Below are 112,177 nucleotides of genomic sequence, written 5' to 3'. Positions count from 1 at the left end.
CGGGGGCGCCGGTGTCTCGTTCGGCTACCTCGGCCGGCCGGAGCTGACCGCCGAGCGGTTCATCCCGGACCACCTCACGGGTGAACCGGGATCCAGGCTCTACCGGACCGGTGACCTGGGCCGTTACCGGCCGGACGGACAGTTGGAACACCTCGGCCGCCTCGACGACCAGGTGAAGATCCGCGGCCACCGCATCGAACTCGGCGAGATCCGCGGCGTCCTGCTGGAGGAGCCCGCGGTCATCGGTGCGGCCGTGGTGGTGCACGGGGCGGGGGATGCCGCCCTGGCACGGGTGGACGCCTACATCGTCGCCGAGCCCGGCACCGACACCCGGGAGATCATGCGACGGCTGGCCGATCGCCTGCCCGACTACCTGCTGCCCGCCACTCTCACGGTGGTGGCCGAACTGCCGCTCACCCCGAACGGCAAGCTGGACGCGGACCGGCTGCCGAGCCCGGTCGTCGGGACGGAACGGGCCCGCGGGACCGTCTTCCCGAGCCAGGACGCAGGAGCGACGCCGGACCGAGCGGTGGGGAATGAGGCAACGCCGGACCGAGCGGCGCGGGACGAGCCTCACGTCACCAGGATGGCCGAGGTCTGGCAGTCGGTCATGGGCGTGGCGGTCGGCCCTGACGACAACTTCTTCGACCTCGGGGGCAACTCCCTGCTGGCCGTGCGGCTCAACGCGGCCCTGCGGAAGGACGGCTTCCCCGCCGTACAGCTCCGGGACATCTTCCGTAATTCGACACCACGCCGGTTGGCCGCAGCCATCGCCTCCCGCACGGCTGCCGACGCAGTCGAGCCACACCGGGTTGAGTCACGGCAGCCGTGAGCGGCCGGCCACAGAACGCAAAGAGGAGACGGCATGAGCGAGTTGGACACCGCGGTAGCGGTGGTGGGGTTGGCCGTCCGGGTGCCGGGCGCCGCCGATGCGCAGACGTTCTGGGCGATGCTGGCCGATGGCCGGGTCAGCCTCCCCGCCGCCCTGGGCGGAACCGACAGCCGCCTGCTGGGCGGTCAGATCGACCGGCTGGCGGAGTTCGACGCGGAGCTGTTCGGTGTGCAGCCCGCGCATGCCGCGGCGACCGACCCGCAGCACCGCGTCCTGACGGAGTTGGTGTGGCAGGCCCTGGAGGACGCTGGGCTGGACACCCAGCGGTCGACCGACCGAGTGGGGGTCTTCGTCGGTAGCGGACCGGACACCTACCTGCACACGAACGTGCTGAGCGACGAACAGGTGACGCGTTCCCTGGGACACGAGCAGATCCAGCTCGGCAACTCCCGGGACTTCCTGGCGACCGCGCTCTCCTACCGGCTGGGCTTCACGGGCCCGAGCATCACCGTGCAGACGGCGTGCTCCACCTCGCTGGTCGCGGTGCACCAGGCGGTTCGCAGCCTGTTGACCTACGAATGCGACGTCGCCATCGCGGGCGGCGCGACCATCCATCCCCTCGCACAGCCCGAGTACCAGTACACCGAGGGCGGCATCGTCTCCCCGGACGGGCGCTGCCGGACCTTCACCGAGGGAAGCCAGGGCACCGTCCCGTCCAGCGGCGCCGGCGTCGTGGTCCTGCGCCGGGCGACAGACGCCGACCGGACCGGAGCCCCCGCCCGGGCCCTGATCGTCGGCTCCGCCGTCAACAACGACGGAGCGGACCGGATGAGCATGGTCGCGCCGAGCCCGCACGGGCAGGCCGAGGTGATCCGCGAGGCGCTGGAGACCGCCGGTCTGACTGCTGCCGACATCGGCCTCGTCGAGGCCCACGGCACCGGAACCACCCTCGGCGACCAGGTCGAGCTGTCCGCCCTCTCCGAGGTGTACGGCGCGGCCGACGGGTCGTGCGCGCTGGGCGCTGTGAAGCCGAACATCGGCCATTGCGACACCGCGGCCGGGGTCATCGGCCTGATCAAGACCGTCCTGGCGCTGGAGGCGGGCGTGATCCCGCCGACGCCCTCGCAACCCGGCGACGGGCCCGACGTCCAGCTCGGTTCCGCCCGGTTCTTCGTCCCCCGGCAGGCCCTCCCCTGGGCGGAGGACTTGCCGCGCCGAGGGGCGGTGAGCTCCTTCGGCCTGGGCGGCACCAACGCACACGTCCTGCTCGCGGCCACGGCGGCCGCACCCACCGACGAGGCACCAGAACTCCCCGGCGTGGCCGTCCTTTCCGCCGCCACCCCTGACGCGCTCCGCGACCAGGCGCGGAGGCTTGCCGACTGGCTCGACGGCGCGGGCGCGAGGACGTCCACTGCCGAGGTCCTCGGCACGCTGTGGCACGGGCGACGACAGCTTCGCCGGCGCTGGGCCGTCGCCCTGCCGGCGGACGAGACGCTCGCGCGTGACCGGCTCCGGACGGCCCTCGCCGACGAGGTGGCGGTCGGCGGCGGCCGATACGCGGCCGATGAGCCGTCCACCGCGGTTCTGCTGCCTGGCCAGGGCGTACGGCTGGCGGGGGTCGGCACCGGCGTCGGCGCTGCCGATCCCGAGTTCGCGGCTGACCTCGCCGAGTTACGCCAGGTCGTGTTCAAGGCCGGCGGACCTGACCTGAGATCCGCCGACGGCTGGCCGACCGACGACCCGCGGCTTCTCGACACCGCGGTCGTCCAGCCGATGCTGTTCACCCTGGGCCTGGCCGCGCTGCGGCTGCTGGAGCGCCGTGGTGTTCGGCCACAGGTCCTGCTGGGGCACAGTGTCGGGGAGCTGACCGCCGCCACCCACGCCGGTGTCTTCTCCCTCGCCGACGGCGCCGCCGCCGTCGTCCGCCGGGGCCGCCTGATGGCCGAGGCCCCGTCCGGGACGATGATGGCGATCCGGGCCGACGAGACCACCGCCCGTGAACTCTGCGACGGCCTCGCGATCGACGTCTCAGGCCTGAACGGCCCGGACAACACCGTCCTGGGCGGCGACGCCGACGCGATCGCCGAGCTGGAGCGCCGCTGCCGGGAACGCAGCGTCAGCGCCACCCGGCTGGCCACCTCGCACGCGTTCCACTCTCGCGCCATGGGCCGGGCGGCCGAATCCTTCACCGATTTCCTGCGCACCGTGCCGCTGGCGAAGCCGGACCTCCGTGTCGTCTCCAACCTCACGGGTGAGGAGTTGACCCCTGACCAGGCCACCGATCCGGGGTATTGGGGACGCCAACTGCGAGGCACCGTCCGGCTGGACGACGCGCTGGGCACCTTGCTGCGCCACGGACCGACAGCCGTCCTCGGCCTCCACCGGGGCCGGACGATGACCGACCTTGCGCGCCAGAGCGCTCGCCGGCTCGCTGTCTCCCCCTTGATCACCGACCTGCTCGGGGTCCAGGGCCAGGACGAGGCGGCCGCGTGCGAGGAGACCCTCGCCCAGTTGTGGACCGTCGGCTGCCCGGTCCGGCTCACCGTGGCCCGGCCACGCCGCCGGACCGGCCTGCCGGGCTATCCGTTCGCGGCGACACGGCACTGGGTGGACGCCCTGGCACGCGAGAGCGTGTCCGTGCGGCCCGCGACCAGCCCGGACACCCCGGAGAACCCGCAACTCCCACCGGCCGAGGGCGGACCGGACGACGCGATCCCCGCAGTCGTCACCGGTGTGTGGCAGCGCACCTTCGGCGGTGCCCCGCTCCAGCCCGACGACAACTTCTTCGCGCTCGGCGGAACCTCGCTGCAGGCCGCTCACCTGATCACCGTGGTCAACGACGAGCTGCTGCTCGACGCGCGACTTCAGGACCTCTACGAGCACTCCTCGCTGCGCGGGTTCATCACCCGGATCGCGCAGATCGCCGCCGAACGGGACGACGAGGAGCTGCTGCGTCTGCTCGACGAACTGGAAGCCGAGAACGGGAGCGCGGACCATGAGTGACCTCTCCGCGCGTCTGTCGGCTCTCTCCCCCGAGCAGCGCCTGCGGCTGACCCAGAGCATGCGCCGGCACACCGCCCAGGCCGCTGCCGCGTCACCGGTGGTGTCCGCCGCCCGGATTCCGCGGCGGCAGAGTCTGTACTTCTTCGCGAGTGCCGACGCGCTTTCGGCCCAGGACTACTACCCGCTCGTGCTGGAGGCGGCCGCCCGGGCCGACGAGGCCGGACTGCACGCGATCTGGCTGCCAGAGCGCCACTTCGTCGACTTCGGCGGATACTCACCCAACCCCGCGGTTCTCGCCGCCGCCGTCGCCGCCCGTACCAGCCGGCTGCGGATCAGAGCGGGGAGCGTCGCGGCGCCCTTGCAGCACCCCGTCCGCATCACCGAGGACTGGGCGCTGGTGGACAACCTGTCGGCCGGGCGGGCGGGCATCTCCTTCGCCAGCGGCTGGCACCCGGACGACTTCGTGCTCGCCCGTACGGACTACCAGGATCGCCGAGCGGTGACCGGCCGCACCATCGAGCAGGTGAGGGCGCACTGGCGGGGTGACCCCGTGCGTCACCCCAGCACGGCCGGTGGCGAGGTGGAAGTGCGGACCCGGCCCCGGCCGGTGCAGCCCGAACTCCCGGTCTGGCTCACCGCCGCCGGCAACCCCGCGACCTTCACCGAGGCCGGCCGGGCCGGCTACGGAATCATGACCGCGTTGCTCGGCCAGTCCATGCAGGCGCTGCGGGAGAACGTCGACCGCTACCGCCACGCGTGGCAGGAGGCGGGCCATCCCGGCGACGGCGATGTCGTGGTGATGGTCCATGCCTACGTCAGCGACCGCCCGGACCTGGAGGACTTCCTCCGGCCGGCGATGCACGCCTACCTGCGGGCCTTCCGCAGCCAGACCGCCGCCGCGAACCAGGACGACGAGCTCGACGCGTCGGTGCTCCTGGAGAGCGCCTACGTCGACTTCCTGCGGGGACCGTCACTCCTGGGCGACCCCGCCAAAGCCCGATCGGTGCTCGCGGAGCTGGGAGACGCCGGCGCCGACGAGGTCGGCTTCCTGGTCGACTTCGGGCTGCCCGCCGCCGAGATCCTCGCAGGCCTGCCCGCCCTGCTCGCGCTGGCGCCCACCACCGACCACGACCCGGAAGAGATCCCGGCATGACCCTGGACAAGGAAGCCGTCGCGGCACGGCTCGCGCGACTCGATCCGGCACAACGCGCCGCCCTGGCGGCCAGGATGGCAGCCGCCCGCACGGGCCCGCCCCTGCGGCCGAGGCCCGGCCCGCGCGACAGGTTCCCTCTCGGGATGGATCAGGAGCGGCTGTGGATCCTGGACCAGCTGGATCCCGGTTCCACCACCTACACCCTGGGATTCGGCCTGCGCTTCCACGGCCGGTTCGACCTTGCCGCTTTCACGAAGGCGGCCGACGCGGTGGTCCGGCGGCACGAACTGCTGCGCTGCGGCATCGAGGCCGAAGACGGCGTCCCGTACCTGCGCACGCACGAGGACCGCACCGCGGACATCACCTTCGCCGACCTGTCCGAGGGCCCGGTCGAGGAGACCGAGGAGCGCCGAGCCGCCTTCATCGAGCGTCAGGTGCGGCGCCCCTTCGACCTGGCGAACGACCCGGTGCTCAGGCTCGGGATCGCCGACCTGGGGAACGGTGACCACCAGGTCGTCCAGACCATGCCGCACTCGTTCACCGACCAGTGGTCCTACGTCCGCCTCAACAGCGAACTGCTGGAGCACTACCGCGCCCTGCTGGAGAGCACCGAGCCCCAGGTACCGGCCCTGCCGGTCCAGTTCGGCGACTTCGCACACTGGCAGCGGAGCTGCTTCGCCGGCGAACGCGGCGCCGGACACCGTGCCTTCTGGCGCGAGTACCTGGCCGACGTGCCCGGTCGGCTGCCGCTGCCGTACGACGGGGATCCGAACAGCTCCGACCACACGGGCAGGCAGTACAACTTCATCCTCGACAAGGACGTCGCCGCGGCCTTCCTCGCCAAGGCCAGGCAGGCCAGGACCACCTCGGCCACCGCAATGGTCGCGGCCTACGCGGCCCTGCTGCACGAGGAGACCGGCGAGCGCGACATCGTGGTCGGTGTTCCGAGCGTGACTCGCGGCCAGGCGGACACCCAGGACCTCGTCGGCTTCCTGCTGACGAACGTACCCATACGGATCCGGCTGCCCGAGAACCCCACGCCCGACCAGGTTCTGGCCGCCGCCATCGCGGCCTCGGCAGAGGTCGCGGAGCACCGGGAGGTGCCGTTCGGCGAGATCGTCGAGGCGGCCGCCCCCGACCGCACCACCACCCGCTATCCCCTGCTCCAGACCATGCTGGTCCAGCTGAAGCTCGACGACGCGGTGTTCTTCACCGCGCCCGGCGCGGACGTCTACGCCAACGCGGTCCCTGAGGGCATCTCCTCGATGGACCTGACCGTGGCCTGGTGGCAGGTCGACGACGTGGTGTACGGGCGAATCGAGTACCGCACCGCGCTCTTCCGGCCGACCACCATCGAGCGGATGGCGCGCCGTCTGCTCCAGTTGCTCGCGCTCTTCGCCGATGCTCCCGGCACCCCTCTGCGGGCCCGTCGTACACCTCATCTCCCCGAGGTACCCTCTGTGCTCGCGCCCGCGCCCGACAGTCCGGCCGGGGTGTCCGGGCCGCACGGCCTCGCCGATGTGGCCGAGGTCTGGTGTGACGTCCTGGGCACGTCCGGCGCGCGGCCCGAGGACGTGTTCTTCGAGGTCGGCGGCACGTCACTGCTCGCGGTGCGGCTCGCGCACCGGCTGCGGGAGGCGGGCTTCACCGCCACGGTCAAGGACGTGTTCACGCACGCCACTCTCGGGCAGCTGGCCAAGGCGCTGCTTCCGCGGGCCGCCAGATCGCCGGTGAACCGGGCGCAGTCGCCGGTCGGCCCGCTCGGGCCCGAGCAGGAGCTGCTCTTCGAGGCCGGGCTGGAGAAGGTGGAGCTGTGGGCGCACAGCTACGTCCTGGACGCGTCCGAGCCACTGGACGCCGGGCGTCTGCGGGCGGCCGTGGACGCCGTGGTTGCCGCACACCCGGCGCTCTCCACCGTCTTCACCGGCACCGCCGGGCATCGCCGGGCCTCGGCAGGATCGGTCTGGGAGTGGCAGGTCGCGCCGTCCGGCGCGGATGTCCTGGAGGTGGCCCGGGCACAGCGCGTCGCGCTGGACGCGTCGTCCGGAATCCTGTTCGCGGTCGCTCTGGTGCCCGGCGACCAGGTGGTGATCACCGCCGGCCACCTGGCGATCGATGGCTTCTCCTGGGGCGTCGTCGTCTCCGACCTGGCCCGGGCCTACCGCGGCGAACCCATCGAGGCGGAGCAGGCCGGGTACCTGGAGCACGCCGCCGCCCTGCGCCGGATCGACCCGGCAGCCCAGGCGGGGTACTGGCGGGCCCAGCTCGCCGCCGTACGTCCGATGACCTGGACCACCGGCGCCCCCAACCTGCGCGGTGGCGAGCGTGGGTTCGAGGTCACCGTGCCTCTCAGCACGGGCCACGGCTCGCTGGAGGCGGAGGCGGTCACCGCCGTGGCGCGGTCTCTGCGTCCCTACACCGACGAAGTGGTCGTCTCGATCATGGGGCTCGGCCGTGAGCCGCTGCCCGGTCTGCCGCGGTGGGATCCGACGCGGGCGGTGGGCTTCTACTCGTCCGGTTATCCCCTGCACGCTCCGCTGACCGGTGGGAGCCCGTGGAACGACCTGGCGGCCGTCGACGCGGCGCTGCGCCAAGTACCGGACGGGGGCAAGCCGTTCGCTCTGCTGCACTGTGCCGCCGACGCCGCCCTGCGGGCGGAGTTCGCCGCGCTGCCCCGGCCGCGGGTCGTCGTCAACTACGTCGGCGCTCTACGCGATCCGGGCGCGGGCGGCGAGGGGCTCTTCAAGGTGTCCGCCGAGCTCGCTGCCGAGGGCAACGAGCTGACGGAGCGCGACGTCGATGTGGATGTGGCCATCGGCCTGCGGACCGACGAGGTCGTCCTTCGCTGGCTCTACAACCCTGACGCCGTGTCCGAGGCCGCCGTTCAGGCGGCGGCCGCCCAGGCAGCCCTCGACCTCGCCGCCATGCTGGGCGACGACCGGGCCGATGCCCGGGTGCCCGGCCGGGTCGGGGTGTCCGAGGCGGGCATGGACCAGCTCTTCGAAGAACTCAGCCGTATCCGACGGGAGCACCAGTGACCAGTAACTCCGAGGCAACCGTGCGGGACGACGTGCCCGGGCGACGCCGTACCCCCCTGACCGCGCTGCTGGTGGCGCAGTACCTGTCCTCCTTCGGCAACGCGGTCACCATCGTTACCATCCCGCTGTACGTACTCGGGAAGACCGGCAGCACCATCGAGACCGGTCTCGCCGGGTTCGCGAACGCGCTGCCCCTCATCTTCGCGGGCGCCGTGGGCGGGGTCTTCGTCGACCGCATCGGCGGGCGGCGGATGAGCATGCTCTCCGACCTGCTCGCCGGCCTGATCATCGGTCTCGTCCCGCTCCTCGACCAGACCACGGGAATGCCGACGCCGCTCCTGCTCTGCCTGTTGTTCGGCCGCACCGTGGTCGCGACCCCGGCCGGCGCGGCACGGATGAGTCTGATCAAGCCCCTGGCCGAGGCAGCCGAGGTCCGGCTGGAGAGCGCCAACTCCTGGTACCAGGCGGCGCCGCGGCTCGGCCTGGTGGCGGGTGCGCCGCTGGCGGGTCTGCTGATCGCGCTCTCCGGTTCGGTGGTCGGCATGTATGTCGACGCGGGAAGCTTCCTGATCGCCTCGCTGCTGGTCTGGCTCGCGGTTCCGGGCAGCCCGGCCAAGGACGGCGGCGAGCGGCTCAACTTCGGTCGGCAGCTGGCCGAGGGCCTGACCATGGTCAAGACGATTCCGGTGATCGGCGCCATGACCTCGTTCGTCTTCGTCACCAACTTCCTCGACGATGCGTTCACCCCCCTGATGCTGCCGGTCTACACCCGGGAGGTGCTCGGCAGCGGTCCGGCCCTGGGCTGGCTGCTCGCCGCCTCGGGCTGCGGAGCCATCGCGGGCACCTTCCTGTACGGCCCTGCCAGCCGGCGCTTCCTCACCAGCCGTCGGTTCACCCTGCTGGGGTGCTTCGCGGTGATCGCGGCGATGCGTCTGCTGATGGTCGCGCAACCGGGTTTGCCGGGCATGATCGCCATCGCCCTGGTGTCCGGCCTGGCGGCGGGTCCACTCAATCCGGTGCTGAGCACGGTGATGCTGGAGCGGGTGCCCGAGCACATGCGCGGACGAGTCTTCGGCCTGACCGGTGCCGTCGCGATGACCGCCGCGCCGCTGGGCATTCTGAGCGCCGGCTGGGCAGTCGACCTCGCCGGTCTGCGGATCGCGATGGCCTGTTTCGGGTGTGCGTACGTCGTACTGATCCTGGTCTCGCTGCGCAGCCTCGCGCTGAAGGACATGGACGCTCCTGTCGGGTCCGGTCAGGAGGAGGTGCCGGCACATGCGTGAGACGACGCCGCTGGACGGCAGGGTCACGGTGATCACCGGGGCGGCCCGCGGCGTCGGCCGTGCCTGCGCGCTGGCCTTCGCCACCGGGGGCTCCGACCTCGTGCTGGTGGACGTGGCCGGCGAGGTGGGGGGTGTCCCGTACCCCCTGGGCACCGAGAGCCAGCTGGAGCACACCGCCGAGCAGTGCCGCCTGCAGGGCGTCGAGGTGCTCACCGCCCTCGCGGACGTCCGCGACCTGGCCTCCCTGCGGAAGGTCAGGGACGCAGCGGTGACCCGCTTCGGGCAGGTCGACGTCCTGGTCAACAACGCGGGCATCGTCGCTCCGTCGGGCAAGCCCGTCCACGAGACCACCGAGGAGGAGTGGGAGCTGCTGCTCGACGTCGACCTCAGCGGGGCCTGGCGCATGACCAAGGTCTTCGCACCGCTGATGACGGAGCGCCGCTCGGGCAGCATCGTGAACATCGCCTCGACGGCCGGGCTGGTCGGCTACCGGCACTTCGCCGGCTACGTCGCGGCCAAGCACGGGCTGATCGGCCTCACGAGGGCGAGCGCGCTGGACTACGCACCGATGCGGCTGCGGGTCAACGCCGTCTGCCCCGGGAACATCCGTGACGACCCGGAGATGGAGGGCCGCATGCTGTCCGAGGTCGCCCGGGCCCTGGAGATCCCGGCTGCCGGGCACCAGGAGCTGTTCACCGAGCAGCAGCCGATGAACACGCTGGTCGATCCGGCGGACGTGGCGGCCGCCGCACTGTGGCTGGCCCGGGACGACTCACGATTCGTCACCGGCACCGTTCTCACGGTCGACGCAGGGTACACGGTGCGCTGATGACGAACGAACGGCTCGCCTCGGCCCCGGAGCGGCAGTTCTGGTTCGCCGAACAGATGGCGCCGGGCGCGACCGCCAACCGCGCGCTCGGCCAGGTCCGGATAACCGGGCCGGTGGACCTCGAGGTCCTGACCAGGGCGCTTCGTGCCACCGCCGACCGTCATGAGGCCCTGCGGACAGCCTTCGTGCTGGACGGCCGCGTGCTCGTGCGCAAACCCTCTCCCGAGTCGGTCGTGCGGCCGCCCGTCGTGCTGCCGGCCGGTACCGGCTTCGACGAGGCGGCTGCGGCACTCGGCGCCGACCGTTTCGACATCGGCGCCGGTGACGTCCACCGCACCGCGGTCGCGCCCGACGCGCAGGGCGCGACCTGCTTTCTCGCGGTGCACCACATCGCCTTCGACGGCCTCTCGCACGAGGTATGGACGCGCGACCTGGCGGCCGCGTACGCCCGTGAGCTGAGCGGTGAAGGCCACGGACCGGCAGTGGCGCGGCCTCCGGCGCCTGTGCTCGACCCGGCACGCCGCGAGGAGCTGACGGCGCGCTGGCGGCAGGCTCTGGCAGGCGTACCGGACCTGCCCGCCGGTGACCGCGCGCCGAGTCAGCACGAGCTGGCCCGGGCCGCAGTGGCCGAAGGCCGCACGGTGGTCGCCCCGGCCACCACGCGGGCCCTGCAGGAGCGAGCCCGGCAGCACGCGGTCTCGCCCTTCGCGCTGGTGCTCACCGCGTACGGGCGGGCGCTGTCGGAGCTGACCGGTGCCGCCGACTTCTGCGTCGGCACACCGGTCTCCACCCGCTCGGCGACCGACGGGGACGAGGTGGGGTGCGTCCTCAACACTCTGCCGATCCGACTGACCGACCTGGACGGACCCGATGTGCTCGCCCGGGTGTGGGCGACCGTCGTCGACGCGCTGGTCGATCTCGACCTGCCGTGCGACGAGATCGTCCGCGAGTGCCGGCCGCGGCGCTCCCGCCGGATGCCGCTCTTCCAGGCGCTCTTCGCCTTCCAGAGTTGGCCCCGGACGGTCCACGAGGCAGGCCCGGTCCGGTTCCGTACCGTGCCCGTGCGCCCGCTGGGCGCCCAGGCCGAGGTGCAGATGCAGGTCTGCGATCTCGGTGAGGACGGCTACGAAGGCATCCTCCAGATCCCGCAGGACGGCGGTTGGGCCGGCCGGCTCGACGACCTCATCCGGTCGTTCCACCACCATCTCGATCAGTTGCTCGCCCCGGGTGCGCTCGAAGGAACCAGATGACCACCAAGATGATGTGCCTGCCCTATGCCGGGGCGGGCGCCGGGGTCTACCGACCCTGGCAGCAGTTGAGCTCGCCGCGGCTGGAGGCAACACCGATCCAGCTACCGGGCCGCGAGGAGGAGTTCACCTCCCCCTTCTACACCGGCATCGCCGAGGCCGCGGCGCGGACCGCCGACCGTGTACGCGAGGCGGCCGGTACGGGACCGTTCGTGATCTTCGGCCACAGCTTCGGCGCTGTACTGGCCTACGAGACGGCGCAGCACCTGCTCGCGGACGGCGGCCCGGTTCCCGGCCACGTCATCGTCAGCGGCTCGGTCAGCCCCCGCCACCGGCGGCATCTGACCATTTCGGACACCGACGACGACCAGGCCGTCATCGACCTCCAGAACATGACGGGCCAGAAGATCGAGGCCCTCCACCACCCCGAGCTCAGGGCGCTGCTGTTGCCTGCCATGCGAGCCGACGTGGGCCTGCTGAGCACGTACGTGCCATCGACGGCCGAGCCGCTGCCTCTGCCGCTCACAGCGATACGGGGGGACAGCGACCCCATGGTCCCGGCGCGGGAGTGGCTGGACTGGTCCTCCTTCACGTCCGGCCCCTTCCGCTCGGTCGAGATGACCGGAGGACATATGTACCTCACCGAGGACTGGCCGCTGGTCTGGAAGACACTCGAGGGGCTGCTGTGAACACGTCGGCCGAAACCCGCGCCTCGGAGCGGACGGAGCTGCTGCTCCGCGGCTGCGCCCTGCTGGGCCGCACCGATCCGGTGCTCGCCGACCTGCTCGACGAGGAGGTCGGCCGGCAGACGGCGACCCTCGCGATGATCGCGTCCGCCAGCGTCGCCGATCCCTCGGTGCTCGCGGCGGCCGGATCCGCGTTCTCCAACGTGACTGCGGAGGGATACCCCGGCGCCCGCTACCACCCCGGCGCCGCCGGATTCGACGCGATCGAGCGGCTCGCCGTCGAACGGGCCATGGCCGCGTTCGGGGCCCGGTACGCCAATGTGCAGCCGCACTCCTGCTCCTCCGCGAACATCAGCGTGCTGACTGCCCTTCTGCCGCCCGGCGGGGTGTTACTCGGCCTGGATCTCGACTCCGGTGGCCACCTGACCCACGGCTCGCCCGCGTCCCTGACCGGTCGGCATTTCACCGCGGTGCACTACGGGCTGGACGCCGACGGCCTGATCGACTACGAGGGTGCGGCGGAACTCGCCCGTACACATCGGCCCGGAGTGATCATCGCCGGAGCCAGTGCCTACCCGCGGACCATCGACTTCGCGCGCTTCCGGGCGATCGCGGATTCGGTCGGCGCCTACCTGGTCGCCGACATCTCGCACATCGCCGGCCTGGTCGTCACCGGTGAGCACCTCAGCCCGATCGACCTGGCGCACGTCACCACCACGAGCACCTACAAGCAGCTCGGCGGCCCTCGCGGCGGTCTGATCCTGATCGGCCGCGAGCACGACACCCTCGGGTCGGACGGCCGCAGCACGCTCGCCCAGCTCATGCAGCGCGGCGTTTTCCCGCGCTCGCAGGGCACGCCGGATCCGGCCGCGATCGCGGCCAAGGCCCGCGCTCTGGACATGGTCGTCCAGCCCGCGTTCAAGGAGACCACCCGCCGCATCGTGGCCGATGCGCAGGCGCTCGCGGCGGCCCTGACAGCCCGGGGCCACCGGGTGCTGACCGGCGGCACCGACAACCACATGGTGCTTCTCGAGATCCTCGGCCGGGGTGTGACCGGGGTGGTCGCCGAGCGGGCTCTCGAGGAGTGCGGCATCCTCGCCAACCGCAACCGGATACCGGGCGACGTCAAGCCGCCCCTGGTCGCCAGCGGGCTGCGACTCGGAACCAACGTGCTCGCCCAGCGCGGCATGGGAACGGCCGAGATGGCGCACTGCGCCCGCCTGCTGCACGAAGTGCTGGCCGCCACGACGGCGGTGAGCGATACCGAGTACCGGCTCGATCCGGCGGTCCGCCGCCGCACCCGCACCGAGGTGGCCGAGCTGTGCGGCCGGTTCCCGCTCCCGTACTACGCCCCCACCAGTGCCGATGCCGAGACGAGGACAGGGTTTTGAGTCAGGATCTGATCACGGGCGACGTATCGGCGACGCCCCTCGCGCTGCCGGTCGACCGACCGCGGCGCCGCACCGCCCCGGTCTGCTCCGCCACCGAGCGGATGGGCATTCCCGCCCACACCGCCGAGTTGCTCGACGAACTCGCCGCGGCCGAGGGCAGCACCCGGGAGGCCGTCCTCCACGCCGCCTTCGTGGCGCTCCTGCACCGCTACACGGGGCAGGAGGAATTCGCGGTGACGGTCACGGACGGGACCGTCCGGACGTCCGTCCCGGGCGACGCCACCCTGCGCGATCTGGTGGGCCGTGCCGGGTCCGGGCAGCCGGTCTCCGGGCCCTCCGCCGTGGCGTTCCGAACGGACGCCGGGGAGCACGGTCCGTACGAGCTGCTGCTGGACGTCAGCGGGCCGGACCGCCTCGAACTGCACTACGACGCCGCGCTGTTCGACGCCGGCACGGCACGGAGGATGCTGAACCACTACCTGACCCTGCTCGGTGCCGGACTCGCCGATCCCGCTCATCCCGTGGCGCTGCTCCCGCTGCTCCCCCCGCAGGAGCAGCACGAGATGCTCGTACGCTGGAACGCCACCGCCACCGATCTGCCCCACGACGTCTGTCTGCACCGGGCGTTCGAGGCCAGGGCGGCCGAGGCGCCGGACTCGGCGGCCCTGTTCCACGCCACCGGCAGCGTCTCGTTCGGGCAGCTGAACTCCGCCGCGAACCGGCTGGCCCACCACCTGCGTTCGCTGGGCATCGGCCCGGAGTCCAGAGTCGGGCTGTGCCTGGACCGCTCGCCGGAGCTGGTGGTCGCCGTGCTGGCCGTCCTCAAGTCGGGCGGAGCCTATGTGCCGTTGGACCCGGACTACCCGGCGGAGCGTCTGGCCGGCATGGTGGCGGGCGCGGAGTGCACGGTGATGATCAGTCGGAGTGACCTCACGGCGAACCTCGCGACGACCGTCGAGCTCATCCTGCTGGACCGTGACGCGGACCTGATAGCCCAGCGGCCCGACGGCGATCCCGAGGGCGGTGCCGGACCCGACGACCTCTGCTACGTGATCTACACCTCGGGCTCCACCGGCGTGCCCAAGCCGATCGCCCTGCGACACCGCGGCGTCGCCAACAATCTGGCGGACCTCAACAGCCGCTACGGGGTCGGCCCCGCCGACCGGGCGCTGGGACTGTCGTCGCCCAGCTTCGACATGTCCGTCTACGAGATCCTGGGCATGACCACCGCAGGTGGTGCCGTCGTCCTGCCGTCTCCGGACCGGGCCAAGGATCCCGCTCACTGGGCCGAGCTCATCGTCCGGCACGGCATCACGGTGTGGAACTCCGCCCCCGCCCTGCTCAACCTGCTGACCACGCACGTCGAGGAGAGCGGCTGCCGTCCGCTGCCGAGTCTGCGGCTGGCCATGCTCGGCGGCGACTGGATCCCGGTCACCCTCGCGGACCGGGTCCGCGCGTACGCGCCCGAGCTGCGTTTCATCGCCCTCGGCGGAGCCACCGAGTCGTCGATCCACTCGACCCTGTTCGAGGTCGTCGCGACGGACCCGGCGTGGACGAGCGTCCCGTACGGCGCGCCGATGGCGAACCAGCGGACCTACATCCTGGACGAGGCGCGCCGGCCGGTTCCCATCGGCGTGCCGGGTGACCTGCACCTGGCGGGGATCGGGCTGGCACGCGAGTACCTCGGCCAACCCGAGCGCACCGCGGAGCGGTTCACCGACTGGTCCTACGGCCCGGTCACCGGCGAGCGCCTCTACCGGACGGGCGACCTCGCCCGCTACAGGCCCGACGGCGTCATCGAGCTGCTCGGCCGCCTGGACTTCCAGGTCAAGATCCGCGGGCTGCGGATCGAACTCGGCGAGGTCGAGGCGGTCCTGCGCAGGCACCCGGCGGTCCGCGAGGCCGTGGTGGCCGCCCGCACGGATGCCGCCGGGGACCGCGTACTGGTGGGCTACGCCGTCGCCCGCGACGGCGTGGCGCTCGACCCCCGGAAGCTCAAGGAGTACCTGGCGGACGTCCTCCCCTCCTACATGGTGCCCAGCGTGGTGCTCGTCCTGGACGCGCTGCCGCTGAGCGCCAACGGCAAGCTCGACCGCCGGGCCCTGCCCGCCCCCGGCCCGATGACCGACGGGACCGACAGCGACGCCCCGTTCGACGAGTACGAGCAGCGGGTCGCGCAGGTCTGGCAGGAGGTCCTGGGCATCGAGCGGATCGGCCGGGACTCCCACTTCTTCGCCCTCGGCGGCGACTCGATGAAGGCGATCCGGAGCATGCCGAGGATCTCACCCGCCCTCAAGTGGGCTGATCTGTACCGCAATCCCACGCTCAAGGACCTCGCCGCCCACTTGCGCACAATATCGACCGCATGAGCAGTGTGCGGAACATCTGAGGAGTGATCACATCATGCCGTCGTCAACGCTGTTCGGCCGGTTCAGCGCCACCGTGGCCCGCCACCCCGATCTGACCGCGCTGGACGTCCAGGAACGCGCACTCACGTACACCGAGCTCGACCGGGTCGTCGGGCTGCTGGCCGATCTCATGGCCGAGACGCACGGGGCCGCCCCGACCCGGGTGGGCCTGATGGCCTCACGCAGTCTCGCCGCCTACGCCGGCTACCTGGCCGCACTGCGGCTCGGGGCCGCGGTCGTCCCGATGAGCCCGAAGGTCCCGCAGGCCCGCAATCTGGAGGTCGTCCGGGCGACCGGGCTGGACTTCGTGCTGGCCGACGAGGGCGGCTCGACCGCGGCCGCCGAGCTGGCCCGGGAACACGAACTGTCCACCCTGACGCTCACCGATGTCCTGGCCGCCGAGCTCCGCGAGTCCGTGACGGTCCCGGCCCGCCCCGCCGCCGAGACGGGCGAGGACAGCATCGCGTACATCATGTTCACCTCCGGCTCGACCGGACGCCCGCGCGGCGTGCCCGTCAAGCACCGCAACATCCTGAGCATGGTGGACTGGAAGATCGAGCGGTACTCTTTCGGGCCCGGCAGCCGGTTCTCCCAGACCAGCGAGCTGACGTTCGACTGTTCGGTCGACGAGATCTTCGTCGCCTGGGTGTCGGGGGGCGCCCTGATCGTGCCGCAGCGCGGCGACATCGTGCGGCCCGTCGACTACGTGAACCGCAAACAGCTCACCCACTGGTTCTCCGTGCCGTCGGTCACGGGCATCGCCGGACGGACGGGCTCCCTGCCGCCAGGCTCCACCCCGTCCTTGACCTGTGTCCTTTTCGGCGGCGAGCGCTTGATGCCCGAGCACGCCGAACTGTGGGCTCTCGCCGCACCGCACAGCGAGGTGCACAACACCTACGGCCCCACCGAGTTGTCGGTGATGTGCGCGTCCACGCCGGTGGCGAAGAACGGCGAGGTGCGTCAACCCGCCTCGGACGGTGCCATGCCCATCGGCCGGGTGCTGCCCCACCTCGAACACGTCGTGCTGGAGGACGGCCTGCCCGCCGGAACGGGCGAGCTGTGTGTCCGGGGACGGCAGCGCTTCGACGGCTATGTCGACCCCGCCGACAACATCGGCCGCTTCCTGGAGTGGGAACCGGGGGAGGCCGCCGTGGTGTACGACGGCAGCGCTCCGCTGACGGACCGCCACTGGTACCGCACGGGTGACCGGGTCAGAGAGGAGAACGGCGAGCTGGTCTTCGTCGGCCGGCTCGACGACCAGATCAAGATCCGCGGACACCGGGTCGAGCTCGGCGACATCGAGTCCGCGCTCCGCTCCCACCCCGAGATCCGCGAGGCCGCGGTCGTGACGTTCCAGACGGAGCTGGGCCTGAGCCTCGCGGCCTACTACACGGGCCAGGAGATCCCGGCGAAGGATCTCACGGAGTTCATCCGGCGCAGGCTCCCGCTGTACATGCTGCCCAACCGCTTCGCGCACCAGGACGCACTGCCGCTCAACGCGAACGGGAAGATCGACCGCAAGAACCTTGCGGGCCGGCCCCGGTAATTCCACGGAGGATTTCACCATGATTGTCTGCGGCCTCAAGCTCACCCACGACGGCGCGGTCGCGCTGCTGGACGGCGACCGACTGGTCTTCAGCGTCGAGATCGAGAAACTGGAGAACAACCCCCGCTACAGCGAGGTGTCCGACCTCGACGTCGTACCGAAGCTGCTCTCGGACTTCGGCTACCAGCTCTCGGATGTGGACGAGTGGGTGATCGACGGCTGGGACGGGTCGGTCCAGGGCCGGACCGCCCTCGCCGACCACGGGAAGCCGGTCGAGCTCGTCCTGGCCCCCTACCGCGAGGCCGAGCTGACCAGCAACCTTCTGCAGCCCGGCCACCGCGGCGAATTCTCCGTCGGCGCAGTGGAGTTGAGCTACACCAGCTACGTCCATGCCACCGGCCACCTGGCCGGCGCGTACGCCTCCAGTCCCTTCGCGGCGGAGCGTCAGCCTTCCTTCGTCCTGGTCTGGGACGGCGGCATGTTCCCCCGGCTGTACTTCGTGGACCCCGAACGGGGGGTCGAGAACGGCGGCGAGGCGTTTCCCCTCATCGGGCACGCCTACGCGACGGCGGCACACCACTTCGGCCCGTTCCGGCGCACCGATGACTCGAAGACCGTCGACGATCTCTCGGTCGCCGGAAAGCTCATGGCGTACATCGCCCTGGGGAAGGTCGTTCCGGACATCGTCGACGCCCTCACGGCCGCGTTCCACGAGTGCTTCGAGGCGGACACCCCGGCCGTCGAGGAGTACCGGGCAACGATCGGCGGCTGGGGCAGCAACTCCGAGCCCTCGCTGGACTACGTCCACGCCTTCTACCGCAACGTGGCTGCCCGGCTCGACGGAAGGGGCCACGCGGACGAGGACGTGCTCGCCTCCCTGCACCAGTTCTTGGAGGACCTGCTGCTGGAGCGGGTCGTCGCCAAGGTCCTCGCATGGAAGGGCGAAGGGCCATGGAACCTCTGCTTCGTCGGCGGTTGCGCTCTCAACATCAAGTGGAACAGCGCCCTGCGGGCCGACCCGGTGTTCGGCGCCGTCTGGGTGCCGCCCTTCCCGAACGACTCGGGTTCTGCCATCGGTGCGGCCGCGGCCCGGCTGATGGCCGTCGAGGGGATCAAGGGGATCGACTGGCACCCCCGCAGCGGGCCCGCCGTGGTCGAGTCGCAGCCCCTGCCCGGCTGGACGGCCACGCCCTGCGGCCCCGAGGAGCTGGCCCGGGTCCTGCACGAGACCGGCGAGCCGGTCGTCGTCCTGAACGGGCGCGCGGAGCTCGGCCCCCGGGCACTCGGCGGCCGGAGCATTCTCGCGGCGGCCTCCTCCCCCGCCATGAAGGACCTGCTCAACGAGGTGAAGGGCCGGGAGAGTTACCGCCCGGTGGCGCCGATCTGCCTGACCGAGCACGCCCCGGCGATCTTCGATCCTGGTACACCGGACCCGCACATGCTCTTCGACCATCTGGTCCGTGAGGAGTGGACGGACCGGATTCCCGCCGTTCTGCACTTGGACGGCACGGCACGTCTGCAGACAGTCAGCCGCGAGGACGACCCGGTGCTCGAGGCGGTTCTGCGTGAGTACCACCGGCTGAGCGGGATCCCGGTCCTGTGCAACACCAGCGCCAACCACAACGGGCGGGGCTTCTTCCCCGACGTCGCCTCGGTGATGGCGTGGGGTCGTGTCGGCCGGGTGTGGAGCGAGAACACCTTGTACGTGGCCGGCGGCAGCGACAGCTGACCCGCCCAGCGGTGCGGCGGGGCGGGGGGCGGAGTTCTCTCCGCCCCCGCCCCTCCCACCCCTCTCGCCCTACCGGGCGTCCCACGTCGGTACGTCCTGGATCTCCAGGACGGCACAGTTCCAGCTGAAGCCGATACCGCTGCCCGCCAGCATCACCCGGTCGCCGACGCCGAGCCGGCCGGTCTCCACCAGGTGGTTGAGGCCGCCGAACTGGTCACCTGCCCCGATGTGCCCGACCTGCCGACCCCAGTCCCAGGTGGTGCGGGCCTCGTCGATACCGAAGGCGTCCAGATAGTCCCACTGCATCAGCGCCTGGCCGACGTTCGGGAAGACGAACCGGGAGATCTGGTCGAGTTCCAGCTCCGCGTCGTCCAAGGCCGACTTCACGACGTTCAGCAGGCCCGTGCTCGACCTCAGCGCGACCTCGGCGAGCCCGACCCGTTCCATGTACTCGTTCTTGCGGGTCCTCAGGTCCAGCGGAAGGTCCGCGCCGTGACTCGCATCGGTGAAGGGCCCCCGGTACATCTCCTCCAGGGTCGAATCCGAGTCCATCGCTGTCGAGAGGACCTTGGCGAATCCCGATCCACGGGAAACGACGGCGGCCGAGGCACCGTCACCGAGCACGATCCACTTGTCGCTGTTGTAGCGGTCGTAGGTGGGTGCGCAGAACTTGTCCGCGGTGGTGACCAACGCCGCACCGCTCTCGTGAGCGGCCAGGAAGGAAAGCGCGAGGACGAGGCCGGCCAGACCGCCGTTCGAGGCCTGCTTCAGCTCGATGGCGGGGGCCCGGCCGCCGGTGGTCTGCTGCTGGATGTAGGAGGCCGGGGTCCAGTGGTCGACTCCCTGGTGGTAGAAGTTCGCGTGCAGAAGGAGCGCGATCTCCTCCGCACGGCTGCCCGCCCGCCCCAGCGCGACCCGGGCCGCGCTCACCGCCATGTCGGCCGCCGACTCGTCCGTCGCGACGCTCACGGACAGGTAGCCGTTCTTCTCCTGCTCCTGCGCGTCGTACCTGCCTTCGGCCACCGCGTCCGCCGTACTGTCCCTGCCGGGAAGGCAGATTCCGGTCGACGCTATGTACATCTCGTTCCAGCGCATGAGTTCTGACAACTTCCTTACGCGTAACGGCAACAGGATCAAAGATCCGAAAGGAACTCTGATGATCATCTGACACCGCCGCGCCACGATCAAGAGCCGCCCGGGGCGGGCAGCGAGACCTCATGCACCGGGCAGGCACCCACGGCACGCTCTGTCGTGCACCATCGCGCACCCCCTGTCGCAGCGGCCGCCGGCCACCGGCAAGTCGAGCCCGGTGCCGACGGCGGTGTCGTCGGCACCGGGCGTGCGCTCCCGGTGGACGGCCCGGAAGGCGTCGCGCACCCCCGGGACCGTCCGGTCGCCGTGAACCTTCACGCCGTCGCCGAGCAGCTTCCCCGCCTCGTCGGCCTCGGCGGCGACGCGGTGGTGGACGACACCTGGCCGTCGACCCGCGTCTGATCTCCCCGGCGGCCGGCTCCTTCGGCTGCGACGCCCCGGACGCCGACTGCAAAGAATGCTCCCGGGAGAACAGGAAAGTCACCCCAGGAAGCTCAACCGAACCTGACGGTTGGCATTGTCCCGATTCGTGTCCACGAGGCAGACCGACTGCCACGTCCCCAGCTCCAGGCTTCCGTCCACCACCGGCAGGGTCGCGTGCGGCGGGACGATGGCCGGGAGGACGTGGTCACGGCCATGGCCGGGGCTGCCGTGCCTGTGCTGCCAGCGGTCGTCCGCGGGAAGCAGGGAGTGCAGCGTGGTGAGGAGGTCGTCGTCGCTGCCGGCGCCCGTCTCGATGATGGCGATTCCGGCGGTGGCGTGGGGGACGAAGACGTTCAGGAGACCGTCGCGGCCCGCCGCGACCTCGCGGAGGAAGGCCTCGCAGTCGCGGGTGAGATCGACGACCGTCTCCGACGTACCGGAGGAGATGTTCAGGACCTGCGTGTTGAAGGCATCGGACATGCCTCAATCCTCTCCCATGCGCCGGATTCCGCACACGATCGAGGCCTCCGCGAGGTGGTGCGGTACCCGTGCCGCGCCACGGACGTCACGGGCGGCGCAGGCTCTCGCACCCGGTGCCGCCGGGACCTCACCGGGGCCCGGGGCGACGGCGTGGTCGGCCCGTCGCGAGCGGTCCCCGCCGCGGGGTCGTCGCGTGGCTCACAGTGCGGCGTCCGACGGGAAGATCCCGGAACCCGGTCCGGTTGGTAGAAGCGTGAACGACACCGGGGTCAGCGTGCGTGAGGTCGATGTGGTCGTCATCGGCGCCGGTCAGGCCGGTCTGGCGGCCGCCTACCACCTGAGGCGCACCGGCTTCGAGCCCGAGCGCGACTTCGTCGTGCTCGACCACGCGCCGCACCCCGGCGGAGCCTGGCAGTTCCGCTGGCCGTCGCTGACGTACGGCAAGGTGCACGGGATGCACTCCCTGCCCGGCATGGACCTCACGGGCGCCGACCCCGCCCGCCCGTCCTCCGAGGTCGTCTCGGAGTACTTCGACGCCTACGAGCGCGCCTTCGGCCTGCGGGTACGCAGGCCGGTCGATGTCAGGGCGGTCCGGGAGGGCGCCGGTGGACGGCTGCTCGTGGAGACCAGCGAGGGTACGTGGGCGACCCGGACGCTGATCAACGCGACGGGCACCTGGGACCGCCCGTTCTGGCCTCGCTATCCGGGTCAGGAGACCTTCCGCGGGCGGCAGTTGCACACGGCGCGGTATCCGGGCCCGGAATGGTTCGCCGGGCGGCGCGTGGTCGTCGTGGGCGGCGGCGCCTCGGGCACCCAGCACCTGATGGAGATCGCCGCCCACGCGGCCGGGACCACCTGGGTCACCCGGCGCCCCCCGGTCTTCCGCGAGGGCCCCTTCACCGAGGAGTTCGGCCGGGCCGCCGTCGCGCTCGTCGAGGAGCGGGTCCGCCAGGGGCTTCCGCCCCGGAGCGTGGTCTCGGTCACCGGGCTGCCGCTGAACGACGCGATCCGGCAGGCGCTGGCCGACGGTGTACTGGACCGGCGGCCGATGTTCGAACGGATCACCCCGGACGGCGTGGAGTGGGCGGACGGGCGGCGCGTGGACGCCGACGTGATTCTCTGGGCGACGGGTTTCCGGGCCGCCATCGACCATCTGGCCCCGCTGCGGCTGCGCGAGAGGGGTGGAGGCATCCGCGTGGAGGGGACGCGCGCGGTCGCCGATCCGCGGATCCACCTGGTCGGCTACGGGCCGTCGGCGAGCACCATCGGCGCCAACCGGGCCGGGCGGGCCGCCGTACGGGACATCAGGCGACTGCTGGCGGACGCTCCGGTCGCCGTGTGATGCCCCGCACAGGGCCACTCAGCTCGTGGGAATGACCGTGGACGTGACCTCGGGAGAAGCCACCGGAGGAGCCGTGGGAGAGGCCACTGGAGACACGGTGGGAGGGGCCGAGGGAGCGAGCGCGGGAGAGGCCGACGGAGGAATCGTGGGCAAGGCCGACGGAGGCACCGTGGGCAAGGCCGTTCGCGAAGCCGTTGGCGAGGCCGCGGGGGACGCGCTCCGGTGGTTCCGGTCGAACTCGGCCACGTCGCGCTGGTGTTCCTCGTAACTGGCCGTGAAGCGGGTGTCGCCCGGCTTGACCGTGACGAAGTACAGCCAGTCGCCCGGGGGCGGGTTGATCGCGACCTTCATCGCGTCCTCACCGGGGTTGGCGATCGGCGTGGGAGGCAGGCCCATGCGCCGATAGGAGTTGTACGGGCTGTTGAGCCTCGTGTCGGCCTGGCTGGCACTCAGGGTGGAGCGGTTCAGCGCGTAGTTGATGGTGGAGTCCATCTGCAACGGCATCCCGCGCTCCAGGCGGTTGTGGATGACCCGGGCCACCTTGCCCATGTCCGCCTTGGTCGCAGCCTCCGCCTGCACGATGCTCGCGATGGTGACCGCCTGGTAGACGTTCATCGCGTTGCGCTGGGCGCCCGCGGCGATCGGGGCTCCGTCGAACTTCTTGTTCGCGGTGTCGACCATGATCGTCAGCATCGACTCCGGAGTCGACTTCTCGCCGATCGGATACGTCGCCGGGAAGAGATAGCCCTCAGGATTGCCCCGGGCGTCGTTCGGCAGCTTGATGTTGGCTTTGGCCAGGGACTTCCTGGTGGTCCCGGCGGGTACCCGGAGAGCCTTGTCGACAGCCGCGTAGACCTGTCCGGAGCGCCAGCCCTCCGGAATGACGAGCGACGTCGGGCGCGCATCACCGTTCCCGATGCTCAGCAGCGGTACCGCCACGGCGGTGGCCGCCACGACGGCTCCGGTCGCGATGAGGGCGGCCCGGCCCCGGCGCGTCAGTCGAATCGTGCTCCGTGGCGGAGTGTTCATCTGCATAACGGGCACGGTAGCCCTCTAATGCCCGCAAACCCGGCATATCGTCATCTTGTCGGCTCCAATTGGGCGTCCCGGTGGACGAGCGCGGCGTAGCGCCCCTCCTGGGCCAGCAGTTCCTCGTGCGTGCCGCGCTCGACCGCGTGGCCCGAGTCGAGGACGAGGATCTGGTCCGCGCTACGGATCGTGGACAGCCGGTGCGCGATGGTGAGCGTGGTGCGGTCGGCCGACAGGGCGTCGATCGCCTCCTGGACGGCGTGCTCCGTACGCGTGTCCAGTGCGCTGGTCGCCTCGTCGAGGATCAGCACGGGCGGATCGCGCAGGATCGTGCGGGCGATGGCGAGGCGCTGCTTCTCGCCGCCGGAGAACCGGTGGCCGCGCTCGCCGACGACCGTGTCGTACCCGTCGGGCAGCGACGCGATGTGGTCGTGGATCTGAGCCGCCCGGGCGGCCGCGTGCAGTTCCTCGTCGGTGGCGTCCGGCTTGGCGAAGCGCAGGTTCTCGGCGACCGAGGCATGGAAGAGGTACGTCTCCTGCGAGACCACGCCGATCGCGCGCGCGAGGGTGTCGAAGTCGAGGTCACGGACGTCGACCCCGTCGAGCGTCACGCGCCCGCCAGTGACGTCGTACAGCCGTGGCACCAGATAGCTGAGCGTGGACTTGCCGGAGCCGGTCGGTCCGACGACGGCGAGGCTGCCGCCGGCCGGGACGGTGATGTCGATGCCGTCGAGGATCGGGGTGCCCTTGTCGTCGTAGCGGAACTCGACGTCCTCGAAGCGGATCTCGCCCTTGACCTGGTCGAGGTGGACGGGGCTTTCGGGCTCGGTGATGTCGATGGGCAGGTCGAGGTACTCGAAGATGCGCTGGAACAGCGCGAGCGAGGTCTGGATCTGCACACCGGTGGACAGCAGGCTGACCGTCGGCCGGAACAGTCCCTGCTGGAGCGAGACGAAGGCGACGAGCGTGCCGATCGATATCGAGGGGCCGCCGAGTTGGAGGGCGACGCCCGCGGTCCAGTAGATGACGGCGGGCATGGCGGCCATGACGATGCCGATGACGGACATGCGCCAGCGTCCCGCCATGTTCGACCTCACCTCGAGGTCGACGAGGCCCTCGGACTCCTCCGCGAACGACTTCGTCAGTGAGTCGGCCCGGCCCATGGTGCGCCCGAGCAGGATGCCGCTGACGGAGAGCGATTCGGTGACGGTGGCGGCCATCGCCGCCATCTGCTTCTGACGCTGGGTGGTGATCTTCTTGCGTTCGTTGCCGACGCGGCGGCTGATCCACACGAACGCCGGCAGCAGGAGCAGCGAGACGAGGGTCAGCCGCCAGTCCAGGGCCACCATCGCGACGATGGTGGCGACCACACTGGTGAGGTTGGAGACCAGTGAGGTGGCGGTGGAGGTGACGGTCGCCTGCATGCCGCCGATGTCGTTGGCGATGCGGGACTGGACCTCTCCCGTGCGCGTCCGGGTGAAGAAGGCGAGCGACATGTGCTGCAGGCGGCCGTAGACCGCCGTGCGCAGATCGTGCATGACGCGCTGGCCGACGGTCGTGGAGATCAGGGTCTGCAGGACGCCGAAGACGCCGCTCAGGACGGCGCTCAGGATCATGCCGAGCGCGAGCAGGGTCAGCAGACCCGTACGCCCTTCGGGGATCGCGGTGTCCAGGATCGCCTTCAGCAGGAAGGGCGTGGCGACGCCCACGAGGGACGCGGCGCCCACCAGGACGCCGACGATCGCGAGGCGGCCGCGGTAGGGCCGGAAGAGGCTCAGGATGCGGCGCACCTGCCGCGGCTGTTCCTTGTCGACGGGTGGCGGGCTCCAGGCCGGCTGGTCGGGGCGCAATGGGCTCCTAGGAAAATGGGACGACTGGGACATCGGTGAGGATCCGACGACTGACGGAGCCTAGCTCATTGTTACCTATACTCACAATGAACGGCATCCTGATATTGTTCCCGTATGACCACCCCCGATGCCGACGGCCTGCTCGCCGAGCAGCTGCTGCGTCTGACGCGCCGCGTGCACCGCATCCAGAAGCGCCATCTGGAGCAGCGCGAGCTGGGCATCACCCCCGCGCAGTCACGGCTGCTGCGCACGCTCGCGCACTACAGCTCACCGCCCCGGATGGCCGATCTCGCGGAGCGCCTCGAAGTGGTGCCGCGGGCCGTGACCACGCTGGTCGACGGCCTGGAGGCGAACGGCAAGGTGCGCCGGGCACCCGATCCCACCAACCGCAGGGTGATCCGGATCGAGGTCACGGACGAGGGTCGCGAGGCGCTGAGGGAGCTGCGCGGCGCGCGGCGCGGCGCCGCGGAGGAGATCCTGGCTCCATTGACGGACGAGCAGCGCAAGGTACTCGGCGGGCTGCTGGACACCTTGGTGGACGGCATGCCGAGGGCGGAGTACCGCTGCTGAGACGGCTCGGGGCGGAACGCCGCGACCGAGTCGGCTCGGCGCGGAACGCCGCCGCCTGGACGGCTCTGGGCGGTGCAACGCTTTGCCGTGGGCTCGGCGCGGTGTATGCCGCCGAAGCGATTCGGGGCGGACACCGCCGCCGGCCGGTTGAGCGCGGCGCACCTCCGCCGTCCAGCAGCCGGCCGGCGGGCCTCGGTCTGCCGCCGCCGGTCGCCTGCGGCAGGCAGCCGACCGGGCAGCGCTGCTCGGTGACCCCGTGAGGAGTGGTGCGCGATGCCCCTGCTGGAGCCCGACCCCGACGCACTGCGGCCCGACAGGCGTCCCGGGGCCCCCGCGGCCGACCGGGTACCCGAGGACCGGGCCGGGGGCACCCCCGAGCCGTTGCGCGGTGACCTGACCGCCCTGCTCGGAGCAGACAAGGTACTGACCGGGATCTCCGACCTCGTGCGGTACGCCTCCGACGCGAGCCCATACCGCTTCGTGCCGCGGGTCGTCGTGGTCCCCGAGGACATCGACGACGTCTCGGCCGTGCTCTCGTACGCGCACGGCAAGGGCCGCGAGGTGGTGTTCCGCGCGGCCGGGACCTCGCTCAACGGCCAGGCGCAGGGCGAGGACATCCTCGTCGACGTGCGTCGGCACTGGACGGGGGTGGAGGTCCTGGACGGCGGCGCCCGGATCCGGATCGCTCCGGGCACGACCGTCGCCCGCGCCAACGCGGCGCTCGCCCGGCACGGGCGCGTGCTCGGTCCCGATCCGGCCAGCGCGATCGCCTGCACGGTCGGCGGCGTGGTCGCGAACAACGCGTCCGGCATGACGGCGGGCACCACGCGCAACGCGTACGTCACCCTCGCCTCGCTCACGTTCGTGCTGCCGACCGGCACGGTCGTGAACACGGCGGAACCGGACGCCGACGAGCGCCTGGCGCACGCGGAACCGGCCCTGTGCGCCGGGCTCATGGAGCTCAAGGCGGAGATCGAGTCGGACGCCGCGCTGGTCGACCGCATCCGCGCCAAGTACGCCATCAAGAACACCGACGGCTACCGTCTGGACGCCTTCCTCGACGGTGCGACACCCGTCGAGATCCTGCGGGGCCTGATGGTCGGCTCGGAGGGCACCTTCGGCTTCATCTCGGAGGTCGTCTTCGACACCCTGCCCCTGGACCGCCGGGTCTCCGCCGCGCTGCTGTTCTTCGGCTCACTCCCGGCCGCGGCAGCCGCCGTGCCCCTGTTCACCGCCGCGGGCGCCTCGGCCGTCGAGCTGATGGACGGCAACACCCTGCGCGCCTCGGTGAGCGTCGAGGGCGTGCCCGGGGACTGGGCCGGGCTGCCGGGCCCGACGACCGCGCTGCTCGTGGAGTTCCGCGCTCCCGACGAGGCCGCGCAGGAGGCCTACGAGGAGAAGGCCAGCGCGGTGCTGGACGGGCTGCCCCTGGTGTCGCCCGTGCCCTCGGTGACGAACTCCCTCACCCGCGATCAGCGGACCGTCGCCGGCTACTGGAAGGCCCGCAAGGCGTTCGTCACGGCGGTCGGCAGCGCGCGTCCGTCGGGCACCACTCTGATCACGGAGGACTTCGCGGTGCCGCCCGAGCGGCTCGCCGAGGCCTGCGAGGGGCTGCTGGAACTCCAGACCCGGCACGGCTTCGACGCCGCCGTCGCGGGCCACGCCGCCCACGGCAATCTGCACTTCCTGCTGGCCTTCGACGCGTCCAGGGCCGCCGACGTGGAGCGGTACGCCGCCTTCATGGACGCGTTCTGCCGGCTCACCGTCGAACGCTTCGACGGCTCACTGAAGGCGGAACACGCCACCGGACGCAACATCGCGCCCTTCCTGGAGCTCGAATGGGGACCCAGGGCAACGGAGTTGATGTGGCGCACGAAACGGCTGATCGATCCGGACGGAGTGCTCGCACCACGGATCGTGCTCGACCGCGACCCGCGCGCGCACGTGCGGGGCCTGAAGACCATTCCGCGGGTCGAGGCGATCGCCGACCCCTGCATCGAATGCGGCTTCTGCGAACCGACCTGTCCCAGCCAGGACGTGACGACCACGCCGCGCCAACGGATCGTGCTGCGACGGGAGATGATGCGCCAGCCCGGCGGCTCCCCGGTCGAGAAGGGGCTCTTGGAAGCGTACGGATACGACGCCGTGGACACCTGCGCGGGCGACTCGACCTGCAAGCTCGCCTGCCCGGTCGGCATCGACACGGGCGCTTTGATGAAGGAGTTCCGGCACGCGCGGCACTCGCCGCGCGAGGAGAAGGCGGCCGCGCTGGCCGCGCGGCACTTCCGCGCGCTCGAAGGCTCCGCGCGGCTGGCCGTCGCCGTCCTGGACCGGATCGGCGACCGGCGGGTGAACGCCGTGACGCGCGCGGTACGCAAGGCCGTTCGCCCCGATCTCGTGCCCGAGTGGCTGCCGCGGATGCCGGGAGCCGCCGACTCCGCGATGCCCGACACCGCGCGCGTGGGGGCGGTCGCCGTCTACTACCCGGCCTGCGTCAACCGCATCTTCGGCGGCCCCGGCGACGTGTCGCTCGCGCAGGCCGTCGTCGCGGTCTCCGCACGCGCGGGAAAGCCGGTATGGATCCCGGACGATGTGCCGGGGACGTGCTGCGCGACGATCTGGCACTCCAAGGGGTACGACGCGGGCAACGCCGTGATGGCCAACCGCATCGTCGAGGCGGCCTGGGGCTGGACCGCCGGCGGCAGACTGCCGCTCGTCGTGGACGCCTCGTCCTGCACGCTCGGCATCGCGCGGGAGGTCGTCCCGTATCTGACCGCCGACAACCGGGAGTTGCATGCCGGGCTGCTGGTCGTCGACTCGCTCGTGTGGGCCGCGGAGGAGCTTCTCCCCCACCTCACGGTGCACCGTACCCTCGGCTCCGCCGTGCTTCACCCGACCTGCTCCATGCGGCACTTGGACGACGAGGCACAGTTGCGCGCGGTGGCCGAGGCGTGCGCCGACGAGGTGGTGGTGCCGGACGACGCAGGGTGCTGCGCGTTCGCGGGCGACCGCGGCATGCTCCACAGGGAACTCACCGAGTCGGCCACCCGCAAGGAGGCGGCGTTCGTGGCCTCCCGCGACTTCGACGCGCATCTGTCGGCCAACCGCATGTGCGAGGTGGGCATGGAACACGCGACGGGGCGCGGCTACCACTCCGCCCTGCTGGCGCTGGAGCACGCGACCCGCCCCGGCGTCCGGCGGGCCGACCGGTCCTGATGTGGACCTGTCGGCCCGCCGGAAGCTGTGGCGAGGCCGTCGTCCGCCTCTCGTCCTCGCCCCGGACGGCGGTGAGGCGCGCGGCCCGCCGGCGCGAGCGGCCGAGGTCCGCGACGTTCCGCACACCGCGGACGACCGGGCTCAGCAGTCGGCGCGGTCCTTCGTGAGCACCCCCTGCACGGTGACCAGGGTTCGGTCGTAGCAGTCGGCCGACCCGTACAGCCGATAGCGCTCGCTCGTCGTTGCGACCGCGTGACGCTGGTCGCGCGGCACGTTCACCGTGTAGGTGGCGTCGCCCGTGTAGGTGTCGTAGAGCCATGACCAGGCGGTACGCCGGCCTTCCGACGCCTCGGCCACGGTGGCCCGGTCGCCCAGCGTCAGCACGGTCCGCAGCCGGTCGTCCGCGCCGAGGGTCGTCGCGCCGTCCATCGTGTACGTCCGCCGGGTGCGCGTCGTCGCGGCGGGTCCGGGTCCGTCGACCGTCACCGCCTCGTCGTCGGTCCACGTCGCCTTGAGGCCGTCCGTGTTCTCGCCGTCGGTCCAGCGGTGCGCCGAGCTGTGCGCGAGGGTGCGGCTGACGGTGGTCAGCACCCGGCCGTGCGAGGTGTCGAGGTATCCGGCGACCGTCAGCCGGTGCCTTCCCTTGGTGTCCACTCGGTTCTCCGAACCGGGTGTGTACGTCGAGGAGTTGGCGAGGGCTCCCGCCTCGGCGCGGGTGAGGGCACCGCTCACGTGGGCGCGCCGCGCGTCCTGCCAGACGAGCACATTGACCGGCAGGCTCCAACCGGTCTGCCCCTCGGGAACGCCCACGACGGAGACGTCGATCCGGTGCGGCCGCCCGTCGTTGAACCGTCCGGCGAACGGGGTCAGGTCGTACTCGACGGGGCGGACGTCGAAGGCGCGGGGCCCCGGAATCACGTACCAGAGGAAGGGGTTGGACCATCCACCTGTCCACACGGTCGGGAACGGCTCGGCGATTCCGGCGAGTTGGCCGTCGACCTTGATCTGCACCTCACGGTAGGGGCCGTTGCCCGCCTTGCAGGAGTACGGTGCCGCGTCCGGGACTGTCAGATACCAGAACTCCTCGCAGCCGCCGCCGGACCCGGTCGCGTACACCTCGGCGATCACGCGCTCGCTGTTGCGCGGGGTGGTCACGGTGCCGTCCTGGAGGGCCAGGACACGGTCGGGAGTCGCGGCGGGCCTGCCCGCGTAGAACGTCAGCGTGGCCTTGACGTCGAGAACGCCGGTGTACGTGTCGTCCACGACGTTCCCGATGAGCATCTCGACGTCGCGGCTCCGCCGGAACGTGTCGCTGTAGCGCGTCACATCCTTCTCGACGGACCACGCGATCCCGTCGGGAGACGGTTCCGGGGTGGACGTACGCAGGATCTCCACCCCTCCGACGTGCAGGTACCCGAGGCGGTCGAACTGGCGTCCCTTGACCTTGCCTTCGAGTCGAAGCACGACCTTGCTCCACCGGTCGCCGCAGCCCGTCGGCGGGGTGTACGTGCCCGTGTAGGGCGTGAAGTCGCGGAACCGCGCCTCCGCGAGGGTCACTTCACAGGACGGTGCGGCGGGCCCGCCGACGGGCGGGGCGGCGGTGACGGGGTCGTGCCAGTCGCTGCCGAACTCGGCCGGCACGTCGGCCGATCGAGCCTCGGCGGCCGCACCGACGGGCACCCCGGAGGCCGCGGGCACGGGAGACGCGACGGACGCGGTCGCCGCGGGAGCCGGGCCCGCTCCGAGGAGGGCACTCGCCACGAGGATCACTCCCGCGAGCATGGACATGATGACCGGTCTACTCATGTGCCGTGTTCTACGGGGCAGTTGAGCTGATCGCAATGGGGCACTGGGCACTGGGGCACCAGGCTCTGGGCACCGCACCCGGGGACTGGGTGGGTTCCGCAACTTGGGTGGCCTCGCGTGCCGGGCGGGGCACGCGGCTCTGGCAGGGCTCGCAGCCTGAGCGGGGCTCACGGCCAGGGCAGGGCTCGCGATTCGGGCAAGGCTCGCGGTTGGGTAGGGTTCGCGGTTCGGGCAGGGCTTGGGCGACTGCCCGGCGCGCTTGGCACCGGGCCGACAGGGCGTCGGACCGCCGGGGCCCCGCCGCGCGCCTCCGCCGTTTCCGGCACGGGCCCCCACCGGCCTCCGGCACGGACCCCTGGCTGGCCCTAAGCCTTCAGGTCCGCCTTGTCCCCCATCACCACCACGGGGTGCTGATCCGGATCGAGTGTCCGCAGGAGGTACTCCATGGCGGGCTTGGACATGCTCACGCACGCCGACGTGCCGCTGCCGTGGTCCATGTGCAACCAGATGCCGCCGCCCTTCTCGTCGCCCCACGGGCGACTCGGGTCGTCCGGCGGATTGCCCTTGAGCCGGTTGTAGTCGATGGCGATGACGTAGTCGAAGTCGTGCCAGTGCGACTTCGCCCAGTAGTGCGGCGCCTGGAAGCTCTGCGACTGCGTGTACGGCAACCGGGCGCCCGGGTCGTCGAGCACTCCACCGGCGTCGCTGAGCGTGAACACTCCCACGGGGCTCCGCTTGTCGTCCTCGTGATGGTCGGTCGTCCAGCCCTTCTTCCCGTTGTGCGCGGCCCAGCTACGGGTCCTCTCCCACGTCGTACCGGACTTCGTGTACAGCACGGCCGTGGAGTTCGCGGAGTCCTTGCCTTCCCCGTAGACGGCCAGGACCTGACGGGAATCGGACGGGATCCGCTGCTGGAGCCCGTCACCCACATCGGGGATACGTTTCGGGTCGACCGGTGAAGCGCTCGTTCGGGCGACAGCGCCACCGGCTCCCGCTCGCCCCTTCGCGCCGCTCCCGCTTCCGCCCTCCGGACCACCGCAGGCCGAGAGGGTGATGGCGACGGCCCCGCAGACCATGGCGGCGAGCCCCGTACGCATCGCACCGTTCATTCGCATGCCGCCCATCCTCGCATCACGCACCGGGCGAATCACCGCCCCCCGGCTCCCTGCCAGTCGCGGGCGCTCCGGGCCGATTCCTTGCCACGGAACGGAAAATCGTTTGCTTTCGACCACGCTGCGACGCGAGCCTTTCACGGTTTGCTACCGGCCCCCGCGGTCGGACGGTTGCCGAAATCCGCGGCTCCCTCCATCCCCTGACACGACCCACTGGGACGTCATGCAGATCCAAGACCTTCCGTATCCCGACCCCGGTGTGCCCGACGCGCGTTCAGGTTCCCGATTCCTGTGGTGGCTCGGGCGGAATCAGCTCGGCGGACAGTTCAAGGCCCTGGCCTGGGGACTGCTGCACTTCGTGGCCGTCTCCGCCCTGCCGTTCTGTGTCGGACTGGCCGTCCAGGCCGTCGTCGACCATTCCGGCACCCGGCTCGCCCTGACCGGCGCGCTCATGGTGCTGTGCGGCGTGTGCATCGCCCTGGGCGACACCATGCTGCACCGCACCGCGGTCACCAACTGGATCACCGCGGCCGCGCGCGTGCAGCAACTGCTGGCCCGCAGAACCGCGCTGCTGGGCTCCGCGCTGACGCGTCGCGTCGCGGCGGGCGAGGTGGTCGCGGTCTCCACCGGCGATGTCGAGAAGATCGGCTGGTTCGTGGAGGGCGTGTCCCGGTTCACCGCGGCCGCCGTGACGGTGGTCCTCGTCTGCGTGGCCCTGGTCGTCTACCAGCCGACGCTCGGCGTGATCGTCGCCGTGGGCGTGCCCGTGCTGGCCGTGGCCGTGCTGCCACTGCTGCCCCGCGCCACCCGGCGCGCCGACTTCCAGCGGGAGAAGGCGGGCCGCGCCACCGAACTGGCCTCCGACACGGTCGCCGGCCTGCGGGTGCTGCGCGGCATCGGCGGCGAGGAGCTCTTCCTCGACCGCTATCGCCGTGCCTCCCAGGAGGTCCGCCGGGCCGCCGTGCGCAGCGCCCGTATGTGGTCGCTGATCTCGGCGATCCAGGTGCTGCTGCCCGGTCTGCTGATGGTCGCCGTCGTCTGGCGCGGTGTGCACCTGGCACACGACGGCCGCATCACGGTCGGCGAACTGGTCACCGTGTACAGCGCCGTCATGCTACTCGCGTACCCTTTGCGGCATTTCGAAGAGATTGCCATGGCATATTCCTTCTCGCGGCCGTCGGCCAGGCGAGCTGCCCGGGTGCTGTCCCTGGAACGGTCGATGGACAGCACCGGATCACTCGCTACCGACGTCCCGGGCGGCGATCTGCACGACCCCACGACCGGACTGCTCGCTCCCGCGGGCCTGCTCACCGCCGTGGTGTGCGGCGACCCGGACGCGGCGGGGCTGCTGGCCGAGCGGCTCGGCGGCCATCCCACCGAGCGGGGCGAGGAGGTGCTCCTCGGGGGCGTGCCGACAGACCACTCGGTGACCCTCGGGGGCGTACCGCTGGACGAGCTGCCCCTGGAATGCGCCCGCACCGCCGTCCTCGTCCAGGACAAGGACCCGGTGCTGCTGTCCGGCACCCTGCGCGAGCTGCTCGACGTGCCCGCGTCGGGTCTCGTGAGCGCCGAGGCAGCCCTGTCCGCCGCGCAGTGCGGCGACGTGCTGGAGGCGCTCACCCAGGGCTCACTGGATGCCGAGGATCCGATGGACGCCCGCATCACGGAACGCGGGCGCTCCCTGTCCGGCGGCCAGCGCCAGCGCCTCGCGCTGGCCCGGTCCCTGGTCACGGATCCGGAGGTCCTCGTCCTGGACGAGCCGACGTCCGCGGTCGACGCGCACACCGAGGCCCGGATCGCGGACGGAGTGCGCTCCCTGCGCGCCGGACGCACGACCGTGGTCTTCACGTCCTCACCGCTGCTCCTGGACCAAGCGGACCGGGTCGTCCTGGTCCACGACGGCGGGGTCGTCGCGGTCGGCGTGCACCGCGATCTGGTGCACAGCGAACCGCGATACCGGGCCGTGGTGACCCGAGAAACCGAGGAAGAGGCCACCGTCGAAGCCGCGGAACGGACCTCTCGCGGCGTCGTGACCATGGACGACGAAGCTGTCCTCGGCGTCATTACCGCGGACGGTGAAGCTGTCCTCGGCGTCATTACCGCGGACGGTGAAGCTGTCCTCGGCGTCGTTACCGCGGACGACGAGGCCGTTCTGGACGGCGTACTCGAAGAGATCGAGGAGACCGCATGATCGGCGTGGCGCCACCCGCGTACGACCCGGCCGCCCCGACGACGGCGAACACGCTGCCCGTCGGCGCGCCCGCGACCGTACGCGCCTACGTGACCGAACTGTTCCGACGGCACCGCAAGGCATTCCTGCTCCTGATCGCCGTCAACACCGTGGCCGTCGTGGCCTCGATGGCCGGGCCCTATCTGCTGGGCTCGGTCGTCGAACGCGTCTCGGACCACACACGCGAACTCCATCTGGAGGCCACCGCCGCCTTCTTCGTCGTCGCGCTCGTCGTCCAGGCCGTGTTCGTACGGCAGGTGCGGCTGCGCGGTGCGATGCTCGGCGAGCGGATGCTGGCCGATCTGCGCGAGGACTTCCTCGTGCGGTCGGTCGGTCTGCCGCCCGGCGTGCTGGAACGGGCCGGTACTGGTGACCTGCTGTCCCGCATCACCACCGACATCGACCGGCTCGGCAACGCGATGCGCGAGGCCGTGCCGCAGCTGGCCATCGGTGTGGTGTGGGCGGCACTGCTGCTCGGCGGACTCGCCGTGACAGCCCCGGCGCTCGCCCCCGCCGTGCTGGTCGCCGTTCCCGTGCTGGTGGTGGGGTGCCGCTGGTACTTCAAGCGCGCGCCCTCCGCCTACCGCTCCGAAGCGGCCGGTTACGCCGCCGTCGCCGCTGTCCTGGCCGAGACGGTCGACGCCGGGCGCACCATCGACGCCCACCGCCTGGGCGGTGGCCGCATCGAGCTGTCGGACCGCCGGGTCAAGGAATGGACGGCGTGGGAGCGGTACACGCTCTGGCTCCGGTCGGTTCTCTTCCCTGTCGTCAACGTCACGCATGTGACGGTCCTCTGCTCGGTTCTGATGATCGGCGGATTCCTCGCCCTGCAGGGCTGGATCGGGGTGGGGCAGCTGACGACGGCCGCGCTGATCGCCCAGATGCTCGTCGACCCCGTAGGGCTCATCCTGCGCTGGTACGACGAGCTGCAGGTCGCCCAGGTCTCGCTGGCACGGCTGGTCGGTGTCCGGGACATCGAGCCGGACTCGGGCGACCCGGCCGTCACGCCGGACGGACGCGACGTCCGCGCGGACCGGGTGCACTTCGGCTACCGCGAGGGCGTGGACGTGCTGCGGGAGGTCTCCCTTGCGGTCGCGCCCGGCACCCGGCTCGCCCTGGTCGGGCCGTCCGGGGCCGGCAAGTCCACGCTGGGCCGGCTGCTCGCCGGGATCTACTCTCCCCGGGACGGCCGGATCACGCTCGGCGGCGCCGAACTGTCCCGGATGCCCGCGGAAGCGGTCCGCTCGCACGTGGCCCTGGTCAACCAGGAGCACCACGTCTTCGTGGGCTCCCTGCGCGACAACCTGCTGCTCGCCGTCCCCCGTTCCCGGCAGGGCACGGACGAGGCGGCTCCGGCCGAGACGCAGACCGCGACTCCGGCCGCTGGGGTCGACTCCGTCGACGCCCGGCTGTGGGCCGCTCTCGGCGCGGTCGACGCGGACGGCTGGGCGCGGGCGCTCGACGACGGTCTCGACACGGAGGTCGGCTCGGGCGGGTTCGCGCTCACTCCGGCCCAGGCCCAGCAGATCGCGCTGGCCCGGCTGGTACTGGCCGACCCGCACACCCTGGTCCTGGACGAGGCGACCTCGCTCCTGGATCCGCGGGCGGCCCGCCATCTGGAACGCTCGCTGGCCCGCGTCCTGGACGGCCGAACCGTCGTCGCCATCGCCCACCGCCTCCACACCGCCCATGACGCGGACGTCATCGCAGTCGTGGAGAACGGCCGCATCAGCGAACTCGGCAACCACGAGCAGCTGGTGGCGGCGGACGGCGCGTACGCGGCGCTGTGGAGGTCCTGGCACGGGTGAGCGGGGTGCCCCGCCGACGCCACCGGCCGCCCCGCGTGAGCGGGATGCCGAGCGGGACCACCTGACCGCCACACGTGAACCGAGTACCGTCCGGGGCGTCCGGGGCGTCCGGGGCGTCCGGCAGGCGGGCTGTTCCGTTCCCGCCTCCGCGGCGTGCCGGACCGGCGCGGAACCGTCCGCTCGACGTAGCGCGCCCGTGTCCTCCCGCAGCTCAGCGGCGTGGGCCGACGGCGACCGGCGCCGGCCGTGGGCTCGTCCGGTGCGGTCCGGCTTCTCGCCCGGAGCAAAGTCGCGTCCGCGCTCGGCACACCCCGCCGAAGGCGGGCCGGGCCGGACGTCGGCCCTTGTGGCACTGCTGGTCGGCCCCTGTGGCGTTGCGCGGTGCCGAAGGGGGGTGGAAGTCTGGACGTGGGCACCCGCTCGGGGGACTCCCGGGAACCACCCGGTTCGCGCGGGGCGACACCCGTGTCCTCGGGCCCGCGCGCCCGCCGTCGAGTACGGCGGCTCCGGTCCCGTCCGCACCCCCTGGAGGTACCCGTGGACAGCGCCGACGGATGGGGAGACGACGTCTACCAGCCCGACGGATCCGAGGTACAGGACGACGCGGGGCTGCTCGACGCCGAGGACACGCTGGTGACCGACGGCGTCAGTGACCCCCTGGACCGTGGCTGGTCCCCGCCGGATCGGCCGTGGGCGGTGGAGCACCGCGGGGTGACCGCCTCGGAACGCCGGGCGGGCGAGACCCTGGACCAGCGTCTCGCCGACGAGCTGCCCGACATCACCGAACCGGACGGAGACGGCATCGGCGACTGCCAGGGCACCGACGGAGAGCCCCTCGACAACGAAGTGGGTGCGCTGCGCTCCGGCCGTCTGGTGGCCCCGAACGAAGGCGCTCACGAGGACGAGGAGAGCGGGCTCATCGCCACGGACATCGGGATCGACGGCGCCGCGGCCTCGGCGGAGGAAGCCGCGATGCACATCGTCGACGAGGACGCCGTGTCCGGCTGACCGACCCCCGTACCGCGCCTGCCCCGAGGAGCTCCCATGCAGCAGGACAAGCAGCCCGACTACCACCCGGTGGTCTTCCGCGACCGGACCGCCGGCTACGCCTTCCTCACGCGTTCGACCGCGACAAGCGACCGGACCATCGCTTGGGACGACGGCGAGACCTACCCGGTCGTGGACGTCGAGATCTCCTCGGAGAGCCACCCGTTCTACACGGGCAAGGCCCGCACGGTGGACTCGGAGGGCCGTATCGCCCAGTTCGAGCGACGGTTCGGAGGCGGGGAGCAGGGGTCCGGCGCCGCGGAGAACGGCTGAGCGGTACGAGCGCCATCCGCCGAGTGAAGGACGCCTCGCCGCCCGAGCCGGGCACTCGGAGGCGCCGCTCCCGCCACCACGCGCGGACGTGCCGTGCACGAGCCGCCCGGTGCCGGCCGGCGAGACCGGTGAAGCCGAGTGCCGGGGCGGCACCGGTCGCCGACGTGGTCCGGGAGGAGCCAAAAGCTGGTGCGGCCCGGGGGCCGCCGAACTCAGATGAAGTTCAGAGCCGCCGCGCAGCCCACGGCGCCCAGCAGCATGAACACCGGAGTCAGCACCTTGAGCTCGACCCAGCTGCCCGCGCGAAAACGCATCACCTTGGGCGGGCCTATCGGGTACCAGCGCTTGCGGCCGACCGGGATGGGCCACAGGATCGGACAGCCGGACACCGTCAGCGCGTCGCCGATGCAGTGCACCAGGGCGCCGAGGACGACCGGCAGGCCGAGCCACAGGTACTCCTGGCCCGGCGCCGTGAACAGCCAGTTCGCGCCGTTGCCCGGCTTGTCCAGGGTTTGCGCGAGGATCCACGAGGTCGTCGCGGCGAGCAGCCAGACCAGGATGTCGCTGCTGGAACCGCGGGCGGCCCGCCAGAGCAGACCCTCGATCGCCAGCACCATGTGCACGAAGAGGATCGCCAGGACCGCCCAGCGGCCGCAGGTGATCGCCAGCACCGCCGTGCCCGATCCGATCAGCACCGCCCACAGCCAGGTATGGGTCAGCGTGCGGTGACCGCCGCTGCGCCGGGGGTCGCCCGGCTTCCTGGTCCCCTTGTAGGCGGCGTAGGAGAGCTTGTCGACGATCTCGCACAGCCTTCGCGACACCGGTCCGAAGGCGTTCGAGATGGTGGCGGCCTTGTGGTCCAGGTCCGGGGCGAGCGCGGCGCCGGCGCAGATCAGAGCGCCGACGAGCAGGACCGGCCAGGGCATGGTGTGCCCGGCCGCGGCGGCCGCAGCTCCGACGCCTAGCCAGGCCGCAGCCCCCGACAGTGAGTGTGCTGGTCCCATCATGGCCGTTCCCCGCCCCATTCCTCTTGTACCGCTGTCCAGTTGTCCGTGCGCGCTGACGCGTCGCCGGCGCCACAGCGTAGCGGTCGTGATCTTCCCCCGAGCATCCGATTCCCCCATCACGTGTATCGACAGGCAAGATGGGGGCGTGACCCTTATCGATCAGCTGCCGCAGACCGCAGACCCCGACGCCCTCTACGAAGCCTTCGAGTCGTGGGCCGGGGAACGCGGTCTCACCCTCTACCCCCATCAGGAGGAGGCGCTGATCGAGGTGGTCTCGGGTGCGAACGTGATCGTCTCGACTCCCACCGGCTCCGGAAAGAGCATGATCGCCGCCGGTGCGCACTTCGCCGCGCTCGCCCGGGACGAGGTCACCTTCTACACGGCGCCGATCAAGGCGCTCGTCTCGGAGAAGTTCTTCGAGCTGTGCAAGATGTTCGGCACCGAGAACGTCGGCATGCTCACGGGCGACGCCTCCGTGAACGCCGACGCACCGGTGATCTGCTGCACCGCGGAGGTCCTGGCGTCCATCGCGCTGCGTGACGGCAAGCACGCCGACGTCGGTCAGGTCGTCATGGACGAGTTCCACTTCTACGCCGAGGGCGACCGGGGCTGGGCTTGGCAGATCCCGATCCTGGAACTTCCCCAGGCGCAGTTCATCCTGATGTCGGCGACACTCGGCGACGTCTCGATGTTCGAGAAGGACCTCACGCGGCGCACCGGCCGCCCCACCTCGGTGGTCCGCTCGGCGACCCGGCCCGTCCCGCTGTCCTACGAGTACATGCTCACTCCGCTGACGGAGACGCTCACCGAACTGCTCGCCACCAAGCAGGCCCCGGTCTACATCGTGCACTTCACCCAGGCACAGGCCGTGGAGCGGGCGCAGGCGCTCATGAGCATCAACATGTGCACGCGCGAGGAGAAGGACCGGATCGCCGACCTGATCGGTAATTTCCGCTTCACCACCAAGTTCGGCCAGAACCTCTCGCGCTACGTACGCCATGGGATCGGTGTGCACCACGCCGGCATGCTGCCCAAGTACAGGCGGCTGGTGGAGAAGCTGGCCCAGGCCGGTCTCCTGAAGGTCATCTGCGGTACGGACACCCTCGGTGTCGGTGTCAACGTGCCCATCCGCACCGTGCTGTTCACCGCGCTGACCAAGTACGACGGCACGCGGGTGCGCACACTGCGCGCCCGTGAGTTCCACCAGATCGCCGGCCGGGCCGGTCGCGCCGGGTTCGACACGGCGGGCTACGTCGTGGCTCAGGCTCCGGAGCACGTCATCGAGAACGAGAAGTCGCTCGCCAAGGCGGGCGACGATCCGAAGAAGCGCCGCAAGGTGGTGCGCAAGAAGGCCCCCGAGGGCTTCGTCGGCTGGACGGAGAGCACCTTCGACAAGCTCATCACCTCCGATCCCGAGCCACTGACCTCGCGCTTCCGCGTGACGCACACCATGCTGCTCTCGGTCATCGCCCGGCCCGGCAACGCCTTCGACGCGATGCGGCATCTGCTGGAGGACAACCACGAGCCGCGCAAACAGCAGCTGCGGCACATCCGGCGGGCCATCGCGATCTACCGCTCGCTCCTCGACGGCGGCATCGTGGAGAAGCTCGACGAGCCCGATCCGACCGGCCGTATCGTGCGGCTCACCGTCGATCTCCAGCAGGACTTCGCGCTCAACCAGCCCCTGTCGACGTTCGCACTCGCCGCCTTCGACCTGCTGGACCTCGAATCCCCCTCGTACGCCCTGGACATGGTGTCCGTCGTGGAGTCCACGCTGGACGATCCGCGGCAGATCCTCGCGGCCCAGCAGAACAAGGCCCGTGGCGAGGCCGTGGCCGCGATGAAGTCCGACGGCGTCGAGTACGAGGAGCGCATGGAGCGGCTCCAGGAGGTGTCGTACCCCAAGCCGCTGGAGGAGCTGCTCTTCCACGCGTACAACACCTACCGCACGAGCCATCCGTGGGTCGGCGACCACCCGCTGTCGCCGAAATCCGTCATCCGTGACATGTACGAACGGGCGATGACGTTCACCGAGTTCGTCTCCAACTACGAGCTCGCCCGCACCGAGGGCATCGTCCTGCGCTACCTGGCCAGTGCCTACAAGGCCCTTGAGCACACCGTCCCGGACGACCTCAAGTCCGAGGACCTGGAGGACCTGATCGCCTGGCTCGGCGAGATGGTGCGCCAGGTCGACTCCAGCCTCCTCGACGAGTGGGAGCAGCTCGCCAATCCCGAGGTGGTGACGGCCGAGGAGGCACAGGAGAAGGCCGACCAGGTCAAGCCGGTCACCTCGAACGCCCGCGCCTTCCGTGTCCTCGTGCGCAACGCCATGTTCCGCAGGGTCGAACTCGCCGCTCTGGACAACGTCGACGAACTCGGCGAGATGGACGGCGAATCCGGCTGGGACGCCGATGCCTGGGGCGAGGCGATGGACAAGTACTGGGACGAGTACGAGGACCTCGGGACGGGTCCCGACGCCCGTGGCCCCAAGCTGCTGTCGATCGTGGAGGAGCCGCAGAACGGACTCTGGCGCGTGCGTCAGACGTTCGCGGACCCGAACGGCGATCACGACTGGGGCATCAGTGCGCAGGTCGACCTCGCGGCCTCCGACGCCGAGGGCCGTGCCATCGTCAAGGTCACCGACGTAGGACAGCTGTGAGCACAGGAGAATCCCGCCGATGACGAACCCTGCCGAGAAGCTCGTCGACCTGCTCGACCTGGAGCAGATCGAGGTCAACATCTTCCGGGGCCGCAGCCCGCAGGAGTCCCTCCAGCGGGTCTTCGGGGGCCAGGTGGCGGGCCAGGCCCTGGTCGCCGCCGGCCGCACCACCGAGGGCGACCGGCCGGTGCACTCGCTGCACGCGTACTTCCTGCGTCCTGGTCGACCTGGCGTCCCGATCGTGTACCAGGTCGAACGAATACGGGACGGACGGTCGTTCACCACGCGCCGCGTCACCGCTGTGCAGCAGGGCCGCACGATCTTCAATCTGACCGCCTCCTTTCACAAGCCCGAGGAAGGAAGTTTCGAGCACCAGCTGCCGCCGGCCCGCGAGGTGCCGGACCCCGAGTCCCTGCCGACGGTGACGCAGGAGATCGAGGAGCATCTGGGCGTTCTGCCCGAAACGCTGGAGCGCATGGCGCGACGCCAGCCGTTCGACATCCGCTATGTGGACCGGCTGCGCTGGACGCCCGAGGAGACCAAGGGCGCCGAGCCGCGCAGCGCGGTGTGGATGCGCGCCGTCGGTCCGCTGGGCGACGACCCGCTCGTGCACACCTGTGCTCTCACGTACGCGAGCGACATGACTCTCCTGGACGCCGTCCGCATACCCGTGGAACCGCTGTGGGGTCAGCGCGGTTTCGACATGGCGTCGCTGGACCACGCCATGTGGTTCCACCGGCCGTTCCGCGCGGACGAGTGGTTCCTGTACGACCAGGAGTCGCCGATCGCGACGGGTGGCCGGGGTCTGGCACGCGGGCGCATCTACAACCGGGAGGGACGGCTGCTCGTCTCTGTCGTGCAGGAGGGCCTTTTCAGGGCGCTGTAGACGAACGCGCGTCCGGGCTCTTGCGCCGCAGCCATCCGAGCAGCCTCCGTGACCGCACGGACTCCGTCGTCGTGAGCGGATCGTCCCCGGCGGGGAACTGCTCTCGCGCGGCGCGCGGGGCACTGGTCGGTGACGGCGGGGCTGCTGACATCGGAGCCCCGGCTGGCCGACCGACCAACGCTGTGGGCAGCGACCCCGGGGCTGCGGCGATCGAGACACGGGGTGTCGGACGGGGCGCCGGGCGGTCCTGCCTCGCTTCGCGGACACTCTGCCCCAGGTCGGCCCTGAGCCAGCTGATCTCGTCGGGGTGGTCCGCCCTCGTGATGCGCTCGGCGATCCGGGCCCCGGGCGAGTCCGGCGCGGCTTGTGTAACAGGCGCGGGCCGGAAGCGGTTGAGGTGGGCGCGCTCGCAGGGTTCCTTGACGATCTCGGCCACTTGGACCGGGTCGAGCAGCGACGCCACCACGGCGGCACGGGCCCAGGGATCCTCCGTCCGCCTCAGCAGGAACCCCATGTGGCGGCCACGCCAGTTGCGAGGACGGAGGTCCACGCCTTCGTCCAACTGATCGCGGAGACCCTCGGGCATCCGGCCGCTCAGCAGCCGCGTGTTCTGTTCCTCGGTCGCGAACTGCCGCAGTTCCTCGGCGAGATAGAGCCAGACGACCACCCGGTAGCGGTTCAGATAGAACTTGACCGGCACTACCAGTCCCAGGCGCGCGAGCCGGGTGAACCGGGTGTTCGTGATGCCCATGAGAGCGGCGCCCTCCGTGGTGCCGACGGCCTTCACCCGCTCGCGCAGCACCTCGGGGAAGCCGGCTTCGGCGCGCACCCGGTCGATCTCCGCGCGGGCGACCCGGCGTCCCCCGCCTCCCTCGTCGGGAACCGAACGCACGCAACCGAGGCTCAGGGCAAGGTCGAATTCACCGCGCCTGAGCTCCAGTTCACGTGCGGCCCGACTGAGCGAGAAGGTGGCGGACTGCGTGATGGTGTTGCCGGACATGACGGTCTCCCCTGTGGTGTCGGAGGCCCGCGCCGGTGTGCGCTCGCCTCGGGAAAAACCGTATCCGGCTCGCCGGACATCGTGGCGAGCCTGTGGAAAACTCCGGCTGCGACGACATACCAGCAGGTCAGAGATCTGAGGCGGGCTTGCCTTCCGGCTGTCGCGCATCCACGCGCAGGTGTTCGCCGACGCGGTTCACCAGCAATGTCATTTCATACGCGACCTGGCCGATGTCCGCCTCCGCGCCGCTGAGGACGGACAGGCAACTCCCCGCGCCTGCCGCGGTGACGAAGAGCACCGCGTCGTCGAACTCGACCATCGTCTGCCGTACTTGTCCTGCACCGAAATGACGGCCGGAGCCCTTGGCCAGGCTGTGCAGCCCCGACGACACCGCGGCGAGGTGTTCGGCGTCCTCGCGGCGAAGTCCTGTGCTCGCGGCCGTCACCAGCCCGTCGTTGGACAGCACCAGCGCGTGCCGAACGTACTCGACACGCTCGGTGAGGTCGTCCAGCAACCAGCCGAGTCCCGTGTTCTGCTCCATGATCCGGTCTCCCCGTGTGTCGTTCCCCCTGACCGGAGGATTCGACCAGCAAGCCTTCCCCACAGCCGCCGTCCGGGCAAGGCGGATGGGTGCCATGGCAGAGAAGATGGCCGACGAGCAGGCGCGTACGGTCGCGCCAGAGAGGCCGAACGATGCGGCCGGGGGCCGCGCGAGGTCGGCACAGACGTCGACGAGCGGCCTCAGCCGACGGACTCGAGCAGTCGGGCTGTGTGCACCCTCCCGGCGTATTCGACGAGCCGGATCAGTACCTCCTTCCCGGAGTCGCGGTCACGGGCGTCGCACAGGACGACCGGCGTGCCTCGGTCGAGGTCGAGAGCGCGGGACACATCCTGGGCCCCGTATGCGCGCGCGTCCGCGAAGCAGTTGACAGCCACCACGAACGGGATGCGCCGGTGCTCGAAGTAGTCCACCGCGGGGAAGCAGTCCTCCAGCCGGCGGGTGTCCGCGAGAACGACAGCACCCAGAGCGCCCGTCGACAACTCGTCCCACAGGAACCAGAAGCGGTCCTGGCCCGGCGTTCCGAAGAGATAGAGCGAAAGGCCGGACCTGATGGTGATGCGGCCGAAGTCCATGGCCACCGTGGTGGTGACCTTCCGGCTCACTCCGCCGGTGTCGTCCACCGACTGACCGGCCTCGCTCAGCAGTTCCTCGGTGCGCAGCGGCCGGATCTCACTGACCGCGCCCACCAGGGTGGTCTTCCCCACGCCGAACCCACCGGCGACCAATATCTTCAATGCCAGGGCGGTCGAGTCGCCACCCGAGACATCGGAGTTCTCGGAGACCATCGATCACTTCTCTCGGGAGTGCCGACAACCGTCGGCATCGGTGCGTCTGTACGGGTGCGTGAAGTCAGCATCATGACAACTGCGGCTCCGGCGAACGGGGTTGGACCACACATTGCCTCTTGCGACAGGAAGATGCCCGTTCCGTGCCCAGGAGTGAACGCGAAGAGCCCTGGCGCCGACCGATGTGGATCACCTAGAGAGCCCTCAGTCCCTCGATGACTTCGCGGAGGATTCGCTCGTCAGGCAGTTGGGCGGGGGGTACCGGGCGGCTCACCGTGACGCAGCTCCGTTCCAGGAGGTCCCCCAGGAGCACCCTGACCACACCCACGGGAAGGTCGGCTCCCGCTGCCAGTTCGGCGACCGACTGGGTCTCGGTACGGCACAGTTCGATCAGGGTCCGGTGCTCAGGTCCGAGCGAGGTGTCCTCGTCGACTCCTGGCGCGGCCCGGTCGAGGGTGACCAGGGCGATCAGATCGAAGTGCATGCCGGTCGGACCGGCTTTGGTGCGGCCGCCCGTCATGGCGTAGGGACGGACGAGCGGTCCCGCCTCCTGGTCGTACCACTGGCTGCCCGGTTGTGGCGGGGTGCCCGGTGTGTCCTCGGTCATCTGCACAGGCCGTCCTCGGTCATCCTGCCGCGGGGGGCTGTGCGGCGACCCGCGGCGGAGCGTGGAGATGCTCGCCGACGCGCTTCACGAGGAGCGCCATCTCGTACGCCACAAGGCCGATGTCGGCGGTGACGGCGGTCAGGACGGCCAGGCACGAACCGTCCCCCGCCGCGGCGACGAACAGAAAACCCTCGTCCATCTCCACCATCGTCTGGCGTACCCCGCCCGCGCCGAAGTGGCGGCCCGCTCCCTTGGCCAGACTGTGGAATCCGGAGGCGACGGCGGCGAGGTGTTCGGCGTCCTCACGACGCAGGGCGGTGGACGCACCCACCGCCAGTCCGTCGTTCGACAGCACCACGGCGTGTCGCACTTCGGTCACGCGCAGCACCATGTCGTCGAGCAGCCAGTCGAGTTCGCCGGACCGCTGGGCTCTTCCCGTGCTCGAGTCCTGAATCATGCGGGGTCTCCTTCGCTGCTGTCGCTGCCCAGTTCGGGGCCGGAGGTGGTGCCGACGCCGGGTGGCCGGCCGCCGCCGCGTACCCAGCCGGCCCGGTACGCGGCCAAACGCGCCCGTACGAGTTCGGGTGTGCGCTCGTCGTCCGCCGTGGACACCGGGGGTTCCGTCGGCTCCTCGGAACGCTGTCCGCGCAGTTGGGGGGCGAGGTTCGCCTGGCGGACACGCCGTGGAAGTTCGTCGGAGCCCTCGGAGTCGTCCTGGGAACGGTGCAGACGCAGCGCCGCGACTCCGGAAGTCGCGGTCTCCTTCGAACCGTTCGCCGGGGACGGGTCCTCCTGTGAACAGTTCGCCGGGGCTTCGGAAGGCTTCGGCCTCGGGGGGACCAGTGCGGGCCGCTCGGTGGCTGTCTGGACGGCGTCGTGCTGGGGAGCGGCCGACACGCGCGCGTACTGCCTTTCCAACGGCCCGTCCGTGTCGGCCTTGCGGAGGGAACGTTCCGCCGGGTCGTCGTGCAGGAGCGCCGTCGGCAGCAGGACGACCGCGGTGGTGCCTCCGTAGGGCGAGGTCTGAAGTCGCACCCTGATGCCGTGCCGGGCCGAGAGTCTGCTGACCACGAAGAGGCCGAGCCGGTCGCTGTCGAACAGGTCGAGTGCCTCGGACTGCTCGATGCGCCGGTTCGCCTCGGCGATCCTCTCCTTGCCCATGCCCAGCCCGCGGTCCTCGACCTCGATCACGTAACCGTTTCCGACCGGTTCGCCGGTGATCCGCACTCTGGTGTGCGGGGGCGAGAACTGGGCGGCGTTCTCGACGACTTCCGCCAGGAGATGGGTGAGGTCGGCGACCGCTCCGCCGACGACGGCCACCTCGGGGAGTTGCCGTACCTCCACGCGCGCGTAGTCCTCGACTTCGGAGACGGCCGCGCGGACCACGTTCGTCAGTGAGACGGGCCTCCGCCAGGCCCGTCCGGGGGCGGCTCCGGAAAGGATGATCAGGCTCTCGGCGTGACGCCGCATCCGTGTGGTGAGGTGGTCGAGCCGGAACAGGTCGCTCAGCTCGTCCGGGTCCTCGGACCTGCGCTCCATGGCGTCCAGGAGATTCAGCTGGCGGTGCACGAGCACCTGGCTGCGCCGGGCGAGGTTGACGAAGACCCCGGAGATGCCTCCGGCCAGCTCCGCGCGCTCGACCGCGGCACGCAGGGCGGCTCGGTGCACGGTGTTCAGTGCCTGGGCGACCTGTCCGGTCTCGTCCTCCGAGGGCCGTCCCACCGGGGCCTCGTCCTCCACGTCGACCGCCTCGCCCGCTCGCAGTCTGCGCATGGCCTCGGGGAGCTTTCGGCGGGCGATGTCCAGTGCGCTGTCGCGCAGGCCGACGAGCTCGACGACGAGGTCGCGTCCGATGCGTACGGAGATGATCAGCGAGGCGATGACGGCGGCGAGGCCGAAGAGGACCGCCGCACCAGCGGGAGTGAGCAGGGCGTGCCCGAGCGGGTCGGTCCCGTCCGCCGCACCACGGCCCGCATCGGCCTCGACCGTGCGCATCCCCTCACTCACACGCTCGTGAGCGATGTTCCAGACCGTCTCCGGCGCGGCGTCGAGGGCCTCGGCGCCGGGGCGCGAGGCGAGCACCTTGTCCTCGACGGCGCGCATGTCGTCGTACGCGCTCCCCTCCACGAGGTCGTTCCAGGCAGCTCGTTCGGGCCCACCGAGATCCGGCGCGGCGGCGTCCGTCAGGGTTCGGCGGGTGTCGACCGCGCCCGTGAACAGCCGTAGCCGCTCGCCGTCGAGGGTCCCGGCGAGCCGGGCCACGCCGAGCACCGCGTTCTCCTGGGCGAGCGCCTCCCCTGCCCGGGAGAATTCGAGCAGGACGCGCGCGTCGGAGCGCGGGCCCCCGCCCGAGATGCCGGTGAGCGCTCCGTCGACACCGAACGCCGTCGAAATGGTTCTGGTGTACTCCCCGTACGCCTCGTCCCATCCGGTACGGCGTTCCAGGACTCCGGTACGCAGCGATCGCAGCCGCTCCGCGTCGGCGACGAAGGCGGAGAGCCGCCCGGCGACTCCGGCAGGCAGGTCGGCGCCGTCGGCGACGGTGTTGTGGTTCCCCAGGCGCAGTTTCGCGACGGCGCGGTCGGTGAGCCGTGAGAGGTCCTTGAAGTCGCCCGGCGGCACCGTGGCGGGGTCGGTCGCATAGCGGACGGCTTCCGCCCGTTCGGCCTGGAGCGCGGCGACCGCGGCGTCGACGGGGGCCCGGACCGTCGAGTCCACGCGTTGCAGCTGCCGCAGCCGCGCGACGTCCTGTGCCGTGCTCACCGTGGCATAGGCCCACAGAACGAGCAGGGAGACGATCGGCACCATCAGCAGGCTGACGATCTTGGCCCGGACGCTGCGGGGCCGGATGTGCCACCGCACCGCGCGCGCGAGTGCTTCCGGTGAAGGCCCGGCGACGGGCTCGCCGATGTCCGTGCCCTCGTCTGCCGGCGGCCCCGCGTGCGCGCGCCGACCCCGCAACGGGGGCGGTGGCTGGGCGCCGGCTTCGGTGGTCCTACGGGGTGTACGCATGGCCTCCTCGATCGGAGAGGTTCGGGGCGTGCCGACCGGGCCGCGGCGGCTCCGGGACCGCTGTCAGCGGGCGACGTTCTCGACCGGCCGCCGGGCCGACGCGGACGCTGCGGGCCGGCCGGACATCGGGGACAGCGCGACGAACGCCGCCGTCAGGAAGAGGTAGGACCCGAGACCGACGGCGAGGGGGAAGATGAACTGCATCGCCGTGGCCCCGGGCAGTGCGCCGCCGGAGGGGCTCACGCGTACGCTCACCGCCATCATTCCGGTGTAGTGCATGCTGCTCACCGCGCCGCCCATGACGAGGGAGGCGACGGCCACCGCCGCGGGGGACCTGATGGCGAGCGCGGCCCAGAGGGCAGCGGTCGCCGCGATCACTCCGATCACGACGGAGAGTCCGACGAGTGCCGGGTCGTAGCGCACCTGGCCGTGCAGCCGCAGCGCTGCCATGCCCAGATAGTGCATGCTCGCGACGCCGAACCCGGTGGTGAGGCCGCCGAGGACGAGTGCGCGGTGCCGGTCGCGGCCGTAGCCGACGGCGAAGAGTCCCGCGCCGACGACGGCCATGGCCACCAGCAGGCTGAAGATGGTCAGCGGCACGTTGTAGCGGATCTCCGTGCCGGTGACACCGAAGCCGAGCATCGCCACGAAGTGCATCGTCCAGATACCGGTGCCGATCGCGGAGGCCGCCGCCAGGAGCCAGTTGCGGCGTGACCTTCCGGCGGCGTCGAGTGCGCGGACCGTGCAGCGCAGCCCCAGCGCGGAGCCTATGCAGGCCATCGCGTACGACAGTACGGGGGTCAGCCAGCCGAAGGCGGCGTGGTCCATGTGTCCCATGACCCAGGGACGCTAGTGCGCGCTGGGGCGCACAACTGGGGCGCATTTCGAAAGCTGTTGCAATGTGACGAAGAGATGCGCCCGAGCGATCGCGCCGGGGTCGAACGTGTGCGTCGCATCGTCCTTCGTGTCGGTGAGAGATCATGCGGCACATGAGCGACGACCACACACACGTCCAGGATTTCTTCGGTGCGCGCGCCGCGGACTGGGACAGTCGGTTCCCCGACGACGGGCCCGCGTACGCGGACGCTGTGGCGCGCATGCGGCTGCACGCGGGTGACCGCGTGCTCGACGCGGGCTGCGGTACCGGGCGGGCCCTGCCTTCGTTGCGGGCGGCCGTGGGCGCCACCGGGCTGATCGTCGGAGCCGATCTGACGCCGGCCATGCTGGAGGCCGCGGTTCGGGCCGGGCGGGACCGCGACGGGCGGCTGCTGCTGGCCGATGTCACCGCACTGCCGCTGCGTACGAAGTCGCTGGACGCGGTGTTCGCGGCCGGACTCGTCGCCCACCTGCCGAACCCGGGTGAGAATCTGCGGGAGTTGGGCCGAGTGGTGCGGCCGGGCGGCACGCTGGCCCTCTTCCACCCGATCGGCCGGGCGGCTCTCGCGGCCCGCCAGGGACGGCAGCTCACTCCGGACGACCTGCGTGCCGGGGCCAACCTGGGCCCCCTGCTGGCCGGTTCGGGCTGGGAGATGACGTCCTACGTGGACGAGGACGTCCGCTTCCTCGCGCTGGCCGTACGCCGGGAATGACCATTGGCCGGATCCGGCGTCCGGCCGTCAGGCCGTGTCTGCGACGGCCGCCGCGAACGCATCGGGGTTGTCGAACATGATGTTGTGTCCCGCACCCGGCACGGTCACGACGCGCACCCCGGCCGCCTCCAGGCCTTCCGCCCCCGGTACTTCACCACTGAGTTCGCCCTGGAGGTACACGCGCTCGACTGTCAGCCCGACGAGCAGGTGACGCATCGTCGGACTGGTGCCCTGGACGAGCCCCTTCACCGTGCGGTGCAGGGCACGCGGATCCGCGAGGCGCATCGTCGCGGCCCAGGAGGGACCGACCTTTTCGAGCACGCGCGCGTGACCACCGTTCTCGACGTAATCGTGCTCCTCGTAGGAGGCGATGCCACTGCTGCCCTGGGTGAGAGGAGGGTACGGGTCGAGGTTGGCCTCCGCGAGGACGAGCCGTGAGACGAGCTCGGGACGCCGATGGGCCAGCACGATGGCGACGGCACCACCCATGCTGTGTGCGACCAGTTCCACCCCGGCCGCCCGAGCGGCGTCCAGAGCTACCGCCAGCGCCACGGCGTGGTCCTCAAGGCTGTATCCGAAGTCCGCAGGCCGGTCACTGATGCCGTGGCCGGGCAGATCGACGAACAGGGAGCGGCGTCCCGCCAGTTCGGGGCGGGCCGCGATGTGGGCGTTGTAGACCGCCGATGCCGACCCCAGGCCGTGCACGTACACGCGCGCGGGTCCGCCACCCGCCGCCTCGGTCCAACGGATCATGCTTCCTCCGCCGTCGAACTCGGCCTGCCTCATAGCGCTCTCCCCTGTCGCCGTTCCTTCGTTCCCAGCCCCAGGAGAATACATCGGTCACGATGTACAAAAGAAGCGATGTACAGCGTTGGTGCGGCAGAATGTGGGCATGCTGGAGCTGGCCATCCTCGGATTTCTGCACGACACCCCGCTGCACGGCTATGAGCTGCGCAAACGCATCACGGCACTGACAGGCCATGTGAAACCGGTGGCCGAGAGCACGCTGTATCCCGCGATCAAGCGGCTGGAGAACGCGCGCCTGCTGGAACGGGCCACACAGCCCGGCGCGGTGGCCGCCCCGCGTCACGTCCTGACGCTCACCGAGGAGGGCGGGCGCGAACTGCGTCGCAGGCTCGCGGACCCGGCGCGGCGGGACATCACGGACGAGAACCGCTGGTTCACGGTGCTCGCCTTCCTCGGTCATCTGCAGGACCCCGAGGCGCAGGCCGCCGTGCTGCGCCGCAGGCTGGCCTTCCTGGAAGAACCCGCGAGCTTCTTCTACGACGGCGACCGGCCGCTGCGGGCCGAGGAGCTGGACGACCCCTTCCGGCGCGGCATCCTCACCATCGCGCGGGCCACCAGCCAGGCCGAACTGACCTGGCTGGCGACCACCCTCGACTCGCTCGGCACGGCCGGCCACTGACACGGACCAGAGCTTCACCGGGCCGCCCCCCTTCTGCCGCCGCGACTCCATCTCTACGTTGAGTAGCAGCATCCGCACGATCAGCGATCACACAGGGGGATGGTGACCCGATGCCCGGCATAGTCGGCAGACTCCGCACGATGAGGCGCAGGAAGGCGGCCGAACGGCCCGAGTTGCGCCCACGGGAGACGCCCCTGAAGGAGAGAAAGCGCACATACAACCTCTTCGAGGCGGCCGCGGTGTACGTGTCCGCCTGCGCGGAGGACAACCAGGAGCAGATCGACGAGGCGGCCGCCTGGGTGTCGCCGGAGGCGCTGTCCTTCGGCGTGAACGAGCTGGCCTGCCGGGCCGTCGTCGCGCTCGCCCGGGAGCGCGACGAGTCGCCGCAGGCGGTCGCCCGTACACTGCTCGGACTGCCCGCGGCCTGACCTGGGCGGGCCCAAGAGGGCGTTTCGCCCCTGTCCAGCCGGATAGCTGCAGCTCCGCACGTCTTTCGGGCCCGTGACAAGCGCCTTCCGGTCGCTTAAGGTGCGCCGACAGATGGAGCGATCGGGAGGCTGGAATGGGCGGGACGGATGAAGACGCCGTCGCCACCGGGGACGACGACGCGCTGTATGTGCTGACGGCGGTGTTGCTGACACCGGCGAAGTTCCCCAGCGTGCTCGGGGACGACTACCCGGAGGCCTGCGCGACGCTCGACCTCGCGCCTCTCGCGGAGGGGTACGGGCTGGTGCTCGGCCAGGACGGAGAGGGCGCGCGATGGACCGTCGTCATCGACGACGTCTCCCTGGTCGCCGTCGCCATCGCGTCCTGGGACTGCGGAATGGAGCACGAGCTGTCGCCGGACGAGCGGACGGTCGTCGCCGCGCTGCCCGGCTGGCCCCTCGATGTGGCCGTCTCGGCCCCTGGGGTGCCGGCTCCGCACGATCCGTCGACCGAGCTCACGGACCGGCCTCCGCTCAGCCCACCGGACACGGCCACCTGGGGTCCGGCGCAGCGGCGCCTCGGCGCGGACGAGATCGCGCTCCAGTGGGCGGTGTGGCGCGAGCAGATCGACGACAGTGAGTTCGCACCCTCGGACGGTGCCGAGCCGGCCCCGGGCGACGCCGAGGACGCTCCGGACATCGACGGCGAAGCCGGAAACCGCTCCAGCGTCCGCCGCGTTCTCGCCGAGGCGCGCTCGTACGTGGACACACCGCCCCCACTGGGCCGTGTCCGCTCGTCCTTCGCCACGGGCGACGCTCGTACCCTGCGCGCCGACGGCCCCGGCTGGTCCCTCGTCGCCAGGACCGACGACATCGCCTTCGTCCTGCTCGACGACGAACCCGGCGAGGTCCTTCCCGTCGGCCGTGGACCGGAGCTGCCCGGTCTCCTGGAGGCCCTGGACAAGATGGCCGTCCGCCCCAGCTGAGTGACCGCGTCACACGAAATCCGGTGACGCGGCCCTCGATCACGCCCCAGCGTCAGCTGTGTCGCCCTCTCCGGCCCTCACCGGCGTCGGTGACCGAAGGGCCGGCGCCGGACGGGCGGTCGCCCCTCAGCGGCCGAGCTCCTTACGGGTGGCACGGCGCAGCCTGCGCCGCTGCGAGGGGTCCAGCGCCAGATACGCGGCCGCCGGAACTCCCAGCACGATCAGGAAGGCGGCCCACCAGGGCAGCCAGATCAACAGAATCAGGCCGACCGCCACACCTCCTGCGGCGATCTTCGCGTTCTTCGACATGTGTCGCCTCCTCCGCGGCTGCTGCCGCTCTCTGTCCTGAGAACGGGTCCCCGTGTCCCACGGTTCCGGACCACGACCCTGAAACGTCCCTGACGCTTGCCCCTACTCAACCCTGAGAGGCTCCACTGTCTCGCGCGCTGCGCGGGGCAGGGTGCGGGGAACGGCGTCGGGGCGTGGCACCGCCCGTCCCCAGGAGCGGTGGCCGTCGACGAAGACGCAGTGGCACGCGCGCGCCGCCCTGCGTGCGGCCTGGGACGAGGTCGGTCACCCCAGGATGCACGCGGCGCACAACCTCTGGACGACGGTACGGCCCGCGCATGCGGCCAGGCCGTGACGACAGGCGGTGACCCTACCGCAAGGAGCGGGGCCGCTGGACTCCGACCGAACCGGCGGTCAGTGCCCCTGTAGCTGCCCTCGCCACGGCCGAGGAAGACCCGATGAGCGGTTGACCCTCTGCGTTCATCTCCAAGTCGTACACCGTTCGGCGTCGGGGCCAACTCTGGCCACTGTCAACGAACTTGTGCCCCAGGAGGCCTGATGTCCCCGCATGCCGTCGGCCGGCGCCACGTCCACCGATCCGTCGCCCTGGGCGTGCCGTTCACCGTGCTGGCCGCCTTCGTGGTGGCCGGCACGGCGAACGCGACGTCCGGACCCGTACAGCCGCAGGTGACGCGCACCGCGGCGCTCGGCGACCTCCCCCTCGGCGCGTTCAGCAACGCGCTGCTGCCCGGCACGGTGGACAACGACCGCGGTGTCGATCTCGGCGGCCTGGGCAGCGACATCTACCCGGCCGGACGCAGGGGCGAATTCTGGACGGTCACCGACCGGGGGCCCAACGGGCAGATCAAGGTGGACGGCAAGAAGCGCCGGACGTTCCCGGTTCCGGGTTTCGACCCGGCGATCGTGAAGATCCGGGTGTGCGGTGACACCGTGAAGGTGCTCGACGCGATCCCGATCACCACGTCCTCGGGGAAGCCGGTCACCGGGCTGTCCAACCAGGCGGGACGCGACGAGGCGCCGTACTCCTATGACGCGCAGAACCCGCTCGCGTACAACCCGAACGGCCTCGACACCGAGGGCATCGTGCGGGCGAAGGACGGTTCGTTCTGGCTCGTCGACGAGTACAGCCCGTCGCTGGTCCATGTCTCCGCGCGCGGGAAGGTGCTCGCACGCTATGTGCCCAAGGGTCTACAGCTGACGGGCACGGACTACCCGGTCGTCGAGGCGCTGCCCGCGATCCTGCTCCACCGCAAGATCAACCGCGGCCTCGAAGGGCTCGCCCAACTCCCCGACGGCGAGCTGGTGATGGCCCTGCAGAGCCCGCTCTCACTGCCGGACGGGACTGCGGGAGACGCGTCCCGCACCACACGACTGCTGCGCTTCTCGCCCAAGAAGCGTGCCGTGACCGCCGAGTACGCGTACCGCTTCGACCCGGTGAACGTGGTCGACCCGAGCGAGGACGACACGTCCGAGCTGAAGATCTCCTCCGTGGCGGCCGTCGGCCGCGACCGGCTGCTCGTCGAGGAGCGCACCGACAAGGCCGCCCGTCTGCAGTCGGTGCGGCTCACCCGCGGCGCGGACATCCTCGGCGGCCCCTGGGACCGCGACACCACGTCACCCTCCCTGGAGCAGTTGGACGACCCGGCGTCGGCCGGAGTCCCGGTGCTGGGCAAGCGTCTCGTCGTCGACCTGGGCACTGTCGCGGGTGTGCCCGGCAAGATCGAGGGCGTCGCACGCGTGGACGGCCGCACTCTCGCCCTCATCAACGACAACGACTTCGGGATGACCGACGGGGCGGGAGCCTTCGACGCGCAGGGCCGGCTCGTGGACAGCGGTATCGAGACGACCGTCACCTACGTGCGGCTGCCGCGTGGGATCTGATCCCGGAGCCCCTTGAACTCGGCACGCGTGCGTGGATGGTGGACAGCGGCCACGCACGCGTGCCGCTCACTTCAGCGGCCGGGTGAGCTTGTGGGTGCCCTTGCCGATGTCCGCGGCCAGGCTGCAGGCGACCTTGTCGATGCCGGTCCTGTAGCCGCCGGTGTCCGGGTACTGCACGAGAGTGTCGCGCACCGTACCCGCCGCCTGACCGGCCGCCTTCCGCTCCAGCGGAGCCTTGCACAGTGCGGACGCGGCTTTCTTGAGGGCTGCGTTCGTCGTGTACGTGCCGTTGAGTTCGGAGACCTTCACGACCTCGGCGTCGTGCGGTTGGGTACACCGGCGTTTGACGGCCTGTCCGGGCAGGCCCTCGTCGGCATCGAAGCAATCGCCTTTCCGGAGCATGTAGTAGGGCACCTCGTCGTCCGCGAGGGACGGGAGGAACGACCGCAGGTCGCTGGGCACCAGCCCGCTGGGCAGGTCCGAGGGAAGCGACGGCACGACACTGGGCAGGCCTGAGGGAAGAAGCGACTGCAGCTCGGACGGGAGGCTGAGAGAGGGACTCGGCGACCGTCCGGTGCTCTCGGTGGGGGATTTCTTGTCCTTGCCGCCGCCACCCGCGGCGGCCACGGCCACGACCACGATGACGCCGACACCGACGATCACGGCGATGACGAGGAGCAGGGTGTTGCGACGCCGCCCTCCGCGGTGACCGCCGGACCCGCCCGGCGGTCCGGGCGGCGGAGGTGGCGGAGGTGGCAGCCATCCCCCACCGCCCTGCCCGGGAGGCCAATCGCCCCCTTGCGACGGCGGACCGTAGTCCCCGGAGGGAGGACTGTTCCCGCTCGGAGGGGCGCCATAGCCGGCCGGGGGCGGACCGTAACCGCCCGAGTGCGGTGGACCATAGCCGCCCGAGGCCGGAGGACCGTAACCACCGGAGTGCGGCGAGCTGTAGCCCCCGGGACGCGGGCCCTGGTCATCACCCCCAGGAGGGTGCGGGTCGCCCTGCGACCGTGGGGGCTGAGGCGGTTCGGGCGGCGTGGCCATACCGCCAAGAGTCGCCTCGTACCGGTCATCGCGCGACCCCTATGCGGAAGTTGATGCGGACTCATGCCATGGATCGCGTGATTCCGGGAAATTCCACGCGGGGATCAGCCGCCGCTGAGGACGGGCCGGACCCGCCGGAAGGCGGGTCCGTGCCCTTGGGAGCGCCCGATCAGCCCCTTGCGCCCAGGAGATGGTCCATCGCCAGCTGGTCCAGCTGCTCGAAGGCCATCCCGCGCGCGGCCGCGGCCTCGACATCGAAGTCCTCGAAGGCGGCGCGGTCGGCGAGCAGCGCCGCCAGGCCGTCCTCCGCGGTGGGCTGCGCGAGCTCGTCCAGACGCGAGGCGCGCAGCGCGGCCTGAACCTCGGGATCGGCACGGAACGCCGCCGCACGCTCTCGCAGGATCAGGTAGTTGCGCATGCAGCCCTCCGCCGACGCCCAGACGCCGTCGAAGTCCTCGGTCCGCGGCGGCTTGAAGTCGAAGTGCTTCGGGCCCGCGTAACCGGCGCTCTCCAGGAGGTCGACCAGCCAGAACGCGGACCGCAGATCGCCGGCTCCGAACCGCAGGTCCTGGTCGTACTTGATGCCGGACTGGCCGTTGAGGTCGATGTGGAAGAGCTTGCCCGCCCACAGGGCCTGCGCGATGCCGTGCGTGAAGTTCAGTCCGGCCATCTGCTCGTGACCGACCTCCGGGTTGACGCCGTACATCTCCGGGCGCTCCAGGCGCTCGATGAACGCGAGGGCGTGACCGATGGTGGGGAGCAGGATGTCACCGCGGGGCTCGTTCGGCTTGGGCTCGATCGCGAACTTCAGGTCGTAGCCCTGGGAGATCACGTACTCACCGAGGAGGTCGAAGGCCTCCTTCATGCGGTCGAGGGCGACGCGTACGTCCTTGGCGGCCCCGGACTCCGCGCCCTCCCTGCCGCCCCAGGCGACGTACGTCTCGGCGCCGAGCTCGACGGCCAGGTCGACATTGCGGATGGTCTTGCGCAGTGCGTAGCGGCGCACGTCGCGGTCGTTCGAGGTGAACGCGCCGTCCTTGAAGACGGGGTGCGTGAACAGGTTGGTGGTGGCCATCGGCACCTTGAGGCCCGTGGCGTCCAGGGTCTGCCTGAACCGCTTGATGTGCGACTCGCGCTCGCTGTCCGAGGACCCGAAGGGGATCAGGTCGTCGTCATGGAAGGTCACTCCGTAGGCGCCCAGCTCGGCCAGTCGCTGCACCGATTCGACCGGGTCCAGGGCGCGCCGGGTGGCGTCGCCGAACGGGTCCCTTCCCTGCCAGCCGACGGTCCACAGACCGAAGGTGAACCTGTCCTCGGGGGTGGGCTGGTAGTTCATGTCGCGGCTCCTTGCTAGCTCAGACTATTTCGTCATGGCAGTTTACAAATTAGTATGCGGGAGCTTCTCTGGGAAGAGACGAAGTAGGAAACCCTGGTCACATCGATCCGGGGACGAAGTGCGGGACCCGTGCCGCAGCGGTCCGGGCAGCCCCGCAGCCAGCACAGATCCCGCGGAGCCGCGGAAGAGGGAGAGCCCGATGTCAGCAGCCGAGGGTCCGCTCGTCGTCGGGGTGGACTCGTCCACCCAGTCCACCAAGGCCCTGGTCGTCGACGCGTCGACGGGACAGGTGGTGGCGAGCGGACGGGCGCCGCACACCGTCTCCACGGGGGCGGGCCGCGAGAGTGACCCCCGCCAGTGGTGGGACGCGCTCTGCGAAGCGCTGCGCCAGTGCGGTGACGCCGCGCACGAAGCGTCGGCGGTGTCGATCGGCGGGCAGCAGCACGGGCTCGTGACGCTCGACGCCCGGGGCGAACCCGTACGCCCCGCCCTGCTGTGGAACGACGTGCGCTCGGCGCCGCAGGCCCGTCGGCTGGTCGAGGAGTTCGGCGGCCCGAAGTCCTGGGCCGAGCGGACCGGCAGCGTGCCGACCGCTTCCTTCACGGCCACGAAGTGGGCATGGCTGGCCGAGCACGAGCCGGACGCCGTCCGGGCCACGGCGGCGGTCCGGCTGCCCCACGACTACCTCACCGAACGGCTCACCGGGCAGGGCACGACCGACCGCGGCGATGCCTCCGGCACCGGCTGGTGGGCCTCCGGGAGCGAGGCGTACGACGACGAGGTTCTCGCGCACATCGGGCTCGACCCCGCCCTCCTCCCCCGCGTCGCCCGGCCGGGCGAGGTGGTCGGAACCGTGCACGCGAGGGGTGAGCTGCCGTTCTCAAGGGGCACCCTGGTGGCGGCCGGAACCGGGGACAACGCTGCCGCCGCGCTCGGCCTCGGACTGCGCCCCGGCACCCCGGTGGTGAGCCTCGGCACCTCGGGCACGGTGTACGCAGTGTCGACGAACCGCCCCACCGACCCGACCGGCACGGTGGCGGGGTTCGCGGACGCGCGCGGCGACTGGCTCCCGCTGGCCTGCACGCTGAACTGCACGCTGGCCGTCGACCGGGTCGCCGCGCTGCTCGGTCTCGACCGCGAGGCCGTCGAGACCGGCTCCTCGGTCACGGTGCTGCCCTTTTTGGACGGCGAGCGCACACCGAACCTGCCGCACTCCACCGGACTGCTGCACGGACTCCGGCACGACACGACAGGCGGGCAGCTGCTCCAGGCCGCGTACGACGGCGCCGTGCACTCCCTGCTGGGCGCCCTCGACCTGGTCCTGGACGCGGAAGCGGATCGCTCGGCGCCGTTGCTGTTGATCGGCGGCGGGGCGCGGGGCAAGGCCTGGCAGCAGACCGTGCGCCGGCTCTCGGGGCGGCCCATCCAGGTGCCCGAAGCCAGGGAACTGGTCGCACTCGGCGCCGCCGCACAGGCGGCGGGCCTGCTGACGGGCGAGGACCCGGCGGCGGTGGCCCGGCGCTGGGGCACCGCCCGCGGGCCGGTGCTCGACGCCGTGGAGCGGGACGAGGAGACCCTCACGAGGATCACCGGGGTACTCTCCGACGCGGCCCCGCTGCTCGAACAGGAGCCGAACAGGAACTGACAAGGACCGACCGCCGCCCCCGCGTGACCGGCTCGCACGAGTGGCGTCCCGCGTGAGCGGTACCGGACGGAGCCGCCCGGTGGGGCACCGCACGACGCGGTCCGCACCGTGCGGACCGGTACCGACAGAGGCCGACAGGACCGGCCGGACGAGGATTGACGGAGGCATGACCGCACCACTGCACGAGGCCCACCCGACCGGTTCCGGCCGACGGCTGCCCGACACCCAGCAGGGCATGCGCCGCCGAAACCTCTCCCGGGTCATGCACACCGTCAACGACGAGGGACCGTTGTCGCGTGCCGCCGTCGCCTCCCACATCGGTCTGACCCGGGCGGCCGTGTCCACCCTCGTCGACGAACTGATCCGCGCGGGGCTCCTCGAAGAACTGGGGCCCGAGCGGCCTGGCAGAGTGGGGCGGCCCGGATCCGCTCTCGCCGTCAGCGGGCACGGTCCCGCCGGGATAGGCGCGGAGGTGGGCGTCGACCATCTCGCTGTGTGCGCGGTCGATCTCCGCGGCGCCGTGCGAGCCCGCGCCGTACGCCACGGCACGAACCGCGGCCGGCCGGCCGGGCCCGTGATCCGGGAGCTGACGGCGCTGGTACGCCAGGTCGTCGCCGAAGCCGACCAGGAGGGGCTGTGGCCCGCGGGCCTCGCCGTCGCCGTCCCCGGACTCGTGGCACGCGACGCCCGGACCGTGGTCCGGGCCCCGAACCTCGAGTGGCACGGCACGGACCTCGGTGAGCTGCTGCCCTCCGAGCTGCCCTTGACCGTGGACAACGAAGCGAACTTCGGCGCTCTCGCGGAGCTCTGGCTCGGCGAGGCGACCCCGCGTGACTTCCTGCACGTCTCCGCCGAGATCGGCATCGGCGCCGCGGTGCTCGTGGACGGGCGGCTGCTGCGCGGGACCCGCGGTTTCGCGGGCGAGCTGGGGCACGTGCCGGTACGTCCAGAGGGACCGGAGTGCCCGTGCGGCGGACGCGGGTGCCTCGAACAGTACGCGGGCGAGGAGGCCGTTCTGCGCGCCGCGGGTCTCGAACCGGGCGAGGACCGGGTCGGGCTGCTGTCCCGGCGCGCAGCCGAAGGCGATCCGAACGTACGCCGTGCCCTGCGCGACGCCGGAACCGCGCTCGGCATCGCCCTGACCGGAGCGGTCAACCTGCTGGACCCCGAGACTGTCGTGCTGGGCGGAGCCCTCGCCGGTCTCGCACCCTGGCTGCTCCCTTCTCTGGAGGGTGAGTTGGCACGGCGCACGGCGGGCCCGGCCTGCCCCGTGTCCGTCTCCCGACTGGGATCCGAGGGGCCACTGCTGGGCGCGGCGCATTCAGTGGTGCGAGGCGTGCTCGACGACCCGGCGGCGGTGGCCGCACGGACGTAGCCGGAACGCGGCCGAAGTCGCCGACGGAAACGGGGCCGGACGGCCGCCGACGGAACGCGGCCCGACGGCCGCTGGCGGAACGCCGTCCCACAGTCGCGGGTGGGCTCCGACGTCACGCTTCGATGCTCGCGCATCGCACGAAGGCCGTTCCCCCTTGAAGGTGATCGTCGTGTCCACAATCCTCTGGCTGTCCACTGACTCGCGCCTCACCCTTCCTGCCCAACCGGCAAGCGCCGTACCGTAATTCACGCGAGGCGCAGCCGTCCTGCCGATGGCTGTGTGTTCCGGTCGAATCGGGGGGTTCAGATGTCGGAAGTGGCAGTTCCGGGGCTGCGGCGCGAGGCGATCGGCCTGCGCGAGGTCCTGTTCCAGAGCATCACGGCCATGGCGCCGGCCGCGGCGGTCGCCGCGTCCATTCCCTCCGGCGCGGCGTTCGCGGGCGGCAGTCTGCCGCTGTCCGTGCTGATCGCCCTGGTGGCCTGTCTGTTCACCGCGTCGTGCGTGGCCGAGCTGGCGCGGGAAATGCCTGCCGCGGGGTCGGTGGCCACTTACACCGCGCAGGGGCTGCATCCGGCCATCGGATTCCTCGTGGGCTGGGGCTATGTGTTCGTCGAAGCCCTGGTGCCGCCTCTGCTCCTCCTTCAGCTCGGGTTCACCACGGCGGGCACACTGCACCAGGAATGGTCCTCGTATCCGGACGACCTCTGGTGGCCATGGTCGCTCGCGGGCGCGGTGGTCATCGCGGTCGCGGGCTATCTGGGAGTACGCGCCTCGGCCCGCTTCGGAACCGTCCTCGGCGTCTTCGAAGTACTGGTCTTCCTCGTCTTCGCGGTGTGGCTGATCGCCAAGGCCGGCGGGAACAACACGCTGTCGGTGTTCGGGACATCCCACACCGCCACGGGGTACGAAGGGATCAGTGGTGTCTTCGCCGGGTCGGTGTACACCGTGCTCGCCTTCGCCGGGTTCGAGGCGGCGGCCCCGCTCGCGGAAGAGACCAAGGACCCCCGCCGCACGATGCACCGGGCCGTCCTCGGCGCGGCGCTCGCGATCGGTCTCGTGTACGTCCTGACGACGTACGCCATGTCGGTGTACTTCGGTCCCGACCGGTTCGCGGGTTTCGGAGCCTCCGGCGCCGCCTCGTGGGAAGGCGTGGCACGCGCTTCGTTCGGGCTGTTCTGGGTGCTGGTGTTCCTCGCGGTGGTCAACTCGACGATCGCCAACGCCAACGCGTGCGCCACCGTCTCCACGCGAACGGCCTTCGCCCTGGCTCGGATTCGGATCTTCCCGGCGCTCTTCGCCCGCCTGCACCCGAGACACCGCTCCCCCGCGGCCGGGGTGGCCGTGCAGTGCGCCGTGGCCGTGGCGGCCATGCTGAAACTCGGCCTCGCGTACGACCCCGTGACCGCGTTCCTGCTCCTCGCGACAGTGATCGTCACCGTGGTGATCGGCGTATACATCGTGGTCAATCTCGCCTGCGCGGGCTACTTCCTGCGCCGAAGACGCGAGCTGTTCAAGCCCGTGCGGCATCTGGTGTTCCCGCTGCTCGGCATCATCGCCTTCGTTCCCGCGCTGCTGACGGCCGCGGGTCTGCCGGTCTTCGACTTCGTGACCGAGCTGACCGCGCCGGTGTCGTACGCCGGGCCGGTCGTGGGTGTCTGGATGTCGGCCGGTGTCGTGATATTGATCTTCCTGCTGCGCCGCCACCCGGGGCGCATAGCCGAGACCGCCCGTGTCCACCTCGACGAGACCTCCACCCCCGCCCCTTCGCAGAGCGGAGCCGTGCAGCCATGAGCGACCCCCGCATCCTGACCGTGCGCCCCACACCGGGCGAGTTCGCCTGGACGTTCGGCGGCGTCGCGCCCGTGGCACGCATCGCGCCGGGCACGGTGCTCGATCTCTACACCGAGGACTGCTTCGCCGGACGGGTCCGCTCCGAGAAGGACTTGGTGTCCGAGGTGTGCGAGTTCCCGTTCCTCAATCCGCAGACCGGCCCCTTCCATGTCGAGGGAGCTGAGCCGGGTGACACGGTCGCGGTCCACTTCGTCTCGATCGAGCCGGCCCGTGACTGGGCGGCCTCGACGACGGTCCCCCTCTTCGGCGCCCTGACCTCCACACACACGACCGCGTCCCTGCAGCCGCCGCTGCCGGAGACCGTGTGGATCTGGCAGCTCGACCGGGAGCGGCGGACCGCCCTGTTCAGCGCGCGGGACAGCGACATCCGGATCGAACTGCCGATGGATCCGATGCACGGCACCGTCGGTGTGGCGCCCGCGAACCTGGAGGTCCGTTCCGCCCTGGTGCCCGACGCGCACGGCGGAAACATGGACACGCCGGAGATGCGGGCCGGAGTGACGTGCTACCTCGGGGTGAACGTCGAGGGGGCCCTGCTCAGCCTCGGCGACGGGCACGCACGGCAGGGCGAAGGCGAGACCTGCGGAGTCGCCGTCGAATGCGCAATGAACACGGTGGTGATCGTCGAACTCCTCAAGGGAGTCGCCACCCCCTGGCCCCGCATCGAGTCCGACACCCACATCATCTCGACCGGCTCGGCACGCCCGCTGGAGGACGCCTTCCGGATATCGCAGCTCGACCTTGTGCAGTGGCTGGTGCGCGACTACGGGTTCAGCGACCTGGACGCGTACCAGTTCGCGACGCAGACGGTCGAGTCTCCCGTCGCGAACGTCTGCGACACCAACTACACGTGCGTCGCCAAACTGCGCAAGGAATGGCTGCCCCCGCGTGAGACCCATCGCGGACTGCACGCCCGACTGCGTGAGACGGCCGCGTCACTCCGGCACTGATCGAGCGGCCCGCGCCCGACCGGCCAACGGGCTACGCGCCGCTCCCGACACCCGACTCCGGATTCTTGCCTCCCGACCCCAGACTGCGAGCGCCCAGCTCCGGGCTCGCTCACAGCTTCCGTCTCGGGGCGCGCTCCAGGGATCCAGGCTCCAAGGTCCGGGGCTCCGGACCCGAAGTCCGCGCTCCCGGCTCCAGTCACCCAACTCCCATCGCCCAACCCGCAACCCGCAACCCGCAACCTCAGCCCTCAGCCCACCGACGTACAGCTCAAGACCCAACCCCCCACCGAGCGAAAGGCCAGATCTCCATGGAGCGAGCACGGTCGTTCCCGAGCCGGCGGCGGCTGCTCAAGGGTGCAGCCCTCGCGGCTCTCCCATACGCTCTACTCCCCGATGTCAAGGCGACGGCACAGTCGGCGGCCGTCGACTATCCGGGCGCCGAGTGGACTCCGGCGACCAGCTCCAACTACACGGTGTCCGATCGCCCCTACAGCTACGACCTCGACTACGTGATCATCCACGTCACGCAAGCGACGTACACCACGACTCTGTCCATCTTCGAGAATCCGCAGAAGAAGGTGTCCGCTCACTACCTCGTGCGCTCGGCCGACGGCCATGTGGCCCAGTGCGTGAGAGAGCGCGACGTCGCCTGGCACGCGGGCAACTGGGACTACAACACCAGAAGCATCGGCATCGAGCACGAGGGCTGGGTGGACCAGCCGGCCTACTTCACCAACGCCCTCTACGAGGAGTCGGCCAAGCTCACCGCCACGATCTGCGATCAGTACGGGATCCCCAAGGACCGCGCCCACATCCTCGGTCACTACGAGGTGCCGGGCACCGATCACACGGATCCCGGGCCGAACTGGGACTGGACGCGCTACATCAGGCTCGTCAACTTCGCCTGACCAGGGGTGGCCTCGCGGCGGCCAGTGCGGGCACGCCGCGAGGCACCGACCGGAAGGGGAGCGTCACACGGGTTGTCGGGGCCCGCACCGGGAGTGACGATGGACCCAGCCGCATCACCTTCCGGGAGGCCTAGTTGACCGATCCTTGGGTGGCCCTGGAACCGGGGACCGATCCCACCGAGCGGGTTCGGCTCCTGCGCCGCGCGTACGAGTCGTTCACCGAGGCCGGGACGGTTCCGCGGCCGGTGCGTGCCGTGGTGGCGGAGTCGTGGCGGCGTTCGGCGCGGGCGGGCGTCGTTCCGGAGGGCACCGCGAAGGTCGAACTCATGGACGCGGAACTCGGTTCCTACCGGGCGGAGCATCCGCTCGCGCGGGTGATGCCGCTGTTCCGGGAGCTCATGGGAACGTTCGCTGCGGACGGGGAGCATCTTCTGGCGGTGTGCGACGCGCAGGGCAGGCTCTTGTGGGTCGAGGGCCATGCAGGGACGCGGCGGCAGGCCGGACGGATGAACTTCGTGCCGGGTGCCCGATGGTCGGAGACGGCGGTCGGTACGAACGCGCCGGGCACGGCCGTCGCCGTCGACCGTCCGGTGCAGGTGTTCGCCGCCGAACACTTCATCCGGCGTGTGCAGCCCTGGACCTGCGCGGCGGCCCCCGTGCACGATCCGCGCACCGGACGGGTACTCGGCGCGGTCGACATCACGGGCGGGGACGGGCTCGCGCATCCTCACAGTCTCGGCTTCGTACAGGCGGTGGCTCGGGCCGCCGAGGCCCACCTGGCACTGCTATCACCGCCACAGGCCATGGCCGATGCCCTCGAATTGACCGCGCTGGGACGCGACGAGGCTCAACTCGTCGCGGACGGACGGAAGATCAGGCTCAGTCGCAGACACAGCGAGATCCTGGTTCTGCTGGCGCGACATCCGGAAGGTCTGACGGGTGACGAGTTGCAGTGTGCGCTGTACGAGGACGAGTCGGTGACGCCGGTGACCTTGCGGGCCGAGTTGGCGCGGCTGCGCAGAATCCTCGGTCCGGGTCTGCTGGGATCGCGTCCCTATCGGCTCACGAGGCCGGTCGAGTCCGATGTGGCGGTCGTGGAGCGGCGGCTCGGTACCGGCGCGGTGACGTCGGCCGCGGCGGTGTACGCCGGTCCGCTGCTGCCGGGTTCGACGGCGCCGTCCGTGGTGCGGCTGCGGCGAAGGCTCGCCGACGGGCTGCGGACGGCGATCATCGCCCGGCGGGACCCCGACCTGCTGGCCGACTGGGCCCGCGCGCCATGGGGCGAGGACGATCTCGACGTCTGGCGGGCGCTGTCGGCGCTGCGTCCGGCGGCGGCCGTACACGCGCGCGTGGCGGAGCTGGAGTCCGAACAGGCCGCACCGGCCGGATGGGCGCACTCCGCACGCGGCGGCCGTACGCGACCGCCGACGCGCTGAACGAAACGGGCGCGGCTCCCTGTGGAACAGGCACGGGGTCTGGCACAAGATCCGCGACCTGCTACTCAGCGTTATGAGTCGTGTCTCGTATCAGTGGATCCGGTCCTGGTCGCGACCGGTCTGGTCCGAGCCGCTGGGCGTCTCCGACGATCTGGTCCGCCGGGACACCCGCCGAGGAGAGGCAGTCATCACTGACGACTGCGGAGGCTGCCGTAGGCCTCGCGTGTGGTGTTGTCACTGGCGACTGGGACGATCTTCGTGGCCGGCGTGAGCACGCTGGTACCACGACTCCGAGGTGGCTCGAATGAATACATGGCAGGAGCTGTCGGCGCTGGTGGAGGAGCGACTGAAGGCGGTGTCGTCCGGCGAGCGTCGTGTCTTCGCCGCCGGTGTCGCGGAACGACTTATGAGCTGGCACGAGGCATTGCCCGAGGACGAGCAGGCGCCATTCACCCTGAGCCTGCGCCCCCTGCTGAATTCCGTGTGGGAGGGCGTTCTCGGTGACTCGACGGCCTTTTCGGCGGTCAACCGTGGTGTCGCCGAGTACATGCTCAGCGAGTACTGCCACAACGATGGCCAGAACGGGCCGAATGATGCGGACGAATCCGCCGCCGCGGCGGTGTTGTATGCCGCGCATGCCCACCTGTTCGGCTGCCAGGACTTCGCCATCTGGACCAGCGCGCGGGCAGTGGAGGCCATTGACCAGCATCTTCAGTACCTGGCCGAGATGGAAGAAGTCGAACTCCCCGTCGACACGGACGAGGCACTGGCCTCCGAGCTGCAGCGTCAGCTTCGGGATCTCGATCTCATCGCGAACTTCTCGCAGCAGCTCCGCCACTCCGGCACGGGATTGCCCGTCGACACGTCGGTCCGACTCCACCTGGAGCTACGGGCTCCTCTCTCCAGCCGGAAGTGAGTGCCCGAGAAGCGCGAAGCAGGGCAGGGCGGGGCGGGGCGGGTGGGAAGCCTTCCCGCTGCGGCCGGTCACGCCGGATCCAGTCGCGGACGGTGGCGTAGTGGCCGCGGAAGCCGCGGGCAATGAACTCGCCGTGGAGACCGAGGGCGGTCATTTTTTCCGTCGGCGTCGGCCCAGCGTTGCGCCAAGGGGCCTCGAGCGGGTCGAGTTCGCTGGGAAGTTGACGCTTGCGGTCCTTGACCAAGTCCTACCAGCGGGCGGCCCGGGCGTACCGCAGCAGCGTGGTGCGGCTGCCGGCGATGCCCATGACCCCGGGCAGGACGGGCACCGGCCCGGGGCGCCAGGGCCGGCCCGATCTCAATCATCGCCCGGCGCGGCCGCTCGGCGACCCGGCCGTGACTGCGGGTCAGCCCCGACACGTGCTCCACGAACGTCCGTCTCCGCCATGCCGCAGCCGTGCAGAAGAACTGCCGGACCCGCGACACGAGTGTGCTCTCCGCCCACCAGTGGGCAGGTCTGCAGGAAAGCGCAGGTAGGAGCTGTGGACCCGTTCCGCCCACTGGGTGAAGTCGGGGCAGGAGGCGCCGGTACGCGCACCGAGCCTCGACGCGCATCACCGCGCCGTCCGTATGTACGGCTACAACCGCGACGCCGGAGACCGACGGAAACAGCGGCTCCTGGAAGCCCCTTCCTGTGGATTGGACGCGGCCCACCAGCCGGGTGTGCGCGGCCCCTACACGCCCGGCGCGGCGCCGATTCCCCGGCCGCGCAACGTCGTTGCAACGTCCGGGTTCCTAGCCTCGCGGCGAGAGCTGCCCAACGGCGGGCAGCGCTTCTCCGGGAGGCAACCAGCATGACCCGTTACGCGGCGCCCGGCAGTGAAGGCGCGATCGTCTCCTACCAGGCGCGTTACGACCACTTCATCGGTGGGGAGTACGTCGCGCCGGCTCGCGGACAGTACTTCGAGAACCCGAGCCCGTTGAACGGACAGCCGTTCACGGAGGTCGCGCGAGGTACCGCCGAGGATGTGGAACGCGCGCTGGACGCGGCACACGCGGCGGCACCCGCCTGGGGACGCACCTCGGTGGCCGTGCGCGCCGACATCCTGCTCAAGATCGCCGATCGGATGGAGGCGAACCTGGAGAAGCTGGCGGTCGCCGAGAGCTGGGAGAACGGCAAGCCGGTACGCGAGACCCTGGCGGCCGACATCCCGCTCGCGATCGACCACTTCCGCTACTTCGCGGGGGCGATCCGCGCTCAGGAGGGGTCACTCAGCGAGATCGACGACGACACCGTCGCGTACCACTTCCACGAGCCTCTCGGCGTGGTCGCGCAGATCATTCCGTGGAACTTCCCCATTCTGATGGCGGTATGGAAGCTCGCTCCGGCGCTGGCGGCGGCCAACGCGGTCGTCATCAAACCGGCCGAGCAGACACCGGCGTCCATCCACTACTGGATGAGCCTGATCTCGGATCTGATCCCGCCCGGTGTGGTGAACATCGTCAACGGCTTCGGCGTGGAGGCGGGCAAGCCCTTGGCGTCCAGCGCTCGGGTGGCGAAGGTCGCGTTCACGGGTGAGACCACGACGGGGCGGCTGATCATGCAGTACGCCTCGGAGAACATCAAGCCGGTCACACTGGAGCTGGGCGGCAAGTCCCCGAACATCTTCTTCGACGACGTGTGGGCGCAGGACGACGACTTCCGCGACAAGGCGCTCGAAGGCTTCACGATGTTCGCGCTCAACCAGGGCGAGGTGTGCACCTGCCCCTCGCGCGCCCTCGTCCAGCGCGGCCACTACCGCGAGTTCATGGAGGCGGCGGTCGCCCGCACCGAGCTCATCAAGCCCGGCCACCCGCTCGACACCGACACGATGGTCGGAGCCCAGGCGTCCAACGACCAGCTGGAGAAGATCCTCTCCTATCTGGACATCGGCCGGCAGGAGGGCGCCAAGGTGCTCACCGGCGGTGAACGCATCGAGCACGACGGGGAGCTGAAGGGCGGATACTACGTCCAGCCGACGATTTTCGAGGGCGACAACCGGATGCGGATCTTCCAGGAGGAGATCTTCGGCCCGGTCGTCTCCGTGACGTCCTTCGACGACTTCGACGACGCGATCAAGATCGCGAACGACACGCTGTACGGTCTCGGCGCCGGCGTGTGGACGCGGGACATCAACACCGCCTACCGGGCGGGCCGTTCCATCCAGGCCGGCCGGGTCTGGACGAACTGCTACCACGCGTATCCGGCACATGCCGCATTCGGCGGATACAAGCAGTCCGGCATCGGCCGCGAGAACCACAAGATGATGCTGGAGCACTACCAGCAGACGAAGAACATTCTTTGTTCTTACAGCCCTCAGAAGCTCGGCTTCTTCTAGAACCTCAAGTCGGTTGGCTGGAGGCACTGTTGCGCTCCAGCCAACCCGAGAAGCTGGTTACGCCTCACGATCAGGGCAGCACCCCTGTGCCACCCCATGCGCTGCTCGCGAGCCCGTCCCGGCCAACCGCGGGCCAAAGGCGCCTCTCTGGGAACGGAGACCGTCTGTCGAGACGGGGCAGCAGTCTCCACTGAGGTCCCCGGCCGGGCGTGTGCTGATAGGGATTCCGCTCCCTGCCCAGCAGGCGGGCCACCTGCAACTCTTCTTGGTGAACGACCATAGGGGGCCATGCACCACTGGCACAGGGGCTTCTCTCGGGTTGAACGTGCGGCGCGAGCGCCACGGAAAGAGTTTGTGCAGCTCAACGTCGGCGGAAGTCACGGTAGCGAGTGCATCGGTGGTTCCATCCGTGTTGACTACGCCGAGCACGGGCGTACCTCGCGGCCCGCGGTGCACGCGGGCCTACTCGGTGACCATCAATCGATCACTTGGGAAGGTACGCCCTCCGCATTCCACGCGACGCCCTTCCCGAAGCCGATCCACAGGTCTTGAGCATTGCTCTTGCTCAAGTTCTTCGAGGTCGAGGCGCGGTTCCCGATGTTGCCCGGGACGCTTCAGCGTCCCGGGCAACATGCTGGGCGGCCGGGCTGTCGGAAGAACCGCATGCCCCAGCCGTCGCGGTGGCAGTGACTCTTGAAACCATTCGCGGCCACATCAGACCCGTGAGCGAGGGTTCGCCGTTTGAGTCATCTGGTCGTGAACAAGGCTACTGACTGGAGAGACGGTCGATGGCGGGCATGAGACATGTGCAAGTGGGACTGTCCCATCGTGCTCCGTCAGTTCTTCGGCCTCGGTCGTGAGACACCTGGGAAGGCCGCTGAGTGGATCCGGACGCCGGCGCCATGTCGAAGTGCGGCTTCTAGCCGGTCGCGGGCCTCGGTCTGGGCAGCGATTCGTTCGTTGAGGACCGCCAGCCGTTCCAACGCTACCCGCAGGCCCTTGTCCGAGGGCGGTGCCGCGGCCACCTCGCCGTCCAGACAGGGCAGGAACACGCGCACATCGTCGAGGGTGAGTCCGGCGGCCAGCAGGCAGCGTATGTTGCGGACCCGTACCACTGCCCGTTCGTCGTAGATGCGGTAGCCGTTGGAGGCCCGCTCGGAGGAGATCAGCCCGGCCTGTTCGTAGTGCCGCAGTGCACGAGGGCTCGCCTCGGTGGCCTGAGCCAGTTCGCCGATCCTCAACCTGTTTCACCTCCCGGGCCACTCCTATCACGCCACGACCGCCCCGCCGTCAACCGGGAGCACGATCCCGGTGACGAACGATGCTGCTGGTGAGGCGAGTTGGGTGATTGCCCAGGCCACGTCCTCGGACTGTCCAATACGGCCCAGCGGAGTGTGGGCGAGCTGCCATTCGCGCACTGCGGCCATTCGCTCCGGTGTCAGGCCCTGGTGTTTGCCGATCGGGGTGTCGATCGCGCCGGGGGCGACGGCGACAACGCGGATGTTGCGGGGTGCCAGTTCGACCGCCCAACTGCGGGTCAGCAGTTCCAGTGCGGTCTTGGTCGCCGCGTAGATCGAGCTGCCGGGCCAGGCCCGCTGTCCCACCGATGTGCTGACATTGACGATCACCCCGCCGGTCACCTCCAGGAGGGGCAGCGCGGCTTGGGTCAGCAGGATGGGTGCGATCAGGTTGGTGGCGATCTGCGGCGTGATCGCCTCCGGTGTGAGGGCGCCGAGGGCACCGCTGCGCACGATGCCGGCATTGTTGACCAGCACGTCCAAGTGGCCGTGCAGCTCCCGCGCGGTGCGGATGATGCGCTCGGGCTCTCCGGCGGAGGTGATGTCCGCGGCCAGTGGGGTGATCCGCTCGTGACCGGCGGCGGTCTCGTGGAGCGGTTCGGCTCGTCGGCCGACGGCGAGCACATGGGCGCCCTCGGCAGCGAAAGCCCGGGCGGTGGCTCGACCGATCCCGGTACCGGCCCCGGTGACGGCGACGATCCTGCTGGGCTGCGGTGCGGTGCTGATGTCCATGCCGTGATCGTTCAACCCTGCCGCCAGTGGCAGGGTCAAGCGACGCGCCAGTGGGGCCCGCTGGTCCAAGGGCTCACCGGGCGAGGAGCGTGTGGACCGTTGTGTGTGGGGGCGGACTCGACTTCCTTCCGCAGGGCGACGATGAGCTCCTGCTGGGCTGCTGCGAGGCGGGACAAGGCCGTGGCCTGTAACTCCGTCAGAGCGTCTAGAGATCTTTAACGGTGCGGGTTACGGCAGTTGGACGTGACCGAGCGTTTCAGCGAGTGGGCACGTGAGTCGGCGACCGAAGCGTTCTGCCCCAACGGCGCAGGTGAGGCGGTTGGCCTTGGCGTCGAGTGACGGCCACTGAGCGTTGGTATGTCAGTGGTACCGGTTATGTTGCTGAACATGACAACTTGGATCGGCTGCGGCGTCATAGCGTGGATGGACGAGAAGCGGTACCGGGAAGACGAAACCGTCCTGGTCTACTTCAAGGGAGTCAGTCTGGCGTCCATGGCTGAAGGTCTGTCCGCGCGGAACCGGCCGCCGTTCGCTTACGGCAACGCGACGGTAGGCGACGACTGGGGCGTGATCGTGCACCATATGTTCGATCGCGACGACTACGACGAGATCGACTACCGCGAGCTGTGCCCCCAGGGCGCTGAGCTGATGGTGTTTGTTCCCAACCCGTGCGTGGCCAAGGCCCACGGGCCCGAGGCGTATCACTACCAGGATGGCCAGACATCGTCCTGCATCGACTATGAGGCTCCCGACCACGTCGGAGAATACTGGCCCAACAAGATGGCCCCCCTCATCACGGCGGCCGGACTGGACCATCAGAACGAGACCTACGAGGAGCAGCTGACCCAGCTGATCTGTGACCACCTGGGATTGCCGGCGCTGGATCGCGACACCATCACGGTGGACCGTGACCTGGTGGCCGCCTGCTACTAGTGAGCTGGTTCGGAGATGCGTGAGCAGTAGCGGCAGATCCGGTCGAGGATCTGGTCGGCGGTTTTGGTCCACTTGAACGGCCGGGCCTCGTCGTTCCAGACCTTGATCCAGTCCTCAAGTGCGGCCTTGAGGCTGTCCAGTGAGCAGAACACTCCGCGCTCCAGGCAGCGCCGCTGCAACTCGGCGAACCACCGCTCGACCTGATTGATCCACGACGAGTACGTGGGGGTGAAGTGCAGGTGGAAGCGGGGATGCGCGAGGAGCCACTTGTGCACCGCCGGTGCCTTGTGGGCGGAGAGGTTGTCGCAGATCACGTGGACCGCCAGGCCGGGCTCGGTCTGGCGGTCGATGTCGTCGAGGGGCCGCCACGTAGTCCTGGAAGGCGGGGCTTCGGGTCTGCTGATCGCACTGTCCCTCGGCGTCGGCGTCTTCGTGAGCGGCCGGTTCCGGGCGTGGGGACTACGTCGAAAGGCGGTGTCTGGCACACGGTCTTGAAAGCCGTCGTGGCGCGAGTCACCGTGGGTTCAAATCCCACACCTCGGTCGCGGCTGACTCCCGCTGGGTGCAAGCAGCCGGCGCCGTTGCGCTGTGGCATCGCTCGGCAGGGAGTCGATCAGACCTCGACCTTGACCGCCCACCTCAACCACTCTCCCCAGCTCCCATCGCCCCCGCGCACGCCCCACTCGGCCGGTACCCGCGAACGGCGCCCCCGCCATCTCGGCCCCGTGCTCAGCCGGGCTGGTGCGATACGACGAGGTGCGATATCCGAGCGTGCAGGGCGAAGGTCCGTAGGCGGCACGGCCATACGGGATCGACGCTGTACGTCGGCGTGATGCCGCCAACCGCGTCTTCGAACGGTGCTGCGCGGTGCCGACGGGGAATTCCTGGGCCACCGCATAGGGCTATCCGTGATCGATGAAGCCCTCGTCCGCGATCACGGATATCGCCGATTCGATGTTCTCGCGCGTAACACTCGGGACTACCAGCAGGCTCCCGGCCGTGAAGCGCCCGAGCCGGGCGATTTCACTGGTTACTGACTGCGCAAGTCGAACCGGGTCGTACACCTCGATGACTTGCCTGCCACCGTCCCACGCGACAGTCACATGCAGCCAGCCCTTGGCTTCCTGATTCGCCCAGTCGAACTCGTCCATGGGCACAGGCCACTCGATCCGAAAATCCATGACCGAATCCTGCCGCACTCACGCGACTGCTGCGGCACGCGAAGCACGAGACCTTACACAACGCCCTCTCAGCCCGTCGGGAAGGGGCCGGCGAGATGGTGCTGCATCGCGTAGCGGGCCGAGTCGCACATCCCCATCAAGGGTTCGTCGGCGTCCGGGGTGTCGGCGAGTTTCAGGCACAACGCCTTGCCGGGATACTGGGTTGACGCGGCGAAGGCCGTGTCCACCTTCCGTCGTGTCTCAGCCAGACACTGGTCTCAGACCCTGAGCCGTGCTCGCCGGCGTACGACGGTGTCTCGGTTGTCCAGCGCCAAAGCCTCGGCCCACAGTGCATCCCTGGGGGTGACGAGCGCAGTACATCGGTAGCCGTCTTCGCCGCGGTGCTGTTCGCGACAGTAAGGGGCCGCCAGCAAGAAATGCAATTGCTCTGCCATTTTCCAGTCGTGATCATGTGCCGCATGCGATTTTTTCCCGCTACTGCGGACTCCGCCTCCCTGGACCGTGCCGCCGCCTACCCGGCCGACGGTCCCATCACCGCCCTGACCGCTGAGAGGATCCGCGAGGAGCTCGGTGCCAACCAGTTCCGCCCGGAATGGGTCTGGCTTGCCGAGGACGAGGACGGGCACGTCCTTGCCCGTGCGCTGTGGTGGGGCCGTGCCGACAGCGAGCGCCCCATAGCGCTCGATTGCCTCCAGGTCCGCTCCACCGTTGCCGATCCGGTCGCCGTCGCCACCAGGCTCCTTGACGCCGGGCATGCCGCCTTCGGCGCCCGGCCGCTGTACAACCTCTCCCTCCCAGCGGACTGGAGCAGCCGACCGGAACTGAGCGAGGCGGTGGCCTGGCGTCGCGAGGCGGGCCTGCGTACAGGGCTGAGCCGGGAGATTCAGCGCCTGCGCTACGAGTGGACTCCGGCGGCGGGACTGCCCGAGGCCGGCGGTCGGCTGATGTTCCGCGAGGGCAGCGACGAGGAGTTCCTGGAGGCCTTCGTCCGGGTGTCGGGCGACAGCCTCGACCAGGCCACCCGTGACGAGCTGCGTACAAAGAGCGCCAGGCAACTGGCCGAAGAGGACATGAAGTTCTACCTCGGCTGCCCGGGTGAGCGCTCCTGGTGGCGGCTCGCGGAGCTGCCCGACGGCACTCTCGCCGGCCTGGCCGTCCCGTCAGCTACCCCGTACAACCGCAACGTCGGGTATCTCGGTGTCGTACCCGAGCAGCGCGGCAAGGGACTGATCGACGAGATCCTCGCCGAGATCACCCGCTTCCACGCGACCGAACGCGCCGAGCGCATCACCGCGACCACGGACACCACGAACATCCCGATGGCCACCGCCTTCGACCGCGCCGACTACGAGGTGACGGAGATCCGTATGGTTCTGGAGGCTCCGGGGGCCGCATGACGTACCGACGGGAACGGCGTTCTACCACCACGAGCCGGATAGCCCCAGGTTCGTTGGAGGGACGCGCGGGAGACGCCCGACTCGCCGGCGAGCGTCTTGACGTCGCAGACGCCGCCGGAAGGGATCTTCTCCCGATCTTCCAGCGTGGCGTCCGAGTCGTTCGGAGGACTCGATAGCGGGCGGGCGATACGGGCCGGCTTCTACCGAGCGGCGGACAAGTCACCGGGGTGGCGGCGGTGTCGAGTGGTCGTGAGTCAGGTGGCGCGGAAGGTGACACGGACGGTCAGTCCTCCGTCCTGGCCGGGGTGGGCGGTGATGTTCGCGCGGTGGGCGTCGGCGATGGATCTGGCGATGGACAGGCCCAGACCGTGACCGGTGGTGCCGATACGGTCCTGGCCGAGGCGGCGGAAGGGCTCGAAGAGGTCGGCGACCTGGTCCGGTTCGATGGTGCTGCCGGTGTTGGTGACGGTCAGGGCACGGTCGGTGAGATGGACGGTGACGCTGCCACCGGGCCGGTTGTACCGCAGCGCGTTGTCGAGCAGGTTCGTCTGCAGGTGACGCAGCAGAGTGGGATCGCCCTCGACCCGGAGCGGCTGGTCCGCCGTCAGGGTGAGCGAGAGGTCCTTCGCCCGGGCGGCGGGCTGCAGCGCGCCGGTCAACTGGCGTGCCATCGCGGCGAGGTCGACCACTTCGGTCTCCTGCAGGCCGCTGTCGCTGCGGGCCAGAACGAGCAGTGAGTCGATCAGTGTCTCCGCCTCGCGGTTCACGGCCAGCAGGTCCTCCCGTACGTCCGCCAAGCCGTCGGGCAGGGGGTCGGCCAGTCCGACCTGCAGGCTTGTCCGCTGCACGGCCAGCGGGGTGCGCAGTTCGTGCGAGGCGTTGGTGACGAAGCGGCGCTGGCCGGCGAACGCCTTCTCCAGGCGTTCGAGCATGATGTCGAAGGTGTCGGCGAGTTTGTGGAGCTCGTCGTCCGGTCCGGTGAGAGCGAGACGCTCGTGCAGGTTCTCCTGACTGATCCTGCGCGCCGCGTCCGTCACCGCCGCCACCGGCCGCAGCGCACGCCCGGCGATCCACCACCCCACGACGGAAGCGAGCAGGGTGATCAGTACCAGCCCGACGCCGGACCACAGGAGCATCTGCTGCAGCGCCGCGCCCTGTACGGCGGCCACCGTCCGGTCGACCAGCTTGAGGGCGATGCCATCGGTGTCGGTGCCGTGCGGGAGGGGGAGGCTCGTCCGACCCGGGGTCGGCGGGCTCACCGGTGTGGTCGTGCCCGTCGGACCCGCCACGCTGAACGGCCCCACCGGGCCGGCGCCGGAGACCACATCGATGTCCCGCACCTGCTGGGTGGTTCCGTAGCGAGCCAGCACCACCACGAAGGCCAACAGCACGGCCCCCGACAGTACGAACAAGACGGCGAAGGCGGCGGCGATCCTGCCCCGGAAGGGCATCTTGCGCAGGGGGCGGCGGATAAGGGCCGACCAGGTCAACGGCACAGCCGATACCCCTCACCGGCGTCCGCCACGATCGCGTCCGGCAGGCCGAGTTTGCCCCGCAAGCGGCTGACGGTGGCGCGGACCGCGCTCGTGCGCGGGTCCAGGTGCTCGTCCCAGACGGAACGCACCAGCTCCCGGTGTGTGACGGCCGCACCGCGCGCCTCGATCAGCATCAGGAGCACGGCGAACTCCTTGGGCGTGAGATCGACCGCCCGGCCGTCCACGCGCACTTCGTGCCGGGACAGGTCCAGAGAGATCCCCTGGTAGTGGTGGACGACCGGCGACGCCGTGGGCGTACGCCGGCTCAGTGCCCGCACCCGGGCGACCAGTTCGGTGAAGTCGAAGGGCTTGGTGAGGTAGTCGTCGGCTCCCAGGCGCTCCAGGCCGTAGACCCGGTCCTCGAGGGTGCCGGCCGCGGTCAGCATCAGGATCATCGGCGGATCCGCCCGTCCGCGGAGCCGGAGACAGACCGCGTCGCCCGTCATCACCGGCAGATCGCGGTCGAGGACCAGCACGTCGTAGTCGGCAAGCAGGCACATCCGTTCGGCCTCGTCGCCCGATGCGGCGATGTCGACCGCCATGGACTGCCTGCGCAGGCCGGTGGCGATGGTCCGCGCCAGGATCGCGTGATCCTCGGCTACCAGAACTCTCATGAGATCAGAAGACCACGCCCACGTTTACAGCGAGATAAACGCCGTCCGGTGCGTTCGGCCCGCGAACCGTCCGGACCCGGCGCACGATCAGCCCATCCCGGTGAGCGGACCCGGGAGCTGCGACTTTATGCGGCCGTAACAGCCTTTATGTCGCTGTGCGGGTCCGGCTGTTGTCCTGCGTCCATGAACTTCGTCAAGCGGGCTGCCTTCAGCCTGGGGGCCAGAAGAGGAAAGACCAGCCTTCTGCTCGGCATTTTCCTGGTGATCTGCACACTGCTGCTGGGCGGCTTCCTGCTCAGGGACGCGACCACCCGCCAGGAGGCCGAGGCCCAGCGGCGTATCGGCGTGGACGTCACTGTGCGCGGCGCCAACCTGACCTCACACGCGGTCGACACGCTCGGTTCCTCCCCGGTGGTTCAGCGGTACAACCCGGTGCTGCGCGGAGTGAGCAAGCCTCCGGGGCTGCCTCTCGTGACCTCGAACCTGCCGAAACCCGGCCGGCCGGAAGGAGGCGGCGACCGGGGCCAGGACGGACTGGCGGTGAACGGCATCCGTGACTCGGGGATGCTCCTCGACTTCTCCACCGGCCGTTCCACGATCGTCGCCGGTCGCGGGCTCACCTCGCAGGACAACGCCCGCAAGGTCGTTCTGGTCAGCCGGCGCCTGGCCGCGAAGAATCATCTGAAGGTCGGCGACACCATCCCCCTGGCCTCCCCCGACGGCAAGCACACGGACTCCTTCACCCTCGTCGGCGTGTACGAGGACTCCCGCCAGGACCCGCCCCGGTGGGTGGCGCCCAGCGAGCTGTCCGCGAACCAGGTGTACGCCCCGGCCGCCGCCCTGTCCGCGCTCGGCTTCGGAACCAAGCCGGACGAAGCCGTCTTCAAGATCCGCTCTCCTGAGCAGGCCCGGCAACTGCACACGGAAGCCGCCCGGTTGCTCGGCACCGACGGCTTCCGCTTCGACATCAACGACAAGGCGTACCGCGACCAGGTCCTGCCACTGCAGCGGGTCGGGACGTTCACCACCGCCCTGGTCTGGCTGATCACCCTGTCCGGAGCCGTGATCCTCACCCTGATCGTGACCATGACGATCAGGGACCGCCGCGACGAACTGGGCATGCTGCTCGCCCTGGGCGAGAAGAAGTGGAAACTCATAGGCCAGCACACCGTGGAGGTCGCGGCCGTCCTGCTGCCCGCCCTCGCTCTGGCAGCCCTGGCCGGCCGGTCCCTGGCCCACCACGCGGGCACCATGCTGCTGGTTCGCGAGCAGCACGGCGTCACCGCCGGCCAGAACCCCGCCGGCCAGAACCCCACGGTGTCGGACATCCGCATGGACATCGGCGACCTCGGCAAGGTCGCCGCCATCGGCCTGGGCATCGCCCTGGTCGCCACCGCCGTCCCCGGCATCGGGATTCTCCGACTGCACCCGCGCTCCATCCTCACCGACACCGAATAGGCCCACCCCTCATGAACTTCATCAAACGCGCCGGCCTGAGCCTGTGGTCACGCAAAGCCAGAACCCTGATCACCCTGGGCACCTTTCTGGTCATCTGCACCATGGTGCTCGCCGGGTTCCTCATCGGAACCGCCACCGGACGCGCCGCCGACAGCGCCGAACGCCGCCTCGGCGCCGCCGTCACCCTTGGAATGGATCTCACCGGCGCGGGGGGCGGCATGCCGGGCCAGGCCCCGCAGATCGGCTCGGACGTCGTCGACAGGATCGGCGGATCCCCGCTGGTGGCCAAGTACAACTACACGTACAACGACGGAACCACGCTGCTCGGCGGCCTCGAACTCACCAGCAGCAGACGTTTCGCGTCCGATGCGCCCGCCACCTACACCCTGGCCGCCGGCGTCCGGGACTCCTCCCTGCTCCCCGACTTCGCCAGCGGCAACTGGAAGCTGCTGTCCGGCGGGCAGGTCACCGCCGCCGATCAGGACCGCGACGAGGTCCTGATCGAGGAACGGCTGGCGAGCAAGAACCACCTCAAGGTCGGCGACAAGATGACGCTGTCCGAGAACGACCCCACCGGCAAGGGCAAGGCCGTCTTCACCGTCAAGGGCATCTACCGCAACCCCTCCGACCAGCCCGACCCCGACTACCAGCAGGCCCCGGGCGACAAGCTGATCGTCCCGGCCGGCGCGCTGGGCAGGCTCAACTCCGGCGGCAAACAGGGCCCGGCCCCCCTGCAGGGCGCGACCTTCCAGCTGAAGGACGCCGCCGCGTTCGACGCCTTCCACGCACAGGCCGACCGTACGGCCGGGAACGCGTTGAAGGGATTCAAGCTCAGCATCAACGACAAGGCCCTGAAGCAGATGACCGGTCCCCTGGACAGTGTCACCACCTCCGCGACCGCGGCCATGTGGCTGATCGGCATCGCCGGGGGCCTCGTCCTGGGTCTGCTTGCCACTCTCGCGGTCAAGCAGCGCCGCACGGAGTTCGGCATCCTGCTGTCCTTGGGCGAGACGAAGTGGAAGCTGGTCGCCCAGCAGTGCGTCGAGATCGTGGTCGTCGTGGTCCTCGCCATCGGTCTGAGCTCGGTGTTCGCCCAGAACTTGACTCAGAAGGCAGGCGACACGTTGCTGCACGACCAAGCCGCCTCGGCCCAGCGGAAGATCAACGCCTGGCAGCCGCCGCCCCCCGGCTCCACGGGACTGGAACAGGGCATCGACCCGAACTCCGCGCCGGTCAAGGGCGCCGACCCCATAGACAAGATCACTGTCCGGCTGCAGCAGTCGGACGTCGCCACCGTCGCCGGTATCAGTCTGGGCATCGGTCTGCTGGCCACCGCGATTCCCGCCGCCTCCGCGCTGCGCCTCAACCCCCGTCGCATCCTCACCAAGGGCAAGTGACCGCCATGAACCAGACCGCACCCGCCATCACGCCGCCCGCCCTGCAGTTCGCGGATGTCAGCCACGTCTACCAGAACCAGCGACGGCGGACCACCGTGCTCAAGCAGATCGACCTGGCTTTCGAACGCGGCACCTTCTACACCGTCCTCGGCCCCTCGGGCAGTGGCAAGACCACGCTCCTCAGCCTGGCCAGCGGGCTGGACAGCCCCACCAAGGGAGTCATCCGTTTCGACGGACAGGACCTGGCCGAACTCGGCCTGGGCCGCTACCGCAACAAGCACGCAGCCACCGTCTTCCAGCAGTACAACCTGCTCACCTATATGACGGCGCTGCAGAACGTCATCACCGCCATGGAGATCACCGGCGCCAAGCCGCCCACGGGACGGCGCAAAGCTCATGCGCTGGAACTGCTCGCCAAAGTCGGCCTCGACCCCGACATGGCCGACCGCAACGTCCTCAAACTCTCCGGCGGGCAGCAACAACGCGTCGCCATCGCCCGGGCCCTCGCCTGCGACGTGGACATCCTCTTCGCCGACGAACCGACCGGAAACCTCGACGAGGACACCGCCGACGGCGTCATCGGCATCTTCCAGGAGCTGGCGCACACGCAGAACAAGTGCGTCATCGTGGTCACCCACAGCCAGACCCTCGCCGCCCGGTCCGACCGGACGCTGACCCTGCGCAAGGGCAAGGTCGCCGTGGGAGCCGCGTGAGCTTCGGCTCCTCCCCACCCCGGCCACGTCGCGCCCCGCCCGCAGGGGCGGGGCGCCGACCGGCGCTCACAAGACGTACCCCAAGGCCCGTCCCGTTCGCGCAGGCCGGGGCCGTATCAGCTCCGGCCGACGCGGAAGTCATGGCTCGGTGCACCGGTCCCCACCGGTCTCCGGCCTGTCCTCGCCCGGCAGGTGCACGTGACGCCGCGCCCCGCGCTCGCCTGCCCGCCCGGTTCCCGGTCCCACAGGCGGCCCGGTGCGAGTGAATCCGCCGACCGGTGCGTCGACTCCGGGGACGTACCGTGCGGCAGTCCCGGCGATCTTCTCAACCACTCCGTCCGCGATGGTTGTCCATCCGCGGTCGTCGACAGTTCCCGCCCGGGTACGAGGAACGGACGGCTGCCGACCGTCCGCCGGACCGGGTCGAGGACTATGCTGCTGTACGGGCGTCCCAGACCCTGGCGGCTTGTCGTTGCTCGACACAGATGGCTGCTGGGAGCGGACTCTTCGTCTGTGACCCGGCGCATCCCTGGAGGGAACTGGGCGGGTCCGGTGTGCTGTCGGACCGCCGTGCTCCGCCTCCGCCGAACGTACGCCCTGTCGGCAGCGTGCCAGGGGGCCGGGATCCCCGGCGTCACCGCGTCCGCCGGCGGACGGTCCACTGATCCGAGGCATCATGCCGCTCCCGCAGCTCGTCGTCCACCGCCATGACCGAGATGAACGCGTGCTGATCACCCTGGCCGGTGAGATCGATCTGGAATCGGCCCCGCTGATACGCAGGGCACTGGCGGGATGTCTGAGCGACGGCATCCGCACCATCGACATCGACCTCACTCCTGTCACCTTCTGCGACTGCACGGGCCTCAACGTCTTCCTCCACGCCGCGCAGCAGACCACCGAGGCCGGCGGGACCCTGCGACTGCACCACCCGCCACCGACACTGGGCCTGATCCTCGACCTCACCGGCTCCGGGTTCCTGCTCCTCGACGTTCCGCTCGGGCATTCGTCACCCCCGCTCGGGGATGTCCCGGCCCCGACCGCCCAGCCCCCGCGGCACCGGAACGTTCCGCTTGACTCCGTGCTCTCGGGTGATGCGCGGTGACGGCCTGGGCCGGGCGGGGACAGCCACGAAAGCCCCATGGCAGCGAACCGTCCACCATGGAAGCGGTCCGGTTACGCCGGGTGAACCGCGGGCTGGCACAGGATCTGAGCGGGAAGCTGACGGATCTGTATGTGGACTGCCACGAGACATCATCGCGTCCTGATGCGTACTGCCGTCCCAGCCGGCGGCACTTTCTCAACCGTCTCACCGCCGACATCCGGCGGCCGGGCTTCGCCATGGTGATCGCGGAGACGGACTGCCTGGCAGGATGTGCTTTCGGATTCCCGGTGCGCAGCGACGGCTTCTGGTCGACCGGGCTCGACGGAGCCCTCCCGCGCGGCGTCGAGCGGCTCGCAGCGGCCGGCGGTGTCTTCGCGATCACCGACATCCTGGTCCCCCCGCACCCGCAGGACGCGCACGTGGCCCGCCGGTTGCAGGAGCGGCTGCTGGCCGACCACCGGGCGTCACTCGGCGCCACCCTGGTGGACCGGTCCGATCATCCCACCCTCACCACGCTCCGTTCCTGGGGATGGCTGGACGTGGGAGCGTTCTGCAGGCCGACCAGCGCCACGCTGCTCCGGGTGCTGGTCCTTCCCGTCGGGGAACCAACCGCCCTGCGGCCGGAGGGACTCGCGCACGATGCCTGGACGCGGCGGCCTGGGTGAGGCCCTGCAGCCGGTCGGCGCAGAGCCGTGCGCCGGGTGACCAAGGACCATGCCCGCTTCCCCTTGATCGCGGGCCCTTCCGCGCCGCCGGTGGTGCCTGCGCCAGATCCAGGGCTCGGCGGACATCGAGGGCGGCTTCCTCCTCCACCTGCGCACCGGCAGTCCGGGCCGGCAGATGAGACATCTTCCCGGCCTTCCCCGGCAATCCGTTACGCCGAACTCGCGCCACGGGTACGCGAGATCCGCGCCCGGCACGAGATCACGTACGTGAGCGGGCCGCTGTGACGCCGGTACGCGTCCGTGTCGGCCGCGTCCTGGGTCAGTCGGTGCCGGATGGACCACGTAAGCCGTAGGAGAGCGTGGTTGATGCGACGCTCGGGAGAAGCGCGAGTCGCGCCACCCGCAGTACGATTGGTCGTGGGTTGGCTCACTCTCACGTGCAGCCGCCCGGAAGGGCGACTCCGGCGTGTTTGCGCCGGAGTCGTTGACACAGGCCCACTGGCGGTTCCGGCCAGGGCGTGGCCCTCCAAGAGGCGCGGCCCGCATCGACGGGTGGCCCGCTCAGGTGCGACGCACGGCATCCGTCTCTCCACGGTCCTCGCACGCCCGGTGCAGCCGAAAGCCACCCGGAAACCTCATCGATGCCAGGCCGGTTCACCGGTCACCCGCGGCGTTCGTGGTCCCGACGGTCCTCGCGCCTCCAGCGCGACCGGTTCTGACGGCTGTAGCGGCGGTCCCAGCGGTCCTGACGGTTCCGGCGCTGCTCGTAGTCCCGGTAGTCCTTGAGATCGGAACCATCGCCACGGATCCAGCCTCCCCCGCGATCGCGGCCGTAGCGGTTGGCGCCGAAGAGCAACGCGGCCGCGGCCACCCACCAGAGGGGATGGAGAAATCCGAGGCCGAACAGGACGACGATCGGCACGAGAAGCAGAACGAACACGGCGGGCCTCCCCGGAGCGGAACAAACCATCACTGCCGGGGGCCAGGGCCTGTTCGCACAGCGTAGCCCTTACAAGAGGTCGCGGATAGCGCACCGTGTCCGCGGCGTCCGACGGAAGTGGTCCGAAGCGGATGGCCACTTGACGTCTGTCCGGGGAGTACGGCGAGGGCTAACGTGCGTGGTACGGCCCGAGCCCCCGGCAGCGTCGATCACCTCTCGCGCTCCTTCGGGGGCGCACCTCACGCATCGGTGCCGGACTCCGTCCCGTCGCGAACGGGCCGCTCCCGCACCCGCCGTCGCCACCGGACCCTGGCGCGGCATCGATGCGCCCCGGACGGGCGCCCTCGGGTTGTCCGCCGCGTCGCACGCACACCACCGCAGGCGGTAGACATGTACGCGCTGATCGTTCCCGCTTCGACCCCCTTCGTCCTGCTCGCCGCCGTGATGGGCCTGTCCTGGTGGGAGGACCGCATCCTGCCGACGCGACCGGCCGAGCCGGTGAACGCTCCCGCCGCGGCTCCGTTCGCCCCGGCGGACCCTGCCCAACTCGCGGAACTCCCGCTTTTCGAGACTGCGTTGACAAGGGAGGCAGCCGGGCGCTGACCGACCGCACGGCGTAGGCCATGCCGCTCCGGATCGCCCTGGCGGCGTATTCCGTCTTCCGCTTCGCCCGAACCCCGCGGAAGTCAGGGTTCTCCCCGTCCGATCGCCGCCGTGAAACATCGTGGTGCCCCTCTCCGGACCAACCACGAGACCGGCCTCGGGACTATGCTGCGTACGGACGTCCCAGACCCTGGCGGGCCACCACTGCTTGGCCCACATGCCTGCGGGCGGGCGGACCATCCGTCCGCCCGCCCCGCACATCCCGAGGTAACCGGCTGGGTCCTACGCTCCGGAACATCGGCTGCTGGATCGGTCATTCACCTGCCTGCACGACCGAACGACCGTACCGCGTACCCGGTGCGGTCTCGTGAACCGAGGCACCCTGCCCATGGGCATCCCACCGATCCTGAACGTCTGCCGGCACGACACGGACAACCGGCCGCTGGTCACCCCGACCGGCGAGATCGACCTGAGATCGGTGCCCTTGATACACACGCCGCCGGAGCGGTACCCGCACGACGGCACCCGCACCATCGATCTCTTGGCGGACCGGCCCGGCCAGCCGGTCCTGGCCGCTCTCCGCTGCTGGGATCGGACGGACGCCGGAGGCGGCCGCAGGGCGGCCGACAGCGCCGTGCTCCTGACGCCGGTTCTCCCCTTGAGGGTGCGAACGGCGGTGAGTCCGGAAGGACTTGATCACCGCGCCTGGACCCGGTGGTCGCCATGATCCCCGGCAGTCGGCCGGCGCGGATCCAGGCTCTCGTGGCCGAGCAGGCGGCCCTGCGCGGCGCCCGGGTCGGCGTCCTCGACGTGTGCACGGCGGCAGTGGCGGCACTGCCGGTCGGCGGGGCCGGCATGTCCGCGATGTCTCGCGACCGGGCGAGTCATCCGCTGTGCAGCACCGACTCCGTCAGTCAACATCTGGAAGAACTCCAGCTCACCCTGGGCGAGGGGCCGTGCGTGGACGCCTACGTCCTCGGCTCGACGGTCCTCTGCCCCGACCTGTTGGCCGGTGAACTCCAGCGACATTGGACGGTGTTCGCCGACGCGGCCCTGGAAGCCGGTGCCAGAGCGGTCTTCGCTTTCCCCCTGCAGATCGGGGCCGTCAGCCCTGGTGTACTCGACCTGTACTCCAGCAGTTCGGTCGAGCTGGACGCGGAGGAGGTGGCCGATGCGATGGCCTTCGCCGACGCGGCCACGCTGATTCTGCTCGATGCGCGGATCAGTGAGACGGGTGTCCCGTTCGACACCCACCCGCCCGGCACCGGCGAGGCCGGCACCGACCGGCCGGACGCCGCCCTCTTCGACGACCTGGGCGGATACCGCGCCGAGATCGACCAGGCCACCGGCATCCTCATGGTCCAGCTCGACGTCGGCTTCGAGGAAGCCTTCATCCGGCTGCGCGCCCACGCGTACGCCCGGGGTACACGGATCTCGGTGGTCGCCGCCGACGTGGTCGCCCACCGGCTCCGTCTCCCCCCTGACACGGCTCCGTCCGGCATCCGACCGCCGGATGCGCGACTCCCCGACGAGGAGTCTTGATGCTCACGCCCCAGACACAGAGGTGGGCACGATGAAGGAACAGTTGATGGCCCGGACGTTCGTCGAGCTCGCCGACAGTCTTGTCGCCGACTTCGACCTCATTGACTTCCTGCGCCTGCTCACCGACCGCTGCGTCGACCTGCTCGACGCGAGCGCGGCGGGCGTCCTGCTCGCCGACCGTGACGGCGTACTGCGCGTCATGGCCGCCTCCGACGAACGGGTGCGCCTCCTGGAACTCTTCCAGCTCCAGAACCACGAAGGCCCCTGCCTCGACTGCTTCCACACCGGAAACGCGGTCACCGTCCACGACCTGCGCAACGAGGCAGCCCGCTGGCCCCTGTTCGCCGCCCAGGCTCAGCGCAGCGGTTTCAACGCCGTCCAGGCGCTGCCCATGCGTCTGCGCGACGAGGTCGTCGGCGCCCTCAACCTCTTCCACGCCACCCCGGCGCCCCTCAGCCCCGCCGCCGCCCCCTTCGCCCAGGCCCTCGCCGACGTCGCCACCATCAGCGTGCTGCAACAACGCACCACCGAACGCAACACGCTCCTCAACGAGCAGTTGCAGACAGCCCTCAGCAGCCGCGTCCTGATCGAACAGGCCAAGGGAAAACTCGCCGAACGCCGCCACACCGACATGGAGCAAGCCTTCACCACCCTGAGGGCCTACGCCCGCTCCCACAACCGCCGCCTCTCGGACGTCGCCCGCGCCTTCATCGACGAAACCGAATTCCTCCCAGGCCTCAGTCCCCGAAGTCCCTGAGCAACCCTCTTCAAGAAGGGTTCGTCATGCCAATCGGCCCCCCTCGTGAGACCTCGCTCGATGCTCCTGTACGCATCGACAACCTCGACGAGGAGGAACTGAGCGCGCTGGACGCCCACTGGCGGGCGGCCAACTACCTGGCCGTCGGGCACAGATCTACCTCCTGTCCAACCCGCTGCTGACCGAGCCCCTGGCACCCGAGCACGTCAAACCGCGACTGCTGGGGCACTGGGGCACCTCACCGGGACTGAACCTGGTCCACACCCACCTCAACAGGGTCGTGAGGGCCAGGGACTTGGACGCGACCTGTGTCTGGGGGCCGGGTCACGGCGGACCGTGCTCTACCTGGTGCTGATCGAGGGCGCCAAGCACGTCTTCTACGCCCGTGCCGACGCGCGACCGGCACAACCACCGGTACGCCACCGCGTGCGTCGGCACCGCATCCAGCGCCGGGCCGGCCGCTTCAGCCACCCTGGACCGCTGTGACCCCGGTGGCGTCTGCCACGGGGTCATCAGAGGCACCGCTCGGCACCAGCGGCCGATCCACGTCACCGGCGGCGGAACGGTCAGCCGTTCAGTGACTCCTCGGCGTCCTTCCGTGTCGGCCAGTTCTCTCGTCGCTCCCGGGCCACTTCCGCACGGCTGCCGATCCGCTTGCCGCCGGAGCCGACCCGTTCTCCGCTCAGCGAGAGGGCGGGAGCGATGGCAGGTGACGGAAAGGCGGGTGCCGGGAAGGCCGGTGACGGGAAGGCGGGTTCGGGGATCACGACGCCCTCGGGCGCCTCGGGCGCCGCGGAGCTCTGGCTGCTCCGGCTGCTCCGGTGCGTGACCCGTCCGTCGGACGCGCCGTCGGTTTCCCTGCTCTGGTGCTCGAAGAAGCGGAGCATCTCCACGGGGAACGGCATCACGAGGGTGCTGTTCTTCTCGGCGGAGACGTCCACCACGGTCTGCAGCAGGCGCAGTTGGAGTGCTCCGGGAGTGTCGGCCATGGTCGCGGCGGCGTCGGTCAGCCGCTGGGACGCCTGGAACTCCCCGTCGGCGGCGATGACCCGGGCACGGCGTTCCCGCTCGGCCTCGGCCTGCTTGGACATGGAGCGCATCATCGATTCCGGAAGGGCGATGTCCTTGATCTCCACGCGTTCGATGCGCAGCCCCCAGGGCTCCTCGGTGGGGGCGTCCATCACCTTCTTGAGTTCCGCGTTGATGTGGTCGCGGTCGGAGAGCAGTGTGTCCAGGTCGGCCCTGCCGATGACCGAGCGGAGCGATGTCTGGGCGATCTGGGAGACGGCGGCGGGGTAGTTACGCACGTTCACCAGGGCCTTGACGGGGTCGATGACCTTGAAGTAGACGACCGCGTCCACGGTGAGCGTCACGTTGTCCGCGGTGATGGACCCTTGTGGCGGGATACCGAGGACCTCGGTCTGTACGGACACCTTCCGCATCCGGTCACCGATCGGCCGGATGATCCGCAGGCCCGGCCCGCGGATGTCCGGCAGCAGCCGCCCGAAGCGGAACACCACACCCTTCTCGTACTGCTGGACGTTGCGCACGCTGAGGGCGAGCAGGACGAGCCCGGCCACGGCGAACACCGCCAGCACGGTGATCAGAACACCCATGGTTCCCACATTCCTTACGTCGATGACGGTCCCGGACCCGAACGGTCGGGGAAGTACACGGCACGGGAGGATCCCGGCCCGTCGTCTGTGATGCGGCCCGGGTCTCGGGCCGCTGTCGAGGCGCCGCCGGTTCCTGGGGCCGTGTGTCCGCGGCCACCACCGACTCTTGAGGTCGCGTGTCGGCTGGAGGTCGTATGTCGGCCGACTCTTGAGGTCGAGTGCCGGCTGGAGGTCATATGTCGGCCGACTCTTGAGGTCGAGTGCCGACGGTCACCGCGCGCGGTCGAAGGTCCCGTGCGCTCGGCCGTCGTCTGCATCCGAAGGACCACGGTGCCGGGAAGGACCGGCTCCCCGCCGCCGTCCGCCAGGAGCCCGACGGCACTCACGGCGGCTCTCTTCCCTCGCCTCCGGGTGCGCCCGCCCGGCCCAGTCCCGGCTGCGGCCGTGATGGGCACAGAGCCCGCGCGGCCCTCATCTCGCCGTCGGCGGAGCGGAAACGACCGGGATCTACGGGCGTGCGGCCGGCTCGCGGACCGCGTCGTCCCCTTCGGAGTCCCAGGCCGCCTGAACGGCCCGGTCGGTCTCCGAGACCATGCGCAGGCTCGCCGCCTCCACCATGAGCCGGCCCGCGTGCGAGGTGCGCAGGCAGTCTCTCCCGGCGGCCATCAGCCAAAGAGCCGAGACGGGAGTCGGCTGCGCCTGCCCGCTTACGGGCACCGCGCCCGGGACGGCCGGCCGGTACGGGCGGGTCGCCAAGTCGCTGGTGACCCGGCCCCACAGCGGATCGAGCACGGCCGTCGGCGAGGAATCGACGGAAGCGAAAGGCCTCCGGCACGGAGAGGAGGGAGTGCTTTCGGGGATCGGCGTGGGGGCAGCGGTCGCATTCATGACACGAACCCGGCTCCGGACCGACCGAAACCGGCCCGAGATGATCAAATCGCCGAAAGCGACACGGACATGGGAGCCGGTGCGCGAAATACCCTCGGTAGCACCGAGCGTACTCCACCGAGGGTCCGCACGGACTCCGCGTCCGGACAACACGGCTGCCGCGGGACGGGGAACGAGAACCCCGCCCCGCCCCGCCCGGCCGTGGTCATCGCAGCACCACCGGCCTCCACCGCTCCGGGCCGCCCCGCCCGATGCCGGACCGAAGGCGCTGACGGCTCTCGACCGGTGCGGTGGCAACATCCCCGGGCCTGCGGCACCCCTGGGTGCCGCAGGCCCACAACTGATCCGACAGGCACCGTCAACGGACAGCGGTTCGCCACCCCACGCTGTCCTTCACGCCGGTGTCCATGCTGTCCATGAGCCACCCGGCCTCCGCCTCCGTGGCCGAGGACGGTACGACCAGCAGGTCCCATCGGCCGCGGCCGGGCGCCAGCAGGCAGACGGTGGACGGGGTGTGCCGGCTGGTCGTCCGGCGCAGGCGTACCACCTGGTCGGCGACGAACAGCCGACCCGGGAACGAGGCCCACACGGCCTCGTCCACAAGGACGCTGCTGACGTGCCCCCAGGCGGGCGGCAGTCCGCCCAGCAGCTGGGGCAGTTCGGACGTCAGATCGTTCGAGCGGGGCCACCAGGCGCCGTCGATGTGCCGGGGCATGTGGCCCTGTGCCGGTTGGGCCGGCAGACGCAGGCGGACGGCGGGCGACGAGAGCGGGGGCCGGGGCGGGGGAACGAGTGTCATGAGAACTCCTGAAGGAGACATGGTCGATCGGGTTCACACGCGGCGGGCGGCGATACGGTCCGGGGTGGGCCAGCGCACGTCCTTGACCCAGCCGAGGCGTTCGAAAAGACGGATGACGGTGGCGGAGGGGTCGAGCTGGCCGCGGTCGACGCCGTGCCGCGCGCTGGTGGGGTCGGCGTGGTGGAGGTTGTGCCAACTCTCGCCGAAAGAGAGCAGGGCCAGAGGCCACAAGTTGGTGGCGCGGTCATGGACGCGAGTGCGGAACGGACGCTCGCCGATCACATGGCAGAGGGAGTTCACGCTCCAGGTGACGTGGTGGAGCAGGGCGATGCGGACAAGTCCCGCCCACAGCAGGGCGGTCAGAGCGGACGTCCAGGTGCCACCGATCAGCCCACCCGCGACGAGGGGGAGGGCGAGGGTGAGCACACACAGGGCCGGGAAAGCCCGGGACACGGCCCGGATGTCGCGGTCGGCGACGAGGTCGGGAGCGTAACGCGCGGCGGACGTGGGGTCGTTGCGGAACAGCCAGCCGACATGGGCGTCCACCAGACCCCGCAACTGGCCGCGCACAGACGTGCCGTAGCGGTACGGAGAGTGCGGATCGCCCGGCCGGTCGGTGAAGGCGTGGTGGCGGCGGTGGATGGCGACCCAGCCGATCACGTCACCCTGGAAGCTCATCGACCCGGCCGTCGCGAGCGCGATGCGCAGTGGCCGTACGGCCCGGTAGCCGCCGTGGGTGAGGCCCCGGTGGAAGCCGACGGTGACGCCGAGGCCCGTCACCGTGTAGAGCACCGCGGCGAGCAGGACATCGACAGGATGGATCAGGCGCCCCCACAGCAACCAGCCGGCCAGGCCGAGTGCCAGGAACGGCAGGAAGACGATCAACGCCGTGACCGTCAGAGACAGCCGCTCGCCGCCGGTGCGCCCGCGAGTCGTTCCGCCGCGCGGGAAAGGTGCCCTCCCGTCGTACTCCAGGAGCGGCACGGCACGCTGCGGCTGAGCGGTGGGCGTTGGACGCGGAGACTGAAGAGCCATGGGCGGTCCTTGACCTCGGCGACGACAGTGCGGCCGGGGTCTTGGGCTGCGCCTCTTCGACGGTGGGTGGGTGGCATCTCGGGTGGTCTGCTGAAGTCGGGCCAGGAGCGGAGTGGACCCGCGGCGTGCGGGGCGTCCGCTTTGAGGTGCGGTGGCGTTCCGTTCCCGGGGCCGGCGACGCTGCTCGTCACCGGCGGAAGGCGCGTCCGCGACGCGCCGAACCGCTTCACAGTCCGCGGGACCATACGGGCTTCCACCCAACGCGGCGACCATACGGGCTTCCACCCGGCCCTGCTCGTGCGTGACCTCGGAACGGGGTGGGCAGTGCCCAGCTTCGGATGTGACGGGGCGGAACCTGCCCGGACCTGAGCGGCCCGTATCTCTGTCGCTACGAGGGCGAGGCCTGTGCGATCACCGGCGTACGAGGTGCCCCCGACGTTGTCACCCTACTCCTGCCGGTACGACAGCCGCGGCAAACCAGGAGAAGGAGTACGGTGAAGACACCGAGGGCATTTCGCACACCGGCTTCCACGCCGGGTCGTTCCCGGCGAAAGGCGAAACCCGGGCCGCAACTTCACGGGCGGCCCGGAGACGGGTCCTCATCATGACCGCGACCTTCGAAGCAACCCTGCCGCGGCTCGCACCCGTCGCAGCGCCTCCCGCCCGTCTCGTACTGAAGGCCGACGCCCGATCCCGCGGGCTCCTGGACGGCGCCTGGTGGCCTCGCTCCCGCGACCTGTTGCGCGAACTGCCCGCGCTGACCGAGGTCTTGGACCCCCTGTGGGGTCGCATCACCCATATCGCCGTCAACCCCGAGCACTGGCCGGTCATCCCGCACAAGGTGCCCGTCGACGGCCATGTCGTGCAGGTCGGCTGGTTCACTCCCGAGATCGACCCGCACAAGCTTCTTCTCCTGTCCTACGGCACCGGCCGCTGGGACCTGCTGGTGATCCCGCCCGAGACCGACCCGGAAGCAGCCGCACGTCTGATGGCGGCGGCATCCGAATACGGCGGCCCGCCGCTGACCGCGAGCGCGCTCATATCCGCCGACCGGGCCCTGCACGACGGCTCCGTGCCCGACCAGGCGCAGTTTGCGGAGACGGCGTGGGAGTCCGAGGGCGGCGCCTCGCAGTTCACCGCGACTGTCCCGAAGCAGGCCAGCCGACTGATCATCGGTATGTGAGGCGCGCGGCGGCAAAGACAGCTGCCCCGGCCCCTGCTCCAGGCCACTGCCGTCACCGACCGCCGGGGCACCACTCACCACGGCCACCCGTCCGGACTCCTCACGGCCCCCGGCAACCGGAGATGCGCCCGGACAAGCCAGCCGTACGCGTGTGGTCCTGGGGGGTCCGTCGACCTCAACCGGATCACCACCGTCCGGCTGCTGACGACCTTCTCGTACGCCAGCGTGTACCAAACCCTGTTGGTGCGCGACGCCCACGGTGTACGCCTGGGTATCACGACCGAGAGAAGCCGCAGGAAACTGCGCCGAGCGATCGAGAAGGCAGACGCGAACGCCGCGCAAGGTGCCCCCAAGCCCCGCGTGAGCCGTGCGGCCCGGGCACATATGGGCCTTGCCTCGGGGCGAGGGCTCGTCGGCCACACGATTCTCGCCTTTCTGCTTCTGACGGTGTCCGAGAGCCTGTACGTCGTCGCCGTACTCCGACTCAGCGGGCAGTAAGTCTTTCCCCGTAATGACTGATGATCCCCCGCAGCCCTTAGTACACCGCGTAAGCGTCGCGCCCGAATTTACTGATCACCGGAGGATCCCCAAGGATCATCCTCTACATTTTCATCGGAGATTTCAAAGGGTTTCCATTCGATGCAATTCGGAACCCTCCCTCCGGAGTGCAGAAACTCCTTCACCGCTTCCCTGACGAGAGAGATTGGAATTTCCGAATCATCTGGAAACTCGGTCCAATGCCCGGCGGCATGATAAGCGACGCCACTACGGGCTTCGGAGACACCAACGGAAGCAACGTGTCCGACCTCAGGCGCCGTAAGAGCCAAAGCCCCCACCTGGAGTTCCCTGCTGACTCCGGCATACATCTCGTGCTCCGGGAATCCTGCCGGTGTTCGAGGTCGAGCCCTCGACAGGATATGCACCGCATCATGGAGCGCCGGGCCGGTCAACAGGGCATCGATGACGCTGTCCACGTCATCCGACGTAGAGAGCAGAACGGGGTTCCGCATGTCGGCAGGCCGGTAACGCGCCTCCAGTCGATTGTCAGCTGTCATTGCCGGCGCTCCTCTCAACCGAAGTCGGCCAGGGCCCGGCACCAGCGCCGTCCGTTAACGGGCTTGCCTCGATTTAAATCTTTTTCTGATGAATCCGGAATCCTGCCGGCGGGTCAGCTATTCAAAGCCGTCGATCATAACGGACCACATCGAGGAAGGATTGTCTACCATCAGCCGTTCCTTGCCGCAGAAGTTGGCACGGACCTTGGCGCACAGCTCCCGGTAGGGCACGTGAAAGTCGACCTCCGAACCCTTGTTTCCCGACTTTCTCGCCGCTTCCCACGCATCCATTTCCGCCCGGTCGGCCCGATCTCGTTGATCGAGCAAAACGGGAGAGAGCCAATACCAACGCCAGCAGAAGTCGACGAAGGCGATGACTTTAGAATTGATCAGCTCATCCTGGATGCCATCGGGATGCAAAGGAGCCAGCACCGGGGGGATATCGGATACTTCCGGCACAGCAAGTACGGAACCGGATCTATCATTCACGACGATTTTCACCTCGCCGCATCGACCTATAACATAGCCCCGCCAATCGACACTCGAAAACTCTGGCTCACCGGAAGACTGGAAATGCGCACCGACTCGCATAAGCATGTCGACCGAAGGAACCGATGGCAGCCCATGGTCAGACAACGCTTCCCTGTCGCGCACTGAGATCTTCCACGACCGCAAAGCCGCTGGTGGCCGCACTGACGCACCTTCCCCATGGGACAGGGCTCCAAGGTCAGCCCTCAAGATGCGCTCCACCTCGGAGCTTGCCTCTTGATACTCCATGACACCCCCAGGGCCCAACAAGGACGGAACCAGTCCAGCACAGGGACAGCAACGATCGCGGCGCCATCCCCGCCGGGAACTCTACCTTGCAATCCATTCACAGTCCGGCAAGCATGAGTTCGGCGAATAACCGTCCATCGCCTCTCGGATGAACCCCTCTCCGAATGCACATTCCCCTGATATTCGGCCGCAATATAGCGCGCATAATCCTGGACGGCACGCTGCTGCCGATCGACCGGATCGCCGCCGACACCCCGTACTCTCCGGGAAACACAAACGCGAACTCCACAACGGAGACGCCCTCGACACAGCCGACACCGGCCACGCCTACGTCGTAACGACTCGCGGTGTCACCGCACCGCAGGTGGGCCAGGGCGAGCAGGGCTTGACGCCCGGCCGCCGGCCGCCGCCACCGGGTACCGATCTCCCTGCGGCGGCCAGCGAGCTGCCCGGTCAGGTACCGCAGAGTGCGACTGGACAGGTCGATTTGTCACAGACGCTCGGTGCCTTTCGATCCCTCAACTCGTGGCCCGCCGGCGGCTCGGGCTCGACGGCCGTACGGACATGGCGTGACGGCGCCGGTCACGAGGACGCGCATGCGCCATCTCCCCGGGGTGGCGCGAACCGGAAGCGCGTCACCAGGGCACCTCTCCCTCGTCGTCGAAGAAGCGGCCCGTCGGCCCGTCGGCCGATACGGTGGCCAGCCGGATCGCGGCGGCTGCGCCCTGCTGGGGGGTGCGCACTCCCCGGAAGCCGTTGAGGTCGGTCGCCGTGAAGCCGGGGCAGACGGCGTTGATCAGGATGTGGGTGTCGGCCAGTTCCTTGGCGTACTGCACGGTGACGGCGTTGAGGAACGTCTTCGACGGAGCGTAGGCGATGGAGATGGGGCCCGTCTCGGCGCCAGGCGTGGTCTGGAGTGTGAGGGAGCCGACGCTGCTGGAGACGTTCACGATCCGCGGCGACGGCGAGCGGCGCAGCAGAGGGAGCAGGGCGTTGGTGACGCGGATGACGCCGATCACGTTGGTCTCCACGGCCGCCCGTACCCGGTCCACGTCGACCGTGGTGGGCTCCTGCGGTCCGCCGCCGGTGATCCCCGCATTGTTGACGAGCGCGTCGAGCCGCCCGGACCGCTCCTTCATCAGCCGAGCCGCCGCTGTCACGCTGGCGTCGTCGGTCACATCCAGCGGCACGCCGAACGCGTCGGCTCCGGCCGCGCGCAGCTTGTCCACAGCGGTCTCGCGCCGCTCCTCGTTCCGCGCGCCGATTCCGACGGACCAGCCGAGGGCGCCGAGCCCGGCGGCGATCTCGTACCCGATGCCCTTGTTGGCCCCGGTCACCAGCGCGACCTTGTGGTGGTTCACGGTGTTCGTCTCACTCATGACATCGATACTTCTCCCCCGCCTGGCAGGGCGTCCAAGACCGACTGGGTGGACGGCGATACCGCCCGGGTATCGCTCCTGGCCGTCCCGGTTAGTCTGGCGGGGTGGAGACACGTGAGCTGCGGTACTTCGTCGCGGTCGCCGAAGAGCTGCACTTCGGCCGGGCCGCGCAGCGGCTCGGGATCGCCCAACCCCCGCTGTCGCGGGCGATCGGCGGGCTCGAACGGCGCCTGGGCGCCCTCCTGCTGGAGCGCGGCAGCCGGGGTGTCGCCCTGACCGGGGCAGGGGCGGTGCTGCTGCGGGAGGCGCGGGCGGCGCTGGACGCCGTCGAGGCCGCCGAACGGCGCACCCGCCGGGCCGCCCTCGCGGCGACCGGCCGCCCCGCCGTGGTCCTGGCCGCGAAGGCGGGCGCGTCCGGTGAACTGCTGGCGAAACTCCTCGACGCCTACGCCGCCGAGCCCGGCGCCGTCGCCGTGGACGTCGTGCTGTGCGGGCCGGGCGAACAGGCACGGTTGCTGCACGACGGCCGGGCCGACGTAGCCCTGCTGCATCGGCCTTTCGACGACACGGCCGGCTTCGACACCGAGGACCTGCACTGCGAGGGGCAGGTCGCGATCCTCCCGGCGGGCCACCCTCTCGGCGCCCGCCCCCACGTGCGGCTCGCCGAGGTCACCGGCCTTCCCGACCTGCCCCTGCCCCGCTGGCCTCGCCCTGACGGCACCTTCCCGGACGGCCCCGGACCGCAGGTGCGCGACCACACGCAACTCACCCAGCTCATAGCCCTCGGCCGCGCCTGCGCCGTCGTGCCGGAGTCGGGCCGCACCGGCCTGCGCGAGGACCTCACCGCCGTACCGGTCCCCGACGCCCCCCACGTCACCACGGTCATCGCCTGGCCCCCACACAGCCGCTCAACGGCGGTCGCGGGGCTGGTCCGCGCCGCCACTGCCCTGTGACCGACGGCGGTGAACGCCGGGACACCGTGCTGGATTTCGGGGACAGCGTCCGGTCTGCCATCAGCTCCCGACACATCGTGCGGTACGAGGTGACCGGCCCGCACCGGCGTTGCCGGAACCGCGCCCCTGGCACAGCCAGGCTCCGACGCGAAGTGACAACAAGCCTGCTTTGCTGACATCTAGCGCGCCTCGGCCCACCAACACGCGGGCACCATCGGCAGGTTGGAAAGGCTCAGTGCCTCTACGGCCGCGCGGGGCGACGGCGACCTGCCGCCCGGATACCTCCTCCCACGACTTCTGACTGCTCCCCTGTCCCTGCGGCTCGCCGACGGCCGCGCGCCCTCCGCGCGGTCAGCCGTCGCATGCTCAGCTCGCCATGGTCCTTCAGCCGGCGCGAGTACTCCGCCAACTGCCCTGCGTGCGGCTTCGGTTCGGCGGCCGGTGCTGTGCGGCGCGGCGCGTTCCCCCAGATGCGGTCATGACCATGATCAACTGCCCCTCGGAGCGTCGCACCCCGCATGGGTGGTACGACATCTGCCGCAGCCGTCCCGCCGAAGCGTCCCCGTGGACGGTGTTCGTGCAGGTCAGCGCGAGTTGTGTCCCAGGTGGCCGTCACTTGGGCGGAGTCGGTGGCGGCTGCCGCCGACCGCCCCGCACTCTCGAGTCGTCACCTGTTCGTCCGACGGGCCAGGTGTTCACTCACGATTCGAAAGAGGACCCCATGCGATCGCACGTCCTGGGCAGGACCATCGTCAGCCTCACCGCCATCGCCGGCATCGCAGCCGGGACCTTGGCGGCCGCCGGCACCGGTTACGCGGCGCCCGCGCCGACCGCCCAGCCGGTGGTGGGTGCCCCCGCCGCCGCACTCGCGACGGAGAACTTCGGCCTGACCACGGCCGGGGCCATGAACGTCCAGAGGTTCCTGGCGAGCGACTGGGGCTACACCGGCAAGATCGACGGGCTGCTGGGCACCGAAAGCTGGGAGGCGTTCCAGCGCTACCTCAAGAAGTACTACGGCTACACCGGCAACATCGACGGTGACCCCGGCACCAACACGATCATGGCACTCCAGCGGCTCCTCAAGGAGTACTACGGCTACACCGGCAAGATCGACGGCGTTGCCGGGACCGAGACCCGCGCGGCCTTCAAGCGGTTCGCCGGCGGCTGATCCACCACCCCCATGACCGCGGCCCGCCCTCCCCGGAAACCTGAAACCGGAAGGAGGGCGGGCCGCGGTACGTCGATCGTCCCTGGGTGCCGTTGGGTCGGGCAGAGCTTGTCCGGCGTCCTGGTGCCCAGCAGGGTCCCACCAGAGGTGCCGGACGCGGGCACCGACCAGTTTCTCGGGCGGGCGACTGCCGGGTACGTGGTGCCCCGTCAGTCATCGGGGCGGTTGGTTCGCCGGAGCCGGGCGCATGGCGTCGTCCCTCAACGACCGCGGGCCCGGGACCTTCCGTCCGATCTTGCGCGGCTTGGGCGACGCGTCGAATGGTCTGCTCGTCCAGAGCGGCGGAGATGTCCTCGACCAGTCGCTCGGCCACCCTCGGGGCCTTCGGCCGTAACAGCGACCAGGCGGCGTCGGCCGGTCTTGCGTATCCGGGCCGGGGAGCCGAACCGCTCCAGCAGGGTCAGGACGGCCGGGTGCTGCAACCGGGGCCCCAGCACCCGCTCCAGCGACGGATGGATCTGTCAGCAGGCCATGCAGCGCGTTCGCGACCCGGGTGGCCTCACCGGCCAGGTTTTCGTCGAACCCGACGATCATCTCCAGCTCGGCGATCGTCTCGTCCTCGCCGTCGATCGCCCGCAGCGTGTAGGGCATCGCGCGGGCCGCGTCCGCGATGATGAACGTGTGCTTCGCGTCCGTCTTGGCCTCGCCCGGGTAGAGGCCGGCCGGTGTGACTGCGGTGGCGTGGTGTTCGTCCTTGCCGACGCCCAGGCCGAGGACCACATCAGCGGTCCGTCGATGCCTCCGGACCCCGGTGACACCACCCCCGGAAGGTCGTGTCTGGCGTCGGGTCTTCGTCGGGGCGGGTGGTGGGCGCGTGCGGCTCCCCGGTTCTGGGACGGGGAGCCGCACGTCACGCGGATCAGCAGTAGAGGCGGCGCAGGTGGGGCCAGCTCTCCTTGCCGATCTTTCCGTCGACGTCCAGGTCGGTCTTACAGGCGCCGTTGACAGTGCTCTGGAAGAGCCTTGCCGCCGACTGGGACTTGGAGCCGAAGATGCCGTCGACGGTCCCGGGGTTGTAGCCCTGGTACTGGAGGAGGCACTGGGCCTCCTTACCCGCCGCGGTCACCTGCGAGGTGGAGGGGGTGACCGTGTTGCCGCTGTAGTAGCCGGCGGTAAGAATGCCGCTCGAGCTCATGGTGACGTCGCACGAGTAGGCGGTGAGCGCCTGGGCGCCCGTACCGGCGGCGACCGCGCCGGTCGCCGTGCCACCTACGAGTGCGGCGGACGCGAGCAGGAGTGCAGCATGCCTGCGAGTTACGGAGAGAGACATCGATTCCCTTGCGTGAGAACGGAGTTGTCGCGAAACCGACCAGTGGTCGGTGTTCGACTCGGACACGGGCGGACCGTGCCACCAGTTCGAACGACGGCCATGCTGCTCTGCCCTCCGCCGTGGGGCCAGTCCCGTCGGCAGGTTGGGACATCCCGGGACGCACACCTCACTGAGCTGCGACGATGCCACACCGGGAAAGGCGGTGGCGGGACTTCGGACGGACCCGCGGACAGCGGTCACGGGCCCCGAGATGGAGAACACGTGAACGAGCAGCGGGATTTCCGTACGCTTACCCCGCTCGAACCGCACGGTGCGGTGCGCGCGAAAGGGATGGGGCATGCCGCGTTGGAGGCCGTTGCCTGAGTCGCTGGCTCTACCGGTCAGACGGCTTGTGGTGCAGATGCGGCAGTCGAAGGATCACAGTGGGTTGAGCCTGAGCGCCTTGGCGAACAGGACTGGATACAGCCGGTCTTCCTGGGAGCGCTGTCTCAACGGCCGTGCGCTGCCGCCGCTGTGGGCGCTGGAAGCCCTGGCGGAGGTCTGTGGGGGCGACCGGGCGAAGCTGACCGCGCTGTGGGAGGTGGCCACATCCACGGAGACGCCGGAAGCACCGGAAGCACCGGAAGCACCGGAAGCGGAACGTTCGCGCGGGCTGACGGAAGGGCGTGCGGCCCCCGCTCAACCGGGCTCAGTTGTGGACGAGTTCGGGTGGGGGCCGGCCGAGAGACCTCTCCTCTCGCACGGATCGTCCGAGGCGCCCGCGTCGGCGGACGTGAACGGCGGGCAATCGGATGCCACGCCTGAATGGGTGGGGCCGGACGCCTCCGGCCGGGCGGACCGGCGTGGTGTGGTGGCCGCGGTGACGGCGGCGGCGACTCTCGCCCTGCTGGTCACAACGGGGGTGCTGGCAGCGGCCCAATGGCGGAAGCCGTCCGCGCAGCCGCATGGGACGGCGGAAGAGTCGGCCGTGCCCGTCTCGACGTACTCCGCGCGGACCTTCCCCTGCTACTTCACCAAGCACGACGGCCTGATGTACGCCGGTCACAGCACAACCCTGACCGAAACGTACAACGTCGGGATCACGGTCGAGGCGGTCGCCGAAGTGCAGTGCCTGATCGAACGGCACGGTTTCGACCCCCAGGGCATCGACGGGTCCTTCGGGCCCAACACCAAGAGCGCCGTCCAGCGTTTCCAGCGCTCGCGCGGCCTCGATGACGACGGCATCGTCGGCCCCGCGACCTGGCGGGCGCTCAGGGAGCCACGTGGCTGAGCTCAGACGTCCACGCCCGGGTGGCGCGGCCCCCCTGCCCTCCCCGGAGGTCCGCCGGCTTGTGGAACGGTTGAAGGAGGCCAAGGAGGCCACCGGGCTGAGTTTCGCCGCGCTGGCCGCCGCGACCGCGTACAGCAAGTCGTCCTGGGAGCGCTACCTCAACGGCAAGGCGTGCCCGCCCCGAGACGCCGTGGAGGCCCTCGCGCGACTGAGCGGCGCCGACCCCGCCCGACTGCTGGCGCTGTGGCAACTCGCCGAAAGCGCGTGGAGCGGACGCGACGCGCGGCGCCCCGCGGCGGGGCCGGACACGGGGGCGGACGCTACGTCGGGCTCCGAGCCACGCCGCGGGTCGGACCCGACGGCAGGCATCGGGACGAAGGCCCGTGCCGGGACCGGACACGCCAACACCGAGCACGCCGGCACCGGACACAGAAGCGTCGGATACGAAGACGCCGGACACGAGGGCGCTGGAGCGGTCAGCGGCGCGGCGCCCTCGGGCGTGGCACGTAAGCCGGAGCGCCACGCCCTGGTCGTCGCCGTCGTGGCGACCGCCACGGTGACGGCCGCCGTGTTCGGCGTGGCGACATGGATGTGGGTGCCCACCGCCGACAGCCCTGAGCAGGCCACGGCGCGCACCGCGACGCCGTGCCGGGGGGAGACCTGCACGGACCACGACTCCGAGCAGGGCAGCACAGCCTGCTGGACGGATGCGACCACGCACGCGGTGCGTACGGTGCGGGGCCGGACCGTGGAGCTTCGCCACAGCCCGATGTGCGACGCGGTCTGGGGGCGCATTCGCAACCCGCGTTCGACGGACCGCGTATGGGTCGAGACCTCCGACGGCCGCCGTCAGACCCGGCAGGTGTCCGTCCCCGGTCGCGCGCTCTACACCCTCATGGTCGGCGTCGAGCGGCCCGCCGACGCGCGCACCTGCTTCGACCTGGGCGACGGTGTCTCCGGCTGCACACAGCAGGAGTGGTAGCGGGACGGGCCACTGCGGGCGGAGACGGGGGTATCCCGCGGTTTCGGCCGCGCGGCGACCTGCCGAGGGGCGACTCGGCGAGGGAGGACGCCGTGAAGGGCGGCCCGACGAGGGAACCGTACTCTCCGGAGGTACTCGGGAGGATTCCCTACCGACCCCCTGCAACTCCTGGTCTCGGTGTCTCGTCTCACGGGGCAGATCAAAGCGCGAACCATCACCGTCAAGGGGAGATCCGTGGCCGTCGTCGTCCTGTCCGGGGTTCTGCTGCTCGTCGTCCTGGGATGCGTCTGCGTGTTCCGGGATGCCAGGGGCGATGGCCCCCGATGGGTCCACGTCGTGGCGGTCGTGACGCTCGTGGCCGGCGAGGTGGTGAGCCGCTCCGGCAAACGCGGTCGCCGTGGCGGCGGTGGCAGCGGTGGCGGTGGTGACGACGACTGAGTAGCCCCGTATCCCATACCGTCGAGGGCTTCTGAAACCCCCGGCCCTCGGGCGGTGGTGTCTCGGGCGGCGGTCCACCGGCCGGTCTCACCCCACGAACCGGCCTCCCCGACGACAAGCCTCGCCGCACGAACCGGCCTCCCCGACGACAAGCCTCGCCGCACGAACCGGCCTCCCCGACGACCGGCGATTGCGTGACCTGTGCGTGCCGGTCGCGTTCGTCGGCTGCGCGAAAGATCATCACGTGTGGTCGCTGGATCTGGTGTGCTCCAGGAGCCGGCATTGTCGGTAGCGTGACCATCTGCTGCATGGAGTGTCTGTCCATGTGTCCGGCTGGTCCGTGCGGCGGCTCCCGACGGAACGTGATGAGGCTGCCATGAGTGAACTGACGAAGCCCGAGGTCGACGTTCCGGAGGGTGACGCTCCTACCGAGCTGACCATCCGGGACCTGGTCGTCGGGGACGGGGCCGAGGTGAAGCCGGGCATGGTGGTCAGGGTCCACTATGTCGGGGTGACCTTCGAGTCCGGGAAGGAGTTCGATGCCTCCTGGGACCGGGGCCGGCCGTTCAAGTTCGCCCTGGGCGGCGGCAAGGTCATCAAGGGCTGGGACCGGGGGGTGAGGGGGATGAAGGTCGGCGGCCGGCGCGAGATCATCGTTCCCCCGCGTCTCGGCTACGGCAACCAGTCGCCCTCGCCGTTGATCCCGGCGGGCTCGACCCTGGTCTTCGTGGTGGACCTGCTGGACTCGTATTCCAGCACGACCGGGTGGAGCAAGGCCTGGTGACCCTGACCGCTCCTCCCCTACGACGTGCTGCGTCGTCCCCCCGGGTTGGCGCCGCCGTGCTCCTCGCTGCTGCTCCTGCTCGCGCCTCCGCAGCGTCCGAACGGTCCGCTGCGACTCAGTGACCGCAGAAGGCCACAAGGCGGCCGACTGCCTCAGCGACCTGCCCAGTTCCGCAGGTCAGAGCAGGCGCGTCGCGCGTACCACCATGTGACGAGGAACATCCTCTGTTCTTGCAGCACCCAGGGGCTTGGCTGGAACATCCTCTGTTCTTGCAGCCCTCAGGGGCTTGGCTTCTTCGAGCCTCGGTCCTTCGTGACGGTCCACCGGTTTCTCCGGCGGGCCGTTTCGGTTGTCCGGGCCGTCGGCGGCCAGGCTGACGTCCATGGGGCCGGCGGCCCCACTCCCCGCGAGACAAACGGAGTGAGGAGTGACGACCGAAGACAGAACTCCCGATCGCCCTGCCCAAGGTCATCCCGGCTGCCGCCGCCAATCACGAATACGGCACCGCATTCCACCAACTGCGGGCGAAAGATACCGCTTTGGTGAAATGATTCGTAGCACCGAGTCGAGCCGACCCGGCGAACGGAGGCACGTGTGGAGTGGACCCCTGCGACTCTCTACCGACGGACCGGAGACAGGTTTCAGTGTGACGTGTGCCCGTTCCGGTGCACCGTGGCGGAGGGACAGACGGGCGCCTGCCGCGTCCGGCGCGGCGGTCCACACGGCATGGAGACCGCGACGTTCGCCACCTCGGTCCAGCATGTCGACGCCATCGAGCGCAAGCCGCTGTACCACTACCGCCCGGACAGCCGGGCGGTGACGCTGGCCGCGCCCGGCTGCTCCTTCCGCTGCGACTACTGCGTCAACCACGAGTTGTCGCAGTTCGGCCGCCGGACGGAGGTGCCCTGGACGGGCCGGGCCGTGTCCCCGCAGGCGGTCGTACTCCAGGCACAGCGCCTGGGGGCGTGCGTGGCCCTGTCCTACTCGGAACCGTCGCTGGCGATCGAACTGACCCTGGCACTGGCCGAGGCCGGCGCCCCGGTGGGCGTGGACGTGGTGTGGAAGTCCAACGGGTTCCTCACCACGGACGCGGTACGCCGGGTGGCACCGGTCCTGGCCGCGGTCAACATCGACATCAAGAGCGTCGACGACGTCCGTCACCGGGCGCTGACCGGTGCGCCGGCGGGACCGGTACTGGACACGCTGGAGGCCCTGCGCTCGGCCGGGGTCTGGGTCGAGGCGAGCACCCCGCTGGTGCCCGGTGTCGCCGACTCGCCGGAGGACCTCTCGGCGATCGCGCTGCGGCTGGCCCGAATCGATCCGGGCATCCCCTGGCACCTGGCCCGGTTCAGCCCTGCCTTCCGGCGTTCCGGGGACGTGCCCACGCTGCCTTCGGCCCTGGCCGAAGGTGTGGCCGCCGGACGCGGGGCGGGCCTGCGGCACATCTACGTCGAACGCGCGCTGGGAGCCGCAGGCCGAGCGACCTCCTGCCCGAAGTGCGACGGCCTGGTCGTCGAGCGCGACCTGTGGAAACTGACCGCGAACAGGCTCCGTGACGGCGCCTGCCCCGACTGCGGTACACGAGTGGAGGGCCGATGGTGAGGACGGACGACGACCGGCACATGGAAGGGACTCCCGCAACGGGGGCCGACCGGCGCTTCGTCGAACACCTCGACGATCTCATCCAGCCGGAGGAGTACCCGGACCACCCCCGAGGACGGCTGGTGCGCGTGCGCATCACCGTGACGGCGGACGGGCTGCGCGTCGACGGCGACGCCTTCCGGCCCGAGGTCCTGGAGCGGCTGCTCAAGGCCCTCGGACCCGAGACGGTGGAGCAGATGCTCTGCGGCTGACCCTGTGGGCCCGCACCCGCTCAACGGGCGCGGGCGCCGCGGTGTTCGGCAAGCAGACCCGAGACCACCGTGCGAAGCGACTCCGCCGTGGGCGGGGTCTCCAGGACGAAGTCGGCCGGCAGGTGCCGGCCCCGCCCGCCCGGGTAGCGGACCCGCACCGTACGCAGCCCGCCACGCCCGGGAACGGCCCGGAAGGGGTGGGTCAGCACCACGGTCTGGACGGCGGCGTCCTCCATCGACCCCATCGTCCGTGCCGTGGTCGTGGCGAGCTGCAGAGCGGCGTCGGTCCGTCCCGGGCCGACGGAGACCTCCGTCCACACATGGACCAGGTCGCCGCGGCGGGACAGCGGCCGCACGGTGGGAACCTCTCCGAGCGTCACGAACGCGCAGGGCAGGCCGCCGTCGGTGAGGGCGCTCGCCAGGAGGTGAGCCACCAGACGCAGCGTCACCCCGACCGCGCCGTACACGGCCGGTCCGGTGTCGAGGACGATCACGGTGGCGGTCGGCGACGGCGGCAGGGCGCCTTGCCTGGCCCGGAACAGGGCCCCGCTGTGCGCGAGCCGGAACGCCAGCAGATCCGGGGGCAGGGCGAGTTGGGTCGCCGGCAGCTGCGTCAGCCGGCCGTGCCGGGTGAAACCGGCGAGCGTGGTGCTCGGCGCGCTGCCCTGCGCCTGCCCGTCGGGCCACAGGGGGATGCGCACCCCGAGCAGTCTGCGCTGGCGCGGCGGCAGGGGGACCAGGCCGTGCCGGACGCCGCGCAGCCGGACGGGAAGGGTCGGGTCCAGGGCGACCGCGTCGGGGCCGAGCACGGCGAGAAGGGTGAGCAAGGCGTCGTCCACCGTGCCGAACACCGATCGCAACCGGCCGATCGGCACCGTGGGCGCGTTCGCCTCGGCGGGCGCCCCGGCCAGGGCCGCGCGCAGTGCGGCCGTGTATTCCTCGGCCGCGGCGTTCTCGACCGGCGCGTACCTGTCGTCCGGGGGGAGTTCGGCGGCCAGCGACACCGCGATACCCGTGCAGGCCGCACGGCTCCAGTGCAGCGCGCGCAGAGCGGCCAGGCCACCCTGACCGTCCAGCGCCCTGGCTCGTTCCTGGCCTGCCCTGTCGCGCGGGGCACGGTCCGCGATCAGGGAGTGCAGGGTATGCAGGGTCGACAAGGGCACCGAGAGGCCTGCGGCGCCACCGGCCGCGCCCAGCGCCAGCAGTGTCTCCGCCTGTTCGGGCGGCCCGTGCAGAACGGGGCCGGCCGTGGTTCCCCGGGCGGGCGCGTGGGCTCCGGGGAGGCTCCAGCGGATGACGGGACCGTCCACGTGTCCGACCGTGACGGCAGCGCCCTCCGGCGCCCACCGTACCGACCACACTCCTCCGGCCGGACGGCCGGACGGACGCAGGTCACGCAGTTCCAGGCCACTGGTGACGTCCCACAGCCGGACGACGCCCGGCTCTCCGTGGAGCGGGTACGCCAGCAGGCGCCCGTCCGGTGACCAGGCGAGTCCGGGCCCCCAGCGATAGCCGCCGTACGGTCCGAGCGTGCGGCGAGCGGTCCAGGTTCGCGTGTCGTAGATCGTGACCGGTTCGCCGTCCTTCGACGGAACGACCGCCAGGTGGCGGCCCTCGGGATCCGGCGACCAGGCGAGGAGCTTGGCGAAAAGACCGCGGTCGCCGGTCCCCGGTCCGGGCGCGCGCTGCCATGTGGCGGTCTCCCAGAAGACGATCCGCCCTTCGGTCGGCGCGGCGAGCCAGGAGCCGTCGGGCGACCAGACCGGGCGTCCGACGCCTTCCTCGACGGACAGCACCCGGAGAGGGTCCTGGGGCCCGCCCCGAGCGTCGCGCCGCGGGTCGCGCAGGACGAGGAGGCGCCGAGGTCGCGGTCCGGTCTCCGGGAACACCAGGGTCGGTGGTGCGGTGGGCGACCAGGCCAGGCCCTGACCGCCCTGGTACTCCGCGAGCAGGGCGCCGTCCGCGTCGGCGTGCAGCCGGACCACGCCCGTCTTCTGATGGGTCGCGGCGGCGAGCAGTCCGCTGCCGGCCGGCCCGGCCTCCAGGTCGTACAGTCCGCCCCGGACGGCGACGGGCGTGGACCACACCGTCCGTCCGCCGACGGCGTCGACGCGGGTGAGTCCCCGGGTGTCCTGAACGAAATAGGAGCCGCCCCCCGGCTGCCAGGCGAGCACGGCGGTCCTGCGTCCCTCCGCCGTGTCGGAGAGCAGTTGGGTCCCCACCTCGGGCACCGCGGCCGGGGATACGGGCACACGGCCCACGGTGTGTGCCATCCGTACCGCCCACCCCTGAACCGCTTGGCGGCCGCTCATGTCGTCGTCGGGCGGGGCCTCCGCGGTGTCGGGCAGGCGCCACTGGACGATCTCGCCGGCACGGTCGCACGTTGCCAAGGTGCCGTCGGCCGAGACGGCGAGGGAGGTGAAAAGGGTGCCCGGCCCGTCCGTACCGAGCGCGGCGATCCGCTGGAGGTACCGGTCGTACACCACGACGGCGCCGTCCTCGGTCCCGACCAGCAGCGTCGAGCCGTTGCGGCCGAACGCGGTGCGGATCGGCCGGTCGCGCACCGGCAGCCGGACCCGCTGCCGGTGGTCGGCCATGTCGATCAGGGTCACCTCGGCCGGGCCCGCGACCGCCAGCAGGGCGCCCTCGGCGGACCAGGCCACTCCCAGCGGTACGGCGGTGTCCGACCTGACCAGTGCCGACAGGCCGACGTCCCAGAACTGCAGGCCCTGGGAGCGGGCCACGCACAGTTCTTCGGTACCCGGCCGCCATGCGAGGGCCGTGACGGACCGGCCGACGCCTTCCAGCTGCCGGGACCCGCCGACGTCCGGGTGGAACAGCCACACTCCCAGGGCGTCGTCGCCCACTGCGAGGGTCCGGCCGTCGCCCGACAGGGCCATCGCGGTGACACGGACGGCGCGCCGCAGGTCGGGCGGCAGCGGCCGCTCGGCGCCGGTGTGCGCGTCCCGGGCCAGCGCGCGTCCCCCGGCCAGGACGTACACGGTCTCGCCGTCGGGTGCCCAGATCGCGTCGACGGTGCCGGACGCCCCGCCGGGGGACGGTTGTTCCCAGAGCACGCTCGACAACGGGTCGTGCACGGCCACCGTGTTGCCGGTGACGACGGCCACGGCACGCCCGCCGGGCGCGGGCACCGCGTGCAGGCAGCCGGGGACCTGAGCCCGCCGGTTGACGACGGCCTGCCAGCCGGTCACGGCCCACCCCCTTCGTCGGCCCGGGGCCCGGCCGCCGCCTCCCGGGCCGCCAGTTCGTACATTCGGGCGGCCCGCTGGAAGTGCCCCGCGTTCTCCAGGTTGCGGGCGGCCCTGTCGATCCGGCCGCTCTCCTGGTCGAGCAGCGCCTCCGCCAGCTGTTCCGCGTGGCCCCCCGGCGCTTCGTACTCGCTCAGCGGCGCGTCCGGCGCGGGAGCGTCTCCCGGAAGCCGGTCGAGGGCGTCGAGCAGGCGGCGGCCGGTCGTGGAGAGACCCGATTCGACGCGGGGGCCCGCACCGAGCCACAGCAGCCAGACCGGCCGGGTGTGCTGAAGCGCGAAGCGCAGGGAGCGATGGGCGCACACCGCGACGACCGACGCGTCGTCGATCCCGAAGAGCCGGCTCCGCGCTGCCGGTGCCAGGGCGGGCGCCAGCCGGTGGCCCGTCTGGAGGTAGAGACCGCCGGGGCCGATCCGGTGCAACGCGATGCCGAAGGGCAGGGTGCGGGTCAGACCGCCGGGCTCGGTGAGCAGGTGCAGGCCGTCTCCGGGCACCAGGTGCAGCGCGTCGTCCGCGGGCTGGGCACCCAGGTAGGCGCGGATCGCGGGCAGGTCCGCGTCGGACACCAGTACGGCGTCGGCGCTGCGTCCGTCGGATGCAGCGGCAACGACCCGGACGGTCGTGGCCAGGTGCGAGTCCCACCCTTCGCGGGTTCGCGAGGGGATGCGGGGCGGGGCCTCGGCCAGCCTCGGCAGCGCGGCGAACTCGTGTACGCCCGTGCTCTCGTGGACCTCCCACACCCCGGCGTTGTCCGCGGCCACCAGCCAGTGGCGGCCGGCCGGAACCCGTGCGGCCAGGACCTGGTCGGGGATGGGGTAGTCCGCCAGGCACGGCATGAGGAGCCGCTCCTCGCGGCGGCACACCTCGATGTCGGGCAGGGCGAGCAGCGCGTCGAGCAGCCGGACCGGGAGCGCTTTCCCCGCGGCCCGTATCCGCAGTCGCATGACCCGGCGCTCGTCGGCGGCGCGAGCGTGCGAGATCCCGGCCACCGGCGCGAGGGTCACCGGTGTGGCGAACACCTCGGCGGCGCACTCCCCCGAGCGCTGGGTGATCCACCGGGCCCGGCCGCCACCCGCGAAGACGGTGATCTCGGCCGGCCTGCCGTCGCGGCGGGCGCCTGCCAGCCGGGCCACGAGGTCGATCCAGGAGACCTCCGGCCAGCCGTACAGCGCGTCCGGCACCTGCGCCGCCGCTCCCCGCGCGAAGGCGGGCGAGGTCCGCGTGGCCCTGCCGCCGCGGGACAGGTAGGCGATGCCCCCGGTGAGTTCGGCCACGGCGGCCTCGGCCGGGCCGCCGTCCGGGAGGGTGATCCACCACGAACCGTCCTGAGGCGAGTTCCGGCAGGCAGGGGCGGCCCGGCCGGTGTGCTCGGTCAGGGCGCCGAGGAAGGTGACGGCCGCGGTGACCGCGGTGAACCGGCAGACCAGGGTGTCACCGGCTGCGGGCCGCGCGCCGCGGGTGCCCTCGTCGAGCGCCGGATCCATGGCCGGACCGTGAGGTCGGTCGTGTGTGCGCGGATTGGGCGCGGGGGTGACCACGAACGGAAGTTCGGAGGACGCCGATCCGCCGGGCGTCCCGGACCTGCCGGGCGTCCCGGACCTGCCGGGCGTCCCGGACCCGCCGACCGGCGCGGCTCGATCGGCCGCACCGGCTCTGCCGGAGTTTCTGCCACGTCGACGCCAGATCGTCATTCCCGATCCCTCCCCCCGTGGGCGGCCCCGCCGGCGCCGGGCAGCCATGTCGTTCCGCCCAGCGCGGGCCCCGCCCAGCGGTGCCAGCGGCCGAGCGCGCCGGGCACCCCGTCGCGGAAGGCCCGGGCGTGGGCCGTCGCCGCCAGATCGGCGCGGCCCGCGGCGTCCGCGCAGCCGACCACCCATCGCACGAGCCGCTCGCGCTCCCCCGCCCCGACCTCGGACAGCTGTCCGACGGCCGCGTCGGCGGCGGTCGCCAGGGCCGTGCTGTCGCCGGACTCCAAGGCCACGCACAGTCCTGCGCACACCTCCAGCCGCAGCCGCTGGTCCAGGGTGAGGGGCCGGACCGACGCGAGGGACCATCGCGCCCGCTGCGGGCGGCGCCCCACGCAAGCCAGCAGCCAGGCGGCGGTGAGGGGGTCCCCCGCGGCCTCCACACAGTCCGCGGCCGACTCCACCTGGCCGAGCAGGAGATGGCACCGGGCGGCCTCCTCCGGAAGTCGGGCCGTGCGGTAACAGCGGGCGGCGTCCGCCGTCATTCCAGCCTTCTCGTAGAGGCGGGCGGCCGCCGTGAGCGCACCGGTGCGCTCACGCACGCGGGCCGCTTCGGCCGGCTCGCCGGCCTGCTCGTAGCATCTCGCCGCGCTCTCCAGCAGAGCCAGTTCGTTGGTCATCCGAGCTAGACCTCGGTCTCAGGGGCGCGTTCCGTGTGCCGCTCCTGCTCCTCCGGCTCGGACTCGTGCAGCACCAGCACGTCCTCGGACGCGGGGTCGGTCACCTCGCGCACGTCGGGCACGCGTTCCAGGACGCTGCCGAGGTCGTGGGCGATCTGCTCGTGATCCCAGTCGTGATCCTCCTCGCCGACGGTCTGCCCGGACGCCGCGACCACTTCGAAGACCTCGATGTGACCGGTCGTCCGGTCCATCCGGAACCGGACCTTCACCCGCATCGGCTCATGCCTCCAACTCGAACTGGATCTCGATGGTCTGCTCGGACTCGTCCGTCCGGACGTTCTCGGCGCCGTGCCGGTCCGCGTACTCCAGCAGCAGCTCCTTGAAGCCGTGCGCGGCGGTTCGGAACACGCCTTCCATGGTCTGCCGGCGCAGCGCTGCCAGTCCGGCCTCGGCCACCGCGTTCAGCACGGCTCCACGGGCCAGGGCCTGCCGTTCCAGGTCGTCCTGCGCGTTGCGTTCCGCGGCGGCGTCGGCGTGGCCCAGCAGCGCGGCGTCGGGGGCGGCGAGCGCCTCCTGACGTGCCTGTTCCGCCAGGTGACCGGCATCGGCGTCGGCCTTGCGTCGGGCCTCCTCACGGGCGAGCCGGTCGGCCTCCTCCCGCGCCTGCTGCTTGCTGCGCCCCCACTCCCCGGGCCGCGTGTAGGTGCTCTGCGCCGCCCCGGACGCCTCCGCGCTGACGGTGCCCGAAACCACCGCGGTGCCGGTGCCGGTGCCGACGAGTTCCTCGGTCAGCTGCACGGTGAACTCCAGCTCACCGGTCTCGGGATGGTACGAAGCGGTCCCGCCGGGGATCTCCAGGTAGTAGGCGCCCTGGCGCAGGACCCAGTCCGGGTCGATGCCCACGGCGCGCTCGAAACCGCGCAGGGCCGCAGGAGACAGCAGGGAGGCGAGGGACTGGCCCAGATGGGCCTCGCCGGTCACCGTGCCGTTCAGCCGCACCGTGCGCTCCAGTTCCGCCTGCCAGGCCCTGGCCATCTGTTCGGTGGCGTGGATCACGATCCGTCGGGGGTTGCACATGTCATCGGGCTCCTGTCTTCATCGGTGGGGTGGGGTGCGGCCATCGGTCACTCCCACTGATCCAGTAGTTCCGCCACCCGTCCACGCAGCCCGCGCAAGTGTTGGAGGGCCGGTTCGTCACCGGGGTGGTGCTCGTTCAGTTCTCTCTCGATGTCGTGCAGTTCGCGCAGCACGGACATGACCTCGTTGTTGCGGACCCCCGCGCCGGGGGCGCGCTCCAGCACGGACCGGGTCCGGCTCTCGGCCACGGCGAGGATCTCGGCCGCGCCGCGCACCTGGTCCGTCGCCCCGCCGTCCGCCGCGACGCGCTCCGCCACCAGCCGGGCGGTCGGCTGTTCGTCGCCCGGCTCGGTCCACAGATGGGCGAGCGGCCACAGATCGCGCGGGGTTGCGGTCTGCTCGCGGCGCAGCAGGGCGGCCGCGGCGACGAGCTTCTGGCCGCGCACGATCCGCCGGTCGGTCAGTACGACGCCCTCTCCGAGCAGGTCCCGGATCAGGTCGGTGTAGGCGGGCAGGACGTGCTGCAGCCGTACGTCGCTGAGGCTCTGGTGCAGCAGGGTGAGCGTGCCGGGATCGGTGACGATCGGGGTGACGGGATCGCGCTGCGGCCCGTCGTAGTCCTGGTCGAACGTCGTCAGACGCTCCCGCTCCTGTCCCCAGCCGAGGTCGAGCAGCCCGGGCAGGTCGGTGCGGGCGACCGAGCGGACCTCCATGCGCAGCAGGAACCGGTCGCCGAACGCCTTCAGCGCAGGATCCTCGGGCACCTCGCTGGAGGCGCCGAAGAGGCTGATGAGCCTGGTTCCCTCAGCCCGTGAACCGTTGTGGAAGACGCGCTCGTTGAGCAGGGCGAGGAGGGTGTTCAGGATGGCGCTGCTGCCCTGGTAGACCTCGTCGAGGAAGGCGAACCGCGCCTGTGGCAGCATGCCGACGGTCCGCACCTGGTACTGGCCCTGCTGGAAGCTGGGGTAGTCGAGCGGGCCGAAGATCTCGGCGGGCTCGGTGAAGCGGCTGAGCAGGTAGCTGAACACGTCGGCCTTGAGCAGCTGGGTGAAGCGGCTGATCAGGGCGGTCTTGGCGGTGCCCGGCGGTCCCAGGAGCAGCATGTGCTCGCGGCAGACGGCGGCGAGCACCAGCAGTCGTGCCGCCCGCTCGCGGCCCACGAAGTGGTCTTCGAGGTCCTTCTGCACATGTTCCATGGCCGCGACCGCGCGCAGCACACTGACGGGCCAGCTCACAGGCGCCCCCTGGTGCTCTCCTGCTGCTTCTCCCGGTTCCGCTGAACACGCCCGACGAGCTCGCCCAGGCGCTCGGCGTCGGCGGGGATCTTCTCCCACTGCCGTCCCGTGTACGCCTCGCTGAACAGCGCCCTGATCTCGTCGCCGTTCCATTGGCTGGTCGCTTCCACCAGTTGTTCCATGAGTCCGGTGACGTCGACGCGGTAGCGGCGGGCGTGCACCTTGATGATCTCGCGGCGGGCCTCGGGGTCCGGGAGGGGAATGTGGAAGGTGCTGAACCGGCTCGGCCGCAGCAGTGCCTTGTCGATGATCTCCAGCCGGTTGGTGGTGCCGATGACCAGCATCTGCACGTCCGGCCGGAAGCCGTCCATCTCGGTGAGGATCTGGGCGACCATGGCGTTGCCCGCGCGTGAGCCGCCGTCGTCCCAGCTGCTGCGGCTGGCGGCGATGGCGTCGAACTCGTCGAAGACGATGACCGAGGGGGCGTTGCGGCGGGCCTCGGCGAAGAGCTCCCTGATGTGCCGTTCGCTCTCACCGACGTACTTGTTGGTCACCTCGGGGCCCGAGATGACCTGGATGGTGGCCACCATCTGGTTCGCGATCGCCTTGGCGAAGAGTGTCTTCCCGGTGCCGGGGTCGCCGTGGAAGATGAAGCCGTGCGGAACCAGCTCACCACTCAACTGCTCGTCTCCCTCGGGCAGTTCACGAGTGTCCGCGATGATCCGCAGAGCTCGGCCGATCTCCTTCTTGACGTCGTCGTAGCCGCCGATCTGGTCGAAGGTGACATGCGTGGGGACCTCGAAGTTGGAGGAGGTCTGGGCCTTGAAGGTGCGGATGTACTCCTTGAGGTCGGCGACGGTCACGTCGTCGCGTCCCTGGGTCTCCTGATAGGCGTAGCGCATGGCTTCGCGCAGCACGACGGGGTTGAGTCCGGCGACGAACTTGTAGAAGTCCTCCTTGTCGAACCCCCGGAAGCGGGCTGCCTCGCGCTGGAGGACGAGGGATCGTTCCAGTGGCTGCGGGGTGCCCTCGACGGGGTGGCGCACCACGCGGCTGGTGCCTTCGAGCCGGATCCGCACCGCGAAGCGGGAGGCGAGCACCTCGGGCAGGACGAGCGAGGGATCGCTGAAGCCCAGCAGGGTGCGTCCGCTCTGCTCGTAGAGCTGCTCGGTCAGGTCCCTGGCCTCGTTCGAGAGCGTGGTCTCCGAACCGCCGGCCAGCAGATCGAGATGTTTGATGACGAGAACCTGTTTGTCCGTCAGTTCGTAGAACGCCTTCTCCACGGCGGCCAGCAGCCGGGCCCGCAGGCTCTGCCGCTGGGCCGGTGCGGCCGCCCCGGGCCGGACGCCGAGGTCCTGGAGGTCCGGTGCCACCGGCTCCGGCTGGTCGTCGGGCCGGTCGTCGGCGATGACGGCGTCGCGGTCCGCCTTCTTGACGATGTGTTCGGCGAGGTGCTGGA

Annotated in this window: 96 protein-coding genes and 6 pseudogenes (1 of these 102 running past the window's edge); 59 read left to right on the top strand and 43 right to left on the bottom strand. The window is 70.6% G+C overall.

The window, feature by feature from the left end; translation table 11 throughout:
• The 12 genes from ACFYW8_RS22210 to ACFYW8_RS22155 form a co-directional block, all read left to right on the top strand.
• Positions 1–832 (top strand): non-ribosomal peptide synthetase (locus ACFYW8_RS22210; RefSeq protein ID WP_389078391.1); only part of this gene is annotated, 832 nt, incomplete at its 5' end.
• Positions 833–865: 33 nt separating this feature from the next.
• The gene (locus ACFYW8_RS22205; protein ID WP_389078387.1) at positions 866–3,835 is read left to right on the top strand and encodes a type I polyketide synthase; all 2,970 of its coding nucleotides are present in this window, start codon (positions 866–868) and stop codon (positions 3,833–3,835) included.
• Complete coding sequence (locus ACFYW8_RS22200; RefSeq protein WP_389078384.1) at positions 3,828–4,988, top strand: MupA/Atu3671 family FMN-dependent luciferase-like monooxygenase; 1,161 nt, start codon at positions 3,828–3,830, stop codon at positions 4,986–4,988. Before ACFYW8_RS22205 ends, ACFYW8_RS22200 begins: the two co-directional genes overlap by 8 nt.
• Positions 4,985–8,026, top strand: a complete 3,042-nt coding sequence (locus tag ACFYW8_RS22195; protein WP_389078380.1) for a condensation domain-containing protein — start codon at positions 4,985–4,987, stop codon at positions 8,024–8,026. The genes ACFYW8_RS22200 and ACFYW8_RS22195 overlap by 4 nt, the downstream gene beginning before the upstream one ends.
• Complete coding sequence (locus tag ACFYW8_RS22190) at positions 8,023–9,309, top strand: MFS transporter (RefSeq protein ID WP_365870316.1); 1,287 nt, start codon at positions 8,023–8,025, stop codon at positions 9,307–9,309. Before ACFYW8_RS22195 ends, ACFYW8_RS22190 begins: the two co-directional genes overlap by 4 nt.
• The gene (locus tag ACFYW8_RS22185) at positions 9,302–10,138 is read left to right on the top strand and encodes an SDR family oxidoreductase (protein WP_365870317.1); all 837 of its coding nucleotides are present in this window, start codon (positions 9,302–9,304) and stop codon (positions 10,136–10,138) included. The genes ACFYW8_RS22190 and ACFYW8_RS22185 overlap by 8 nt, the downstream gene beginning before the upstream one ends.
• Entirely contained in the window at positions 10,138–11,388 is a 1,251-nt protein-coding gene (locus ACFYW8_RS22180) for a condensation domain-containing protein (RefSeq protein ID WP_389078373.1), read from the top strand. The genes ACFYW8_RS22185 and ACFYW8_RS22180 overlap by 1 nt, the downstream gene beginning before the upstream one ends.
• The gene (locus tag ACFYW8_RS22175; protein WP_389078369.1) at positions 11,385–12,074 is read left to right on the top strand and encodes a thioesterase II family protein; all 690 of its coding nucleotides are present in this window, start codon (positions 11,385–11,387) and stop codon (positions 12,072–12,074) included. Before ACFYW8_RS22180 ends, ACFYW8_RS22175 begins: the two co-directional genes overlap by 4 nt.
• Positions 12,071–13,462, top strand: a complete 1,392-nt coding sequence (glyA, locus tag ACFYW8_RS22170) for a serine hydroxymethyltransferase (protein ID WP_389078364.1) — start codon at positions 12,071–12,073, stop codon at positions 13,460–13,462. Before ACFYW8_RS22175 ends, glyA begins: the two co-directional genes overlap by 4 nt.
• Positions 13,459–15,831 (top strand): amino acid adenylation domain-containing protein, encoded by a 2,373-nt coding sequence (locus ACFYW8_RS22165; protein WP_389078360.1) that lies wholly within the window; start codon positions 13,459–13,461, stop codon positions 15,829–15,831. The genes glyA and ACFYW8_RS22165 overlap by 4 nt, the downstream gene beginning before the upstream one ends.
• Before the next feature lie 34 nt (positions 15,832–15,865).
• Positions 15,866–17,416, top strand: coding sequence for an amino acid adenylation domain-containing protein (locus ACFYW8_RS22160; protein WP_389078356.1), 1,551 nt, complete (start codon positions 15,866–15,868; stop codon positions 17,414–17,416).
• A 19-nt stretch (positions 17,417–17,435) separates the two neighbouring features.
• Positions 17,436–19,145 (top strand): carbamoyltransferase N-terminal domain-containing protein, encoded by a 1,710-nt coding sequence (locus ACFYW8_RS22155; RefSeq protein WP_389078353.1) that lies wholly within the window; start codon positions 17,436–17,438, stop codon positions 19,143–19,145.
• Between the two features lie 69 nt (positions 19,146–19,214).
• On the opposite strand, the gene ACFYW8_RS22150 is transcribed toward ACFYW8_RS22155, so the two are convergent.
• On the bottom strand, positions 19,215–20,240 hold the full coding sequence (locus ACFYW8_RS22150; protein ID WP_389078349.1) for a ketoacyl-ACP synthase III family protein: 1,026 nt from the start codon (positions 20,238–20,240) through the stop codon (positions 19,215–19,217).
• A 156-nt stretch (positions 20,241–20,396) separates the two neighbouring features.
• Between ACFYW8_RS22150 and ACFYW8_RS22145 the strand changes: the two genes are divergently transcribed.
• On the top strand, positions 20,397–20,639 hold the full coding sequence (locus ACFYW8_RS22145) for a hypothetical protein (RefSeq protein ID WP_389078346.1): 243 nt from the start codon (positions 20,397–20,399) through the stop codon (positions 20,637–20,639).
• 78 nt (positions 20,640–20,717) lie between these two features.
• Here the strand turns inward: ACFYW8_RS22145 and ACFYW8_RS22140 are convergent, their stop codons facing one another.
• Entirely contained in the window at positions 20,718–21,140 is a 423-nt protein-coding gene (locus ACFYW8_RS22140; RefSeq protein ID WP_365870326.1) for a secondary thiamine-phosphate synthase enzyme YjbQ, read from the bottom strand.
• 253 nt (positions 21,141–21,393) lie between these two features.
• Between ACFYW8_RS22140 and ACFYW8_RS22135 the strand changes: the two genes are divergently transcribed.
• The gene (locus ACFYW8_RS22135) at positions 21,394–22,482 is read left to right on the top strand and encodes an NAD(P)-binding domain-containing protein (protein WP_389078340.1); all 1,089 of its coding nucleotides are present in this window, start codon (positions 21,394–21,396) and stop codon (positions 22,480–22,482) included.
• 198 nt (positions 22,483–22,680) lie between these two features.
• On the opposite strand, the pseudogene mltG reads toward ACFYW8_RS22135, so the two are convergent.
• Together mltG and ACFYW8_RS22125 are read right to left on the bottom strand one after the other, a co-directional pair.
• Positions 22,681–23,517, bottom strand: a pseudogene (gene mltG / locus ACFYW8_RS22130) (endolytic transglycosylase MltG); the annotation flags it as partial.
• Positions 23,518–23,561: 44 nt separating this feature from the next.
• Positions 23,562–25,361, bottom strand: a complete 1,800-nt coding sequence (locus tag ACFYW8_RS22125) for an ABC transporter ATP-binding protein (RefSeq protein ID WP_389078337.1) — start codon at positions 25,359–25,361, stop codon at positions 23,562–23,564.
• 114 nt (positions 25,362–25,475) lie between these two features.
• On the opposite strand from ACFYW8_RS22125, the gene ACFYW8_RS22120 reads away from it, so the two are divergent.
• Together ACFYW8_RS22120 and ACFYW8_RS22115 are read left to right on the top strand one after the other, a co-directional pair.
• A complete protein-coding gene (locus tag ACFYW8_RS22120; protein ID WP_389078332.1) occupies positions 25,476–25,931 on the top strand; it encodes a MarR family winged helix-turn-helix transcriptional regulator in 456 nt (151 codons plus the stop codon).
• Between the two features lie 273 nt (positions 25,932–26,204).
• Complete coding sequence (locus tag ACFYW8_RS22115) at positions 26,205–29,147, top strand: FAD-binding and (Fe-S)-binding domain-containing protein (RefSeq protein ID WP_389078329.1); 2,943 nt, start codon at positions 26,205–26,207, stop codon at positions 29,145–29,147.
• A gap of 141 nt (positions 29,148–29,288) precedes the next feature.
• On the opposite strand, the gene ACFYW8_RS22110 is transcribed toward ACFYW8_RS22115, so the two are convergent.
• Positions 29,289–30,953: a peptide-N4-asparagine amidase gene (locus tag ACFYW8_RS22110; RefSeq protein ID WP_389078324.1), complete on the bottom strand. Its 1,665-nt coding sequence runs from the start codon at positions 30,951–30,953 to the stop codon at positions 29,289–29,291.
• Positions 30,954–31,318: 365 nt separating this feature from the next.
• Positions 31,319–32,068: a L,D-transpeptidase family protein gene (locus ACFYW8_RS22105; RefSeq protein WP_389078319.1), complete on the bottom strand. Its 750-nt coding sequence runs from the start codon at positions 32,066–32,068 to the stop codon at positions 31,319–31,321.
• 220 nt (positions 32,069–32,288) lie between these two features.
• On the opposite strand from ACFYW8_RS22105, the gene ACFYW8_RS22100 reads away from it, so the two are divergent.
• The 4 genes from ACFYW8_RS22100 (at position 32,289) to ACFYW8_RS22085 (ending at position 37,423) form a co-directional block, all read left to right on the top strand.
• Positions 32,289–34,256 (top strand): ABC transporter transmembrane domain-containing protein, encoded by a 1,968-nt coding sequence (locus ACFYW8_RS22100; protein ID WP_389078314.1) that lies wholly within the window; start codon positions 32,289–32,291, stop codon positions 34,254–34,256.
• Positions 34,253–36,103, top strand: coding sequence for an ABC transporter ATP-binding protein (locus ACFYW8_RS22095; RefSeq protein WP_389078310.1), 1,851 nt, complete (start codon positions 34,253–34,255; stop codon positions 36,101–36,103). Before ACFYW8_RS22100 ends, ACFYW8_RS22095 begins: the two co-directional genes overlap by 4 nt.
• A 537-nt stretch (positions 36,104–36,640) precedes the next feature.
• Positions 36,641–37,111 (top strand): DUF5709 domain-containing protein, encoded by a 471-nt coding sequence (locus ACFYW8_RS22090; RefSeq protein WP_365870334.1) that lies wholly within the window; start codon positions 36,641–36,643, stop codon positions 37,109–37,111.
• Positions 37,112–37,147: 36 nt separating this feature from the next.
• The gene (locus tag ACFYW8_RS22085; protein ID WP_365870335.1) at positions 37,148–37,423 is read left to right on the top strand and encodes a type B 50S ribosomal protein L31; all 276 of its coding nucleotides are present in this window, start codon (positions 37,148–37,150) and stop codon (positions 37,421–37,423) included.
• A 212-nt stretch (positions 37,424–37,635) separates the two neighbouring features.
• Here the strand turns inward: ACFYW8_RS22085 and ACFYW8_RS22080 are convergent, their stop codons facing one another.
• Entirely contained in the window at positions 37,636–38,430 is a 795-nt protein-coding gene (locus ACFYW8_RS22080) for a metal-dependent hydrolase (protein ID WP_365870336.1), read from the bottom strand.
• A gap of 145 nt (positions 38,431–38,575) precedes the next feature.
• On the opposite strand from ACFYW8_RS22080, the gene ACFYW8_RS22075 reads away from it, so the two are divergent.
• Positions 38,576–41,089: a DUF3516 domain-containing protein gene (locus ACFYW8_RS22075; protein WP_365870337.1), complete on the top strand. Its 2,514-nt coding sequence runs from the start codon at positions 38,576–38,578 to the stop codon at positions 41,087–41,089.
• 19 nt (positions 41,090–41,108) lie between these two features.
• Positions 41,109–41,975 carry an acyl-CoA thioesterase II gene (locus tag ACFYW8_RS22070; RefSeq protein WP_365870338.1) on the top strand — a complete coding sequence of 289 codons (867 nt, stop codon included), beginning with the start codon at positions 41,109–41,111 and terminating at the stop codon, positions 41,973–41,975.
• Here ACFYW8_RS22070 and ACFYW8_RS22065 read toward each other — a convergent pair.
• The 7 genes from ACFYW8_RS22065 to ACFYW8_RS22035 all read right to left on the bottom strand — a co-directional run bounded on the left by ACFYW8_RS22065 (position 41,962) and on the right by ACFYW8_RS22035 (position 48,778).
• The gene (locus tag ACFYW8_RS22065; protein WP_389078295.1) at positions 41,962–42,975 is read right to left on the bottom strand and encodes a DUF6397 family protein; all 1,014 of its coding nucleotides are present in this window, start codon (positions 42,973–42,975) and stop codon (positions 41,962–41,964) included. The two genes, ACFYW8_RS22070 and ACFYW8_RS22065, sit on opposite strands and share 14 nt — an antisense overlap.
• 127 nt (positions 42,976–43,102) lie before the next feature.
• Positions 43,103–43,516 (bottom strand): roadblock/LC7 domain-containing protein, encoded by a 414-nt coding sequence (locus ACFYW8_RS22060; RefSeq protein WP_365870340.1) that lies wholly within the window; start codon positions 43,514–43,516, stop codon positions 43,103–43,105.
• 200 nt (positions 43,517–43,716) lie between these two features.
• Complete coding sequence (locus tag ACFYW8_RS22055) at positions 43,717–44,322, bottom strand: ATP/GTP-binding protein (RefSeq protein ID WP_365870341.1); 606 nt, start codon at positions 44,320–44,322, stop codon at positions 43,717–43,719.
• 193 nt (positions 44,323–44,515) lie between these two features.
• On the bottom strand, positions 44,516–44,929 hold the full coding sequence (locus tag ACFYW8_RS22050) for a DUF742 domain-containing protein (RefSeq protein WP_389078287.1): 414 nt from the start codon (positions 44,927–44,929) through the stop codon (positions 44,516–44,518).
• Positions 44,930–44,948: 19 nt separating this feature from the next.
• On the bottom strand, positions 44,949–45,386 hold the full coding sequence (locus ACFYW8_RS22045; protein WP_389078283.1) for a roadblock/LC7 domain-containing protein: 438 nt from the start codon (positions 45,384–45,386) through the stop codon (positions 44,949–44,951).
• A complete protein-coding gene (locus ACFYW8_RS22040) occupies positions 45,383–47,941 on the bottom strand; it encodes a nitrate- and nitrite sensing domain-containing protein (protein ID WP_389078279.1) in 2,559 nt (852 codons plus the stop codon). Before ACFYW8_RS22040 ends, ACFYW8_RS22045 begins: the two co-directional genes overlap by 4 nt.
• A 63-nt stretch (positions 47,942–48,004) precedes the next feature.
• Positions 48,005–48,778 carry an MHYT domain-containing protein gene (locus tag ACFYW8_RS22035; protein WP_389078274.1) on the bottom strand — a complete coding sequence of 258 codons (774 nt, stop codon included), beginning with the start codon at positions 48,776–48,778 and terminating at the stop codon, positions 48,005–48,007.
• 152 nt (positions 48,779–48,930) lie between these two features.
• On the opposite strand from ACFYW8_RS22035, the gene ACFYW8_RS22030 reads away from it, so the two are divergent.
• On the top strand, positions 48,931–49,530 hold the full coding sequence (locus tag ACFYW8_RS22030; RefSeq protein WP_389078272.1) for a class I SAM-dependent methyltransferase: 600 nt from the start codon (positions 48,931–48,933) through the stop codon (positions 49,528–49,530).
• Between the two features lie 27 nt (positions 49,531–49,557).
• On the opposite strand, the gene ACFYW8_RS22025 is transcribed toward ACFYW8_RS22030, so the two are convergent.
• Positions 49,558–50,316, bottom strand: a complete 759-nt coding sequence (locus ACFYW8_RS22025) for an alpha/beta fold hydrolase (RefSeq protein WP_389078269.1) — start codon at positions 50,314–50,316, stop codon at positions 49,558–49,560.
• Between the two features lie 106 nt (positions 50,317–50,422).
• On the opposite strand from ACFYW8_RS22025, the gene ACFYW8_RS22020 reads away from it, so the two are divergent.
• The 3 genes from ACFYW8_RS22020 (at position 50,423) to ACFYW8_RS22010 (ending at position 52,367) form a co-directional block, all read left to right on the top strand.
• Positions 50,423–50,956, top strand: coding sequence for a PadR family transcriptional regulator (locus tag ACFYW8_RS22020; protein ID WP_365870348.1), 534 nt, complete (start codon positions 50,423–50,425; stop codon positions 50,954–50,956).
• Between the two features lie 140 nt (positions 50,957–51,096).
• Positions 51,097–51,384, top strand: a complete 288-nt coding sequence (locus ACFYW8_RS22015; protein ID WP_365870349.1) for a hypothetical protein — start codon at positions 51,097–51,099, stop codon at positions 51,382–51,384.
• Between the two features lie 134 nt (positions 51,385–51,518).
• Positions 51,519–52,367, top strand: coding sequence for a hypothetical protein (locus ACFYW8_RS22010; RefSeq protein WP_389078263.1), 849 nt, complete (start codon positions 51,519–51,521; stop codon positions 52,365–52,367).
• A 126-nt stretch (positions 52,368–52,493) separates the two neighbouring features.
• Here ACFYW8_RS22010 and ACFYW8_RS22005 read toward each other — a convergent pair whose 3' ends face one another.
• Positions 52,494–52,676 carry a hypothetical protein gene (locus tag ACFYW8_RS22005; protein WP_261703155.1) on the bottom strand — a complete coding sequence of 61 codons (183 nt, stop codon included), beginning with the start codon at positions 52,674–52,676 and terminating at the stop codon, positions 52,494–52,496.
• 537 nt (positions 52,677–53,213) lie between these two features.
• On the opposite strand from ACFYW8_RS22005, the gene ACFYW8_RS22000 reads away from it, so the two are divergent.
• Positions 53,214–54,557 carry an esterase-like activity of phytase family protein gene (locus ACFYW8_RS22000; RefSeq protein ID WP_389078256.1) on the top strand — a complete coding sequence of 448 codons (1,344 nt, stop codon included), beginning with the start codon at positions 53,214–53,216 and terminating at the stop codon, positions 54,555–54,557.
• A 66-nt stretch (positions 54,558–54,623) separates the two neighbouring features.
• Here ACFYW8_RS22000 and ACFYW8_RS21995 read toward each other — a convergent pair whose 3' ends face one another.
• Together ACFYW8_RS21995 and xylA are read right to left on the bottom strand one after the other, a co-directional pair.
• The gene (locus tag ACFYW8_RS21995; protein WP_389078252.1) at positions 54,624–55,220 is read right to left on the bottom strand and encodes a hypothetical protein; all 597 of its coding nucleotides are present in this window, start codon (positions 55,218–55,220) and stop codon (positions 54,624–54,626) included.
• Between the two features lie 550 nt (positions 55,221–55,770).
• Positions 55,771–56,937 carry a xylose isomerase gene (gene xylA / locus ACFYW8_RS21990; protein WP_365870439.1) on the bottom strand — a complete coding sequence of 389 codons (1,167 nt, stop codon included), beginning with the start codon at positions 56,935–56,937 and terminating at the stop codon, positions 55,771–55,773.
• 199 nt (positions 56,938–57,136) lie between these two features.
• Between xylA and xylB the strand changes: the two genes are divergently transcribed.
• From xylB to ACFYW8_RS21950, 8 genes are all read left to right on the top strand, one after another.
• A complete protein-coding gene (gene xylB, locus ACFYW8_RS21985) occupies positions 57,137–58,582 on the top strand; it encodes a xylulokinase (protein WP_389078245.1) in 1,446 nt (481 codons plus the stop codon).
• Between the two features lie 166 nt (positions 58,583–58,748).
• Positions 58,749–59,957: an ROK family transcriptional regulator gene (locus tag ACFYW8_RS21980; RefSeq protein ID WP_365870441.1), complete on the top strand. Its 1,209-nt coding sequence runs from the start codon at positions 58,749–58,751 to the stop codon at positions 59,955–59,957.
• Between the two features lie 306 nt (positions 59,958–60,263).
• On the top strand, positions 60,264–61,748 hold the full coding sequence (locus ACFYW8_RS21975; RefSeq protein ID WP_389078239.1) for an APC family permease: 1,485 nt from the start codon (positions 60,264–60,266) through the stop codon (positions 61,746–61,748).
• The gene (locus ACFYW8_RS21970; protein WP_365870443.1) at positions 61,745–62,758 is read left to right on the top strand and encodes an acetamidase/formamidase family protein; all 1,014 of its coding nucleotides are present in this window, start codon (positions 61,745–61,747) and stop codon (positions 62,756–62,758) included. Before ACFYW8_RS21975 ends, ACFYW8_RS21970 begins: the two co-directional genes overlap by 4 nt.
• A 308-nt stretch (positions 62,759–63,066) precedes the next feature.
• Entirely contained in the window at positions 63,067–63,666 is a 600-nt protein-coding gene (locus tag ACFYW8_RS21965) for an N-acetylmuramoyl-L-alanine amidase (RefSeq protein ID WP_389078231.1), read from the top strand.
• A gap of 134 nt (positions 63,667–63,800) precedes the next feature.
• Positions 63,801–65,102, top strand: a complete 1,302-nt coding sequence (locus ACFYW8_RS21960) for a GAF domain-containing protein (protein ID WP_389078226.1) — start codon at positions 63,801–63,803, stop codon at positions 65,100–65,102.
• Positions 65,103–65,406: 304 nt separating this feature from the next.
• Complete coding sequence (locus ACFYW8_RS21955) at positions 65,407–66,018, top strand: hypothetical protein (RefSeq protein WP_389078221.1); 612 nt, start codon at positions 65,407–65,409, stop codon at positions 66,016–66,018.
• Between the two features lie 853 nt (positions 66,019–66,871).
• On the top strand, positions 66,872–68,395 hold the full coding sequence (locus ACFYW8_RS21950; protein ID WP_389078217.1) for an aldehyde dehydrogenase family protein: 1,524 nt from the start codon (positions 66,872–66,874) through the stop codon (positions 68,393–68,395).
• A gap of 836 nt (positions 68,396–69,231) precedes the next feature.
• On the opposite strand, the gene ACFYW8_RS21945 is transcribed toward ACFYW8_RS21950, so the two are convergent.
• Entirely contained in the window at positions 69,232–69,636 is a 405-nt protein-coding gene (locus tag ACFYW8_RS21945) for a MerR family transcriptional regulator (protein ID WP_389078212.1), read from the bottom strand.
• A gap of 27 nt (positions 69,637–69,663) precedes the next feature.
• A complete protein-coding gene (locus tag ACFYW8_RS21940; RefSeq protein ID WP_389078207.1) occupies positions 69,664–70,425 on the bottom strand; it encodes an SDR family NAD(P)-dependent oxidoreductase in 762 nt (253 codons plus the stop codon).
• Positions 70,426–70,812: 387 nt separating this feature from the next.
• Between ACFYW8_RS21940 and ACFYW8_RS21935 the strand changes: the two genes are divergently transcribed.
• On the top strand, positions 70,813–71,358 hold the full coding sequence (locus tag ACFYW8_RS21935) for a hypothetical protein (RefSeq protein ID WP_389078202.1): 546 nt from the start codon (positions 70,813–70,815) through the stop codon (positions 71,356–71,358).
• On the opposite strand, the gene ACFYW8_RS21930 is transcribed toward ACFYW8_RS21935, so the two are convergent.
• The 3 genes from ACFYW8_RS21930 to ACFYW8_RS21920 all read right to left on the bottom strand — a co-directional run bounded on the left by ACFYW8_RS21930 (position 71,355) and on the right by ACFYW8_RS21920 (position 72,766).
• On the bottom strand, positions 71,355–71,843 hold the full coding sequence (locus ACFYW8_RS21930; RefSeq protein WP_389078198.1) for a transposase: 489 nt from the start codon (positions 71,841–71,843) through the stop codon (positions 71,355–71,357). The two genes, ACFYW8_RS21935 and ACFYW8_RS21930, sit on opposite strands and share 4 nt — an antisense overlap.
• 417 nt (positions 71,844–72,260) lie before the next feature.
• The gene (locus ACFYW8_RS21925) at positions 72,261–72,509 is read right to left on the bottom strand and encodes a hypothetical protein (protein ID WP_389078194.1); all 249 of its coding nucleotides are present in this window, start codon (positions 72,507–72,509) and stop codon (positions 72,261–72,263) included.
• A gap of 98 nt (positions 72,510–72,607) precedes the next feature.
• Entirely contained in the window at positions 72,608–72,766 is a 159-nt protein-coding gene (locus tag ACFYW8_RS21920; RefSeq protein ID WP_389078190.1) for a hypothetical protein, read from the bottom strand.
• 231 nt (positions 72,767–72,997) lie between these two features.
• On the opposite strand from ACFYW8_RS21920, the gene ACFYW8_RS21915 reads away from it, so the two are divergent.
• On the top strand, positions 72,998–73,936 hold the full coding sequence (locus tag ACFYW8_RS21915) for a GNAT family N-acetyltransferase (RefSeq protein ID WP_389078187.1): 939 nt from the start codon (positions 72,998–73,000) through the stop codon (positions 73,934–73,936).
• 254 nt (positions 73,937–74,190) lie between these two features.
• Here ACFYW8_RS21915 and ACFYW8_RS21910 read toward each other — a convergent pair whose 3' ends face one another.
• On the bottom strand, positions 74,191–75,432 hold the full coding sequence (locus ACFYW8_RS21910) for a sensor histidine kinase (protein ID WP_389078183.1): 1,242 nt from the start codon (positions 75,430–75,432) through the stop codon (positions 74,191–74,193).
• On the bottom strand, positions 75,423–76,085 hold the full coding sequence (locus tag ACFYW8_RS21905; RefSeq protein WP_365870451.1) for a response regulator transcription factor: 663 nt from the start codon (positions 76,083–76,085) through the stop codon (positions 75,423–75,425). The genes ACFYW8_RS21910 and ACFYW8_RS21905 overlap by 10 nt, the downstream gene beginning before the upstream one ends.
• 183 nt (positions 76,086–76,268) lie before the next feature.
• Here ACFYW8_RS21905 and ACFYW8_RS21900 point away from each other — a divergent pair, with 183 nt between their 5' ends.
• The 5 genes from ACFYW8_RS21900 to ACFYW8_RS21880 all read left to right on the top strand — a co-directional run bounded on the left by ACFYW8_RS21900 (position 76,269) and on the right by ACFYW8_RS21880 (position 81,420).
• Complete coding sequence (locus ACFYW8_RS21900; RefSeq protein WP_389078176.1) at positions 76,269–77,543, top strand: FtsX-like permease family protein; 1,275 nt, start codon at positions 76,269–76,271, stop codon at positions 77,541–77,543.
• Between the two features lie 11 nt (positions 77,544–77,554).
• Positions 77,555–78,940, top strand: coding sequence for an ABC transporter permease (locus tag ACFYW8_RS21895; protein WP_389078172.1), 1,386 nt, complete (start codon positions 77,555–77,557; stop codon positions 78,938–78,940).
• Positions 78,941–78,945: 5 nt separating this feature from the next.
• Positions 78,946–79,653 (top strand): ABC transporter ATP-binding protein, encoded by a 708-nt coding sequence (locus ACFYW8_RS21890; RefSeq protein WP_389078414.1) that lies wholly within the window; start codon positions 78,946–78,948, stop codon positions 79,651–79,653.
• A gap of 676 nt (positions 79,654–80,329) precedes the next feature.
• Positions 80,330–80,755 (top strand): STAS domain-containing protein, encoded by a 426-nt coding sequence (locus ACFYW8_RS21885; RefSeq protein ID WP_389078167.1) that lies wholly within the window; start codon positions 80,330–80,332, stop codon positions 80,753–80,755.
• 80 nt (positions 80,756–80,835) lie between these two features.
• Positions 80,836–81,420, top strand: coding sequence for a hypothetical protein (locus ACFYW8_RS21880; RefSeq protein WP_365870456.1), 585 nt, complete (start codon positions 80,836–80,838; stop codon positions 81,418–81,420).
• A 661-nt stretch (positions 81,421–82,081) separates the two neighbouring features.
• On the opposite strand, the gene ACFYW8_RS21875 is transcribed toward ACFYW8_RS21880, so the two are convergent.
• Positions 82,082–82,360, bottom strand: coding sequence for a hypothetical protein (locus ACFYW8_RS21875; protein ID WP_365870457.1), 279 nt, complete (start codon positions 82,358–82,360; stop codon positions 82,082–82,084).
• Between the two features lie 390 nt (positions 82,361–82,750).
• Here ACFYW8_RS21875 and ACFYW8_RS21870 point away from each other — a divergent pair, with 390 nt between their 5' ends.
• From ACFYW8_RS21870 to ACFYW8_RS21845, 6 genes and pseudogenes are all read left to right on the top strand, one after another.
• Positions 82,751–82,963, top strand: coding sequence for a hypothetical protein (locus ACFYW8_RS21870; RefSeq protein ID WP_365870458.1), 213 nt, complete (start codon positions 82,751–82,753; stop codon positions 82,961–82,963).
• Between the two features lie 388 nt (positions 82,964–83,351).
• The gene (locus tag ACFYW8_RS21865) at positions 83,352–83,690 is read left to right on the top strand and encodes a hypothetical protein (protein WP_389078153.1); all 339 of its coding nucleotides are present in this window, start codon (positions 83,352–83,354) and stop codon (positions 83,688–83,690) included.
• Positions 83,687–84,505 (top strand): GAF and ANTAR domain-containing protein, encoded by an 819-nt coding sequence (locus tag ACFYW8_RS21860; protein WP_365870460.1) that lies wholly within the window; start codon positions 83,687–83,689, stop codon positions 84,503–84,505. Before ACFYW8_RS21865 ends, ACFYW8_RS21860 begins: the two co-directional genes overlap by 4 nt.
• A gap of 31 nt (positions 84,506–84,536) precedes the next feature.
• Positions 84,537–85,262 (top strand): GAF and ANTAR domain-containing protein, encoded by a 726-nt coding sequence (locus tag ACFYW8_RS21855; RefSeq protein ID WP_389078146.1) that lies wholly within the window; start codon positions 84,537–84,539, stop codon positions 85,260–85,262.
• Between the two features lie 26 nt (positions 85,263–85,288).
• Positions 85,289–85,599 (top strand): annotated as a pseudogene (locus ACFYW8_RS21850) (phosphoketolase); the annotation flags it as partial.
• Complete coding sequence (locus ACFYW8_RS21845) at positions 85,599–85,748, top strand: hypothetical protein (protein WP_365870674.1); 150 nt, start codon at positions 85,599–85,601, stop codon at positions 85,746–85,748. The pseudogene ACFYW8_RS21850 and the gene ACFYW8_RS21845, both read left to right, overlap by 1 nt.
• A gap of 80 nt (positions 85,749–85,828) precedes the next feature.
• Here ACFYW8_RS21845 and ACFYW8_RS21840 read toward each other — a convergent pair whose 3' ends face one another.
• From ACFYW8_RS21840 to ACFYW8_RS21825, 4 genes are all read right to left on the bottom strand, one after another.
• Positions 85,829–86,878 carry a slipin family protein gene (locus ACFYW8_RS21840; RefSeq protein ID WP_389078139.1) on the bottom strand — a complete coding sequence of 350 codons (1,050 nt, stop codon included), beginning with the start codon at positions 86,876–86,878 and terminating at the stop codon, positions 85,829–85,831.
• Positions 86,879–87,385: 507 nt separating this feature from the next.
• Complete coding sequence (locus ACFYW8_RS21835; RefSeq protein ID WP_365870463.1) at positions 87,386–87,670, bottom strand: hypothetical protein; 285 nt, start codon at positions 87,668–87,670, stop codon at positions 87,386–87,388.
• 454 nt (positions 87,671–88,124) lie between these two features.
• The gene (locus ACFYW8_RS21830) at positions 88,125–88,565 is read right to left on the bottom strand and encodes a DUF5994 family protein (protein ID WP_389078134.1); all 441 of its coding nucleotides are present in this window, start codon (positions 88,563–88,565) and stop codon (positions 88,125–88,127) included.
• Positions 88,566–88,598: 33 nt separating this feature from the next.
• A complete protein-coding gene (locus ACFYW8_RS21825; protein ID WP_389078130.1) occupies positions 88,599–89,600 on the bottom strand; it encodes an acyl-CoA desaturase in 1,002 nt (333 codons plus the stop codon).
• 604 nt (positions 89,601–90,204) lie between these two features.
• Here ACFYW8_RS21825 and ACFYW8_RS21820 point away from each other — a divergent pair.
• Entirely contained in the window at positions 90,205–90,783 is a 579-nt protein-coding gene (locus ACFYW8_RS21820) for a DUF5994 family protein (RefSeq protein WP_389078125.1), read from the top strand.
• 566 nt (positions 90,784–91,349) lie between these two features.
• Here ACFYW8_RS21820 and ACFYW8_RS21815 read toward each other — a convergent pair.
• Positions 91,350–91,838, bottom strand: coding sequence for an Imm1 family immunity protein (locus ACFYW8_RS21815; protein ID WP_389078120.1), 489 nt, complete (start codon positions 91,836–91,838; stop codon positions 91,350–91,352).
• A gap of 117 nt (positions 91,839–91,955) precedes the next feature.
• Positions 91,956–92,615 (bottom strand): SUKH-4 family immunity protein, encoded by a 660-nt coding sequence (locus tag ACFYW8_RS21810; protein ID WP_389078115.1) that lies wholly within the window; start codon positions 92,613–92,615, stop codon positions 91,956–91,958.
• Positions 92,616–92,812: 197 nt separating this feature from the next.
• Here ACFYW8_RS21810 and ACFYW8_RS21805 point away from each other — a divergent pair.
• Positions 92,813–92,895 (top strand): annotated as a pseudogene (locus tag ACFYW8_RS21805) (IS5/IS1182 family transposase); the annotation flags it as partial.
• Positions 92,896–92,901: 6 nt separating this feature from the next.
• Here ACFYW8_RS21805 and ACFYW8_RS21800 read toward each other — a convergent pair.
• A pseudogene (locus ACFYW8_RS21800) lies at positions 92,902–93,102 on the bottom strand (IS5/IS1182 family transposase); the annotation flags it as partial.
• A gap of 148 nt (positions 93,103–93,250) precedes the next feature.
• Positions 93,251–93,994 (bottom strand): SDR family oxidoreductase, encoded by a 744-nt coding sequence (locus ACFYW8_RS21795; protein ID WP_389078111.1) that lies wholly within the window; start codon positions 93,992–93,994, stop codon positions 93,251–93,253.
• A 104-nt stretch (positions 93,995–94,098) separates the two neighbouring features.
• Here ACFYW8_RS21795 and ACFYW8_RS21790 point away from each other — a divergent pair, with 104 nt between their 5' ends.
• Both ACFYW8_RS21790 and ACFYW8_RS21785 read left to right on the top strand, forming a co-directional pair.
• Complete coding sequence (locus ACFYW8_RS21790) at positions 94,099–94,947, top strand: LysR family transcriptional regulator (protein WP_389078106.1); 849 nt, start codon at positions 94,099–94,101, stop codon at positions 94,945–94,947.
• Positions 94,948–95,668: 721 nt separating this feature from the next.
• Positions 95,669–96,115, top strand: coding sequence for a peptidoglycan-binding domain-containing protein (locus ACFYW8_RS21785; protein ID WP_365870471.1), 447 nt, complete (start codon positions 95,669–95,671; stop codon positions 96,113–96,115).
• 319 nt (positions 96,116–96,434) lie between these two features.
• Here the strand turns inward: ACFYW8_RS21785 and ACFYW8_RS21780 are convergent.
• Positions 96,435–96,895 (bottom strand): annotated as a pseudogene (locus ACFYW8_RS21780) (transposase); the annotation flags it as partial.
• A gap of 139 nt (positions 96,896–97,034) precedes the next feature.
• Positions 97,035–97,445 carry a peptidoglycan-binding domain-containing protein gene (locus ACFYW8_RS21775; RefSeq protein WP_365870472.1) on the bottom strand — a complete coding sequence of 137 codons (411 nt, stop codon included), beginning with the start codon at positions 97,443–97,445 and terminating at the stop codon, positions 97,035–97,037.
• Between the two features lie 337 nt (positions 97,446–97,782).
• Here ACFYW8_RS21775 and ACFYW8_RS21770 point away from each other — a divergent pair.
• The 7 genes and pseudogenes from ACFYW8_RS21770 to ACFYW8_RS21740 form a co-directional block, all read left to right on the top strand.
• A pseudogene (locus tag ACFYW8_RS21770) lies at positions 97,783–98,004 on the top strand (helix-turn-helix domain-containing protein); the annotation flags it as partial.
• 249 nt (positions 98,005–98,253) lie between these two features.
• Complete coding sequence (locus ACFYW8_RS21765; RefSeq protein ID WP_389078412.1) at positions 98,254–98,715, top strand: peptidoglycan-binding protein; 462 nt, start codon at positions 98,254–98,256, stop codon at positions 98,713–98,715.
• A gap of 61 nt (positions 98,716–98,776) precedes the next feature.
• Positions 98,777–99,697 carry a helix-turn-helix domain-containing protein gene (locus ACFYW8_RS21760; RefSeq protein WP_389078096.1) on the top strand — a complete coding sequence of 307 codons (921 nt, stop codon included), beginning with the start codon at positions 98,777–98,779 and terminating at the stop codon, positions 99,695–99,697.
• A gap of 234 nt (positions 99,698–99,931) precedes the next feature.
• Positions 99,932–100,135 carry a hypothetical protein gene (locus ACFYW8_RS21755; RefSeq protein WP_389078092.1) on the top strand — a complete coding sequence of 68 codons (204 nt, stop codon included), beginning with the start codon at positions 99,932–99,934 and terminating at the stop codon, positions 100,133–100,135.
• Between the two features lie 376 nt (positions 100,136–100,511).
• The gene (locus tag ACFYW8_RS21750) at positions 100,512–100,919 is read left to right on the top strand and encodes an FKBP-type peptidyl-prolyl cis-trans isomerase (RefSeq protein ID WP_365870476.1); all 408 of its coding nucleotides are present in this window, start codon (positions 100,512–100,514) and stop codon (positions 100,917–100,919) included.
• A 726-nt stretch (positions 100,920–101,645) separates the two neighbouring features.
• Entirely contained in the window at positions 101,646–102,521 is an 876-nt protein-coding gene (locus ACFYW8_RS21745; protein WP_365870477.1) for a radical SAM protein, read from the top strand.
• Positions 102,515–102,772, top strand: a complete 258-nt coding sequence (locus tag ACFYW8_RS21740) for a radical SAM-modified peptide, FtsH ternary system-associated (protein WP_389078081.1) — start codon at positions 102,515–102,517, stop codon at positions 102,770–102,772. The genes ACFYW8_RS21745 and ACFYW8_RS21740 overlap by 7 nt, the downstream gene beginning before the upstream one ends.
• 20 nt (positions 102,773–102,792) lie before the next feature.
• Here the strand turns inward: ACFYW8_RS21740 and ACFYW8_RS21735 are convergent, their stop codons facing one another.
• The 7 genes from ACFYW8_RS21735 to ACFYW8_RS21705 form a co-directional block, all read right to left on the bottom strand.
• Positions 102,793–105,984, bottom strand: a complete 3,192-nt coding sequence (locus tag ACFYW8_RS21735; RefSeq protein ID WP_389078076.1) for a WD40 repeat domain-containing protein — start codon at positions 105,982–105,984, stop codon at positions 102,793–102,795.
• Positions 105,981–107,525 carry a hypothetical protein gene (locus tag ACFYW8_RS21730; RefSeq protein WP_389078071.1) on the bottom strand — a complete coding sequence of 515 codons (1,545 nt, stop codon included), beginning with the start codon at positions 107,523–107,525 and terminating at the stop codon, positions 105,981–105,983. The genes ACFYW8_RS21735 and ACFYW8_RS21730 overlap by 4 nt, the downstream gene beginning before the upstream one ends.
• 203 nt (positions 107,526–107,728) lie before the next feature.
• Positions 107,729–108,406 carry a hypothetical protein gene (locus tag ACFYW8_RS21725; protein ID WP_389078066.1) on the bottom strand — a complete coding sequence of 226 codons (678 nt, stop codon included), beginning with the start codon at positions 108,404–108,406 and terminating at the stop codon, positions 107,729–107,731.
• A 5-nt stretch (positions 108,407–108,411) separates the two neighbouring features.
• A complete protein-coding gene (locus ACFYW8_RS21720) occupies positions 108,412–108,681 on the bottom strand; it encodes a hypothetical protein (protein ID WP_365870481.1) in 270 nt (89 codons plus the stop codon).
• A gap of 4 nt (positions 108,682–108,685) precedes the next feature.
• Positions 108,686–109,483 (bottom strand): hypothetical protein, encoded by a 798-nt coding sequence (locus tag ACFYW8_RS21715; RefSeq protein ID WP_365870482.1) that lies wholly within the window; start codon positions 109,481–109,483, stop codon positions 108,686–108,688.
• Positions 109,484–109,530: 47 nt separating this feature from the next.
• Positions 109,531–110,718, bottom strand: coding sequence for an AAA family ATPase (locus tag ACFYW8_RS21710; RefSeq protein WP_389078056.1), 1,188 nt, complete (start codon positions 110,716–110,718; stop codon positions 109,531–109,533).
• Positions 110,715–112,177: the 3' portion of an ATP-binding protein gene (locus tag ACFYW8_RS21705; protein WP_389078052.1), read on the bottom strand. It continues 433 nt past the right edge of the window; only the last 1,463 of its 1,896 coding nucleotides appear in the window; its start codon lies beyond the right edge, outside the window; it ends in the stop codon at positions 110,715–110,717. The genes ACFYW8_RS21710 and ACFYW8_RS21705 overlap by 4 nt, the downstream gene beginning before the upstream one ends.

The organism is Streptomyces sp. NPDC002742 (assembly GCF_042888885.1).
GTDB lineage: Bacteria > Actinomycetota > Actinomycetes > Streptomycetales > Streptomycetaceae > Streptomyces.
This window is presented reverse-complemented; position numbering and strand designations above follow the sequence as displayed.

Excerpts from the sequence above, each read along its gene's own strand:
- ACFYW8_RS21815 (WP_389078120.1), bottom strand. The coding sequence starts at position 91,838 with ATGACAGCTGACAATCGACTGGAGGCGCGTTACCGGCCTGCCGACATG.
- ACFYW8_RS21750 (WP_365870476.1), top strand. The coding sequence starts at position 100,512 with ATGAGTGAACTGACGAAGCCCGAGGTCGACGTTCCGGAGGGTGACGCT.
- ACFYW8_RS21745 (WP_365870477.1), top strand. The coding sequence starts at position 101,646 with ATGGAGACCGCGACGTTCGCCACCTCGGTCCAGCATGTCGACGCCATC.
- ACFYW8_RS22200 (WP_389078384.1), top strand. The coding sequence starts at position 3,828 with ATGAGTGACCTCTCCGCGCGTCTGTCGGCTCTCTCCCCCGAGCAGCGC.
- ACFYW8_RS22065 (WP_389078295.1), bottom strand. The coding sequence starts at position 42,975 with ATGTCCGGCAACACCATCACGCAGTCCGCCACCTTCTCGCTCAGTCGG.
- ACFYW8_RS21925 (WP_389078194.1), bottom strand. The coding sequence starts at position 72,509 with ATGGACGAGTTCGACTGGGCGAATCAGGAAGCCAAGGGCTGGCTGCAT.
- ACFYW8_RS22110 (WP_389078324.1), bottom strand. The coding sequence starts at position 30,953 with ATGAGTAGACCGGTCATCATGTCCATGCTCGCGGGAGTGATCCTCGTG.
- ACFYW8_RS21860 (WP_365870460.1), top strand. The coding sequence starts at position 83,687 with ATGATCCCCGGCAGTCGGCCGGCGCGGATCCAGGCTCTCGTGGCCGAG.
- ACFYW8_RS21870 (WP_365870458.1), top strand. The coding sequence starts at position 82,751 with ATGTACGCGCTGATCGTTCCCGCTTCGACCCCCTTCGTCCTGCTCGCC.
- ACFYW8_RS22060 (WP_365870340.1), bottom strand. The coding sequence starts at position 43,516 with ATGGAGCAGAACACGGGACTCGGCTGGTTGCTGGACGACCTCACCGAG.
- ACFYW8_RS22050 (WP_389078287.1), bottom strand. The coding sequence starts at position 44,929 with ATGACCGAGGACACACCGGGCACCCCGCCACAACCGGGCAGCCAGTGG.
- ACFYW8_RS22040 (WP_389078279.1), bottom strand. The coding sequence starts at position 47,941 with ATGCGTACACCCCGTAGGACCACCGAAGCCGGCGCCCAGCCACCGCCC.
- ACFYW8_RS22140 (WP_365870326.1), bottom strand. The coding sequence starts at position 21,140 with ATGTCCGATGCCTTCAACACGCAGGTCCTGAACATCTCCTCCGGTACG.
- ACFYW8_RS22175 (WP_389078369.1), top strand. The coding sequence starts at position 11,385 with ATGACCACCAAGATGATGTGCCTGCCCTATGCCGGGGCGGGCGCCGGG.
- ACFYW8_RS22105 (WP_389078319.1), bottom strand. The coding sequence starts at position 32,068 with ATGCGAATGAACGGTGCGATGCGTACGGGGCTCGCCGCCATGGTCTGC.
- ACFYW8_RS21855 (WP_389078146.1), top strand. The coding sequence starts at position 84,537 with ATGAAGGAACAGTTGATGGCCCGGACGTTCGTCGAGCTCGCCGACAGT.
- ACFYW8_RS22000 (WP_389078256.1), top strand. The coding sequence starts at position 53,214 with ATGTCCCCGCATGCCGTCGGCCGGCGCCACGTCCACCGATCCGTCGCC.
- ACFYW8_RS21895 (WP_389078172.1), top strand. The coding sequence starts at position 77,555 with ATGAACTTCATCAAACGCGCCGGCCTGAGCCTGTGGTCACGCAAAGCC.
- ACFYW8_RS22005 (WP_261703155.1), bottom strand. The coding sequence starts at position 52,676 with ATGTCGAAGAACGCGAAGATCGCCGCAGGAGGTGTGGCGGTCGGCCTG.
- ACFYW8_RS22035 (WP_389078274.1), bottom strand. The coding sequence starts at position 48,778 with ATGGGACACATGGACCACGCCGCCTTCGGCTGGCTGACCCCCGTACTG.
- ACFYW8_RS21890 (WP_389078414.1), top strand. The coding sequence starts at position 78,946 with ATGAACCAGACCGCACCCGCCATCACGCCGCCCGCCCTGCAGTTCGCG.
- ACFYW8_RS22160 (WP_389078356.1), top strand. The coding sequence starts at position 15,866 with ATGCCGTCGTCAACGCTGTTCGGCCGGTTCAGCGCCACCGTGGCCCGC.
- xylB (WP_389078245.1), top strand. The coding sequence starts at position 57,137 with ATGTCAGCAGCCGAGGGTCCGCTCGTCGTCGGGGTGGACTCGTCCACC.
- ACFYW8_RS21715 (WP_365870482.1), bottom strand. The coding sequence starts at position 109,483 with ATGTGCAACCCCCGACGGATCGTGATCCACGCCACCGAACAGATGGCC.
- ACFYW8_RS21820 (WP_389078125.1), top strand. The coding sequence starts at position 90,205 with ATGACCGCGACCTTCGAAGCAACCCTGCCGCGGCTCGCACCCGTCGCA.
- ACFYW8_RS22045 (WP_389078283.1), bottom strand. The coding sequence starts at position 45,386 with ATGATTCAGGACTCGAGCACGGGAAGAGCCCAGCGGTCCGGCGAACTC.
- ACFYW8_RS21940 (WP_389078207.1), bottom strand. The coding sequence starts at position 70,425 with ATGGACATCAGCACCGCACCGCAGCCCAGCAGGATCGTCGCCGTCACC.
- ACFYW8_RS22195 (WP_389078380.1), top strand. The coding sequence starts at position 4,985 with ATGACCCTGGACAAGGAAGCCGTCGCGGCACGGCTCGCGCGACTCGAT.
- ACFYW8_RS21865 (WP_389078153.1), top strand. The coding sequence starts at position 83,352 with ATGGGCATCCCACCGATCCTGAACGTCTGCCGGCACGACACGGACAAC.
- ACFYW8_RS22085 (WP_365870335.1), top strand. The coding sequence starts at position 37,148 with ATGCAGCAGGACAAGCAGCCCGACTACCACCCGGTGGTCTTCCGCGAC.
- ACFYW8_RS21825 (WP_389078130.1), bottom strand. The coding sequence starts at position 89,600 with ATGGCTCTTCAGTCTCCGCGTCCAACGCCCACCGCTCAGCCGCAGCGT.
- ACFYW8_RS22055 (WP_365870341.1), bottom strand. The coding sequence starts at position 44,322 with ATGGTCTCCGAGAACTCCGATGTCTCGGGTGGCGACTCGACCGCCCTG.
- ACFYW8_RS21830 (WP_389078134.1), bottom strand. The coding sequence starts at position 88,565 with ATGACACTCGTTCCCCCGCCCCGGCCCCCGCTCTCGTCGCCCGCCGTC.
- ACFYW8_RS21795 (WP_389078111.1), bottom strand. The coding sequence starts at position 93,994 with ATGAGTGAGACGAACACCGTGAACCACCACAAGGTCGCGCTGGTGACC.
- ACFYW8_RS22155 (WP_389078353.1), top strand. The coding sequence starts at position 17,436 with ATGATTGTCTGCGGCCTCAAGCTCACCCACGACGGCGCGGTCGCGCTG.
- ACFYW8_RS21740 (WP_389078081.1), top strand. The coding sequence starts at position 102,515 with ATGGTGAGGACGGACGACGACCGGCACATGGAAGGGACTCCCGCAACG.
- ACFYW8_RS22010 (WP_389078263.1), top strand. The coding sequence starts at position 51,519 with ATGGGCGGGACGGATGAAGACGCCGTCGCCACCGGGGACGACGACGCG.
- ACFYW8_RS21955 (WP_389078221.1), top strand. The coding sequence starts at position 65,407 with ATGAATACATGGCAGGAGCTGTCGGCGCTGGTGGAGGAGCGACTGAAG.
- ACFYW8_RS21965 (WP_389078231.1), top strand. The coding sequence starts at position 63,067 with ATGGAGCGAGCACGGTCGTTCCCGAGCCGGCGGCGGCTGCTCAAGGGT.
- ACFYW8_RS22095 (WP_389078310.1), top strand. The coding sequence starts at position 34,253 with ATGATCGGCGTGGCGCCACCCGCGTACGACCCGGCCGCCCCGACGACG.
- ACFYW8_RS22030 (WP_389078272.1), top strand. The coding sequence starts at position 48,931 with ATGAGCGACGACCACACACACGTCCAGGATTTCTTCGGTGCGCGCGCC.
- ACFYW8_RS21720 (WP_365870481.1), bottom strand. The coding sequence starts at position 108,681 with ATGCGGGTGAAGGTCCGGTTCCGGATGGACCGGACGACCGGTCACATC.
- ACFYW8_RS22205 (WP_389078387.1), top strand. The coding sequence starts at position 866 with ATGAGCGAGTTGGACACCGCGGTAGCGGTGGTGGGGTTGGCCGTCCGG.
- ACFYW8_RS21725 (WP_389078066.1), bottom strand. The coding sequence starts at position 108,406 with ATGACCAACGAACTGGCTCTGCTGGAGAGCGCGGCGAGATGCTACGAG.
- ACFYW8_RS21980 (WP_365870441.1), top strand. The coding sequence starts at position 58,749 with ATGACCGCACCACTGCACGAGGCCCACCCGACCGGTTCCGGCCGACGG.
- ACFYW8_RS21785 (WP_365870471.1), top strand. The coding sequence starts at position 95,669 with ATGCGATCGCACGTCCTGGGCAGGACCATCGTCAGCCTCACCGCCATC.
- ACFYW8_RS22100 (WP_389078314.1), top strand. The coding sequence starts at position 32,289 with ATGCAGATCCAAGACCTTCCGTATCCCGACCCCGGTGTGCCCGACGCG.
- ACFYW8_RS21730 (WP_389078071.1), bottom strand. The coding sequence starts at position 107,525 with ATGGATCCGGCGCTCGACGAGGGCACCCGCGGCGCGCGGCCCGCAGCC.
- ACFYW8_RS22020 (WP_365870348.1), top strand. The coding sequence starts at position 50,423 with ATGCTGGAGCTGGCCATCCTCGGATTTCTGCACGACACCCCGCTGCAC.
- ACFYW8_RS22185 (WP_365870317.1), top strand. The coding sequence starts at position 9,302 with ATGCGTGAGACGACGCCGCTGGACGGCAGGGTCACGGTGATCACCGGG.
- ACFYW8_RS22150 (WP_389078349.1), bottom strand. The coding sequence starts at position 20,240 with ATGCGCTGGAACGAGATGTACATAGCGTCGACCGGAATCTGCCTTCCC.
- ACFYW8_RS21975 (WP_389078239.1), top strand. The coding sequence starts at position 60,264 with ATGTCGGAAGTGGCAGTTCCGGGGCTGCGGCGCGAGGCGATCGGCCTG.
- ACFYW8_RS22115 (WP_389078329.1), top strand. The coding sequence starts at position 26,205 with ATGCCCCTGCTGGAGCCCGACCCCGACGCACTGCGGCCCGACAGGCGT.
- ACFYW8_RS21885 (WP_389078167.1), top strand. The coding sequence starts at position 80,330 with ATGCCGCTCCCGCAGCTCGTCGTCCACCGCCATGACCGAGATGAACGC.
- ACFYW8_RS21935 (WP_389078202.1), top strand. The coding sequence starts at position 70,813 with ATGACAACTTGGATCGGCTGCGGCGTCATAGCGTGGATGGACGAGAAG.
- ACFYW8_RS21840 (WP_389078139.1), bottom strand. The coding sequence starts at position 86,878 with ATGGGTGTTCTGATCACCGTGCTGGCGGTGTTCGCCGTGGCCGGGCTC.
- ACFYW8_RS21810 (WP_389078115.1), bottom strand. The coding sequence starts at position 92,615 with ATGGAGTATCAAGAGGCAAGCTCCGAGGTGGAGCGCATCTTGAGGGCT.
- ACFYW8_RS21900 (WP_389078176.1), top strand. The coding sequence starts at position 76,269 with ATGAACTTCGTCAAGCGGGCTGCCTTCAGCCTGGGGGCCAGAAGAGGA.
- ACFYW8_RS21775 (WP_365870472.1), bottom strand. The coding sequence starts at position 97,445 with ATGTCTCTCTCCGTAACTCGCAGGCATGCTGCACTCCTGCTCGCGTCC.
- ACFYW8_RS21915 (WP_389078187.1), top strand. The coding sequence starts at position 72,998 with ATGCGATTTTTTCCCGCTACTGCGGACTCCGCCTCCCTGGACCGTGCC.
- ACFYW8_RS21905 (WP_365870451.1), bottom strand. The coding sequence starts at position 76,085 with ATGAGAGTTCTGGTAGCCGAGGATCACGCGATCCTGGCGCGGACCATC.
- ACFYW8_RS21950 (WP_389078217.1), top strand. The coding sequence starts at position 66,872 with ATGACCCGTTACGCGGCGCCCGGCAGTGAAGGCGCGATCGTCTCCTAC.
- xylA (WP_365870439.1), bottom strand. The coding sequence starts at position 56,937 with ATGAACTACCAGCCCACCCCCGAGGACAGGTTCACCTTCGGTCTGTGG.
- ACFYW8_RS21970 (WP_365870443.1), top strand. The coding sequence starts at position 61,745 with ATGAGCGACCCCCGCATCCTGACCGTGCGCCCCACACCGGGCGAGTTC.
- ACFYW8_RS22080 (WP_365870336.1), bottom strand. The coding sequence starts at position 38,430 with ATGATGGGACCAGCACACTCACTGTCGGGGGCTGCGGCCTGGCTAGGC.
- ACFYW8_RS22015 (WP_365870349.1), top strand. The coding sequence starts at position 51,097 with ATGAGGCGCAGGAAGGCGGCCGAACGGCCCGAGTTGCGCCCACGGGAG.
- ACFYW8_RS22070 (WP_365870338.1), top strand. The coding sequence starts at position 41,109 with ATGACGAACCCTGCCGAGAAGCTCGTCGACCTGCTCGACCTGGAGCAG.
- ACFYW8_RS22120 (WP_389078332.1), top strand. The coding sequence starts at position 25,476 with ATGACCACCCCCGATGCCGACGGCCTGCTCGCCGAGCAGCTGCTGCGT.
- ACFYW8_RS22180 (WP_389078373.1), top strand. The coding sequence starts at position 10,138 with ATGACGAACGAACGGCTCGCCTCGGCCCCGGAGCGGCAGTTCTGGTTC.
- ACFYW8_RS22025 (WP_389078269.1), bottom strand. The coding sequence starts at position 50,316 with ATGAGGCAGGCCGAGTTCGACGGCGGAGGAAGCATGATCCGTTGGACC.